The organism is Lentzea terrae (assembly GCF_003265345.1).
In the GTDB taxonomy this organism is placed as follows: domain Bacteria; phylum Actinomycetota; class Actinomycetes; order Mycobacteriales; family Pseudonocardiaceae; genus Lentzea; species Lentzea terrae.
In genome coordinates this window covers 245,541-348,087 of sequence record NZ_QFWW01000024.1, presented here as the reverse complement: position 1 = coordinate 348,087, position 102,547 = coordinate 245,541, and the positions used below count along the sequence as shown (strand labels likewise).

Genomic DNA, 102,547 nt, shown 5'->3' with positions numbered 1-102,547 from the left:
CGCCCGACGCAGCGCCTCGAAAGGGCCCCGAAGTCAAGCCCCAATCGCAATCGTCGCGAAGCGGCGATGACGCAACCAAAGCCCGTCAAGACACACGCAAACCACCAACGCAAGGCGACCCGACTCGCCCCAAAGCTCCAGAGATCAAATAACGTGGAGAACGTGACCGCGCGACGCACCCTGCTCAAGTCGATGGCCCTGCTCCCCCTAGCCGGCTGCGCACCCGCACCCGCACCACCAACCACGACGAACACAACCCAGACCACCCCACCGACGACCACCGCAGCCCCAGTCCGGCACGAAGCCCTGTTCGAGCTGGAGAAGAAGTACGACGCCAGGCTCGGCGTCTACGCAGCAGGCGTGAGCACGATCGAACACCGAGCAGACGAGCGGTTCGCGTTCTGCTCGACCTTCAAAGGCCTGGCAACAGCAGCCGTCCTCCACCGCAACCCGATGCAACACCTGGACACCCTGGTCAGGTACACCGAAGCCGACCTGATGAAGAGCTCCACGAAAACCAGGCCGAACGTCCAGACCGGCATGACGCTCAAAGACCTGTGCGACGCCGCAGTCAGGTTCAGCGACGGCACGGCAGGCAACCTCCTGCTCAAAGACCTGGGCGGCCCGACCCAACTCACCGGTTACCTGCGCGAGCTGGGCGACACCGAAACCAGGATGGACCGAACCGAGCCCGCGATCACCGAGGCGACCCCGGGCGACCCGAGGGACACGACCACGCCGCGGGCAATCGGTACGGCCTACCAGAAGATCGTGCTCGGCGACGCGCTCGAGCCGGCGAAGCGAGACTTCCTCACGGACCTGCTGACCCGCTCGGTCACGGGGGCCAAGCGCATCAGGGCCGGCGTGCCGCAGGACTGGCGCATCGCTGACAAGACGGGCACCGGCGACTACGGCACGCTCAACGACATCGCCATCGCCTGGCCGCCGAACCGCGAGCCGATCGTGATTTCGATCATGTCCAGCAAGTCACAAGGGGACGCCAAATACGACGAAGCCCTCATTGCCGAGGCCGCCGCCTATGTCGTCAAGACCATCATCTGATCGACGACACGTCCGCCCACACGGTTTTCGAGTCCGGGAACCGGTTGTGGCCCCACACCTGCGCCAAGCCGTTGACCAGCAACAACCCCCGCTGCCTCCGCCCGAGGAAACCCATGCGTCCCAACTGCGGGAAGCGGCCGGGTGTTCCGTCGTCGACCTCGACCCGCACGACTTCGCGCTCAGGCAGGCGAAGAATGCGGGCGCGGCGAGGTGGCGCCGCGTGGTGGTACGCGTTGCTCACCAGTTCCGTGGCCACCACCATCACGTCGACCACGACGTTCTCGTGCATCCCCCTCAGCAACCGCCGAACTTCCGCCCGCACGTCTGCGAGCGGGAGCATTCCGTCTGGTAGGACGAGGTCCAGGCGTTCGCCGGACCGTCCTGCAATACCCATCAGCATCTCCCCGTGCCCTGTTCGTTCAAGGCAGCAGGATCCGTACCCACGAGAGGGCAGATCGAAACCCACCGAACTGGAATCACACCTCCCTCGGCAAATCCGCCCAGACGACGGTGTCGCCGTGCGCCCGGTCCACACCCCACCGATCCGACAGCCGGGCGACCAGCACCAGGCCGTATCCCCGCTGTGGCCGGGAGACCTTCCGCAACGGCGGGTGTGCGCGAGAGTCGTGCGCGATCTCGACGCGGATCTTCACCCGTTCCACGGCCACCCGCAGGAACGACGGCTCCGACGTGTAGCGGTAGGCGTTGCTGACCAGCTCGTTCACCACCAGCAACACGTCTCCGACGCAGTCGGGAGCCTCTCCTACCAGCTGCAGCCGCACCCAGCGCCGAACGGTCGCGAGCGACGGCCGTTGCCTGCCCAGCGGCAGATCTGCCGGCTCACTCGTCCTCGCTGCCTGGTCGCGCGCCAAACCGCTCCTAGGTCGTCTTGATCACTTCGGGCGCGGGTTACCCAACTGCATCAATCGCCAAACCATCCGTTCAGCGGGCTGAACTACAACTACGCTCACGTCGCTGTCGCACCCGAGGGGGAACGAGTGCCGAGATTCCTGATGCCCGTGCTGATCGCATTGCTGGCGATGTCCACGGCGCAGCAGTTGCTCGTGCCCACTCTCGCTCCGCTGGTCGGCGAGCTCGGCCTCAACGTGAGCCAGCTGGGTCTCATGCTCACGATCTCCTCCGTGGCAGTCGTCCTGACGAGCCCGTTCTGGGGCTGGTTGCTCGACGTGATCGGCTTGCGGAGCGTGCTGCTCGCCGGTGCCGGTCTGTGCGTGCTCGGCCTGGCCGGGTTCGCCGCGGCGGTGACGTTCGGCCAGGACGAGACGCTGACGTCCGACCAGGCGTTCACCTTCGTGCTGGCGTTCCGCAGCGTGCTGCTGGGCGCCGGGCTCGCCGTGTTGCCGATCGCCGCGCTCGCCGTCGCGGGCGTCGTGCGGGAAGAGGAACGGACCAAAGCGTTCGGACTGGTCGGTGCGGCGCAGGGGCTGGCCGCGTTGGTCGGGCCGCCGGTCGGTGGCGTGCTCACGGCCGTCTCCCTGATGCTGCCGCTCTACCTCGCGCCCGCGCTCGCACTCCTCGTTCTCGTCTTTGTCATCGTCGCCGTCAAGCCCGTAGAACGTCCGCAAGAAAACATGCCGCCCCAGCCGCTGGAGCTGTTGCGCGCCTTTGCATTCGGGCTCCTGATGTGGCTGTCGTTCGGACTGTCGCAGGTCATCATCACGTTGCTCGCCAAGGACCAGCTGGAGGTCAGCACCTCCTCGTTGGCGGCCAGCGGCATGACGGCCGTCGCGGCGCTCGGGCTCGTCGTGACGCAAGGTGCGGTCGTCCCGCTGCTGAAGTGGCCCGCCGCCCGGTTGATGCGCACCGGCGCGCCGATCGCGTTGGCCGGCTACGCGGTGCTGGCGGTCGCGCCGTCGTTCTGGCTGATGGCAACCGCGTACCTGGTGGTGGCGTTCGGGCTCGGCCTGGCGGTCACCGGGTTCGCCGCGGCGGCCTCGCTCGGCGTCGGACCGCGGCACCAGGGCCTGGTCGCCGGTCTGGTCCACGCCACGTACGGACTGACGTTCCTCGCCGGGCCGATGCTGAGCTCCCTGTTGTACGACGTGGAACCGGTGGCGCCGGTGATCGCCGCCGGGGTGGCCGCCGCGCTCGCCTGCGTGCTTTCGCTGCCCCAACTCACGCCGCGTGTCCCACAATCGGCGGCGTGAGGCTGTCCGTCGCGATCTGGCCGCCGCCGGCGATCGTCGAGGTGCTCGGCGCGCTCCCGAGACCGCCGGGGATCCAGTGGTCGGTGCCCGCGCAGTGGCTGGTCAAGGTGCGGCCGCTGGGCACCGTGCCCGACCGCGTCGTGCCCGGCCTGATCGACGCACTCAACGAGGAGCTCGACGGCGCACCGGCGACGAGGTGCGTGCTGGGGCCGAGGACGCGGTCGATCGGGCAGTGGCTCGGCGTGCCGGTGTCCGGGTTGGACGACCTGGCCGCGGTGGTGTTCGCCGCGACCGCGCCGATCGTGCCGGTCACGCATCCGCAACCGTTCCAGGCGGACATCGTCATCGCGCGCGGCCGGGTGCCCGCGGCACACGCGGGTGCGGCGATCAGTGGTGAGTGGATCGCCGACCGGATCGCGTTGGTGGCGGACCGGAGCGCGCCGGGCAGGCCGCGGTTCGAGGACCTAGCCGGCTTCGAACTGTCGGCGTAGCTCGCACAACGCGTAGTGCGTCCGAGACTTCACCGTCCCTGTCGGCACGCCCAGACACACCGCGGTCTCGGTGTAGGTGCGGCCGTTGTAGTAGAGCTCGGTCAGCACGCGACGGTGTTCATAGGACAGTGACGCGAGCACGGCGTCCATCACCAACGCGTCCACGACCTGCTGGGCGTGATCGGGAGCCGGTTCCGGTTCGTGCTCGCCGGTCTCGTGCGGCCGCACCGTCTTCGCCCGAACCCGGTCGATGACCACGTTGCGCGCCACCGTGATCAGCCAGCCGCGGGCGGAGGTGCCGTCGGCGAACGACTCGGGATGCCGCCACGCCCGGAAGAACGTCTCCTGCACGACGTCCTCGGCGGCCGCGCGGTCTCCGGTCAGCCGGGTGGCGAAGTTCAGCAGACTGTGTTGGTGGTTCTCGTAGAGCACGCGTAAGAAGTCGTGCATGCCGGTCAGTGAAATCGGCGCCCCGCCGGGAGACAACGACCCTGTCTAATCCGACAGGGAACCACGTACCGCGCGTTGACCACTACGCTGCGCACGTGAGGCGTTACTTCAGCGCGCTCGTGCTGGCACTGCTCGCCGTGACGGCCGTCGCCGTCCCCGCACAGGCCCACGCCGAGCTCAAGAGCAGCAACCCGGCGTCCGGCGCGGCACTCGACGCCCCGCCCAAGCAGATCGAGCTGACGTTCAGCGACGTCGTCAGCCTGCCCGACGGCGACGCGATCACCGTGACGGGTCCGGACGGCACCAAGTGGCCGGTCACCCAGGCCCACGCCGTCGACAAGACGATCACGGCGACGGTCGACGCCGCCGGAGCCAAGGCCGGTGCGCACACGCTCGCGTGGAAGGCGCAGGCCGACGACGGTGACATCATCGCCGGCTCCTTCACCTTCACGATGAACGTCGCGGCCCAGCCGACGACAACACAGACGACGTCGTCCGTGACGATGAGCGCACCGGTGACGAACGCTCCCCCGACGACCACGCAGTCAGAGTCCGGTGGCGTGCCCGCCTGGGTGTGGATCGTCGTCGTCCTGCTGGTGGTCGTCGGCGCGATTCTGCTGGTCCGCCGCCGCAAGGCCTAGCCGTTTCCGCAGGAGGTCGCGTTCGGCCGGGTGTTCCGCCAGGGCGAGCGCGGCCTCCAGCGCTGTTCGCGGGTCTTCGCCGAGCCGGGTCAGCAGATCCGCCCGCACGGCGTGGAACAGGTGATAGCGGTCGAGGTCCAGCAAGTCGACCTGCCGCAGTGCCTCAGCAGGTCCGTCGACCTCAGCGACCGCAACGGCGCGATGCAGTGCCACGACCGGACTGGGCGTGATCGCCAGCAGCTGGTCGTACAGCGCCACGACCTGATGCCAGTCGGTCGGTGGATCGCTGTGCACGGCGTTGATGGCGGCCTGGATCTGGTACGGACCGGGCTGGTTCCAGCGCAGGCAGCGCCGCACGATGTCCTGCCCTTCGGCGATCAGGCCCGCGTCCCACCGCGCACGGTCCTGATCTTCGAGCAGCACCAGCTCGCCGTCGCGCAGCCGGGCATCTCGGCGTGACGTCACCAGCAGCATCAACGCCAGCAGTCCCCACACCTCGGGTTCGTCCGGCATGAGCTGCGCGAGCACGCGGCCGAGCCGGATCGCCTCGTCGGCCAGCTCCGCCTTGTCCAGACAACCCTCGTTGAAGATCAGGTAGACGACCGCCAGCACTGCCTTCACCCGCTCCGGCAGGTCCGCGTCGCGCGGCACCCGGTACGGGATGCGGGCCGCGCGGATCTTGCCCTTCGCGCGCACGATCCGTTGCGCCATCGTGGGTTCCGGCACCAGGAACGCCCTGGCGATCTCGCCGGTGCCGAGCCCACCGAGCAACTTCAACGTCAACGCGACCTGGGCCGGCAGCGCGAGCGACGGGTGGCAGCAGGTGAAGATGAGCCGCAGCCGGTCGTCGGGCACGTCACCTACCTCCTCCGGTTCGCCCTGCAGCAACAAAGCCTCTGCCTGCTTCTCGCGGCCCTTGGACTCGCGGCGCAGCTTGTCGATCGCGCGGTTGCGGGCGGTCGTGATGATCCAGCCCGCGGGCGCCGGTGGAATGCCGTCGACCGGCCAGCGCTGCACAGCCGTGGTGAAGGCGTCCTGCACCGCGTCCTCGGCGAGGTCGAGATCGCCGAGGACGCGGGTCAGGACGGACACCGCGCGGCCGTACTCCGCGCGGAAGATGTCTTCGATCATCCGAACGCGATCGGCCTGACCTCGATCGACATGACGATCGGGCCGCACCGGATCTCCGGCAACATCGGCGGCCGCTTCTACCTCAACATCAGTACCTTCACCGCGCTGGGCACGGCGATCGGCAAGGCCGACGAGATGCTGCGGTCGGGCGAGGAGACGTTCGGGCGCATCCCGGCCGGCGTGACCGTGCCGCCGCTGCCGATGTCCCGGCTCGCGATCATGGGCGCGGTGCTGACCAGCCTGGGCGGGCCGATCAAGCAACAGATCCTCTACCGGACCCGGCTCCCCCAGCTGATCAGGGACAACCCCGGCCGCTGCGCCGTTTCGCACAAGCGGATCGCCGACTGCGCCGCACCGGCGGAGCTGCTCGGGCTGTGGCGGCGCGAGCTCGACCACCTGCTGCGGTTCGTCTGCCCGATCCTCGACGCCGGGGCGCGGATGATCGCGGGCGGGCCGGCCGCGTTCCGGCGCCGGCTCGTCGCGCTGGTCGGCGAGGAGGACGCGGCCACGTTGCTGACCGGCTTCCACGACGGTGCCGGGCTGGCGAGCATGGGGCCGGTGGTCGGCCTGGCCCGGCTGAAGTCCGGGGAGATCGACCGGGACACGTTCGCGCAGGCCTGGGGACATCGGTCCGCCAACGAGTTCGAGATCTACGCACCTCGCCCGGCCGAGGACCCGTCGTGGATCTCCCAGCAGCTGGCGACGCTGGCCGACCCCGAGGTGTTGTTGTCGCGGCAGGCTTCCGCGCGCGCCGAAGCGTGGGAACGGCTGGTGGCACGGCATCCGGCAGCGGCCCCGAAGATCCGCAAGCAGCTGGACCGGATCGGGGCCGGTGCGCGGGCCCGGGAACAGGCCCGGTCCGAGATGGTGCGGGCGTTCTGGGTGCTGCGGGCGTTCGTGCTGCGGGCCGGGGAGCTGACGTCGGCCGGGGACGACCTGTTCTTCCTGCCGATCGACGACGTCCTGCGCGTGCTGGGCGGCGAGACGTCGTTGTTGGACCGGGTGCACGCGCAACGGAAGGCCTACGAGCGTTATCGCGCGCTGCCTCCGTATCCGGCGGTGATCCGCGGACGGTTCGACCCGGAGTCCTGGGCCGCCTCAGCGAACCGGCGAGCCGATCTCTACGACGCGACCAGCGACGTGCCGATGCCGTCGGACGTCACCGGTTTCCCCGGTTCGGCGGGTGTGGTCGAGGGCGTCGCACGGGTGCTGACGCGGGTCGAGGACGGGGAGTCGTTGCAGCAAGGCGAAATCCTCGTGACAACGGTGACGAACATCGGCTGGACGCCGTTGTTCACCCGTGCTGCGGCCGTCGTGACGGACGTTGGTGCACCGCTCTCGCACGCGGCGATCGTGGCGCGAGAGCTGGGAATCCCGGCCGTGGTGGGCTGTGGGAACGCGACGACCCGAATCGCTTCAGGTGACCGGGTCCAGGTCGATGGCGCGCGAGGCACCGTGAAAAGGGTGTCTTGAACCCACCACCCGTCCGCCGCCGAGTGGTGGGTTCGAGACACCGAGGTCAGTTGTGCATGGAGACGAGCTGCCGCCGCATGCGTTCGCGCAGCAGATCGATCACCTCGGTGACCGTGTTGGCCTCCGCGTACGCCTGCACCTCGACCCACTTGAGGTCGAAGCGGGCGTGTGCGTGGATGACAGCCTTGTCCGAAGTCAGGTTGACCCAGGCGAAGTCGACCCGGTCGGGCGCGTACCGGTCCAGCGAACCGATGCGCGCAGACGCGTAGTCCCTGGCCTGCTCGGGAATGGCCTCCGCGAGCGAGACCTGGATGTAGTCCATCGACACCTGCCTCCTCAAGGCCACGCGGCAGCGCCACGTGGCCAGTTCGACGATACGAATTCGATCGCAACGCCGAACCAGGCGTTGGTCCCGACAGCGCAGGGTCTTTCTACTGAGATGGTGCGGCTGCGAGACCTAGTGATGTCACTGGATCAACTCTTGGGCTGCAACGCGGATATCCGCTGGTCGAGCTGTTCCTTGGTGGGCGAACCGGTGAGAAGTTCCACCGAGCCGTCATCGCGGACGAACGCGAACGTCGGCTGTGCGGTCACCCCGAACCGCTTCCACACGGCTCCGTCGAGGTCGGCCAGGTGCGGGAACGCCGTCATCTTGTGGTCGGCCACGAACTTCTTCATGGCGTCCAGCTGGTCCTGGGCGGCGACCCCGACGAACTGGATCTTCTTGTACTGCTCGGCGACCTCCGCGACGGTCTTCGCCTCGGCGTTGCACGACGGGCACCACGGCGTCCAGAACCACAGGACGGCGGGCTGGCCGACGAGCTTGTCACCGCGGAACTCGGCGCCCTCCAGCGTCTTCGCGGTGAACTGGAACTTCTCCGGTGCGGGCGCCTTCTCGGCGCAGCCGGCGAGCAGCAGCACTCCGAGCAGTAGTCCGAGGATGCGCATCGGGCTCCTCACCTCCTGCCTGGTCGTACGGCCTCGCGCCTCGTCCGGTTCAGCCGCCACGCACCCCGGCCCAGGCGGCGATCTGCGCGCGCGACCGCACCCCCAGCACGGTCTTGAGGTCGCGCACGTCCGCCTCCACGGTCCGCAGCGACACGTGCAGCCCGTCCGCGATCTGCTTGTTGGTCAGCCCCTCCGCGACCAGCGCGGCCACCCTGAGCAGCCGTTCCTCCCGCCACGACAGCGGTCCGAGCGCGATCTCCTCGGTGTCGTCACCTTCGTCGTTCTCGGTGACGAGCCGATCGTCACCCGGCATGAGCGTGGCGGCGTACCGGATGTTGTCGGCTTCCTCCGGCATCGTCGCCAGCACGTCGAGCAGCCGGTCGCGCACCGCGGTGGAGTCGTGCTGCAGCAACGCGTCGAATGCGAACAACCGCACCGACTCCAGCATCGTGAGCCGCTCGCCGCTTTCCAGCAGTGACCGTGCGCTGAGGCTCTTCGCGAGCTCCCACCCGTGCGGCATCAGCGCGTCGGCGAGTTCTTCGCTGATTCCGCCGGGCAGCAACGAGAACGTGCGCAGCGCCGCGCGTTCCGCCTCGGTCAGCAGCAGGTAGCTGCGGTCGATGGCGGCGTGCAACGACCGGTGGTGCTCCTCGGCGTCGCGCGGCCCGGTGGTCAGCACCGCGAACCGGTTGTCGAGCCTCGCCGCGATCTCCTCCAGCGTCAGCACGCGCACGAGCCGTGCGGCCAACTCAAGCGCCAATGGCAATCGGTCCAGCCGGTCGCACAAGGCATCCAGCAGCGCGGCACGCTCGTCGAACTCGCTGTCGACCGCCAACGCCCTGTCGCAGAAGAGTCTCTTCGCCTCGTGGTGCTCAAGGGGGCTGAGCCGGTACGCCTGCTCGCCCGGCACGTTCAGCAGCTCACGACTCGTGGCCAGCACACGGACCGTTGGGTGGCGTTGAACGATGTCGGCGCATTCCTCCAGGCTGTCCTCGCACCCGTCGAGGACGAGCAAACCCGCGTGCTGACGGTGGGCGACGACCTCCTGCACGAGCCGCGACTTGCCGACGCCGGGCGGTCCGACGACGGTGACGACCCGGTGGCGCGCCAGGAGCTTGGTGAGGTCGGCGAGCTCGGCGTGCCTGCCGACGAACGTGTCGAGGCGCGGGGAGCCGTGGCCGCCCTCGCGCGCACGCCGGCGGTACGCGCGTTGACGGCAGGCGCCGGAGCAGTACTTCGCGGGGGCCGCCAGCGGTGCGCCGCAGTCTTCGCAGGTCATCGCACGCGCGCCGTCCGTGCCGCCAACTGGGTTCGCGAGGTGAGCCCCAGCCTGCTCAGCATCTGCGTGACGTGCGAGCGCACGGTCCCGGTGGAGATCCCGAGCCGCACCGCGATCTCCGGGTTGGTCAGCCCCTCCACCACGAGGTCGGCGATCTGCTGCTGCCGCACGGTCAGCGACTCGTCCCGCGGCGCCTGGCTCAGGTACTCCAGCAGCCCGGAGTGGTCGAGGCGTTCGCCCAGCCGGCGCGCACGGGCCGCCCGCCGCTCCCCCACTTCCGCCACGGCGAGGTCGCACGCGTCCGCCACGATCTGGTCCCACGGCGCTTCCTGCCTGGCTCCGCGGGACGCACGGGTCGCGGCCGCCGCAGCCATCAGCACGACCGTGCGGTCGACCTGGTGCCGCCGGGCGGCCACGATGCCAAGACCTTCCAGCACACCGGCCAGTGCCACCGACTCGGGCGCGCCCTCCCGCAACGCGACCGTGAAGTGCCGCTCGGCCAGGTCGACGTCGTCGAGCGCCAACGCGATCACACCGGCGGTGTGCCGGACGGACATCAGGCGGTAGGCGTCGGGCGCAGCGGAGGTGAGCGCCTCCTCCACCGCCGCCCGCGCACCGGGCAGATCGCCGAGCCGCATCAGCAGCCAGGCGTGGTTGTTGAGGAACGTCATCAGCATCGCCGCATTGCCCAGCGCCCGTGCAGCCACCAACGAACGCTCGTTGGCGACCCGCGCGCCGTCCAGGTCGTCGGTGATCGTGCGCGCGTAGCCCAGGGTGTTCCAGGCGCGCGCTGCCCAGGTCGGCTGGCGGGTTCCGGGGTGCGCCACGAGGGCCTCGGCCAGCCGGATCGACTCGGCGCCGTCGCCGGTGAAGCCAGCCAGCCAGGCGCTGCGGAAGAGCAACATCTCCGCGTGCGATGACAACGAACCGTGCGCCAGAGTCTCTGCGGCCAGGCGCATCGCCTCGATGTAGGAGCCACGCAGGTACCAAACGTGCACGACAGCCGCGACCAGCCAGGTGTACCGCGGGTCGGTGCGCGGGGTGCGGGCGATGACGTGCAGCACCTGGTGTTCCTGGCCGTGCAGCCAGCTGTTGATCTCCGCAGTGATCGCCGGTGCGGCCGCGACCATGCGGATCGTGCGGGTCAGCACGGTGACGAGCCGGTCGAACGTGCGGTCGGTGTCCCCGTGTTCCTCGAGCCGCGCCAGGCCGAACAGGCGGATCGACTCCAGCACGCGGAACCGCGCACTCGACGAGGACGGCTGCACGCGGACCACGAGGGACTTGGCGCGCAACGAAGCCATCAGCTGCACCATGTCGTCGGGTGAACCGCACACGGCGGCCGCCAGGTCGAGGTCGAACTCGCCGATCAGCACCGACAGCCGCCGCATCGCCGACTGCTCGGCCGGGCACAGCAGGTCGTAGCTCCACCGGATCACCGCGTCCAGGTTGCGGTGCCGCGCGGGCAGGTCCGTCCTGGCCGCGGCCAGTTCGATCGTCAACGGCAGGTAGTCGAGCAACGGATCGGCCAGTTCCGCGGAAGCGCCGCATGCCACGAACAGTGCGCGCGCGTCAGCGGCAGAAAGCGGACCGACGTCCACGCACATCTCGCCGGCCAGATCGAGGGGCTCGCGGGAGGTCACGAGCACGCGCAGGCGCGGGCACCGGGCGAGCAGTTCCGCGACGACCTCGCCGGCTTCGCGGATGAGGTGTTCGCAGTTGTCCAGCACCAGAAAGCGGTGCTCGGACAGGGCGCGGGCGACCGTCTCCGGCAGCGGCGAGCCGGGCTCCTCCCTCACGTTCAGGGAGAACGTGACCACGTGCCACAGCAGGTCGGGACGGCGCACGGACTCGAGCTCGACGACGGCGGTGCCGGGTTCGACCGGGAACAACTCGGCCGCGAGCCGCGACTTTCCCGCTCCGCCAGGGCCGATGAGCGTCACCAGCCGGTGCTTGCGCAGCAGGCGGCGCACGGTGGACAGCTCGCGTTCTCGTCCCACCAACCGAGTCCGCGCGTGCACCGACGACCACATGCGCGCGATTCTAGGAGTGAATGCGACACAAAGAAATATCGCTCAATCGCGATTGACAGGGTATCGCCATAAATGCACCAACGCTCATGTAACCGGTTGAACTGCCCAAATGCCTCCGAGTGGCGTCCGAACGCCGTAACGGCGGTCGCGAATTGAGACGATTCAGCCTCCTGCCGGAATTCCCCGAACGGCACCATCGCGCCGGCGCGCAACGAGGTCCCCCGGACGTTGCGCTGCCGTTGGCACCCGTACTCGGCCCGGTCGAGCTCGTCGTACCGGCTCACCGACACGTCCCGGGGCGCAGGCCATGAGGCACGCATTCCTTTTCCACCGTCGAGCGCGATTCCTATTCGCGGCAGATAAGGCAACTTCCGCATTCGCACGCCGGCGTCTGCTCGAACGCGGCGCCGCTCACGTCCTCGGCCTTGGCTTGGTGCGCAACCGATCCAGCCCGACAGCGCGCCACTGCAGCGACTCGCCGGTCCCCCACGACGCGGTCTCGCCACCGGCCGCTCACGACGGCCGAGGTCCGGTGAAGTACTCCTTCGCGTCCTTGTACGCCTCCTCGGCGTAGGCGCTCCCGTAGGTGCCGCCGAGGACGCCGCCGGCAAAGGCGCCGACCGGGGCCCACACGCCGCCGGCCGCGGCCCCGGCCAATCCGCCCACCCCACCACCGATCGCACCACCGACGATGCCGCCGGCGCCGCCCACGATCGCCTCGTCCAACGGCTTGCCTTCGTTGACGTCGTGAGCGACCCCGACCGCAGTCCCGATGCCGGCCGAACCCACGACCACCCGCCGCACGATCTTCTTCGCGGCAGCGTCCGCATCGAGCGCCTTGTCCACGGACCTGTCGAGGCCCTTGACGGTGTTGTACCGCTGCGCGACCCGCGCACGATCCTGCGCGGTAGCGGCGTCGCCCAGGCGCGCGACGCGCCGTTGTTCGTCAGCCCACTTGAGCCGCGCGTCCCAGGCGGCGTCCTTCGCGTGGGACAGCGTGTCCGAGCTCGCCTTCCGGTAACTGTCAGCCGCCACGCCGATCATCCCGTCGGTCACGGCCAGTCCGAGCTTCGCCGGATCGCGGAGGTCGTTCCACCCGGCCACCGCACCGCGTTCCAGCAGGCTCCTGTCCGGCGCGTTGACCCTCTCCTGACGACGCTCGGCGGCGTTGGCCGAGCCGGCGATCCGCAGCCCGTCGATCTTCTGCTGACGGCGCTCGGCAGCGTTCGCCGAGCCAGCAACCCTCAGCCCATCGATCTTCTGCTGACGGCGCTCCGCCGCGTTCGCCGAACTGCTGGTGTTGACGCGTCCGCTCTTCTCCTGGTCGATCTTCAGCTGACGACGCTCGGCAACGTTCGCGGAACCCGCAACCCTCAACGCATCAACCTTCTGCTGACGGCGCTCCGCGGCGTTCGCCGAGCTGGTGGTGTTGACGCGCCCGCTCTTCTGCTCGTCGATCTTCTGCTGACGACGCTCGGCAGCGTTCGCCGAGCCGCCGGTGTTGACGCGTCCGCTCTTCTTCTCCTCGGCCTTCTGCTGACGACGCTCCGCCGCGTTGGCGGAACTGCCGGAGTTCACCCGCCCGCTCTTCTTCTCCTCCGCCTTCTGCTGACGACGCTCCGCCGCATTCGCCGAGCTGCTGTGGCTTCCCCCAACCTTCTTCGAGGCCTTCTGCTTGTCCGCCTTCACCTGCCGCCGCTCCGCCGAGTTCGCAGAACTGCTGTGGCTCCCCCCGACCTTCTTCGCCGCCTTCTGCTTGTCCGCCTTGACCTGCCGCCGTTCCGCGGCATTCGCCGACCCCCCGTTCGCCGTCCCGGGCTTCTTGGCAGGCGCACTGCTGGGCGTGCCAGCGGTGTTCTTCGGCTCCGCGTGGGCTTGCGTCGCACCGAGCAAGCCGAACGCCGCAGCCAGCACACCGCCGGACACCGAATACAGGATGGCCTTCGACAGATCTGTTCCGTTACTCATCGCTGTCCCCAAACACGTAGAACCACCGCCGGCATTGCACGGCCAGGACCGTGACACCGCTCCGTGCAGCAGCCATACATTTCCGGTACAGCAAGCAAAGGAAGCACTTCGCGGTACCGGCACCCAGCGGTCGGCGAGGACGACCCCCGCCTGCGGACCCCGCCGGCGAGCCCGGACGAGCACGGCCGGACAGGACATACCTGTTCGATCTATCCGACACGTCTTGTGGCGCTGCGATTACGCGCGGTATGGTCTAGACCTTCAACCGCCGCCGCGATGTGAAGCACTCGAGCAACATCAAGGCAAAGGAAGTCACATGAAGAATCGACCCAGGCTTGCTGCCGCGATGGCAGGTGTTCTGGCTGCTCCGTTGGTCCTCGTGGCTCTCCCCACCGGCACGGCCTTCGCGCACGGTTACGTGTCGTCGCCTGCCAGCCGTCAGGCGCAGTGCGCCAGGGGCACCGTCAAGGACTGCGGCGCCATCCAGTGGGAACCGCAGTCGGTCGAGGGGCCGAAGGGCCTGAAGAGCTGCAACGCGAACCTGCAGCAGTTCGCCGTGCTCAACAACGACAGCAAGGGCTGGACGGTGCACCAGACCGGCCGGTCGGTGACGTTCAACTGGACGTTCACCGCCCGCCACCGCACGCGCGACTACGACTACTTCGTCGACGGGCGCAAGGTCGCGAACTTCAGCGGCAACAACCAGCAGCCGCCGGCCACGGTGTCGCACACGGTCAACGTGGGTTCCGCGGGCAGGCACAAGGTCCTGGCCGTCTGGAACATCGGCGACACCGCGATGGCGTTCTACTCCTGCATCGACATCAACGCGAGGTAAGACCTAGGCGCGTGAGGTCCCCTTCCGCTCACGCACCAGCTTCTCGACGTCGAACGGCATGAGGTTCAACGGCGGACCGGACAACGGTTTCCGCAACGCGTCGAGGATCTGCGCGTTCATCTCCTCGATGATCGCGCGCGCCTCGTCGTCGGTCCTGGCCGCCAGGGCACGCGCCTTGGCGGTCTCGGCCTGCCTGCGCAGGACCAGGGAAGGGGGCAACCCTGCCGTGCCCTCTTCCTCCCTGACCTTCTTCTTGAGCCACCAGTCCTCTTCGAGCGGCTCACCCGCGCCGGGCAACGGCTTGCCGGCGCTCGGCAGGTCGTCGAACTCGCCGCGTTCCTGGGCTTCGCGGATCTGCTTGTCGATCCACGACTCGAAGTCCATGCCGTGCGGTTTGCGTTGCGTCATGGGGAAAACCTCCTGACCGCGGCCTGAATCGCCTCGTTGAACGCGGGGCTGCCCTTGTGGCCACTGTCGTCCACGAGGGCCAGTTCGGCGTCCGGCCACGCCTGCGCCAGCTGCCACGCCGTGTCGGCGGGGCAGCTCATGTCGCGCCGGCCGTGGATCAACGCGGCCGGGATGCCCGCGAGCTTGCCGATGTCGCGCACAAGTGAGCCGTCCTCGAGGAAACCCAGACTCGCGTAGTAGTGCGAGCAGATCCGCACGAACGCGATGAGGTCGTCGTCCGGCCGGTCGCTGAACACCGCCGGGCTGCCGAAGCTTTCGAGCGACAGCACGGTGTCCTCCCACCAGCACCACTCGGCGGCGGCCTGGTCACGCCGTGAGGGGTCTTCCATCAGGTCTGCGTAGGCGCGCACCACGTCCGGCGCGTCGGCGACATGCGCGCTGAACCGGGCCCACGCTTCCGGGAAGAACCGGGAAACGCCCTTGTACAGCCAGTCCAGCTCGCGCTTCGACGCCGTGGTGACCGCGATCAGGATCATCTCGGTGACGCGCTCAGGGTGCCGTTGCGCGTAGGCGAGAGCGAGCGTGCTGCCCCACGAACCTCCGTACACCAACCACTTCTCGATGCCGAGGTGCTCGCGCAGCTTTTCGATGTCCGCGATCAGGTGGTCCGTGGTGTTCACGCTCATGTCCGCGGCCGGGTCACTCGCGTGCGGTGTGCTCTTGCCGCAGCCGCGCTGGTGGAACACGACCACCTTGAACTTCTGCAGGTCGAACGACTTGCCCGCGTACTTCGCCGGAGCCCCAGGCCCGCCGTGCAGGTGCACGGCGGGCTTGCCGTCCGGATTGCCGAGGACGTACCAGTGGATCTGGTTTCCGTCGCCGACGTCGAGCATCCCCAGGTCGTAAGGCTCCATGCAGCCAGAGTATCTAGATCTTCAGGAGCTTCCAGTTCGATCCGGCGTCATCGGTCCGGTACACCTCGGCGAACTCCTGACCAGGGCCACCGCGCACCAGTGTGGCGTGCCGCGAGGAGGAGAACGCCAGGTCCTCCAACGGCGGCCCGCCCAAAACCAGAGGCGTCTCCCACTTCTCGCCGACACCGCGGTGCACGAACGACCAATCGCGCCCGGTCGCGGCCACGAGCGCCGCCTCGGACGAGATCGCGAAGCCCGTCGTGATGCCCTCACGCGGCGGCACGCTCACCGTCTTGAACGGCCCGCCCTCGGACTTGCGCAGCTCCTTGGTCATGTTCCCGAACCCGGGATCGAAGCTGCACAACGCATACCTGTCGGTGCCGACCGCGCCGAGCTGGGTGGCCGCGAAGATGTCGCACGGCGGAGGCTCCTCCATCCACCCCGCCGGCGACCGCGTCCAGTACCGGTTCTCCTCACCGAACGTGGACAACGCGACCTGCCCGTCCGCGATCTCCCCGAACGCCTGGCCCTTGACCTCGATGCCCGGCACCGGCTGCCACGAACCGAACCACAGCTCGCGGTGGAACAACCGCGACGAAGTGCCGTCGTAGCTCACCGCGAGGAAACCGGAGTGGTCGAACCCAAGGGCGCCAACGGTTCCCTTGATCCCCGACGCTTCCCAGCGGTTGCCGCCGTTGCTGGTGACGAACAGCTGCTCACCGTTGGTCACCATGCCGGCGGCGTCGTTCGCGAACATCACCCGCAACCGGTCGGCTTCCGGGATCGACAACGGCGGCGTCGTCACCCGAGTCCACGACGCGCCGCCGTCGAGCGTGCGGACGAGCTGCGTGCACTTGAAAGTCGGGCACAACGTGTCGACGCCCAGCACCCAGCCGCGATCAGCGGACACCCACGACGTCGACGCCGGCGTCACCCCGGTGCCGGCGTGCGCGACCGACACCGCAAAACCGGTCAACAACAGTGAAAACACAAGGACAGCAATGCGTTTCCCCCACATCGCCTTCTCCCCTCAAGAGGCTGATTCCCACTCAACACCTCTTGCGCGGGCAGCGGCAACCACCCAAACCGCCACCAAAACGCCGGCAAGACCAGTGAGGACGAAGGTCAGCGCAGGACCGACGGCGTCCAGCAGCAGACCACCGCCGACGTAGCCGATCGCCGCCGCCACACCGATTCCGCCGTAGAAGTTGCCGAAGACCCTGCCCACCTTGTCCGCGGGCGCGAGCCGTTGGATGAGCGTGCTGTGCGCGACGTCCATCGCCGCGATGCCGAGCCCGCGCACCGTCTGCACCGTGAACGCCGCCGCCACGCCCCACGCGAAGCCGGTCAGCAGGTTGCCCGCGCTGCTGACGACGAACCCCGTCACGAGCAACGCGACCATGCCGATCCGCGTCGCTCCCCTGGCCAGCAGCGCGAACCCGGCCAGCAGACCGATGCCGACCGCCGCGAGCAGGACGCCGGCCGCGCTGTCGGACGCGTGGAACGTCTCCTTGGTGAGCTGGATGATCGCGACGTCGTCGATCGCGGTGCACGCGACGACACCGCAGAAGCCGAGGAAGACGATCCGCAACGCGCGCCCGCGCCAGATCGCGCCGAGTCCGTCCTTCACGTCGGCGAACACGGACCCGCCCGGTTCCCCCGGCACGATCAGCTTCGGCAGCCGCAGCAACAACAACGCCGACACCCCGAACGACACGGCGTCCACGAGCAGCACGCCTCGGGTGCTCATGAACTGCAGCAGCACGGCGGCAAGCAACGGCCCGACGACGTCCGCGCTGTTGGCCCCGAACCCCAGCACGGTGTTCGCCTGCGGGAGGTCCTTCTCCGCCACCAGGCTCGGCACCGCCGCTCGCGAGGCCGGGATGAAGATCTGCCCGAGCATCGCGCGGACACCGACCAGCACGAGCAGAACGGGCAACGGCGGCAGCGTGAAGGCGATGACCGCCAGCAACGCGCACTGGGCGACCTCGCAGACGATCATCACGGTGCGCCGGTCGAACCGGTCGCTGATGAGACCGGTGACCGGGCTGAGCAACGACGGCGCGAAGTCACCGACCAGCAGCAGCGCGGCCACCGCGATCGCTTTCCCCACCACGGACTGCACGTGCAGCATCAGCGTGACGAGGCTGAGCGCGTCCCCCACAACAGAAACGACCCGTGCGGTGCTGAGCACACGCAACGGGCCGTTCTCCTTCAACAGCGTCAGCACGCAGTCATCGTGCCAACACTTGTTCGAGCTGGTCAGCCAATTTGTTCATGATCTTGGCGTAGGAGGAGTAGCTCAGCGGCGCGACCGCGTTCCACTCCACGAACCGGTTGGCCTGCACGGCGGGCAACGCCTGGAAGACCGGGTGGCCCTCCTTCATCTTCTCCGGGTCGAGCACGTGCGCGCGGGTGTCCCACATGATCACGTGTTCCTTGTAGGTGCCGGCGTTCTCCCACGACAGCGACTGGAAGTAGCCGCCGCCCTCGCTGTCGGGCTTGTCCGGCGTCAGCAACGGCAGGCCGAGCTCCTTGGCGTACCAGTCGAGGTCGGGGTTGCGGGCGGGCACCGCGACGTAGAGGAGCTTGGGGTCCGCGCCGACGACCTGGATCTTCTGGCCGGCGGCCGTCATCTTCTTGCCCACGGCCTTGAGCCGTTCGGCGGCCTTGGTGAAGGCTTCCTCGTCGGCCTTGACCTTGGCCGAGTCGACGTCCGCGCCGAGGGCCTTGGCGAGCTCGCGGAAGCGCTTGATCCCGTCCGGCAGCTGGATCTTCGACTGTCCGATGCCGACGGTCGGGGCGACCTTGAGCACCTTCTCCTCGAACTCGGCCGTGAGGTGCCAGAGCCCGGTGACCTCGGGGTAGTAGCCGGCGACGACCAGGTCGACGTTCAGCGCGGCGAACTTCTCGAAGTCGATCTCGCCATAGCCGGGGCCGGTGATGTCGGTGACCTGGCTCGGGTCGATGCTGCCCGCCTCGGGGTCGGTGCTGCCGTCAGCGCGCTTGAGCGGGCCGAACGTGCCGACCACGTTGATCCCGTAGTCCTTGAGTGCACCCGCCGCGGACACCTGCGCGACCACGCGTTCCGGCCGCTTCGGCGCGGTGACCTCCTTGCCGCGGTCGTCCTTGAACGACCACTGGCCACCCGACTGCTCCGTTGGAGCGTTCCCACCGCACCCGGCCACTAGGCCGAGCAGCAGCACCGCGGCGACTGTCCTGCGCACCTGTCCACCTCCTGAGGTTAGCTTTACCTAACCTAACAGGCCGCTTTACAAGATCCGCCACACCGGTAGGTTGGTAACCGTGCGGAACCATCTGACGACAGGGCGTCGAAATGCCGTCGTCGTCGTGCTGATGCTTCTCGCGGTGTTCGTGCTCCACCCGGCGTGCCCACCTGAGCCGGCGCACCACGGCGCGTTCACACCGGGCATCGCGGTGGATTTCTCCGGGGACTTCTCCGGTGAGTTCTGTCACCACGGCGACACCCACCACCTGTCTGCCGCCACGCCCGCTCCGGCTGCCGTTCAGGCCGGCGCCGCTTCCGTTGCGCTGCCTGACTTCGACGACGGACCGGTCACGCAGACCGCCGCCACCCCGCATTCGTGTCAGTGGCGCCACGAGCAACCGCGCTCCGGGCGCACACTACTGCTCGACCTCGGCATCTCCCGGACGTAAGGCCGAACCCCTCTTTTGCGTGCCCTGACAGGACTTTCTGCGGTCCTGTCACGTTGACGCGCGCTCTCGAACCGGCCCATGACCAATCCTTCCGAGGGATTCCCATGTCTGTTCCTGTTCTCGACCGCAACACGCCTGCGGGCATCGTGGGCAACACGCCCGTGCTGTGGATCGACGAGCTCTCCCGCACTCCCCGTCCGGCTTCTGGGCGAAGCTGGAGTGCGCCAACCCCGGCGGTGGCATGAAAGATCGCGCCGCCCTGCACATGATCGGCCGCGCGCTGGAACGCGGTGACCTGTCGGCGGACGGCCACATCGTCGAGTCGACCAGCGGCACGCTCGGCCTCGGGCTGGCGCTCGCCGGGGTGGTGCACGACATCCCGGTCACGCTGGTGACCGATCCCGGCCTGGAGCCGATCATCCGGCGGATGCTCCGCGCCTACGGGGCCACCGTGGACCTGGTGGAGAGCCCGCACCCGACCGGCGGCTGGCAGGAGGCGCGGCGCGCCGCGAGTGGCGGCACTGCTCTCGTCGCTGCCCGGCGCGTACTGCCCTGACCAGTACAACAACCCGGACAACGTGGCCGGGTACGCGCCGCTGGCGGACGAACTGGCCGCTCAACTCGGACACGTCGACGTGCTCGTCTGCGCGGTGGGCACCGGTGGGCACTCCGCCGGGGTGGCTTCGGCGCTGCGGCGGCACTTCCCGGCGTTGCGGCTGGTCGGCGTCGATGCGATCGGCTCGACGATCTTCGGGCAGCCGGCCCGGACCCGGCTGATGCGCGGGCTCGGGTCGAGCATCTTCCCGCGCAACGTCGACTACCCGGCGTTCGACCAGGTGCACTGGGTGAACCCCGGCGAGGCGGTGTGGGCGTGCCGGACGCTGGCTTCGCGGCACTACGCGAGCGGTGGCTGGAGCGTGGGCGCCGTTGCTCTGGTGGCGTCCTGGTTGGCGCGGACTTCTCCGGCGGACACGCGGATCGCCGCCGTGTTCCCGGACGGGCCGCAGCGCTACTTCGACACCGTGTTCAGCGACGAGTACTGCGCCTCGCACGGCTTGCTGGACGTGGTTCCGGCCGCGGATCCGCTGGAGATCTCGTCTTTGGGAGAACGCGAAGTGCTGTCGTGGACGATGTGTCGGTCCGTTGTGGACCCTCTGGCGGTGACGGCGTGATCGCGCAGTTCCGCTCGTTCGACCGCAGCGTGCAGTTGTTGCTGCTCAACCAGTTCAGCATCAACGTCGGCTTCTACACGTTGATGCCGTACCTGGCCTCGCACCTGTCGGTCACGCTGGCGCTGGCCGGATGGGCCGTCGGGCTCGTCTTGGGAGTGCGGAACTTCGCGCAGCAGGGCATGTTCCTGATCGGCGGAACTCTCGCGGATCGCTTGGGGTACAAGCCGTTGATCGTGGCGGGCTGTGCGTTGCGGACCGGCGGATTCGCGTTGCTCGGGCTCGTGGACGGACTGCCGGCGCTGGTGATCGCGTCGGCTCTCACCGGGTTCGCCGGGGCGTTGTTCAACCCGGCCGTGCGCGCTTATGTGGCGGCCGATGCCGGTCCTCGGCGCGTTGAAGCGTTCGCGTTGTTCAACGTCTTCTACCAGACCGGAATTCTGGTCGGGCCGCTCATCGGGCTCGCGCTGACCGCTGTGGACTTCCGGGTGACGTGCCTGGTGGCGGCTTCGGTCTTCCTGGTGCTGACCGTGTTGCAGTGGCGGTCGCTGCCCGCGCGTTCCGGCCAGGCGTCCGGGGATTCCGTGCTGGCGGACTGGCGGCTGGTGTTCTCGAACCGGCGGTTCGTGCTCTTCGCGGTGGCGATGACCGGGTCGTACGTGCTGTCGTTCCAGGTCTACCTGGCACTGCCGCTGGCCTCCGGGTCGGCGGTGCTGACGGCCGTGCTGTTCGCCGTGTCGGGCGTGCTGGCGGTCGTGGGCCAGCTGCGGGTCACGGCGTGGGCGCGGATGCGGTTCGGGCCGGACCGGTCACTGGTCGTCGGCCTGCTGATCCTGGGTTTGGCCTTCCTGCCCGCGGTTTTCGGCGGCTGGGCCGGGCTGGTCCTGTGTGCGGCGCTGCTCGCGCTGGGCACGATGGTGGTGTTCCCGTTCGAGATGGACAAGATCGTCTCGCTGTCGGGTGACCGGCTCGTGGCCACGCACTACGGCCTCTACAACACGGTCGTGGGCGTCGGGATCCTGCTCGGCAATCTACTCACCGGAATTGCGTTCGACGCTGCAGCGCGCGCGGGTGTGCCATGGGTGCCTTGGCTCGCTCTCACGTCGGTGGGGCTCGGGTGTGCGTGGGCGCTCAAAAAATTGGCGTCCCGTGTCGATTCGGAGCTCGCTCCTTCGACGAGTTAGCAGAGGCAGGACTTCGGATCGGAGGACGTCATGATCGCCAATCTCATCGCGACGCTGGTCGAGGAAGACCTCGCGGAGGACGACGGCGTGCTGGCGCCCGACGACCGCCTGACCTGCCACGTGCACGGGAGGTGGATTCACCAGTGCGTGGCATCTCCCGTGCACGTCAACCCGGTCACGCGCCACCGCTGGTGCCGCGGCTGCGACGCCGAACTCGGCGTGGTGGTCGACGAGGTCTCCGGTGATGTCGCGATGCGCTGCCCCCGCTGTGGGCGCGGGGGCAGCGCGGCCACCAACCGCCTGATCGCCGCCTGCCGTGCCTCGATCGAGGCACGCCGGGCGGCGTGATCGGGCTGAACCTCGTGGACCGTCCGGCCGTACGCCTCCTCAGAAGTTGTTCCCGACTCTCTGAGGAGGCCGCGTGCCCGGCCGACGTGCTGCAAGGACGACCGCTATGGCCGCCGTGGTCGCCGCGACGGTGGTGTCGATGCCAACGGCGCACGCGCAACCAGCCGACGAGGCGCTCAAGGCGTACACCGACCTGACGCACCACGCCGAGAAGCTCACCCAGGACCACCTCAAGGCCACCGGTGACCTCTCGAAGGCGAACGCGATCGTGGGCATCGCGACGGAGGCCGAGAAGCAGGCGCTGGCCGAGTCCGAGCAGTACCGGGGCCAGGTCGACGTGCTCACCACGGCGTCGTTCGAGGGCGCTCGGCTCAACAACCTTTCGGCGTTCCTGACCTCGACGTCCCAGCAGGACTTCCTGGAGCGGATGCAGGCGATGAACATCATCGCCACCGACCAGAACGACGCCGTGACGCGGATGAACGCCAAGCTGGACGCGGCCAAGAAGGCGCGCTCCGACGCCACGGCCGCGGCCGCAGCGGCGGAAAAGCTGGTCGCGGACGTGACCGTCCGCAAAGCCGCCATGGACCAGCAGGTGGGGGCCGCGCGCGCCAGGTACCAGTCGTTGTCCGCGCCGCAGAAGCAGACCTTGGCTGCTACCGGCCCCAAGGTCACCGTGAACGCGCCCGCCGGCGCGGCCGGGAGGGCGCTGCAGTTCGCGCTGAGCCAGCAGGGCAAGCCGTACGTCTTCGGTTCGAACGGGCCCGGCTCGTGGGACTGCTCTTCGCTCACGCAGGCCTCGTACCGGGACGCCGGTGTGTCCATCCCGCGCGTCACCTACGACCAGGCGAAGGTCGGCCGGGCCGTGAGCCGCGGCGAGGTCGCGCCCGGTGACTTGATCATCTACTACTCGGGACAATCGCACGTGGCGATGGCCGTGGACAACGTTCGCGCGGTGCACGCGTCCACCGAGGGCGTGCCGGTCAAGGTCGCGAACATCGACTCCATCGGACCCATCTCGGTGATCCGCCGGGTCGTCGGGTGACGCTTCTCTCCCACCCCGCGATAAACCGACGTAGACGTCTGTGAGAGCGTGCGGTCCGGTGAACTGTTGAATGCCCGGAGGTAGACGAACACAAGGTCGTTCCGTAACCTGTCCGAGACCTTCGGCCCAGCAGTTAACCCACTCGGGGCACACGCCAAGGTTGTCGCCTTACGCGCAGTAGTTTTTGCGGGGCGACTGCCAGGAAAAAGGAGGACCCGCGACGTGGTGTCGCAACCCTCGCGCCGTACCGTGCGTGGAGCGCTCGTAGCGACGGCAGCTGTCGTCGCGGCCGCTCTCCCCACGACCCCGGCCACTGCACAGCCTTCTGCCGCGGACGCGCTCAAGAAGTACAACGAGCTGTCCGAGAAGGCATCTCAGCTCAACCAGGACCACCTGAAGGCCCAGGACGACCTCAAGGCCAAGCAGGGTGATCTGGACAAGGCCAAGGGTGACCTGGCCACTGCACAGAAGGCCGAGGAGTCCCTCCGCGGCCAGGTCGACGTCCTCACCGAGTCGAGCTTCCAGGGAGCGAGCTTCAACCAGCTCTCGGCGCTGCTCGTGAGCGACTCGCAGCAGGACTTCCTGAACCGCATGTCGGCCATCAACATCCTGGCGGCCGACAACGCCGAGGCCCTGAAGGCTCTCAGCGACGCGGTCAACGCGGCGGACAACGCCACGAAGACGGCCAACGAGGCCACTGAGGCCTCGAAGAAGCTGCTCGGCGAGATCGAGCAGAAGAAGGCCGACCTCGACAAGCAGCTCGCCGAGGCGAAGGCCCAGTACCAGTCGCTGAGCGTGTCCGTCAGGAACCAGCTCGCACAGCGCGGCGACATGTCGAACATCCCGGTGCCGGCGGGCACCGCGGGCAAGGCGCTGCAGTTCGCCCTCGACCAGCGCGGCGAACCCTACGTCTACGGCGCGAACGGCCCGGACGCCTGGGACTGCTCCTCGCTGATCCAGAAGGCGTACGCGTGGGCCGGCGTCTCGATCGGCCGCACCAGCTACGCCCAGGCGGCCGCCGGTCGCCCGGTCACGCGTGGTGAGGTCAAGGCGGGCGACATCCTCGTCTACTACTCCAGCCAGTCCCACGTGGCCATGGCCATCGACGGCATCCGCGCGGTGCACGCCTCCACCGAGGGCGTGCCGGTGAAGGTCGCCGACATCGACTCGATCGGCCCGGTCACGGCTATTCGCCGCATCGAGGGCTGACTCGGTTCTTCGGGTTCTTCGAGAGCGCCCCTTGCCTTCGGGCAGGGGGCGCTCTTGTCACTCCAGCGGGTGAGCAGAAACGGGCCGGACTTCTCCGCGGAGAAGTCCGGCCCGTCCTGTGGTCTGCTCACCCTGGACGCACAACGTCCTGGATGCACAACATCGCCTGCCCAACCGCGTGAGCAGACAACCCGTGGGTGAGGTGCGCGCCGGAACCGGCGCCGGCGGTCAGGCCTCGTGGTCCTGACGCGCGATCGCGAAGGCCGGGTTGCCCTCGGCGTCCTGGCGCACGTCCAGGACCTTGTCCTCCAGGTACTGGGCGGCGGCAGGCTCCATGATGACCTTGGCGCCCGCGTCAGCCGTCACCACCTGGTCGCCGTCCACGGCTTCGCTCAGCGACAACTCCAGCGCTGCCTGGCTGTTCTGCTCGGCGGCGAGGGCGAAGCGCAGGCCGACGCCGTCGTTGGTGGCGGCTGACTGCGACGTCAACTCGTTGATGACCTCGGCAGCCATCGGCGTCACTTCGAGCATGTCGGCCCCTTCAACAGGAAACAGGAAACTCGTCCCGTGTTCCCAGCATCGGCCGGGTTCAACCACCATTCGGCGAAGACGCAGGTAAACGACGTGGTCCGCGGTCAGGAACGCTGAGCGGCAACCTGCGCCGGACCACACCACCTACGCGACGCGGTGGGCCTGGCGGGTCACCTCGTTCCGGACGTGGCCGCACGCCGAGCAGACGCGGGGCACCGGGATCAGTTCGGCGACCAGGCGCCACGAGTCGGCGAACGACGGGGCCTCCTGGCCGGGCACCAGCAGGCTGTCGAGCGCCTCGACGCGGCGGCGCCCCTTCTCGCGGCTGCGTTCGACCGGGTCGCGGCGGTGGGCCAGGGCGCGCGACTCCGCCCGTGCGCGCTCGCCCTCGGACGTCAACGCCGAAGAGGAGCGCCGCGAGTTCAGCAGCGCGTTGCGGCGGTTCACGCGGAACCACTCGCCCAGCGACATGCCGGCTAACGGCGGGCGGGCGAGGCGGGCGCCGTCCGCGATCCACACCATCATCCGCGCGCGCAGGAACTCGTGGGCGACCTGCGAGCGTGAGCGCGGGCGGCCCTGGCGGGTGCCGTCCGGCTTGGTGTCGATGGCCACCAGCACCGCGTCGACGCTCCAGTCCGCCTTGAACCACGGCTCGAGCAGGCGGCGCACCCACCGGCGGTCGGCGTCCGGCCAGGAGGCGCGGGTGCACAGCGACTCCACGGCGATGTCCACGTCGGCGTCGGTGGAAGGCACCACGCGGCCCGGCCAGCGACGGGGATCGATCTGCATCTGGGACCTACCTCCTACAGCATCAGACGAACACCTGTTCGACATGGTGCCACGGAGGTCTGACAAAAACTGCACATCTTGCCTCTGATCAGGCAAAACATCACGCGACAAGCACCGCGGCGCCTGTCACGCGGCCTGCCCGGAGGTCTGACAGCGCCAGGTTCGCCTCACCCAACGCGTACGGCTGCACTGCCACCGACAACCGATGCGACGTGCAGAAAGACAGGAACTCAGCAGCATCCGCCCGCGTGTTCGCGGTGACCGACCGGATCTGCCGCTCCTGGAAGAGGTGCTGCGAGTACGACAAACCAGGAACATCGGACAGATGGATCCCGGCGATGGCCAACGTCCCACCCCGGTCCAACGCCGCTAAAGCAGGCGGCACCAACGTCCCCACCGGCGCGAACAGCACGGCCGAGTCCAGCAGCACCGGCGGCACCGTCTCAGAAGCCGAAGCCGCCCCCAACGACAACGCCAGCGAACGAGCCGCGGCAGACCGGGTCACCACGTGCACCTCGTACCCGCGAGCAACGGCGACCTGCGCGGCCAGATGAGCCGACCCGCCGAATCCGTAGATCCCCAACCGGCCGCCCGAGGGCACGTCAGCACGCTTCAACGCCCGATATCCGATGATCCCGGCACACAACAACGGCGCCAACGACTCGTTCGAATACCCAGTGGGCAGCCTCAACGCGTATGCAGCAGGAACGACCGCATAAGACGCATAACCGCCGTCAGCGTCCCACCCGGTGTAGAGCGACGACGGGCAGAGGTTCTCGGAACCACGCAAACAGAACCGACATTCACCGCACGTGTGCCGCAACCACGCGATGCCGACCCGCTCACCAACGGCGAATGAGCCAGCGGCAACAACAACCTCGCCAACGACCTGATGCCCAGGCACGACCGAAGGACGATGCACGGGCAGATCCCCGTCCACGACGTGCAGATCGGTCCGGCAGACCCCGCAGGCGAGCACCCGCACCAGCAACTCCCCCGGAGCGGGCGACGGCACCGGCACGTCGACGAGACGCAGCGGCGTGGTCAGCCACGAAAGCACGATCCCCAGGTTAGCCTGCGGAAATGACGCACCACGAGCCCCACGACGAGGTCAGCGGCGACCGGATGAACTGGCTGCGCGCGGGCGTTCTCGGTGCGAACGACGGCATCGTCTCCACGGCCAGCCTCGTCGTGGGCGTCGCCGGTGCCACCACCGACCGTGCCCAGATCCTCGTCGCGGGCCTGGCCGGCCTCTTCGCGGGCGCCATGTCCATGGCCAGCGGCGAGTACGTGTCGGTCAGCAGCCAGCGCGACGCCGAACGGGCGCTGCTCGCCCAGGAACGCCGCGAGCTCAGGGACACGCCACGAGAAGAACTCGAAGAGCTCAAGGAGATCTACGAGGGCAAGGGCCTGGACGAGGACACCGCCGAAGAGGTCGCCAAGCAGCTCACGAAGCACGACGCCCTGGCCGCGCACGCCGAGGCCGAGCTGCACATCGACCCGGACGAGCTGACCAACCCGTGGGGCGCCGCCATCGCGAGCTTCCTCAGCTTCACCATCGGCGCACTCCTCCCCCTCGCCGCGATCGCGCTGACCCCGACCGGCCTCCGCGTCCCCGTCACCGTCGCGGCCGCCATCCTCACCCTCGCCCTCACCGGCTTCATCAGCGCGCGGCTGAGCGGCGCGAACCGGAGGCGCGCGGTCGTCCGCAACATCGCGGGCGGACTGATCGCCATGGGCGTCACCTACGCGATCGGCTCGCTCGTGGGCCAAAGCATCGGATAGCACCGAACTGGGTACTGCCAGAGACATGAGCGAAGAACGCGGCGCATACATCTCCGAGGACACCGACGACTTCGAGGCCCTCGACGAGGACAACATCAAGCACGACCCGCTGGAGACCGAGCCGGAAGAAGGCTGGGCGGAGTCGAACAAGTACGGGATGACCGAGTACGAACAGGCCCACCCGCGTCCCCTCGACGAACGGCTCGCGGAAGAACGGCCGGAAGAGCGCGGCGAGGACGACGAGACGGGTGCATGATCGAAGCATGAGCCTCGGCATCCCGGAGAAGATCACGGCGTTGCTGTTCGACCTCGACGGCGTGCTCACGAGCACCGCGGTCCTGCACCGCAAGGCGTGGAAGCAGACGTTCGAGAGCATGGGCCAGCCGTTCGGCGAGCAGGACTACCTCGCCTATGTGGACGGCAAGCCGCGCTACGACGGCGTCCGCAGCTTCCTCGCGTCCCGCGGCCTCACGCCGCCGGAGGACGAGATCCGCCGCGTCGGCGACCAGAAGAACGACCTGGTCAACCAGATCATCGACGAGGAGGGCATCACGCCCTACCCCGCCTCCGTCCGCTACCTGCAGGCCGCGCGCCAGGCCGGCGTGCCGATCGGCGTGGTCACGTCGTCGGCCAACGCCATGCGCGTGCTGCGCGCGGGCGACCTGCTGGACTACGTCGACGCCCTGGTGGACGGCAACGTGATCGTCGCGTCGAACCTGCGGGGCAAACCGGCACCGGACTCGTTCGTCGAAGGCGCCAGAAGGCTCAAAACGGCACCGGAGCACGCCGCTGTCTACGAAGACGCGCTGGCGGGCGTCAAGGCAGGCCACGACGGCGGCTTCGGCTTCGTCGTGGGCGTCGACCGCGGCAACCAAGCCGATGCGCTCAAAGCCAACGGCGCCGACGTGGTCGTCAACGAGCTCGACGAGCTGATGGCATGAGCTACACGATCGAGCCGTGGACGCTGCGCTGGCAGGGCCTCGCCGTCGACCAGCTGCACCGCACCGAGTCGACGTTCGCCCTGTCCAACGGCCACATCGGCATGCGCGGCACCCTCGACGAAGGCGAACCGCGCGGCCTGCCGGGCACGTACCTCAACGGCTTCTACGAGGAACACCAGCTGCCGTACGGAGAAGCGGGCTACGGCTACCCGGAGGCCGGCCAGACCGTCGTCAACGTCACCGACGGCAAGATCATCCGGTTGCTGGTCGAGGACGAGCCGCTGGACATGCGCTACGGCAACGCGATCGAGCACGAACGCGTCCTCGACTTCCGCTCCGGCACGCTGCGCCGCCGCACGCTCTGGGAGTCGCCGACCGGCCGTCGCGTGATCGTGCGCAGCGAGCGGCTCGTGTCGTTCACGCAACGCGCGGTCGCTGCCATCCGGTACGAGGTCGAGCCGATGGACGACCTGCAGCTCGTCGTCCAGTCCGACCTGCTCGCCAACGAGCCGACCATCCACCGCACCAACGATCCCCGCGTCGCCGCCGCGCTGGAGTCCCCGCTGGTCAACAACTTCACGATGGCGGAGAAGACGCGGGCCGTGCTGTGCCACCAGACCAAGAAGTCCGGGCTGCGGATGGCCGCCGCCATGGATCACGAGGTCGAGGTCGCGGACGGGCTCGACGTCCGCACGGAGATCCGCGCCGAGTCCGACCTCGCCCGGTTCACCGTTGCGGTCGACGTCGCCGCCGACAGTTGCCTGAAGCTCACCAAATACCTCGGCTACGGCTGGTCCGGAAAGCGTTCCACACCGGCACTTCGCGCCCAGGTCGAGGCCGCGCTCGCAGGCGCCTGCCAGACCGGCTGGAACGGGCTGCTGCAGGAGCAGCGGGAGTTCCTGGACGACTTCTGGCAGGTCGCCGACATCGAGATCGAGGGCGACGACGAGCTGCAGCAGGCCATCAGGTTCGCGTTGTTCCACATCCTGCAGGCCGGTGCCCGCGGTGAAACCCGCGCCATCCCCGGAAAAGGCCTCACCGGACCCGGCTACGACGGCCACGCCTTCTGGGACACCGAGATGTTCGTGCTCCCTGTCCTCACCTACACGGTGCCGGACGCGGCCCGCGACGCGCTGCGGTGGCGGCACTCCACTTTGGACAAGGCCCGCGACCGCGCGAAGGTGCTGGGGCTCAAGGGCGCCGCGTTCCCGTGGCGGTCGATCAACGGCGCCGAGTGTTCGGCTTACTGGCCGGCGGGCACGGCCGCGTTCCACGTCTCCGGCGACGTCGCCTACGCCACCCAGCAGTACCTGAACGCCACCAACGACGAGTGCTTCGACCGCGACGAGGCCACCGAGATCCTGGTGGAGACCGCACGGCTGTGGTGCTCGCTCGGCCACCACGACCGCCACGACGGGTTCCGCATCGACGGCGTCACCGGCCCGGACGAGTACTCGGCGATCGTGGACAACAACGTCTACACCAACCTGATCGCCCAGCAGAACCTGTGGGCCGCCGCCAACGCCGCGGAACGCCACCCGGACAAGGCGAACGCGTCCGCGGAGGAGATCGCCGCGTGGCGCAGCGCCGCCGACGCGATGGCCGTCCCCTACGACGAGATGCTGCAGGTGCACCCGCAGGCGGACAACTTCACCAAGCACGCGGAGTGGGACTTCGAGAACACACCGGAGGACAAGTATCCGCTGCTGCTGCACTTCCCGTACTTCGACCTGTACCGGCGCCAGGTCGTGAAGCAGGCGGACCTCGTGCTCGCCATGCACGTCCGTGGCGACATGTTCACCGCCGAGGAGAAGGCCCGCAACTTCGCCTACTACGAGGCGCGAACGGTCCGCGACTCGTCGTTGTCGGCGGGCACGCAGGCGGTGCTCGCCGCGGAGGTCGGCCACCTGGACCTGGCGTTCGACTATCTCGTCGAAGCCGCGTACACCGACCTCCACGACCTGCACAACAACGTCAACAACGGCCTGCACATGGCGTCGCTGGCGGGCGCCTGGATGGCGTTGGTGGCCGGGTTCGGCGGCATGCGCGACCACGGCGGCGAACTGACCTTCGCGCCGCGGCTGCCTGCCGCGCTCACCAGGTTCTCGTTCCGGATGGCCTTCCAGGGCACGAGGATCGCCATCGACGTGTGCGCGACCGAGGCCACCTACCGGATCGTGGACGGCACCGAGCTCGTCACCGAGCACCACGGTGAGCCGATCACGATCACGGCGGACGCGCCCGTGACCATGCCGATCCCGAAGGCTCCCGAGCTCGAACGGCCGGAGTCGCCGTTCGGCCGGGAACCGCGCAGGCACTAACCGAGCTCCAGGACCACTTTCACGTCGTCCGGCCGTTGCTCGAACGCCTCCGCATAGGACTCCAGCGGAACGCGCCGAGTGATCAACGACGACACCCAGGAGTCGTCGGCCCGGTCCAGCACCGCGGCCGCCTCCTGGTAGTGCCGCACGTTCGAGTTGACCGTGCCGAGCACGATCCCGTTGCGCAGCACCAGATCCCGGTTCGCCTGGCCGAGGTCGACCGGAACGACCTCAGTGGACGGAACCCCGGTCAGGCACACCAGGTCGCGCCCGAGCAGCTGCGCCACCAGTGCAGGCGCGCCCGTCGCCTCGATCACGACCTGGTGATCGGGCAGCTTGCGGTGGTAGGTCGCGCCCAAGGACTCCACCAGCGCAGGCTTCGGGCCGTCCGACGCCAGATCGAAGACGTGCACGTCCAGCCCGCGCTGCACCCCGATCAACGCCGCCAGCAGCCCGATCGGTCCCGCGCCGGTCACCAGCACGCTCTCGAACGGGAACAACGCCAGCCGATCCAGCCGTTCCCACGCCTTCACCACCACCGACAACGGTTCCACGAGGACACCTGTCGACGAGCTGACACCAACGGCATATGCGGCCGGGACCGTCCACAACGTCGAGCCGTAGCCGTCCAGCCCGGTGATCCCGCGCTCGGTGTACTGCCCGTTCCGGCACATGTCGAACTCTCCGCGCGCACACGCCACGCACGGCACCGGGTCCGGTCTCCTCACCACGCCCACGACAAGATCCCCCGGCGCGAACCCCGGTCCGCTGATCACCCGCCCCAGCGACTCGTGTCCGATCACGAGAGTTTCGCCGACCCCGAACTCGCCGCGCGCGATCTCGCGGTCCGTCCCGCAGATCCCGATCGCGACGCCCTCCACCAGCAGGTCCTCTGGTCCGGGCACCGGATCGGGCAATTCGGTCAACGACAAGGAACCGGCTCGTGCAAGATCAACCGTCAGGGCGCGCATGAAGACCATTCTTGACATATGAACGCGATCGCGCTGGTATGAGAGCGCTCTCACGCAACCCTGTCTCAGTGAGGAGATAGTCGATGCGCAAGCTCCTGCTGCTCGCGACATCGGCCCTACTTGGGCTGACAACGTTGTCCCCAACCGTGCAAGCCGCTCCACCGAACCTGCTCCCGCTCACCGTCACGAACAACTCCGGCCGCGGTGACGCCGTCCACCTGTACGTGTTCGGCGAGATGGGCGGCCGGCTCGGGCACGTGAACGCGAACGGCCAGTTCACCCCGTGGTCCGGAGGTGCGATCCCGCCAACGCCCGCACCGGACGTGTCCATCCCCGGCCCCGGCAACGGCGGCAGCCGGACCCTGCAGATCCCGCTCAACCTGGCCGGCGGCCGGCTCTACATGTCCTTCCGGGACAAGCTGAAGTTCTTCCTGGTGCCCGGCGGGCTGGTGCAGCCGGCGCCGTGGGCCGCGGGCGACCCGAACCGCGACATCCTGTTCGACTGGAGCGAGTTCACCTACAACGGCGGCGGGTTGTGGTTGAACAGCTCCCAGGTCGACATGTTCTCCGTCCCGCACGCGGTCGAGGCGACGTCTCAGGCTGGCGCCACCAGGAAGACCGGCCAGCCGGTCTCCGGCGGGCGCAACCGCATCTTCGACCAGCACCAGCAGCTGGGCGGCGACTGGGCGCGGTTGATCTACACCCGGCCCGACGGCACCCGGCTGCGCGTCCTCAACCCCAGCAAGGGCCTCGACGCGGGCGTGTTCTCGAGCTCCTACTTCTCCAGCTACGTCAGCAGCACGTGGTCGACCTACGCGAACACGCCGCTGACCGTAGTGCCGTACCAGAACGAGCCGAACCGCAAGTTCACCGGCCGCACCAGCGGTGGAGTCCTCAACTTCACCAACACGGCCGGCCAGCAGGTCGCGTCGTTCCAGCAGCCGTCGACGCGGGACGTCTTCAACTGCGACGGCCGGCTCGCGGCACCGAACAACGACGTCGGCGCGATCTCGCGGTCGCTCTGCGCGGCGCTGAACCGCTCGACGCTCGGGCACGTCCACACCCAGCCGACGTACGACGCGAGCCAGTTCTACACCCGCTCGATCACCAACCACTACTCGAAGATCGTGCACGCCAACATGGTCGACGGGAAGGCTTACGGGTTCGCGTTCGATGACGTCGGCGCGTTCGAGTCACTTGTCCACGAACCCAACCCGCGATCAGCCAAAGTCACGCTAACCGCATTCTGAACCAAAGCGTTCTTGCTTTTGATCGACTTTCACTCCACTGTGTGAGACGCCGTCGCCGCGGCTCTCACACAGTGGAGTCGTTGTGTGCGTAGGGGTCCTGCTGGTCGAAGACGACGAGCGAATCCGGCAGGCGCTGAGCCTCGCCTTGTCCGACGAGGATTTCACCGTTGACGAGGCGGGTTCGGGCGAAGAGGCGTTACGGCGGTTGGAGACCGAGTCGTTCGACGTGGTGCTGGTCGACCTCACGCTGCCCGGCATGGACGGCCTGGAGGTCGTGCGCACCCTCCGCGCACGTGGTGACCTGCCCATCATCGTCGTGACGGCGCGCACCGACGCCCGTGACGTGATCGCCGGGCTGGAGGCGGGAGCGGACGACTACGTCACGAAACCGTTGATGGCGAGCGTTCTCGCGGCGCGAATACGAGCGTTGTTGCGCCGGCGCGGACCAGGACGGGAAGCCGTTCGGATCGGCGATCTGGAAATCCGTCCGCACGAAGGACTTGTGCACCGAGCGGGGGAACGCGTTCATCTCACTCGCACGGAATTCCGACTGCTGCTGGAACTCGCTGGTGCGGGCGGCCGAATCGTCACCAGGGAACAGTTGCTGCAAAAGGTTTGGGGATATGACTACTTTGGTGACACTCGACTGCTCGACGTGCACATAAGAAGGCTGCGCCGCAAGATCGAGGCCAACCCGGACGACCCGGCGCTGGTGCTCACCGTGCGCGGCACCGGCTATCGGATCCGCTCGTGAGACTCACGCTGCGCTGCCGCGTCACCCTCTCGTTCGGCTTCGGCCTGCTGGTCGTGACGAGCGTGCTGGCGCTCGCGACCTGGAACCTGGCCTCCGGCTACATGCTGCGGCAACGTGAGGCGAGCGCGACGCGGCAGGCCGAGGTCAACGTGCGGCTGGTCGAGAAGTCGCTGTCCTCCCCCGGCCTCGACGAGCTGCTGACCGGGCTCACCACCGGCCCGGACTCCTCCATCCTGGTGCTCAGCCCGGACGGTCTGGTGACGGCGGGCCGCAAGGTCGAGCCCTCCCAGCTGCCTGCCGAGCTCGTGGAGCGCCCACCCGGCCAAGCCCGGATCACCGTGGGCGGTCTGCCCGTCATCGCCGTGACGCGGCCGGTGGCGGGCAACGCGGTGTACGTGGAGCTGTTCCCGTTGCAGCAGCTCGATCGGACGTTCGGGTTCCTCAGCGCGGTGCTGATCGCCGGCACGATCTCCTCCGCGCTGCTCGGGGCCGCGCTGGGTTCGTGGGCGTCGAAACGCGCGCTGAAACCGTTGGCGGAACTGAGCTCCGCCGCGGGGAGGATCGCCGGTGGTGATCTCCGCGCCCGGTTGCCCGACCAGGACGACCCGGATCTGGCCGCGCTGGCGGCGAAGTTCAACTCGACGGCCCAAGCGCTGGAGCAGCGGGCGTTGCGGGACGCCAGGTTCGCCTCGGACGTCTCGCACGAGCTGCGGTCGCCGTTGACGACGATGGTCAACGCGGGCGCGGTGCTGCGGCGTCGTCGTGAGCACCTGCCGGGCACCGCGGGGACCGCGCTGGAACTGCTGACCTCGGAGGTCGACCGGTTCGCGCGGATGGTCGTGGACCTGCTGGAGATCTCGCGCCTCGACCAGACCGACGACTACGAGCCGGATGAGCTCGACCTGAGCGCGTTGGTGCGCCACGTGGTCGCCACGCGCTGGCGGGCGGTGCCGGTGTCGGCGCTGCCGGTGCGGGTGCAGGGTGACCGCCGACGGCTCGACCGCGTGCTGGCGAACCTGATGGAGAACGCCGAACGGCACGCGGGCGGCGCGATCTTCGTGGCGGTGCGCCAGGACGGCACGACTGCGCGCGTCGAGGTGGAGGACGACGGGCCGGGCGTGCCGGAAGCGTTGCGGGAGCAGATCTTCGAACGGTTCGCGCGCGGCAGGCCCGGCAGTCGCGGTGACGACACGGGCAGCGGGCTGGGGCTCGCGCTGGTTCGCGAGCACGTGCATCGCCATCGCGGCCGGGTGTGGGTCGAGGACCGGTTCCCGCGTGGTGCGCGGTTCGTGGTGGAGCTGCCGGCTATTACGAAGTCCTGACGTCATCGGCTCTGGGAGCGCGCGGTGGTGACTGCCGGTCCTACGGTCGGGGGATGCGAGTACTGATCACCGGCGGGGCCGGGTTCATCGGGTCGCACGTCGCGGACGAGCTGACCGCCCAGGGTCACGACTGCGTTCTGTTCGACGCGCTGCTGCCGGAAGCGCACGGAACGCTTCCGGACCTGGACCACGAACTTGTCATCGGCGACGTGACCTCAGCCGACGTGCTGCGACCCTTGTTGTCCACTGTGGACGCGGTGTGCCACCAGGCCGCGATGGTCGGCCACGGCGTCGACCCGTTCGACGCGCCGTCGTACGCGCGGCACAACGACCTCGGCACGGCGGTGCTGCTGGCCGAGATGCACCGGGCCGGGGTGTCGCGGCTGGTGCTGGCGTCGTCGATGGTCGTGTACGGCGAGGGGCGGTACCGGTGCCTGTCGCACGGCGTCGTGCGGGCTGAACGCACTGCCGAAGACCTGGCGCGGGGACTGTACGAGCCGCGTTGTTTCTGCGGCGACTTCCTCGTGCCCGAACTGGTGCCGGAGGACGCGCCGCTCGACCCGCGCAGCACCTACGCGGCCACGAAGCTGGCGCAGGAACACCTGGCTTCGGCGTGGGCGCGGCAGACGGGCGGGAGCGTGTGGGCGTTGCGGTACCACAACGTCTACGGCCCGCGGATGCCGCGCGACACCCCGTACGCGGGGGTGGCGTCGATCTTCCGTTCGGCGTTGCAGAACGGCGTCGCGCCGCGGGTCATGGAGGACGGCAAGCAGCGGCGGGACTTCGTGCACGTCACCGACGTGGCGCGGGCGAACGTGCTGGCGTTGTCGTCGCCGCGACCCGGTTTCGAAGCCGTGAACGTCTGCTCCGGCTCTCCGCACACGATCGGCGAGCTGGCGTTCGCGCTGGCCGACGCGTGCGACGGGCCCACGCCCGCGATCGTGGGCGGGGCGCGACCGGGCGACGTGCGGCACGTCGTCGCCTCGCCCGCGAAGGCGTTGGACGTGCTGGGCTTCGAGGCCCAGGTCGGTTTCGCGGAGGGTGTCCGGGAGTTCGCCTTCGCGGCGCAGCGGGAGCCGGTCACCACTCGGTGAGGATCAGGTGGTTCACCGCCAGGGCCGTGACGGCCTGGGCGATGAGCCACCTCCGGTCCAGCCGCGCGGTGCCGGCGAGCAGCCAGACCGCGAACGGCAGCCAGATCCGTTCGGTCTCGGCCTTGCTGAGGCCGGACAGATCGGCGGCCAGGATCGCGATGCCGGCCGCGATGATCCACTTGTCCTTGCGCAGGCCCTTGACCGCCGCCGGGCCGATGACGAGCACGAGCGCCGCCAGGTTGGCCCACACCCAGTACCAGTACGGCCTGGGCGTGCCGACGTCCTGGTAGTAGCGGACTTTCACCAGCTCGTAGCCCTCGTACCACCAGAAACCCGCTATGGCGAACGCTCCCACCACCGCAAGCACGCCGACGAGCGCCACCGCGATCCGGCGAGCGGTGGCGCCGAGTTCTCCTTGCCGCCACAGCGCGACGAGCGCGAGCGGGAGGAGCAGCACCAGCCCGTAGGACAGGAACAGGCACCAGCCGAGCACGACGCCACCCAGCAGCGGCCACCTGGTGAGCAGGTAGATCCCGACGGCGGCAACGCCCATGAACATGCCGTCCGCCGACGCCCCGACCCACACCGCGCCGGGGAACAGCACCAGGAACGGCAGCACCGCGTTGTCGCCGATGGCTTTGGGAATCGCGACGACGACCAGCGCGCCGACCAGGACGCAGAAGATGGACGCGACGGTCCCTCCCCCCAGCCCGATGCGGTCCAGCGCGACGAACGTGAGCGTCGCGCCCGGCGGATGGGCGGAGACGTGCGTGGTCCACGAGTCGGGCTGGTAGTTCAGGATGCGGGTGGTGAACTCCTTGAGCATCGTCGGGACGTCGGTGATCTCCGGAACCTCGTGCAGGTACTCGTGCTCCCCGGTGAGCCTGGTGACGAACCGGCCCCAGCCGTCGATCATCGCCAGCGAGAACGTCCACGCCACCGCCGTCACGTACGCGATCGGCACCGCGAACCGGTGCTGTGCCAGCTCGGGTCCCTTGGCGTAGACCAGGAACGCGATGAGGACGGCCGCCGGCGTGCCGGGCCCGACGTGCAGCTGCCACTCGCCGAAGATCGGCGCGGCGGACGCGAAGGTGAGGCCCGGGTACTTGGCGTTGAGCACGAACCCGGTGATGGTGGCGGCAGCGACGAGCAGACCGGCGATGAATACACGCACCACTCCCAACCTAGGGGGTCCGGCCGGTGCCCGCAGGCCACGCAAGACAATCGTAAGAACTCGTTCGTGCGTCACAATTCCGTAAGCACCACAACACTTTCCCGTGGTCCAGGGTGGACACATGGATGTCGTGTTGCCCTGCCTGGACGAGGCCGCCGCACTGCCTGCGGTGCTCGCCTCCCTGCCTCCCGGCCACCGCGCGATCGTCGTCGACAACGGCTCGGTCGACGGTTCCCCCGCGGTGGCTGCTTCGTGCGGCGCTCTGGTCGTGCACGAGGCTCGTCGCGGTTACGGCGCTGCCGTGCACACCGGTTTGCTCGCGGCCACTTCTGACTTCGTGGCGTTCGCCGACGCCGATGGCTCCCTGGATCTGGGCGAACTGCCCGCGATGGCTGAGCTTCTCGTCGAGGCCGATCTTGTAGTGGGTCGGCGGGTGCCGGTTGCTGCCGGCGTGTGGCCGTGGCACGCGCGGGCGGGCAACGCCGTGATCTCAGGGTTGTTGCGCCGCCGTGGTTTGGACGTGCACGACATCGCGCCTCTGCGCGTGTGCCGGCGCGAGGCGTTGCTGGCGCTGGACGTGCAGGACCGGGCGTTCGGCTATCCGTTGGAGCTGCTGGTCCGTGCAGCCGCTGCGGGGTGGCGGGTGCGCGAGGTCGACGTGACGTACGGCCCGCGGGCCGCCGGGACGCGTTCCAAGGTGTCGGGCTCGGTGCGCGGCACGTTGCGGGCGGCGCGCGACATGGCGGGGGTGCTGCGATGAGGTTCTGCCTGCTGATCATGGCCAAGTCACCGGTACCCGGTCAGGTGAAGACGCGCCTGTGCCCGCCGCTGACGGGTGAGGAGGCCGCGGATGTCGCGGCGGCGTCGTTGCTGGACACGCTGTCGGCCGCTTTGTCGACGCCAGGTGCGGTGCCCGTGGTGGCGCTGGCCGGGGTGGTGCGGCGGTCGGACGTGCGGGACGCGTTGGCCGAGTGCGTCGTGATCCCGCAGCGCGGCGAGACGTTCGCGGATCGGCTGGTGCACGCGCACGCCGACGTGGCGCGGTTCGGGATGCCGGTGCTGCAGATCGGGATGGACACGCCGCAGGTCACGCCTTCGCTGCTGGAGTCGTGCGCGGAGTTCGAGGAGGCGGCGCTCGGGTTCGCCCTGGACGGCGGGTGGTGGGCGCTCGGGTTGCGGGATCCACGGCGGGCCGAGGTGCTGCGGGACGTGCCGATGTCGCGCGCGGACACGGGCATGCGGACGCTGGAAGCGTTGCTGGGCATGAACGTGCGGACGCTGCCGGTGCTGTCCGATGTGGACACGATGGTGGACGCCCGCGCGGTGGCCGCTGACGTGCCGCAGAGCCGGTTCGCCACGACGCTGACCGAGATCGCGGCGGTGGCCCGATGACGCCCGTCCGACAGGCTCGCACAGGGGTCCCCTGGATCCATTCTCCCAGACGGCACCGACATTTTTCGGCCCTCAGCAGCCGGGCGGTGGCCGGATGATGTTCGACCAAGCCCTCCAAGGCCACCCCAGCTGGCTCGACCTCGCCGGCCCGAGCCCCCGCACCACCCCTCGCGAGCTGAGTGTCTCCCGCTGGCACGCCGACGCGGACGCCGGCGACGAGCTCCTCCTCGACGCCTGCACCGGTCCCACCCTCGACGTCGGCTGCGGCCCTGGCCGTCTCGTCGCCGCCCTCCTGGCCCGCGGTGTCCAGGCACTCGGCGTCGACGTCTCCCCGGAAGCGATCCGCCGCACCACCGCGCGCGGCGGCCTCGCGATCCGGCGCGACGTGTTCGACCTCCTGCCCAGCGAAGGGCGCTGGCACCACGTCCTGCTCGCCGACGGCAACATCGGCATCGGCGGCGACCCGGCGGCACTTCTGCGCCGCGTCCGGCAACTGCTCAAGCCCAGCGGAACCGTCGTCGTCGAGGTGGAGCAGCCCGGATCCGGGCTCACGGTCGGCCACGCCCGCGTGCGGACCGAGGGCACGCTCGGCCAGTGGTTCCCGTGGGCCTGGAGCGACGCCGAGTCGGTGCCGGCCGACGGGTTCTTCCTGCTGTGGCAGGCAGAACGCGCCGGACGCTGGTTCGCCTGCTGGGAGAAGCTGTGAGATTCCGGGCCCCCGCCCACCACACGGGCGTGACCAGCCGGGTCGGCACGTGGCTCGGCATCACGTTCGGGCTGTGCTTCGTCACCGGACTGCTCAGCCACGGCGTCCAGCACGACTGGCCGTGGCCGACCCGGCCCGTCGACCTCTACCGGGTCACCCAGGGCGTGCACGTGATCTCCGGCGTCGCGTCGATTCCCTTGCTGCTGGCCAAGTTGTGGACCGTCTACCCCAAGCTCTTCGAACGACCGCTCGTCCGCAACGTGCCGCACGCCCTCGAACGCGGCTCGATCTTCGTGCTGATCGGGGCGTCGTTCTTCGAGCTGGTCACCGGCCTGTTCAACGCCGCGCAGAACTACCCGTGGTCGTTCTACTTCCCCACTGCCCACTACGCCGTGGCGTACATCGCGATCGGTGCACTGCTGCTGCACATCGCCGTGAAGATCCCGGTGATCCGGCGCTCCCTGGAACCCAAGTCGACCGAGAAGACCATCCTGTCCCGCCGGGCTTTCCTGCGCACGACCGCGCTGACAACGGGCGTGGCGGTCGTCGCGACGGCGGGCGTCACGGTGCCGTGGCTGCGCAACATCTCGGTGCTGGCGTGGCGTTCGCCAGGTGCACTGCCCGTCAACCGCACGGCGAAGGCCGCGAACATCGTGGTGCCACCGGACTGGCGGTTGCAGGTCGGCACGAAGAGCTACTCGTTGGCGGACCTCAAAGCCATGCCGCAGACCACGGTCGAGCTGCCGATCGCCTGTGTCGAGGGGTGGAGCCAGAACGCGACGTGGACCGGCGTGCGGATCGCCGAGCTGGTGCCCCGGGGCGACGTCAGGGTCGAGTCGCTGGAGCAGGAGGGGCTGTACCGGGCGACGACGCTGCCGGAGGCGTTCGCGCAGGATCCGTTGACACTGCTGGCACTCCAGCTCGACGGCGAGGAGCTCAGCCCCGACCACGGCTACCCGTGCCGGCTCATCGCCCCGAACCGGCCAGGTGTGTTGCAGACAAAGTGGGTCACCTCGTTGGAGGTCCGGTGAGGTTCGCAGTCGGCGCACTGGGAGTCGGATTGGCCGCGTGGGGCGCCTGGCTCCTCCTCCCCCAGATCACCATCGAGTTGCTGGTCTGGCTGGCAGGCGGCGTGATCGTGCACGACGTCCTGATCGCCCCACTCGTCGGAGCGTCCGGCCTGATCGTCAAACGAGCATCGATCGGCATCGGACTCGTGACCACCGGAATCCTGGGCGTCCTGGCGATCCCGTTGCTGTGGCGCCGGCACAGCGGCGCGGTCAACCCGGGCCTGCACGACCGCGACTACCCCACCGGAGTCGCGGTCGTGCTCGCCATCACCTGGGCCGCGGTGGCCCTATACGAGGTCGCGGCGCACCTTCAAAAGCGTCGCCACACCGACAAAGACCACCACGTGGCCAACGAGGAACAGGGCCGCGGTAGTTCCGCTCAGGTCGGTCAGCACGCCGGGCGCACCGGATCCGCCGACGGCACCGGCCAGGTTGCCGGCGGAACCACCGGGCAGGACCTTGGTCAGGTCCTCGACCGGCCCGAGCAGGGAACCCACGCCGCGCAACAGGTTCTCGGTGACGATCGCCCACATCAGCCCGAGCCCGACGGCCAGCGCGGGCCCCTTGGTGACCACGCCGAGGAACACGCCGAACCCCGTCCACATGGCGGCGATCAGCAGTGACGCGCCCAGAGCCTCGAACACCCCGACACCGGGCCAGCTCCAGTCCCAGCCCTCGACCGACGCCACCGTGATCGCCGCGCCGAGGTTCACGAAAAGAGTCAGCGCCACCAGGATCACCACGATGATCGCCAACGCGCCGAGCGTGCCCGCCATCGCCGAGACCCGGCGCGGACCGGCGGTCAGCGTGGTCTTCCAGGTGCCCCAGCCGTAACCGCTGCCCACCGCCAAAGCGGCCAGCACCAGGATGATCGCGCCGCCGAACATCGGCAGGCCGCGCACGACGGCCGCGCCCACGTTCTCCGGCTGCATCGAGCTGATCAGCTGCTGCTGCGAGAGGTCACGCGTGTTCGTGCCGCCGTTCAACGCGAGGTAGTTGAACAGGTAGCCGAACGTCAGCGTCATCACCAGCCAGACACCGATCAGCACCCACGTCGCCGGCCACTTCCACAGCCGCAGCAGCTCCGCCTTCACGCTGCCCATCACGCCGCTCCCGTCATCTCGAAGAAGACCTCTTCCAACGTCCGGCGCAGCGGCCGGACCTCCTGCACGTCCACGTCGGCGTGCACCAAAGCCCGCACCAGCGCACCCGCGTCCGTCTCGCGCACGTGCAGCACATCGCCGTGCAACGAGCTGCCCTCGATCAGCACGTGCGCCTTCTCGATCGGGTCTGCGCGGATCAGCAGCACGGTGTCGCCGCGCAGCTGCTCGACCGTGCTCTCGGCGACCAACCGGCCCTGTGAGATCACACCGACCCGGTCGCAGATCTCCTCGACCTCGCCGAGCACGTGGCTCGACAGCAGCACCGTCTGCCCCTGGGCCGCCAACGCGCGCACCAGGTCGCGCATGTCGGCCATGCCCGCCGGGTCGAGGCCGTTGGTCGGCTCGTCCAGGATCAGCAGCTCCGGCTCGCCGAGCAGGGCCGCGGCGACGCCGAGCCGCTGCTTCATGCCGAGCGAGTACCGGCGGAACTTCTCGTTCGCCGCACCCACGAGGTCGACCTGTTCCAAGGCCGCTTCCACGTGTGTCTTGTGCACGCCGCGCCGCGCCGCGTGCACGCGCAGGTTGTCGCGGCCGGACAGGTACGGGTAGAAACCGGGCCCTTCGATCAGCGACCCGACCTTGAGCAACGCCTTGGGCGTGCCCGGTGTCTCACCGAGCACCCGAGCGGTTCCGCTGGTCGGCTTCACCAGCCCCAGCAGCATGCGGATCGTGGTCGTCTTGCCCGCGCCGTTGGGACCGAGGAACCCGTAGACCTCGCCCCGCCGCACGGACAGACTGACCTCGTCCACCACGGCGCGGTCGCCGTAGCGCTTCGTCAGCTTCTCCGTCGTCACGATCATGGGACCAATCGTGTGCTCGCCGGGCGTCCCGGTCGTCCGCTGCGGAGCGTCATGAAGATACGCACATCTGCGTACGCGCCCGGTCGTATGGTCAGCACCATGCGGATCAAATGGCAGGACATGGCGCTGACCGTGGCGCTGCTGTTCTTCGGCCTCGCCGGCACGCGGTTCGCCGCACGCCTGCAGAACGGGGTCTCCCTCGACGTGCTCGCCTACGTGCTCATCACGGTGGCGGCCACCGGCCTGCTGTTCCGCTCGGTCCGTCCGCTGTGGACGTTCGGCATGACCACCGTGGCCATCGCGGTGTACCTGGCGATGGGCTACCCGTTCGGCCCGATCCTGGTCAGCGGCGTCGCGGCGATGTACGCGGTGGCCGTGTACTCGACCGTCGAGCTCGCCGCCGGATGCGCCCTGCTCTACGCGCTGGCGATCCTGCCGTGGTGGAACGACACGGTGACGTCGTGGATCACCTGGTCGGCGGGCTGGATCCTGCTGCCCGCCGCCGCGGGTGTGCTGATGAAGCTGCGCAAGAAGTCCGTTGTGGACGTACGCGAGCGAGCCGTGATCTCCGAACGGCTTCGGCTCGCCCAGGAGGTCCACGACGTCGTCGGCCACGGTCTCTCGGTGATCGCGATGCAGGCGGGCGTGGCGTTGTACGTGCTGGACAAGGACCCGGCGAAGGCCCGCGCGTCACTCGAAGCGATCCGCGACACCAGCAAGGAAGCTCTGGACGGTCTGCGGTCCGAACTGGACACTCTGCGCGGCGAGGCACCACTGCGCCCGACGACGTCACTCGCCGACATCCCGGCGCTGGCCACCCGGATGCGCGAGGCCGGGTTGGAGGTCTCCGTCGAGGTGCAGGACCTGGAGCTGCCCGACAACCTGCAGCTGGCCGTCTACCGGATCGTGCAGGAGTCCCTCACCAACGTGCTGCGCCACTCCTCCCCCGGCGTCACGGCGTCGGTCCGCGTCTACGCCGTGCGCGGTGAGCTCGTCGTCGAGGTCGCCGACAGCGGCACGCCCAAACCGTTCACCGAAGGCCATGGCATCACCGGCATGCGCACCCGCGCCGAGAGCTACGGCGGCACCTTGGAGGCAGGTCCGCGAAACGACGGCTTCGCGGTGATCGCCCGGATACCGTTGCCGTCATGATTCGCGTGGTGGTGGCCGACGACCAGCCGCTGGTCCGGATGGGACTGCGGACGTTGATCGAGACCGAGGACGGCGTGCAGTTCGCCGGCGAGGCCGCGGACGGCCGCGAAGCCCTGTCGCTGATCCAGTCGGTCAAGCCGGACGTGGTGTTCCTGGACATCCGCATGCCGCTGCTGGACGGTCTCGAAGTGCTGCGCCGCGTCTCGGCCGATCCGTCGTGCGCGGACGTCCGGATCGTCATGCTCACCACGTTCGACCTCGACGAGTACGTCTTCGAGGCGCTGCGGACCGGCGCGTCCGGCTTCCTGGTGAAGGACTCCGACCCCACCGACCTGCTGCGCGCAGTGCACGTCGTCGCCGACGGCGGGTCGTTGTTGTCGCCGTCCGTCACGCGCCGGGTGATCGACCGGTTCGCGTCCGGCGCCTCCGCCCGGCCCGTGCCGCACCTGGACAAGCTGACCGAGCGCGAACGGGAGATCATGCGGCACGTCGCGTCCGGCGCGTCCAACGACGAGATCGCGGCGCGGCTGGTGATCTCGCCCGCGACGGTGCGCACGCACGTGTCGCGGGCGATGGTGAAACTGGGCGCACGCGATCGCGCCCAGCTCGTCGTGTTCGCGGTCCAGTCAGGCCTGACGTGACTCGAACGCGGCCTTGAGACCCTGCGCGACCTCCGGCGGGATCGAGTCGTAGGACCGCGGCGGCTGCGGGTCGTACTCGATGCCGACCTGCACGGCCTGCGCGACCATCTCGCCGAACTCGGCCTCGACCAGCCGCAACGCCATGTCGATGCCCGCCGACACACCAGCGCCCGACACGACCTTGCCGTCGAACACGACTCGGTCCTCGGACACCTCGACGCCGCGCGCGGTCAGGTCCTCCCGCGCGGCCCAGTGCGTGGTCGCCTTCGAGACCAGCCCGGCCTCGGCGAGCAACGTCGACCCCGTGCACACCGACGTCGTCCACTTCGTCGTCGGGTGGACCTCCTGCAGCCACTCGACGACGCCGCCGGAGTCCGCGAGCAGTTCCCTCCAGTGGCTGGAGCCCGGCACCACGACGATGTCGGTGGACTTCACCGAAGTGAACGTGTCCGTCGGCACGACTGACAGCCCGTTGTCGGACTTCACCGGATCGAGCGACGCGGCCACGAACCGCGTCGAGACGACCGGCACCGAGCCGAGCACCTCGAACGGGCCGACGAAGTCCAGTGCGGTCATGTTCGGGTAGAGCACGAACGTTGCTTCCATCAGGCAACCCCAGTTGTCCGGAAACGGGCGCGGTAGCTGCCCGGCGACACGCCGAGCACGCGCAGGAAGGCCCGCCGCAGGGTCTCGGCCGAGCCGAAACCGGAGGAGCGGGCGACGACGTCCAACGAGTCACCGCTCGAAGCCAGCCGGTCGGCGGCCGCCTCGACGCGGGCTCGTTCGACGTAGACGGCGGGCGAGACGCCCACGTTGCGCGAGAAGACGCGGGCGAAGTGCCGCACGCTCATCATCGCCTCGCGCGCCATCACCGGCACCGTCCACTCGCGGGTCGGGTCGGCGTGGATGTCGTCGAGCAACGCGCGCAGCGAGTCGTCCGACACCGGCCGCGACCGGGTGTGCACGCTGAACTGCGACTGGCCGCCGGACCGCTGCAGGAAGACGACCAGGTACTGCGCGATCCTGCGGGCGAGCCCTGGGCCGTGGTCCTGCTCGACCATGGCCAGCGCGAGATCGATGCCCGCCGTCACCCCTGCCGACGTGGCGACCTGCCCGTCGCACACGAAGATCGCGTCCGGCTCGACCTCGACCCCGCGGTTCGCCAGCTCGCCGGTGAACGCCCAGTGCGTCGTGGCCCGCCGTCCTTCGAGCAGCCCGGCGCCTGCCAGCACGACGGCGCCCGTGCAGACGCCCGCGACCCGCCGCGACTTCAGCGCGAGCCGCCGCAGGTTCGTCGTGAGCACCGCGTCCGCCGCGGCCTCGTCGTAGCCCCAGCCGCCGACGACCAGCAGGGTGTCGATCTCGCGGTCGAGCGTGCGCAGGTCCGCTCCTGCCTCGATCCGCACCCCCGCCGTCGCGGTGAACGGGCCGCCCCCGAGCGTGGCCACCGTGACCCGGTACCGGTCGGCCCCGTAGTTCGCTGCTTGGAACACCTCGACGGGTCCCGCCAGGTCCAGCAACGCGGTGCGGTCGTAACCGACCACAACTATTTCCCTCAGATTCCCCACACCTCCACTTTCCCCATCAGCGGTGATGGCGGCAACGACTTATCCCCCTCGCATTCGGCCACCCACCGAAACGGACATGCGGCGTTCGACGAACTGCCACACTCGATCGGTGAGACTCGTCGTCCAAATCGGACTTTCGTACGTGCTCGGCGTGCTCTTGACGCTCACCGCGGGATGGGTGCTCGCCATCGCGTTCGGGCTGCGTTGTGCTCGCGCAACCTGTGGGCGGCGCTCGCGGGCGCGGGCGGGGCGGTCGCGCTGTGGTTCGCGATTCCGTTCTCGGTGTTCGGACGGTGGGACGCCATGTGGTCTGGCCTGCACTTCTGAAGTTGGCGGCGCCGGTAAACTGGCTCGCGATGCGCAAAGCCCTACCCCTCGCGATGATCGGCCTGCTCACGATCCTGCTGGTCGTGAGCGACCACCCGTTCCCACCGCCCTCGGAACCGGACCGCGAGTCGAGGACCGCGGTCGTGGCGCTCGGCGACAGCACGATGTCCGGCGAGGGCGCCGGCAACTACGAGCCCGGCACCAACGGCGAGGACGGCGGCAACTGGTGCCACCGCTCGCGCGACGCCGAGATCGCGAAGGCCACGATCGAGGCCGACCAGAAGATCAACCTGGCCTGCTCCGGCGCCAACTCCGACAAGCTGCGCAACGAGCAGCTGCCGCAGCTGCGCAAGATCGCCGGGTCGAACCGCGTTGTCGCGATCGTGGTGGCCATCGGCGCGAACGACGACCCGCGCTTCGCCGAGGTGCTCAACAAGTGCTTCGAGGCGTGGGGCAAGCGCAGCGACTGCACGTCGTCGGTGGCGCAGGAGTGGTCCAAGCGTGTGCGCAGGATGATTCCCAAGGTCGAGAACACGCTCAACGCCATCCGCCAGACCATGCGCGACTCGAGCTACCTCGACTCCGACTACCAGCTGGTGGTCCAGTCGTACGCGGCGCCGGTCTCGCCGAAGATGCCGAAGTCGCTGCAGAACCTGTCCGGCTGCCCGCTGCGCAGCACCGACCTGGAGTGGGTCGTCGACGAGGCCGTGCCGGAGCTGTCGAACGGCCTGCGCACGGCCGCGGAGAAGGTCAACGCCCGGTTCCTGGACCTGGCGCGGGCCGGCGAGGGCCACGAGGCGTGCGCGAGCAGGCCGGACAACGAGTGGTTCACCCGGCTGACCGTCGACTGGGACGGCCTGAAGGACAACAGGCGCTCGTCGCACGCGTTGCAGGAGTCGTTCCACCCCAACGCCCTCGGTCATGAGCAGATCGGCCGGTGCCTCACCGAGTTCCTGGCGACCGACAAGCGCGACGGCGCGTGCGTGCCGCGGCTGGACGGCTCGCTCGGCCTCACGACGGAGAACTGACCCAGCGCTTCAGCTCGGCGCGCGGCCAGCCGGGATCGCCGTCGCGGGCGAACCGGGCCCACGCTCGGGCGATGTCGCCGCGGAACATGTCAGGGACGTCCGCGCCGTGATGGGCCGGGGTTCGCGCGTAGATCGACCGGAACGCGTGGCCGTGCTCGTCCGCGAGCCGCATGGTCGGTTGCTGGAACAGTTCGGCGTCTTCGTCTGCCGTGTGACACACCAGCAGATCCACGTCGTAGGGGCCTTCCAGCGGTGAACGCGGCAGCGTGTCGCCGTCCACGATCGGCTGGTACAGCACCACGTCCGGCTCGGCTTTCCGTTGCACCTCAACGGCTTCAGCGGGTGTGAAGAACCGTCCGGCCAGGCTGTGCGTGATCGCCCGGCGGAACAGGCCTTTGGCGGCCGGCATCACCATCAGCGACGCGACGGTCTGCGCTCCGGACGACTGCCCGGCGACCGTGACGTTGCCCGGATCTCCGCCGTACCGAGCGATGTTGCGCTGGATCCAGCGGAGCGCGGACACGACGTCGAGCAGGCCGCGGTTGTGCTGGACCCCTTCCAGGGCACCGTATCCGTCGACCGCGAGCCGGTAGTTGCAGCTGACGAACACCACGCCGAGGTCGGCCAGGACGTCACCCGCGTACTCGGGTTGTGCCGACGAGCCAACGGTGTTGGCGCCGCCGTGGACCCACAGCAGGACCGGACCGCCGGAGTCCACTGTGGACCAGACGTTCAACGTGTGGACATCGCCGAACTCACCGGTTGGCTCGCCATCGCAATCCACGGGTGGCTCGAAGCGCAGCGGACCCGACGGAGGTTCGGCGTACCGGATGCCCAGGTGAGGGCTGACCGGCACGCCGAACCGCGGTCCGACGTGCCGCATGCCCAGATACCCGGTCAGGCTTCCACCGTCACCTGAACCGTCGGCAGCACCCGCAGGTTCGCCGCCGCGCGTTCCAGCTGCGACAGCACGCTCGGCCGCAGCCCGGCGATCTCCTGGTCCGCCGCGGCACCGGCCATCTCCTGCAGCAGCACCTGCTGCGGGTGATCACCCTCGGCCTCGGCGACCGCCAGCACGCGGAACGCCGTGCCGGGCGGGAAGACCACGCGTTCCTCGGTGGCCACGGCGACGCGGTCGGCCACCTCGACCCGGCGGCCGGTGACCGACCACAGCAGGTACTCGGTGGCGCCCTCGACCCGCTGCGTCGGGTTGGCGATGGCGTCGAGCAGGCCGTGCTCCACCAGCACGTCGCCGCTGCGGTAGCGGCGCGGGCCGGTCGGGCCGCTCTGGCCCCACACCGCCGCCACACCGCTGTGCAGCGGCAGGCGGTTCAGGCCCGACACGATGCAAGCGACGTACGGGCGCAGGCGGCCGAGCCGGCCCATGCGGAGCGTGTCGACGACCATTTCCTCGTCTTGCGACACGCACGCCAGCAACGCCGTGAGGTCGGTCACCATGGCCTCGAACGCGGCCGGGTCCTCCTCCGCGTCCGGACGTTGCGCGAGCAGGCGGCAGACCGTCGCCGCGTGCACGCCGTAACGCTCGCCCAGAGCGCGGCGGACGGCGTCGCGTTCCAGGTCCGAGCTGCTGTGGTCCGGCAGGATCGTCTCGCGCTCACCGTTGCTCTGGGCCGGCAGCTCCCAGGACGCCAGCGGCTGCATCGGCAGCGGGCCGTCCACCCGGAACCGGACCGCGGCCGCGTCCGGGTCGGACGACGGGAACGCCGCCTCTTCAGCCTCGGCCACGAGGTCCGCCGACACCGTGACGGTGGCCGTCTCGGACGGCGGGATCGCGGTGTAGGCGGGCTCTGGCTCGGCCGGGGTGACCGCAGCGAAGAAGCCGGTGCCGTTGCCGGACGAGTCGCGGCTCGACAGCGCCTGCGCGGCCGCACCCAGCGCGGCGGCGACCGCGGCGGGGCTGCCGGTGGTCTGCGTGCCGAACGTCGGCTGAGAACCGGTGTCGGACGCGGCGTGCGCAGGCGCGGCGTGCTGCGGAACCGGAGGCGCCGGCGGTGGCGGAGGTGGCGGCGGAGACACGTTGGCGTCGCAGAACACGACACGCAGCAGCTTCCGCACCTCAGGCTCAAGGCGCTCCACGAGAGCAGCGCCGTGCACCGCGACCGCACCAGGCGTAGTCCGCCCCGGCGTGCCCACGGTCAGACGCGCCCACTCCGGGTCAACGGGCTGAGAACGCACCTCAGACGCGTTGTACGGCTCGTCGTGCTCACGCACCCACAGTCCAGAGGGCACGACCTCGAGCACAACGCCGTCGCCGAGAGCGAACACACCGGGCGAGGCCTCAGCGAGTCCCTGCACGGGCGCCCGGTAGCCGGAAACGACCGGCACGGACTCGTGCGGCGAGCACTGCACCTCGGTGACGAACGGCCGCCACGTCTGCTGCCCGCGCGGGTCGACCGCGATCACCGCGGGCCCACCGGTGCGCAGGTTGCCCACCGGCAGACCGGTGAACATCGCGATCGGCTCGCCCAGCTGGTCCGCGACCAGCTGCCCGAGCGCGGCGTCGATGCCGTACGGCACGAGCCGCACGCGCGACCGGGCCGCCTGGGGCAGCGCGGTCAGCAACCGGACGACCTCGTCGGTCGGGATCGCCGACTGGCCGGGCCCGCCGACCACGACGGTCAGCACGTTCTCGCGGCACGGCAGCGCCACGATCGGGCGCGAGTCCTGGGCGGCCGGGTCGAACGGCGGCTGCTGAGCGCGCAGCCACAGACCGGCCGGGATGGGCTCGGAGATGCCGATCTCGCCCGTCGGCCACGGCGAGTTCGGGTCCATCGCCTCCCACTGCGGCACCGGGAAGCGGCGGCCGAACGGCATCGGCGACGCGTTCGGCTGGAAGCGCACCCAGCTGCCGTAGCCCTGGGTGCCCACCACGAACGCCGCACCGGGCACGGTGGTCAGCACGCCGTCCGGCGCCACGACCTCGGCCTGGAGCTGCTCGGCGAGCCACTGCGCGGGCGCGGTGGGACGCATGGTGCCCGCGTGCGAGACCGCGAGCCGGATCGGACCACGACCGCTGAGGGCGGTCACCACGTGCGGCCAGAAAGTGCTCTGGTCGCCACCGGGGAAGTCCACCACGACCACGGTCCGGCCTCGGTCGACCGGAAGGGTGCGCGCGAGGCCGGACGCGGCCTGGCTCGGCCCTTCAGGTGCGGAAACAACGAGCGTCGCGCCGACGAAGTTCGCCGCGAACGGCGTTCGTTGCGGCAAGGGCTCCGGCGGCGTCACTGCTGCCGGTGGCTGCTCGACGGGGTACAGATCCGTGTTCGTCGCAGGGCTCGAACTCTGGGTCTGTGTTTGCTGGTCGCCATGGGCGGCGGCACGTCGGCCCATCAAGCGCCTGATCACCTCCGTGCCATCCCGTTCACTCGCCCTTTCGGCTTAATCGGGCAACGGTCGTGCACGCTATCAAGGCGCTGCGCACTCGCGTCACCCAGTCGGGTTATTTGGTTTCATCCGATCGAGACCCACACGGCACGCGCTCGTCCGCACACACCGTGCGGGCCGATGATCGCTGATGCCGAGTAGGCCTTGCGTCCGTCCCGGCCAAGTTCCCACGCGAGGAGCACGTGGTCCACGCCCAGTTCCACCGGCTGCTCCACCTGGGCGACAAAAGTGCCGAGCACGAACGCCGGACCGCCGTCCGGAGCCACGGGCTGTGCCGACGGGCAGTCCAGCGCCGCCCAGACGATCTCCGGCAGCACGTGCTCGCCGTCGTTCGGCAGCAGGTCGGTCGGCCGCCACACCCCGGCCCACTCCGGGCGGTCGTCCAGCGGGCCGAGCAGCGCGGCGATGCCGTCCTCGCGACCGGGACCGCACCCGAAGCACGTCGGGAACGGGTGCTTGTCCCGCCACGGCACCTTCGCGGCGGCCTTCCGCGCCTCGTCGATGCTCGGAGCAGCGGGAACGTCGAGGTCCAGCGTCGCGGGCTCGGCGGAGGCGATCACCGTGTCGCCGTCGAGCAGGTCACCGCCGCGGACCTCCAACTCGCGGTCGAGCGGCACGGGCTTGCGCAAACGGACACTCACCACCGGCGCGCCGACGTGGGCGGCGAGCAGGCCGGCCGAGTAGCCGCCGTTGCCCATCCCGGGCGGCCCGTTGAAGCGGCTCGCGATCTTCACCGTGCTCATCACAGGGCCTCCGCGTAGACCCACTGGCCGTTCTCCCGGACGAACCGGCTCCGCTCGTGCACGACGCCCCCGACGTAGTGCGCGCGGAACTCCACGACGCCCTCGTTCTGCAGCAACCCGCCGTTCTCAGTTGCCAGAACTTCGAGCTTCAACCAGCGGTCCGTCGCGTCGATCCCGGCGCTCGCGGGCCGGTGTGCGGCGGCCCACGTGCGCAGCAGGTAGTCCTCATCGGACACGGCGAAAGCGCTGTAACGCGAACGCATCAGCTGCTCGGCGGTGGCCGCGGTGCGGGCACCTGAGTGCAGCGCACCGCAACAGTCCACATAGGACTGACCGGTGCCACAGGGGCACAGTTTGTTGTTCACGCACACATTGTGCCTGGTGAACCCGTTAGAACCGATGCCGCACCGCGTACGTACACCCTGTCAAGACTGACTCGCGGGAGGCAGAGGAGACGGCAAGTGAGTGTCGAGAGCAGGACAGAGCTCGTACCGCTGCGCACGTGGTTCGGACTGCGGTGGCGCGGCTACGACCGCGACGAGGTGGACGACTACGTCTCCGAGCTGGAGGCCGAGCTGCGTCTGGTCACCGCGGACCGAGACGCGTCGGAAGCCAGGGCAGACGCGCTGGCCAGCAGGTTGATGTCCGTCCAGGAGGAGAACGCGGGGCTGCAGGACGGCCTGCACCGCATCTGCCTCACCCCGATCGACCCGAAGGGCCTGCCCGAACGGCTCGCCCGCATGGTCGCGCTGGCCGAGGAAGAACGCCGGGAAGTGATCAGGGACGCCCAGCTGAAGGCGTTGATGATCGTCGGTGAGGCGGAGCAACGCGCCCGCCGACTCGACGAGGAGGCCGCGGCCAAGCGCGAGGAAATTCGCGAGGACTTCCGGCTCGCCATGTCGGCCCGCCGCGCAGAAGCAATGCGCGCCCTGGCCGAACTGCGAAATGTGGCCATCGACGAGGCCGAGCGCATCATCGCCGAAGCCAAGGTGCACGGCGCACGAATCGACTGATCGACGCGGACGATCACAGAATTTACTTTTGTCCTGCCCATTGTCGCAGGCAGAGGGTGTTTGGCATTCGCCAGAAAGATCGTTTGAATTCAATTAACGAAGCCGGGCGGAGATACCCGAAGAATCTCCGCCCGGCTTCACCTATTCGTTATTCTTATTCGTCCACAATGGGTCTTGCACTCCATTGATTCGGAATGTTTCCATGTCTCATATGGACATGGGGAGTGTCACACCAATTGTCGCGTACCTCGTAGCGTGCCTCGGCTCAGCTCTCGGGCTGCTGTCCAGCGAACGCGCGCGAAACGCGGTCGGGGCACCGCGCAACGGCTGGCTGACGGTCGCCGCGGTGTCGATCGGCGGGCTGGGCATCTGGGGAATGCACTTCACCGCGATGCTCGGCACCTGGATGGGAGCCCAGGTCGGCTACGACATCCCGATCACGTTGCTGAGCATGCTGGTCGCCATCGTGGTCGTCGCCATCGGACTGATCCTGGCCCTGCGCCGCGACGGCGACGAACGCTTCTGGCCACTCGCGGCAGGCGGCCTGGTCACCGGCCTCGGCGTCGCCGCGATGCACTACACCGGCATGTCGGCGATCGTGATCAACGCCGAGGTCGGCTACGACACCACCACCGTGCTGGTCTCCATCGCGATCGCCGTCGTCGCCTCGATCGCCGCGCTGTGGTTCACCAGGGAGGTCAGCGGCCCGCTCGCCGTCCTCGGCGCCTCGCTGGTGATGGGACTCGCCGTCACCGGCATGCACTACACCGGCATGCACGCCATGAGCGTCACGCTGAACGAGAGCGCCTCGCTGATCGCCGACAACTCCGAGGAGCTGATCATGTCGTTGATCATCGGCGGCGCCGGGTTCAGCGTGCTCCTGGTCTTCCTGCTCGCCCTCACGTCGCCCGACGAGGAACGCCGCGAGGAAGCTGAGCTGCTCGAACGCGTGCTGCAGCGGGCCGAGTCACGACGACTCGGCCCGCGCTGACCTCCTGAACGGAGGGCTCAGTCCCGTTCGATCAGGTGCCCGACGACGTCCGGCCCGGGATGCGCGTGACCGGAGCCGTCCCGCCGGACGTCCACGTCGGGCAGCTCGACCGGCGACCCCTTCAGGTCCGCACCGGCCGGCCTGCTGCCGATCCACGCCAGCACCAGGTGCGACTCGCCCTTGAGGAACCGCTGCGACCGCACGCCACCCGTGGCCCGGCCCTTCGCCGGGTACTCGCTGAACGGCGTGACCTTGACGCTCTGCCCGGACGACGTGACGACCATCGGCTCGCCGTGCTCGTCGTCGTCCGTGCGGATCGCCCCGAAGAACACCACGTGCGCGTCGCCGCTCAGGTTGATGCCCGCCATGCCGCCACCCTTGAGGCCCTGCGGCCGCACCAGCTTCGCGTCGTAACGCAGCAACGACGAATCCGAACTGACGAACGCGAGCGTCTCGGTGCCGTCCGTGAGCCAGGTGGCGCCGACGACCTCGTCGCCGTCCTTGAGCGTGATGACCTCGAACTCGTCCGACCGCACCGGCCACTCCGGCTGGCAGATTTTCACCGTGCCGAGCTTCGTGCCGAGCGCGATGCCCGGCGACTCACCGGGATCGAGCGGCACGATGCCGATCACCTTCTCGCCCTTGTCGAGCGGCACCAGCTCACTCGCCGCCATGCCGCCGCTCAGCGACACCGTGCCGTTCTGCTCGGGCAACACCGGCAACGGCAGCACGTCGGTCTTGAACGCGCGGCCGAGGTTCGTGATCAGGATGACCTGCCCACGCGCCGTCGAGTGCACCAGAGCCGACACGGCGTCGTGCTTCACGCGACCGGCCCGGCGCTTGCCCTCGGACACCTCCTCCGACTCGGCCGCGGTGCGCGCGACGAGCCCGGTGGCGCTGAGGATGACCTGACACGGGTCGTCGGCGACCTCCAGCGGCCCGGCGGGCTTCGACGCCGCCAGCACCTCCTTGAGGTCACCGTCGATGAGGCTCGTCCGACGGTCGCCGCCGAGCTCCTTGGCAACGTTCGCGAGCTCCTGTGAGACGAGCTTCTTCAGCACGTTCTCGTCCTCGAGGATCGCGGTCAGCTCCGCGATCTCCTTGGTGAGCTTGTCCTGCTCGTTCTCGAGCTCGAGCTTGTCGTACTTGGTGAGGCGGCGCAGCGGCGTGTCGAGGATGTAGGAGGCCTGGATCTCCGACAGCTTGAACTGCTTCATCAGGCCGTCCTTGGCGGCAGCGGCGTTCTCGCTCCCCCGGATCAGCTTGATGACCTTGTCGATGTCGAGCAGGGCCACGAGGAGACCCTCGACGAGGTGCAGCCGCTCCTCGCGCTTGCGGCGACGGAACTTCGTGCGCCGCGTGACGACGTCGTAGCGGTGCTTGAGGAAGACCTCCAGCAACTCCTTGAGCCCGAGCGTCTGCGGCTGCCCGTCGACCAGCACCAGGTTGTTGATGCCGAACGACTGCTCCATCGGCGTCAACCGGTACAGGTCGGCCAGCAGCGCCTGCGGGTTCACCCCCACCTTGCACTCGATGACGAGCCGGATGCCGTTCTCGCGGTCGGTGAGGTCCTTGACGTCCGCGATACCGGTGAGCCGCTTGGACTTGTTCACCTCATCGGTGATCTTCTCGACGATCCGCTCCGCACCCACGCCGTACGGCAGCTGCGTGACCGTGATCGCCTGCCGGCCGCGGGAGCCTTCCAGGAGCCCGATCTCGACCTTCGCGCGCATCCGGACCACACCGCGCCCGGTCTCGTACGCCTTCCGCACCTCGTCGAGGCCCAGCAGGATGCCACCGGTCGGCAGGTCGGGCCCCGGCACGAACTCCATGAGCTTGTCGAGACTCGCGTCCGGGTGCGAGATCAGCCACCGCGCCGCCCCGACCACCTCGCGGAGGTTGTGCGGGATCATGTTCGTGGCCATGCCGACCGCGATGCCGGACGTGCCGTTGACCAGCAGGTTCGGGAATGCGGCTGGCAGCACGGACGGCTCTTCCAGCGAACCGTCGTAGTTCGGCCGGAAGTCGACCGTCTCCTCGTTGAGCTCGCCGACGAGCTGCATGGCGACCGGGGACATGCGGCACTCGGTGTACCGCGCCGCGGCCGGCCCGTCGTCCGGGGAACCGAAGTTGCCGTGGCCGTCGATCAGCGGCTCGTTGAGGCTGAAGTCCTGCGCGAGGCGGACCAACGCGTCGTAGATCGCCGTATCGCCGTGCGGGTGGTACTTGCCCATGCAGTCCCCCGTGACACGGGCGGACTTCACGTAGGCGTGCGTGGGCCGATAACCCTGCTCGTGCATCGAGAACAGGATGCGGCGGTGCACCGGCTTGAGGCCGTCCCGCGCGTCCGGCAGAGCCCGCGAGTGGATGACCGAGTACGCGTACTCCAGGTACGAGTCCTCGATCTCCGTCTTCAGCGAGTTGTCGAGCACCTGGGCGCCGGCCCGGTCGAACGCGGCGGGGTCGACCTTGGTCGTGGTTCCCTTGCGGCGTGCCATGACTTCGTTACTCCGTCTGTCTTGAAAAGGCTCAGAGGTCGATGGCCGACTGGTCGACCCGTGCGGACGACTCGATGAGCCAGTTGCGGCGCGGCTCGACCTTCTCGCCCATCAGCAGTTCCAGCGCGGTCTCGGCGGCGTCGACGTCGTCCATGGTGATGCGGCGCACCGAGCGCGTGGACGGGTTCATCGTGGTCTCCCACAACTCGTCCGCGTCCATCTCGCCCAGACCCTTGAACCGCGGCACCGGCGTGACGACCTGCTTGCCCGCCTTCTCCAGCTGCGCGACCTTCTGCTCCATCTGGCGCTGGGTGAAGGTGAAGTGCGTTTCGGCGTTGCGGCCGCGCGTCATCACCTTGTGCAACGGCGGCATCGCGGCGTACAGGCGGCCGTCCTCGATCACCGGCCGCATGTACTTGGCGAACAACGTGATCAGCAACGTCCGGATGTGGCTGCCGTCGACGTCCGCGTCGGCCATCAGGATCACGCGGCCGTACCGCATCTGGCTGATGTCGAACGTGCGGCCGGTGCCGGCGCCCAGGACCTGGACGATGGACGCGATCTCGGCGTTGCGCAGCGTGTCGGCCAAGGAGGCCTTCTGGACGTTCAAAATCTTGCCGCGCAAGGGAAGCAGCGCCTGGTACTCGGAGACGCGCGCCATGCGAGCCGAGCCCAATGCGCTGTCCCCTTCCACGAGAAACAGCTCAGAACGGGACACCCCGGTCGTCCGGCAGTCGACCAGCTTGGCCGGCATCGCCGCACCCTCAAGTGCCGTCTTCCGCCGCGCCGCGTCCTTCTGCTGCTTCTGCGTCAACCGCACGCGCGACGCGTCGACGACCTTCTGCAGCACGGTCTTGGCTTCGACCTTGGTCCTGCGGTCCTCGGTCCAAGCCCGCACCTGAGCGTCCACGATCCCCTGCAGCACCTTGGTGATGCCGGCGGTGGACAGCTCGTCCTTGGTCTGCGAGGTGAACTGCGGCTCGGGAATCCGGACGTGGATGACGGCCGTCATGCCCTCGAGCACGTCGTCCAGCGTCGGCGGGTCTTCCTTGGGCTTCAGCAGACCGCGGGTCTTGGAGATCGCGTCCTGCACGGCCTTCAGCACCGCGCGGTCGAAGCCGCGGCGGTGGGTGCCGCCGTGCATGTTGCGGATGGTGTTGGTGAAGCATTCGACGGTGCGCTCGTAGCCGGTGCCCCAGCGGAGTGCGACCTCGATCTCGGCCTGACGCTCCACTTTGGACCGCATCACGCCGTTCTGGTCGGCGGCGTTCTCGAAGTAGGTGCCGGAGCCGGTGATCACCAACGTCCCCGACACGGCCCGATCTCCGGACGGCGCCAGGAACTCGACCATGTCGGTGAGGCCGGACGGGTAGTGGAAGACCTCTTCGGAGATCGAGTCTTCCAGCGCCGTCCGCAGGACATAAGTCACGCCCGGCACGAGGAACGCAGTGTTGCGCAGCTTCTGGCGCACCACCTCGACGTCCAGAGCAGCGCCGTTCTCGAAGTAGCGGGCGTCGTGCCAGTAGCGGGTCGAGGTGCCAGTGGACTCGTTGCGCTTCATCTTGCCGGTGACTCGGAGGCCGGTCTGGCGGGTGAACTTCGCCTTCGGGCCTGGGCCGTCGAACACGCCGGGCACGCCGTGCGCGAACGACATCTCGTGCACCTTGCCGCCACGCCGCACCGTGACGTCGTAGCGGTGGGAGAGGGCGTTGACGGCGGAGGCGCCGACGCCGTGCAGGCCGCCGGAGGTCTTGTAGCCGGATCCGCCGAACTTGCCGCCGGCGTGCAGCTTCGTCAGCACCAGTTCCACACCGGACAGACCGGACTTCGCGTGCACGTCGGTCGGGATGCCCCGGCCGTCGTCGTCGACCTGGACGCTGCCGTCGGCGTGCAGCGTGACCACGATCTTGGAGGCGTGACCTGCCACGCCCTCGTCGGTCGAGTTGTCGACGATCTCGCTGAAGAGGTGGTTGATGCCCCGGCTGTCGGTCGACCCGATGTACATGCCTGGCCGCTTGCGGACGGCCTCCAGACCTTCCAGATGCGTGAGGTCGTCGGCCCCGTACAGGGTCTCTGCGGTCACGGGTATTTCTCCCTGGTTGTGTGCGGACTGCCAGCAGGGTATCCGCACGGACCGACAATATTTCGCAGGACGCCTCTCACGGACGCGGAAAACGCCCTGGGTGGTGCGTCACAAAGCCCGGCGCCACGGTCTCCGCACGGGGTGGAGTCGTGGTCCAGTCCTGGAGTACTCGCATCTCAGGGCCGTGCTGACCAGCCCAGGCGTTCAGGTCGGCGACCGGCCACCGCCCAAATGAGATCCGGTCTTCCAGGACACGCAGAGCCGTCAGTTCCTCCGCCGCCGTGTGCATGCAGTGTCCCGCGCGGTTGACGAAGAGTTGGCGAACGTCACGCCCGGAGTAAGCGCCCGAGTGCTCCACGGAGGTCGGATCGCCCAGCGCGTGCAGCGTCACGACCGGCGACTGGGCCCGGCCGGTCGGATCGCCGAACGAGTGCAGCCACCGCACCGCCGCCGCGTCGGCCGCGATCCGAGGAGCCGACCCGAGCGCGGCCAGATCGTCTTTCACCGACGCACCTGCTTCCCGGTAGGCCGCCATCACCAGTTCCTTCTGCGCGGACCGCTCCAGCAAGACCCGGTAGTCGACACCCGTGTTCCAGCTCGGGTTGCCACCGGCACGCGTCTCGACGTCCACCCGGCCGCTGCCCCACGCCAGCGAGCGCGCGAGCGTTCGGTCGTGCACGGCTGCCTGCGTCACGGCGTCCACGACCGACGTGGGACGGGGCTCGTGCACCCGCGACCAGGCCGGGATACCCGCAACCGCGTTGGCCAACGCCAGCCGGGCCCGGCCGAGACCAGACCCCAAGGCGGCATCGATCGCCCCGACCGCCCTCTGCTCGTTCGCCGCAACGTCGGAAATCCGGCTGAGCTCGAGCGATGGCTCCAGCAGCGTCCGGAACACAAATCCCAGGTCAAGCAGCTGGTTGGACCGCAGCACGGCCCCGCCCAACGCGCCGCAGAGAGACAGCACCCCGTCGAACCGCGACCTCTCCCCCAGCAGCACCGAGGTCAGCCCGCCCAGCGACGATCCCCACGCGATGACCCGACGCGGCCGAGCGACCTCACGAGAAAACCACGACACCAGCGCCGGTTGGTCGCGCAACGCGTCCGGGATCGCGTGCCCGTGCGGCACCCGGTACCGAGAGGCCGCGAGAGCGTAGCCACGGGCCAGCAGCTCGTCGCGCGCAGCCGGACGTGAGGCCATCTCCACCTGCGGGTTGTAGCCGGCCGGATAGGTCCCGTGGCTGTAGAGCAAAAGCGTGCCGTTCCAACGAGAAGGCACCTCGACGCGGTATTCCGCGCCGTCGATCTGTCCAGTGTGGACAGTCAAGTCAGCGGCCTCGACCGGCATCAGCAACGACATCGCGAGCATCAGTTTTCCGAACATGGGACCAGGCTCTCGATCATCGGATGAAGCCGCGTCCGACGAGACGATGCACCGGAGTACGCAGGGTTGCGTACGAGACCCTTCCGAGACCTTCCCGCAACGGACCCGTGAACCGGGATGAACATCGGCACGTATGCCCCGGTGTCGGAGACGGACCAAGGGACGGAGTGATCGCGTGCGGCATGGTGTGGACTCGGGTCTCTTCCAGCAGACCGCGCACAGCCCGTCTTATTTCGAGCTGTCACGCACGGGCGCAGGTGAGCTCGTCGACTTCTGCATCCCGTGCAATCCGTACTTTCCGACGCCGGAGATGTTCGAGGAGCTGTCGAAGAACCTGGAAGCGGTGCTCAAGTTCTACCCGAGCGACTCCAGCAAGATCGCTGACCAGCTGTCCAAGGTGCTGGGCCTGAACCCGGCCACGCTCGCCATGTCGAACGGCAGCACCGAGCTGATCACGTGGATGGACCACCTGTGGATCCACGACAGCATCGCGATCCCCATCCCCACCTTCGGCCGGTGGACCGACCAGCCGATGGAGAGCAACAAACGCGTCGACATGTTCCTGCTCCAGGAGAGCAACAACTTCGAGCTCGACATCGACGAGTACATCAAGTTCATCCGCACGCGCGGCAGCCGGGTCGCGGTCATCTGCAACCCGAACAACCCCGACGGCGGTTACCTGCCGCGCCGGGAGATCGTCCGGTTCATGGACGAGCTGGCCGACCTGGACCTGATCGTGATCGACGAGTCGTTCATCGACTTCGTCGAGGTCGAGCGCAACCCGTCGGTCGCGGCCGAGGCGTCCATCCGGCCCAACGTGGTCGTGCTGAAGAGCCTCGGCAAGAACTTCGGTCTGCACGGCATCCGGTTCGGCTACCTGGTCGCGAACCCGGGACTGGCCGGCAAGATGCGCCAGGCGCTGCCGAAGTGGAACCTCAACTCGTTGGCGGAAACCGTCGTGTTCATGCTGGCCGAGCACGAGGCTGAGTACGCAGAGAGCCTGCGGCTGCTGTCGCGGGACAGGTACCGGATGGGGATGGAGCTCTCCCGCATCCCCGACCTGACCGTCTACTCCTCGCAGGCCAACTTCCTGTTCGTGAAGCTCGGCGGCGGGATGGACGGCCGCGAGCTGCGCGACCACCTGCTGTCGAAACACCAGGTCTTCATCCGCGAGTGCGGCAACAAGCTCGGCATGACCAGCAAGTTCGCCCGGCTGGTCGTGCGGCCCGAGCAGGACGTCGACCGGCTCGTCGAAGGCATTCGCGACTTCACCCAAGCGAGGTGGACCAGCCACTCGTCAAGCCATTCCGCAAGCCATTCCAGCGAACCGTCGCTGTTGATGCACAGCGCCTGAATTCATGTCTCCGAAAGGTTGCCCAGAAATGTCATCACCGCACGTCCTCAGCGGTCGGCGCGGCCAGGTGGCTGCGGCCGCGCTGGTGGCCGCCACACTGCTCAACGCGGCCATGTTCGGCGGTACGAACGCCACCGCCTCGTCACACCGCGAGGCCCCGCTCATCGCGGGTGACCCGGCCGTGGACAACACGGACCTCTACGCGTTCGTGAGTCCTGACCACAAGGACACCGTGACGCTGGTCGGCAACTGGTCCGGGTTCCAGGAACCCAACGGTGGCCCCAACTTCTTCCCGTTCGCCCAGGACGCGCAGTACGACTTCAACATCGACAACGACGGTGACGCCAAGGCCGACATCGTGCTGCGCTGGCAGTTCCACAACGACGACCGCCGCAAGAACAACACGTTCCTGTACACCAACGGTGTCGTGGAGTCGCTGGACGACGAGAACCTGCTGTTCCGCCAGCGCTACGACATCGAGGCGATCTACGAGAACGGCCAGAAGGTCAAGCTCGTCAACAACGCCCCGGTTGCGCCGTCGCCCAACGGGCCCGCGTCCATGCCGGACTTCAAGAAGCTGCGCGACCAGGCGATCGTGCAGATCCCCGGTGGCGGCAAGGTCTACGTCGGCCCGTCGGACGACGCGTTCTTCGCCGACCTGCGGGTGTTCGACCTGCTCTACGGCGGCAACCTGAGCGAGGTCGGCCAGGACACGCTGCGCGGCTACAACGTCAACACGATCGCGATCCAGCTGCCCAAGCAGGCGCTGGCGCTCAAGAACGACGCGAACCGCAACCCGAACATCGGCATCTGGAGCACCACGCAGCGGCGCACGATGAAGCTGTCGCCGGGCAAGGCCGAGGCCGTCGGTGACTTCGTGCAGGTCTCGCGGCTGGGCAACCCGCTGGTGAACGAGGTCGTGGCCCCCGCGGGTCTCAAGGACGCGTTCAACGGCCTGCGCCCCGACCAGGACGCCGGCGTGAAGGAGCTCGTCGACCGGGTGGTCAACCCCGAGCTGCCGAAGCTGATCGAGGCGATCTACAAGATCCCGGCGCCGAAGGGTCAGCGCGACGACCTGGCCGAGATCTTCCTGACCGGCATCACGAAGAAGCTCGGCGGACAGATCAACGCCGACCTGAACTCGCAGGTCAACAACGCCGACGTCGACCAGAACCGGTTCCGCCCGAGCGAGATGCTGCGGCTGAACATGTCGATCAACCCGAACGCGAACCCGAACCGTCTCGGCCTGCTCGCCGGTGACACGCAGGGCTTCCCGAACGGCCGCCGCCTCACCGACGACGTGGTCGACATCGCCGTCCAGGCGGTGGAGGGTGCCGCGGCGTCCGGCAAGATCGTCGAGGCGCTCGCCACGGGTGACAAGGTCGACGCGAACGACCAGCCGTTCGAGGCGAACTTCCCGTACGTGGCCCAGCCCCGCAACGGCACCGCCGTCAGCGCCTCCGGCAACGCGGCGAACGTCGCGGTCAACCCGGTCGGCAAGATCGGCAGCCTCGACCCGATGGCGATGACCACGGCGGTCGGCTCCGCGTTCGTGTTCGGCGCGGGCTTCTGGTTGTGGCGCAAGCGCCAGGCGTCGATCCGCAAGTACGGGTCGCACTCGAAGTGAAGTACCAACAACGGCAGGTCGTCGCGGTGGTTCTCCTGGTCACCGCGGCGCTTGCCTACCTAGCCGCCTCCGGTCCTGCCGACAGCAGGGCCGGGGGCGCGCAACCTGAACCGGTTCCCGTTGTCGCACAGCAGAACCAGATGCACCGCGTGGTGCACCAGCTGCAGCAGCGACTGCACACCCTGCCCCAGGACAAGGACTCCTGGGCCAAGCTGGGTTCGTCCTATGTGGAACTGGCGCGCGTCACGGCCGACCCCGCGTACTACGCGAAGGCCGAGGGCGCGCTGAAGAACGCGGGCGACACGGGCCTCGCCGCCATCGGCATGGGCACGCTGGCCAACGCCCGGCACGACTTCCACGCGGCCCGCGACTGGGCCAGGAAGGCCATCGCCGCACTGCCGTCCTCAGCAGAGGCCCACGGCGTGCTGGCCGACGCGTTGACGCAGCTCGGCGACGACGCGGGCGCGCAGGACGCGGCGCAGAAGATGCTGGACCTCAAGCCCAACACGGCATCGTTCGCCCGCGCTTCCTTCCACCTCGAGCTCCACGGCGACGTCGACGGCGCTCGCGCCGCGATGCAGCGCGCACTGACCGCTGCCGCGACGCCCGAGGAGATCGCGTTCTGCCGCTACCGGCTGGGCGAACTCGCGTTCGACCACAACCGGATCGACGAAGCCGCTCAGCACTACGAGCAGGGACTGGCGGCGAGAGGAGACGACATGACTCTCACTCAAGGCAAGGCCAAGGTCGCGGCGGCACGGGGTGACGTCCCGGTGGCCCTCGACACCTACCGCAGGCTCGTGGCCCGCGCTCCCCTGCCGCAGTACCTGCAGGAGTACGCGGAGCTGCTCGAAGCCAACGGCAAGCCGGAAGAGGCCGCCAGGCAGTACGACGTCCTGACCGAGCAGCAGCGGCTGATGGAGTCGCAGGGCGCGTCCGACGACCTGGCCGCGGCCCTGGTCGCCGCCGACCGCGGTGACGGCATGCAGGCGCTGCGCCGGGCGGAGGCCGAGTGGAGCCGCCGGCAGAGCGTGTTCGTGGCCGACGCGATGGCCTGGGCGCTGCACATGAACGGCCGCGACGCCGAGGCGCTCGAGTACTCGGACCGCGCCAACGCGCTGGGCTGGCAGAACGCCACGTTCTCCTACCACCGCGGCATGATCCTGGCCGCGCTCGGCCGGGTCGCCGAGGCCCAGGAGGCGCTGGTGCAGGCGTTGCGCCTGAACTCGAACTTCTCCCCGCTGCAGTCGTTGAAGGCCGGCCGCAAGCTCGCCGAGCTGCGAGGCGGCCGGTGAGCCTGTCCAGCTGGGTCGTGCGGCCCGTTCTGGTCGTCGCCCTCCTGCTGGCGGGCATCTTCTTCATCAACGGCGAAGCGTCCGCACACCCGCTGGGCAACTTCAGCGTCAACCACTACCACGGCCTGCACCTGCACCCGGACCGCATCGACCTCAGATCCGTCGTCGACGTGGCGGAGATCCCGACGCTGCAGGAGAACCTGAAGGCCAGGGACGCGAAGCAGTGGTGCGACGAGGTCGGCAGCACCGACCAGTCCACAGTGGACGGGCGCAGGATCACCTGGACGCTCGCCAGTTCCACCAAAGAACACCCAACAGGCCAGGCGGATCTCCTCACGACCCGCCTGGTCTGCGAGTTCACCGCCAAGGTGGACCTCGACCGGCCGGCCCAGCTGCAGTTCCGCGACGAGTCCAACGTCGACCGCGTGGGCTGGCGGGAGATCACCGCGGCCGGCACCGGCATCAAGCTGACCGACTCCTCCGTACCGACCGAGAGCATCAGCAACGAGCTCCGGACCTACCCGGAGGACCTGCTCAGCAACCCTCTCGACGTCCGCGCGGTCACCTTCAACGCCGCACCCGGCACCGGCTCCGAGCCGAAGCAGGCCTCAGGCTCCCCCATCCAGTCGTTGAGCGTCACCGCGGCTGCCCTGAACGACATCCTGGGCAGCGACGACCTCACGCCGTGGCTGGGGTTTTTGGCGTTGCTGCTGTCGTTGCTGCTCGGCGCGTCGCACGCGGCGTTGCCCGGCCACGGCAAGACGCTCATCGCCGCCTACCTCGCGGGTCGCCAGGGCACGCCGAAGGACGCGTTCATCGTCGGCGCCTCGGTCACGGCCACGCACACCGGTGGCGTGCTGGTCCTCGGCCTGGTCATCAGCGCTTCGTCGGCGTTGGCCGGCGAGCAGGTGCTGCGCTGGCTCGGTCTCGTGAGCGGCGTGCTCATCACCGTCATCGGCGTGATGCTGCTGCGCTCGGCCCTGACCCGCGAACCGGCGCTCGCCGGCGTTGGACACGGGCACGGGCACGGGCACGGGCACGGTCATGGCCACGGACACGGTCATGGGCACGGTCATGGGCATGGAACCGGGCACGGTCACGGGTACAGCCGGGCAAGCCTGATCGGCATGGGCGCGGCCAACGGCCTCGTCCCGTCCCCCTCCGCGCTCGTCGTGCTCCTCGGGGCGATGGCCCTGGGCCGGACGTGGTTCGGCGTCCTGCTGGTCCTCGGCTACGGAGTCGGCATGGCCGGCACGCTCACCGCGGTCGGACTGCTGCTGGTGAAAGCCCGTGATCGCGTCGAGAAAATCCTGGACGGCCGTGCCAGCCGCGCGCTCTCGCATTACGCACCCGTCGGCACAGCCACCCTGGTGGTGCTGGTCGGAGCCTGGCTCACATTGCAGTCCGTCTGAATTACACCAATGTAAGAAGGGCCCGGATTCCGCGGAATCCGGGCCCTTCTTCCGTTCTGCCCCTACTTCTGCAGGTTCGTCGCCACGAACGTCTTGCCCTCTGCGTTCTCGACCACGACCGACTTCACCTTCTCCGGCGAGACACTCACGATGCCCGATCGCTTGGCACCCTCGACCCTGGCCTTCTCGGACGAGGTCCAGGAGTCCGCCTCGGTCTTCGAGCCATCGACCCCGACCACGATCAGCTTGCACTTCTGCGCGGCCGGCAGGCCACTGATCTCGGCCTTGAGCAGGTAGCGGTCCTGCGATGACTGCGTCATCTCCGCCACCATCTTGATCCCGCCGACCGTCGCCTCGCCCGTGTAGGGAGTGGCCGTCGTGCTCGATCCAGGTGCCTGACTCTGCATGAACACCGCAGCGCCCCCGAACGCGACCACCGCGGCGACTGCCGCGGCGGCGAGATAGCCCGGCCAGCGCCGGGGCTTGGCGTGCTGCGGTTCGGAGAACTCCTCCACCGGCTGCGGACTGGCTCTCGGCTTCGGGTCCGACACCCGCGGCTGCGGGATGGCGGACTCGTTCCGGATCTGCCGCAGCGTGCGCTGCAACAGCAGGTCCGACGGCTTGGGCAGGTCGTCCTCGAGCTCGTGCAGGAACGCCTCACGGGGCACCTCGTCGAGCACCATGCGGATCTTGTGGAAGTCGGCGACCTGCGCACGGCAGGACGGACAGCCCATCAGGTGCTGCTCCACGCCATGACTCTCATGCGCGTCCAGAACGCCGAGCGCGTAGCAGCCAAGGGTGACCGCGTCGTGCGCGCCAGCTGTCATACGACCTCCTCGTCGTCCCGATTCGACCCCCGCGGCGAAACGGTGTCACAAGTGAAAACGGGCAGATAGGAGTGGTCGGTTCAGCTCGCGAACGAGTTCATTCTGATTGCTCATAACAATGGCATTACGTAACCGTGCAACTACCGTTCAGGGGTGGCCTGAGCAGCGCTTTTCACTCGATCGGACGACTCAAGGTGTCTTGAATGGCTACAGGCACGTCTCTCGACGAACTGCCGGTCGTTCCTCGGCTTCGATGAACACGGCGAGGCCGTCCAGCACCCGTGCGAGACCGAACTCGAACTCGTCGAGCGGCCGCTCGTAGCCCCCCGAGTTCCACACGTGCACCATCATCGGCAGCCGGTCGGGGGTGAAGTGCGCCCAGAGCGCGTCCTGCCCGTCCCACCAGGCCTCCTCGGACACGCCCGTCTCGCGTTCCGCCTTCACCCGGTCCGCCATCGTCCGGCCGACGCCGTCGACGAAGTGGCCGACCGCCGTGACCACGGCGACCATCTCCTCCGCGCTCAGCCCCAGGTCGGAGACCACGGCGAGGGCGGAGTCGAAGCTCGCCATCGTCCGCGGGCCCGGCGTCCGGCGTGCGTGCGGGAGCTGCAGGATCCACGGGTGCGCGCGGTACATCTGCCACAGCTGGCGCGCGTAGAACTCCAGGCCCTCGCGCCACGGCCCCTTCGGCGCGCGCTCGGTCTCACCCCACGCCGCGTCGACCATGAGGTCCAGCAGCTCGGACTTGCCGGGCACGTGCCGGTAGAGCGCCATCGCGGTGCTGCCCAGCGTCTCGGCGACCCGGCGCATGGTGAGCGCCTCGACGCCCTCGGCGTCGGCCACCTTCATGGCCGCCTCGACCACCCGCGACTGGCTGAGCGCGGCTTTGGGCCCTCTGGACGACTCAGCCGGCGGGTCCCACAGCAGGCGGACAGCCCGGTCCCGGTCGCTCTGCTTCACCAAGCCCCCTCTTTCACCTCTCGCTTGCATGTGAATCCTAAAACCGTGTACAACGTACACCTAGCGTACAACGTAAGCAGTTAAGCCACGGGGGTGAAAGTCGTGGGACACGCGGTGCTCGCGGAAGGCCTGCGGAAGAGGTTCGACAAGAAACCGGCGCTGGACGGGGTGGACCTGGCCGTACCGGCGGGAACGGTGTGCGGGCTGCTCGGGCCCAACGGCGCGGGCAAGACGACGGCGGTGCGCATCCTGGCCACGTTGCTGCGGCTGGACGGCGGCCGGGCGGAGGTGGCGGGCTTCGACGTGGCACGGGAGGCGCCCCGGGTGCGCCGACAGGTGGCGTTGAACGGCCAGCAGTCGACGGTGGACGACGTGCTGACCGGCAAGGAGAACCTGGTGATGTGGGGGCGGCTCTACCACCTCTCGAAGCGCCAGGCGTCGGCCAGGGCCGACGAGCTGCTGGAGCAGTTCGGGCTGACCGACGCGGCGGACAAGCGGGCCAAGCACTACTCGGGTGGCATGCGGCGGCGCCTGGACCTCGCGTCGAGCTTCATCATGCGGCCGTCGGTGCTGTTCCTGGACGAGCCGACGACCGGCCTCGACCCGCGCAACCGCGGCGAGGTGTGGCGGGAGGTGAAGCGGGTCGTCGCTGAGGGGACGACGGTGCTGCTCACCACCCAGTACCTCGACGAGGCCGACCAGCTGGCCGACCAGATCGTCGTGCTGGACACCGGCAAGGTGGCCGCGCAGGGGACGCCGGACCAGCTCAAGTCCAAGCTCGGCGGCGACCGGATCGAGGTCGTGGTGCGGACCGCGGAGGAGCTGCCGGTCGTGCGGGACGTGCTCGGGCCGGACGCCGAGGTGGACTCCGACGGGTTCCGGGTGAGCGCGGCGGTGGTCGACCGGGTGGCCGCGCTGACGCGGGTGACGTCGGCGCTGGCCGCCAAGGGAGTGGAGGCGGAGGACATCGCGTTGCGGCGGCCGACGCTGGACGAGGTCTTCCTGGCGATCACGGGTCACAAGGCGGAGGTGCGGGCATGAGCAGCGCAACAACGGTCAAGTTCGCCCTGGTGGACTCGTGGGTCGTGGCCAAGCGCGACCTGATCCACTGGCTGCGCGAACCGGTCAGGGTGTTCGCGAACCTCGCCTACCCCATCATCTCGGTGCTGATCTTCGGGCTGGTGTTCGGCAGCGCGATGAACGTCTTCGGCGGCGGTGACTACATCGAGTTCCTGCTGCCGGGCATGTTCGGCCAGACCATCGCGTTCGGCGTCGGCACCACGCTGATGATGGTGTCGATGGACGCCGACCGCGGCGTGACCGACCGGTTCCGCGCCTCGCCGATGTCGCAGACCGGCGTGGTGGCCGGGCGCAGCATCGCCGACCTGGTCAACTCCTCACTGGAGCTGCTGGTGCTGGCGTTGTGCGGTCTCGTGATCGGCTGGTCGTTCCACGACGGGCTGTTCAACGCGATGGTCGCGTTCGCGCTGTTCCTCTGGCTGCGGTTCGCACTGGTGTGGGTGGGCATCTACCTGGGCCTGCTGGTGAAACCCGAGGCAGCGCAGGCGTCCTGGATGTTCCTGTTCCCGCTGACGATGTTCGCGAACACGTTCGTCTCGCCGGAGCTGATGCCGGGCTGGCTGCGGGCGGTGTCCGAGTGGAACCCGCTGTCGTCGACGGTGGCGGCGGCACGGGAGCTGTTCGGCAACCCCGGTGTCGGCGGCGACTCGTGGGCGGCGCAGAACTCGCTGCTACTGGCGGTGCTGTGGCCCGCGGTGTTCGTGGCGATCTTCTGGCCGCTGTCCGTGCTGAAGTACCGCAACCTCAGTCGCTAGGTACTCGGTCCGGAACTGGTCGGCGAGCCACTCCGCGAGGAGTCGCCGCCAGTTCCGGACCATCGTCTTCTTCCGTTCCGGCAGTGCGCCGTCGTCTTCCCACTCCCGCCAGTCCTCACTGGCGAGCCACCCGATGCAGCCCGCGATCCGGTGCACGCGCAACAGGTTCGGGTCGGGAGTGTGGCCGTAGCCGACCCAGAACGCCTGCGGCAGCAGGGTTCCGTGCAGGTACAGGTGCTCCTCGAACGCCGCCAGCTCGTCGAGCGGGTTGCCCTGCGACGGGCCGTCCCAGTCGATCAACGTGGCGCGGTGCTCGCTCACGATGATGTTGTGGAGGTTCACGTCGTTGTGCAGCAGACCGATCTGGTGGATCACGCGGAACGCCCGGCCGATGCGCGCCCAGACCTCGTCGGACACCGGTAGCGCGTCCGCGAGCGTCCTGCCCTCGACGTACTCGACCAGCACGTCGCCACGCGCGTTGTGGGCGAGGATCGCCGGTGCGCCCGGCACCACGAACTTCGGCAGGTCGCGCGCCACTTTCGGTTGCCGGAGCACGGCTTTGCGCCCGTCGGCCAGCGTCACGAGGTGCAGGACGTTGGTGAGGCCCTCCCCCTCCAGCGGTTCGACGCGGACGGCGGTCTCCAGCAACCGGAACAACACACACCTACGCTAGCTCGCCCAGAGGTCGCACCGGTGGTCCGCCGGTGCGACCGGCTCGGTCGCGAACGTCCGGACGTCGTGCCGTGCCCAGCCGGGACGTCCGGTCTGCGCGAACCTGGTCCAGGCCCCGACCATCTCGTCCGACAGCTGCTGCTGCGCGTCCGTCAGCGTGGTGTTGCCGTACCTGAGCAGGAACGGCAGCTCCGAGCCGTGGTAGGCGCCGTACGGGAACTCCGGCAGGTCCGGGAAGATCATCGGCGGCTTCGGCTCCGCGAACTCGTAGCCGTACGCGTTCGTTTGGGCTCGCAGCTCTTCGGTCGTGCAAGCCGATGTCATCGCGGTGAGCGCGGTCGAGAGCTGCACTCGTTCGTCGCCGCCCTTCGGCGGGTAGTGCTCCAGGACCCGCTTCGCCTTGGCCGCTCCGAAGCTCTCGACGAGGACCTGTTCGTAGCCGCCGGCGTCGAGCTGCGGGTAGTACATCGCCACGAACACCGTCAGTTCGTCTCGTGTTGTACCGGCGAGCACAGGGATCTTGTGGAACCGGCCGTGTTGCAGCGCCTTGATCGGGTTTTCCGGCAACGCTTCCGTGCCGTACGCGGGCCGGCTGAACAGCGGCGTGAGCTTCTTGACCTCTTGGACGGGGAGTCGGCGAAGGCACGTCAGGTCGGTGCAGCCGTGCGGTGCGTTCGCGCCGGCTTGCTCGACGTCCTCGCGTTTCGCCCACGGGTGGTAGACCTGGTTCTCCCCGGCCGGGATGCCGAGCTGGCACGGTCCACTCTGGATGATCGCCTGGTGGAACAGGGCGCGCGTGTCGGGTGACGTCAGCTGCGCGCACGTCGACAGCCCGCCCGCCGACGCGCCGAACAGCGTGACGTTGTGCGGGTTTCCGCCGAACTGCCGGATGTTGCGCTGCACCCACTCGAGTGCCTTTTGCTGGTCCTTCAGCCCGAACGCGCCCGAGCCGGCGAGTCCTGGGAACCCGAAGTATCCGAACGCGCCGAGCCGGTAGTTGCTCGTGACGACGACGGAACCCTTGCGCACCAACTGGTCCACGCCGTAGTCGGACCCGGCGCCACTGGTGAAGCTGCCGCCGTGGATCCAGACCAGGACCGGCCGGTTCCTGGCGCCCGGCGGCGTGGTGACGTTGAGGTAGAGGCAGTCCTCGGCGTCACTGGCCGGACTGCCGAGCCCGGCGTCCTGCGCGCACCTCGGGCCGGGCTCGGTGGCTTTGCGGACGCCGTGCCACGGCTGCACGGGTTGCGGATCGCGCCAGCGGTCGTCCCCGGTCGGCGGCGCGGCGAACGGGATGCCCTGGAAGGAGCGCTGGGCGTTGCTGATGCTTCCCGACACGAATCCCGCGTCGGTGCGGATGACGGTGGTCCCCGCGGCGTGGGCGGGAACGGCTGTTGCGGCAACGAGAACGGCCGCGATGAAGGTTGTGGTTGAACGCATGTCACCGATCAACCTAGCTGCGTGCGCAACCTCTTTTGATTCCGCGACAACAACCGCGCCGCCACCGCGGCCGGCAGGTACATCAGCACCCCGTACACCGCGGGCGGGACCGCCATCGTCTCGTCGTTCAACACGGTCAACGCCAACGTGATCGCGATCGTGGCGTTGTGGATCCCGATCTCCATGGCGCTGGCGATCGACTCCTTCTCCCCCACCTTGAACGCCTTCGGCACGTAGTAGCCGATCAGCAGGCTGAGGATGCTGAGCAGCAACGCCACCGGCCCGAGCGTGCCGATGTTGTCGACGAGCTGCTGGAACGCCGAGGCGATCGCCGCGAGGATCACCAGCACCAGCACGACCACCGAAGCGATCCGCACGGCCCGCTGCATCTTCAGCGCCCAGGTCTCGTACTTCCGGCGCACCCACATCCCGATCGCCACCGGTACCAGCACGATCGCGAACACCTGCACGAACTTGGCCGGCTGCAACCCGACCTCGGCGCTGTCGGCCATGAAGTGCGCCATGCTCAGCCCCACCACGACCGGCAACGTGAACACCGCGAGCACCGAGTTGATCGCCGTGAGCGTGATGTTGAGCGCGACGTCGCCGCCCGCCAGGTGGCTGAAGAGGTTCGCCGACGTCCCGCCCGGCGAGGCCACCAGCAACATCATCCCGACCGCCAGCACGCCCTTCAGCCCGAACGCGAGCACCAGGCCCAGGCAGATGGCCGGCAACACGATGATCTGACAGACCAGGGCGACGACCGCGGCCTTCGGGTACTTCGCGACCCTGGCGAAGTCGGCGATGGTGAGCGTGAGACCCAGGCCGAACATGACCAGGGCCAGTGCCAGTGGCAGGAAGATCTGGACTACTAGCACGGCGGCCTCCGCGATGTCCGGCTTGTGCAGTTTGATCTGATCGGAAGATCCTGGCGTTACGCCGGCGCTGATGGAATCGGCCAGGTGGCAGCACTTCCCCCGGATTCGTGATAGTTCTGCAGAAAACCTTCTGGGGGCAGAGTGAAGACAGCGGTGGTGACCGGAGCGACCGGCAAGCAGGGTGGCGCGGTGGCGCGGCACCTCGTCGCGGCGGGATGGGACGTCCGGGCGGTGACCCGCGACCCGGCGGCCGATGTTCCCGGGACCTCGGTGGTCGTGGCCGACCAGGCCTCACCCGACTCGCTGATCCGTGCGTTCTCCGGCGCTGACGCGGTGTTCAGCGTGCAGCCCGCGCCGCACGACCCGCGCTCGCCGCAGGGCTACTCCCCCGCCGTGGAAACCAGATGGGGCCGCAACGTCGCCGACGCGGCGCAGGCCGCAGGTGTCTCGCACCTCGTGTACGCCTCGTTGGTGGCCGCGACGTCGCAGACCGGCGTCGCGTCGTTCGACAGCAAGTGGGAGGTCGAGCGGCACATCGAGGACCTCGGCCTGCCCACGACCGTGCTGCGGCCGACGACGTTCATGGACGGCCTCTACACCCCTGGCCTGACGCGACTGACCCATCTGCTGAATCCCTCGGTGCCCTACCACCTGATCGCGGTGGACGACATCGGCGCCATCGCCGCCAGGGTCTTCGCCGATCCCGCCCGGTTCATCGGCTCGTCGCTGTCCCTGGCGGGCGATGTCCTGACACCGGTGGAGATGGCCGAGCTGATCGGCGTGCCGTACGAGCGGTTCCAAGTGGACTATCCGGAACTGCGCAAGGTGTTCGACCATCCTGCGGAGCCGGCCGCCGACATCGAGGCCCTGCGTGCGCTGCATCCCGGCCTGCGTTCCTTCGCGGCGTTCGTGTCTGAGGTGCGGAACGGCGTCGTCTAGCGCACCCTGTTGCGATGGCGCGTCTGCTGACTCCGCGCTTCGCCCTGCTCACCGCCGCTGACCTGGGCTACTTCACCGCGATGGGCATCGCGGTCTACGCCCTGCCCCTCTACGTGACCGGCCCGCTGCACAGCTCGAAGGCCGCGGCGGGTCTCGCGTTCGGCGCGTTCGCCATCTCGGCGCTCCTGCTGCGGCCGTTCGCCGGACGCCTCACCGACCGCGTCGGCAGAAGACCACTCCTGCTCGGCGGCACCGCACTGGCCGCCACCAGCCTCGCGCTGACCGCGCTCGCCACCGACCTGCCCACGATCATCGCCCTGCGACTGCTGCTGGGCGTCGGCGAAGCGGCGTTCTTCGTCGCCGCGTTCGCCGCCCTGGTCGACGTCGCCCCGCCGGACCGCCTCGGCGAAGCCCTCAGCCTCAACTCCCTCAGCCTCTACCTCGGTCTCGCCGCGGGCCCGCCGCTCGGCGAAGTGCTGGCACAGCAGTCGTTCCCCCTCGCCTGGCTCACCGCCGCCGCGCTCTGCCTGGCGAGCGCCGCGACCGTGCTGTTCCTCGGCGAAACCAGCACACCCGCTCCGGCCGCGCGCACGGCGTTGATCCACCGGCCCGCGATTCCACCGAGCATCGGGTTGTGCGCGGCGCTCGTGGCCGCCGGCGGGTTCATGGCCTTCTCCGCGTTGCGCGCACAGCAAAGCGGCTTCGAGAACACCAGCCTGCCGTTGTTCCTCTACGGCGCCACGGTCGTCACGTTCCGCGCGGTGTTCGCCAAGGTCCCGGACCGCGTGCCGCCCCTCAAGCTGGGGGCGATCGCACTCGCGATCATCGCGACCGGGATGGTCCTCACCGCCACGCCGAACACGCTCGTCCTGGGCAGCATCGTGATCGGCGCCGGCGTCACGTTCAGCACGCCGGCGTTCTTCGCGGCCATCTTCGCCACGGCCGAACCGCACCAGCGCGGCGCCGCGTCCGGCACCGCCAGCGCGTTCATCGACGTCGGGCTCGGCGGCGGACCGATCCTGCTCGGTCTCGTCGCGAACGCGGAGGACATCCCGATGGCCCTGGCCACCGGCGGTGCGCTGGCCGCGGCGGGCTGCCTGTGGACGTTGCGGCTCAGCCGAGCACACTGAAGTCGTGCAGATCGGCGTGTTCACCGCGGGCGACCTCGAACCGGCCGAGATCGTCGACCTGGCGATCCAGGCCGACGAAGCCGGCCTCGACGTCTTCGCGGTGGGTGAGCACCACAACCCGCCCTACAACTCGTCCTGCCCGGCCACCCTGCTCGCCCACATCGCCGCGAAGACCACCCTGAAGCTCTCCACCGCCACCACCCTGATCACCACGAACGACCCGCGCCGGCTGGCCGCCGAGTACGCGACCCTGGACCTCCTCGCGCCCGGCAGGACCGACCTGGTGCTCGGCAGGGGCAACACCGCGAAGGTGTTCGGCTGGTTCGGCAAGGAGATCGAGTACGGCGTGCCGCTGACGATCGAGCACTACGAGACGCTGAAAGCGTTGTGGCCCAACAGGCCCTACCTCTGGCACGCCTGCACCCGCTCCCCCGAGATCGCCGACCTCGCCGCGCGGAACAACGACGGGCTGTTCGTGTTCGCCGACCAGACCGAGCACGTCGCCCGGTACCGCGACCAGGCCGAGAACCCGCGGCTCGGCGTGCTGGCGAAGGAAGTGGAGACCGGGCTGCGGCTCGAACCCGACCGCCTGCTCGTGCCTCCGGCTCAGTTGCGCCAGATCGCCACCGCGATCACCAGCACCAGCACACCGACTCCCACCGCACCACCGAGCACCCAGGCACCGTAGATCCCGAACGCCACCAGCTCCGACAGGATCGCCGCGACCGACGTGACCGTGGCACGGGCCTCGGTGTCGGCGTCGATCCGGTGCTGCAACGCGGTTTCCACGTGCACCAGCACGAACCGGTAGAGCCCGTAATACAGTCCCACGAGGACGAGAGCCGGTGGAACGGCCAGCAGAGCAGCCGCGATCAGCACCAGACCCGCCGCGAACAGCACCCAGCCGCGGAACGGCAACCGGCCCGCCAGCGAGGCGCCAGCAGCACCGAGCAACGGCAGCCCTGTCGTCGCCAGCGGCACCCACAGCGTCGGCACGCCCCAGTCCTGCGCCATCAAGGTGAAGTACTCCTCGAAGGCGTCGATCGCGTACACCAGCGCCACCGCGATCACCGCGCTCTTGATCGGCACGGCTTCGCGCAGACCGGTCAGCAACGTCCGGAAGTAACCGGTGTGCTGCTCAGCGGAGTCACGTGCAGGTTCCGGGAAACGCAACGCGATCACCGACGACATCAGGCACATCGCGACGCTCACCCAGCCCGTGAGCTGGTAGCCGCCCAGCGAGAACAGCACCGTGGCCACCAGCGCCACCGGCACCTGCGCGATCAGCTCGATGGCGTCGACGCGCGCGTTCAACCGGACGTACTGGTCCTCGTCCCCGTTGGCCGCCAAGGCGTCGTAGACCAGCGCCTCGAACGCACCCGACTCCAGCGCGCCGCCAAGTCCCCACAGCACGAAACCCGCTGCGAAGCCGTAGAACGACGGGAAGAGCACCCAGGACGTGTACCCGGCGGCCTGCAGCACACCGGACGCCACGAGGCAGCCGCGCCGGGAGAACCGGTCCGCGAGGGCACCGGACGGCACCTCCGCGACCACGGCGGTGGTCGACCAGATGGCGAGCAGCACCGTGATCTGGCTGTCCGACAGCCCGCTGTCGGCGAAGAGCAACGCGTACAGCGCGTAGATCGGGATGAGGTGCGAACACCACGCCCACGCCGTCGCGGTTCGGGTCAGATCAGTTGAAGATCAATGTCGTCGACGCATGGGACAAGGTTAAGCCGCCAGCGCCACCGATTAAATGGCGCTGACGGCTCGTAGTCGCTCAGAAACCCGCGGTGACTTTGGTGAACGCGAGGTCGGCCTGCTGGATGCCGGAACAGTTCGCTGCCACCTGCCCGTCGCAGCCGCCGCGGTCGCGGTTCACCGACCAGAACGCGAGGCGCGCCAGCCCGTTCGCCTTGGACCAGTCGCGGATGGCCGTCCAGTCGTCGACGGTGGTCAGCTCGCGCTGGTCGGACAGCCCGTTCATGCCGGAGATGCCGACGTGCTTGAACGCCTCGGCGTCACTCCAGCCGAAGGTCGACTTGAGCTTGTTCTTCAGGCCGGTGGCCGCGCCGATGGTGTCGGTGCGGATGTTGGAGCTGCCGAAGTCGAACGGCATGATCGTGAAGACGTCGATGTTCGCGTTCAGCGCCTTGGCCTGGTCGATCAGCCGGGCACCGTAGAAGTTCGGGCCGGTCGTGCCGGTGCCGAACGTGACGATCGTCTGGATGCCGGGGTTGTTCTGCTTGACGATCTTCAGCGCGGTGATGATCCGGTCCTGGACCGTCGTGTTCTCGAACTCGTCGGAGTTCTCGATGTCGATGTCGATCGCCTTCAGCCCGTAAGCGTTGATCACCTGCTGGTACGCCCCGGCCAGCGCTTCGGGCGTCGAGCAGTTCGGCCCGAGCTTGTTGCCGCTCCAGCCACCGAACGACGGCACGATGTCCCCGCCGGCGCCGCGGATCGCGTTGATCGTCTGCTGGTCGACACCGCCGGTGAGCGGGCGGCTGCTGTCCCACGCCGGCGAGCAACCGCCGCCGGACAGGACGAACGCGAGGGTGAACCACTTGACGCCGGTCGAGCTCATGACCTGGGTGGCGCTCTGCGGCTCGCCCCAGCCGAGGTACAGGTAGGGCGCGCCCCGTCCGGTGCCGGGCAACGGCGGGTTCGACGTGGTGGTCGTGGTGGTCGTGGTCGTGGTCGGCTGGGTGCCGCCGTCACACGATCCGCCGTTGACCTTGCAGTTGGCCGGGTTTCCGCCAGAACCGCGCACGGTGAAGCCGAAGCTCGCCGAACCACCGACGGGCACGTTGCCGTTCCAGGTGTTCTTCACCGTGATGGTCTGGCCGCTCGCGGTGTAGCTGCCGTCCCAGAGCGAGGCGATCGACTGCCCGCTCGGGAGGGTGAACTCGACCGTCCACGACGAGAGCGCGCTCGCACCGCCGTTGGAGATCGTGTACTTGGCCTCGTAACCGCTGTCCCAGGCCGAAGTCTTGGTGAACGTCGCCGTCACGCCGGCCGCGCCGCTCGCGGGAGCGGCCAGCACGCCTCCTACCACGGTGGCCATCGCCAGCCCGATGGTCAGGACTTGCCAGCGGAACCTCTTCATGGTGCTCCTTCACGTGCAGGGGGAACGTGATGGGGAGCACGTTAACTGGTCTAAACCACTGGTTCAAGGGTGTGAACAGACCGGTGGTCAGAGCCTGAGCGTGGAATCGATCTCCCGTTCTGCGCTGCGCTCGTCCAGCAGTTGCAACAGCGCGTACGTGGTCTGCCGCTGCTCCTCCACGAGCTTGGTCAGCCACGATCCGAAGTAGAGGAACCCACCGACGGCGATCAGCCCGACCCCGAGGATTCCGCCCGAAACGACGTACGGGATCTGCTCCCACACGTACCCGGTGTGCGCGACGCCCCACCAGGCGAAGAGGATCGCCGCGATCCCCGCGGTCATCAGCATCGTGCCGACGAGCCCGAGCCCGCTGCGCATTCTGGCGCGGCGCCGGTCCTGCATGGTCATGGGTTCACCCGTTGCGGAGGTCGGGGACACCGGTCGGGTGTCCGGACGGACAGGGAGCGCCGCCGAGCAGGAACGTGCCGAACGACTTCATGCCGAACGCCGCGGCACCAGCCACCCCGAGCCCCGCGAGGACCAGCAGTGCGGGTACGCCGGGGAAGTCCAGCAACGAGCGCGGTTTCGCGCGGGCGGACGCCACGGGGGTCACCGTCTTGGGCGGCACCACCCCGGCGACCGGCGGCGTGCCGGGCGACGGAGCCGAGCCGCCGGCGTCAGGCGGCGGAGGGACGAGAGGGACCTGGGGCGCGGGCGCGTCCGGTGGGGTCAACGGCACGGAAGCGGAAGCGTTTGCGACCGCCTCGGTGTCGCCGACGATCACCACCATCTTGCGCAGCGGGTTCAGCAGCGGCACCAGTTCCTTGGGCAGCAGCGGTGCGACGACGCCGTCCAGGATTCCGCCGAGACCGAGCTTGTTCCGCAACGCCAGCACGTCCACCGTCAACGTCAGGCCCCGGCTGGAGGACGTGGCGCCAGTGCCTTCGACCTTCGTCGCGGATGTCGGCCACGCCAGCGTGATTCCCAGTGGTTCCAAGGCTTTCAGCAGACCGTCCGGCGGCGCGGCCGGTGACTTCACCGGGAACTTCTGGCCCAGCACGGTGAACTCGGCGACGGAGAACGTGCTCGTGCCGCTCCCCTTGCTGCCGTCGCTGACCGCGACGGACTCGAACTTCACCCCGGACATCACGACCAGCCCGGCGAGCAGGGAGATCGTCTGCGCGGACGTCACGGCGGAAGAACGCGCCTCGGAACCGGAAGCCGCGCTGACACTGGTGGACGACAGCCCGTCCGCGGTGAGCAGGAACGGCACCTCCTGCTTCGCGCCCGCGTACGACTCGGCTTTCGCGGCGCCGGCCGTGGCTCGCATGCCCGACTTCGACTCGTCCGCCGGGCCGCCGGGGTGCGCGGCGTTGGCCTGCACCGGATACGCGAACCCGAGCAGCTGCGGCAGACCGGTGCCCACGGCCGCGCCCGGCCACAGCGAGCTCGCCAGCGAGCGGCCGATCGGACCGGAACCCAGCTCGGTCTGCGTGTACGACAGGTGCACCTCGCCCTGCGGCTCCGCGGGCACCGGGAGCAGATCGGTGTGCAGCAGCACGGAAACCGGCGCGGCGCGGGAGGACAACGTGAAGCCACCGATGTCGGCAGCTCTGGCAGGCGCCGGGGACAGCAGAAGGAGCAGCAGGACGAGCGCGTACCTCATGACGTCCCTCCGAAGTAGACGGAAGCCAGATCGTTCTCGGCGGAGATCTCGCCGTGCGCCATCACGACGACCTGGTCGGCCACCGCCGACGCGGTCTCGGCGAACTGCTCGACGATCAGCATCGTGACGCCCTCCGCGGCCAGTTCCTTGACGACCTCGTACAGCTCGGCCACGATCACCGGCGCCAGGCCCATCGACAGCTCGTCGATCACGACCACGGCCGGGTCGGTGATCAACGCGCGGGAGAACGCGAGCATCTGCTGTTCGCCGCCGGACATCGAGCCCGCGAGCTGCTTGTGCCGCACGCGCAGCTTCGGGAACCGCTCGTAGACGACCGACGGGTCCCCGCGCATCAGTCGCAGGTTCTCGGCGACCGTGAGGTTCGGGAAGATCGCGCGGCCTTCCGGGATCGTGCACAGGCCGGCGCGCGCCAGCTCGTCGGGACCGGCGTCGTTCACGTGCACGCCGCCGAGGTGCACGTGACCGGACGAGGCACGCAACTGTCCACTGAGGACCTTCACCAGCGTCGACTTGCCCGCGCCGTTCGGGCCCAGCAGAGCGGTGACGGTGCCGCGCGGAACGTTCAACGAAACCCCGCGCAGCACCTCGATCCGGCCGTACCCGGCGTGGACGTCCGTCAGGTCGATCATCCGAGATACGCCTCCCGGACACCTGCGTGCTCGCGGATCTCGGCCGGTGTGCCCGAGGTCAGCAAACTGCCGAGGTTCAGCACGTGCACGCGGTCGCAGTAGTTCATCACGAGGTCCATGTCGTGCTCCACCAGAACGACAGCGCGCCCCTCCGCCACCAGTTCCTGCAGCAACGCGCCGAACGCGTCGGTCTCGGCGCGGTCGAGCCCCGACGACGGCTCGTCGAGCAGCAGCAGCGAAGGATCGGTGGCGAGCGCACGGGCCAGTTCCAGCAGCCGCGCGGCACCGGTCGGCACCGTGTCGGCCTGGTTGTCGGAGAACTCCGCGATCCCCACCCGTTCCAGCAACTCCGCGGCCAGCCGGGCGGACCGGCGCCGGCTCTCCAGCGCCACCACCACGTTCTCCCACACCGTCAGCGACCCGAACACCTCGAGCCGCTGGAACGTCCGCGCCACCCCGCGCCTGGATCGCTGGTGCGGTCCCCAGGACGTGATGTCCGCGTCGTCCAACAGCACCCGGCCGGCAGTGGGCTTGCGCAGCCCGCTGATCACGTCGAACAACGTCGTCTTGCCCGCACCGTTGGGCCCGATCAGCCCGGTGACGCCGACGTCCACCGACAACGTCACGTCGTCGACCGCCGTCACCTCGCCGAAGCGGACCGTCACGCCCTCCACTCGCAACGTGCTCATGCGCGCCGCCAGGACCAGGCCCGGAAGACCCAGCTCATCAGGCCGTTGGGATCACGCGCGAGCCCGGCCGCCGCGACGCCGAGCAGCACGACCGCCGCCCCCGCGAACGCCGGGAAACCGCTCTGCAGCACCGGAAGCAGCATCAGCAGCACGCCGCCGAGCAGGGCGCCCGACACCGACGTCACGCCCGCGATCACGGCGAACAGCAGCAACGGCAGGTTGTTGAACAGCTGGAAGTCGCTCGCCGCAACGGTTTCCCGCAGCTGCGCGAACAACCCGCCGGCCAGCCCCGCGATCGCCGCCGACAACGAGAACACCCAGACCCGGATCCACCGCACGTTCAGGCCGAGCGTCGCGCACGCCGCCGAGCTGTCCTTCACCGCGATCATCCGCCGCCCGAGCCGCCCGCGCCTGATGGCCAGCACAGCCGCTCCCACCAGTGCGAACACCACCGCCGCCAGAACCAGCTGAGCGGCGGCCGACTCGAACAGGCGCGGCACCTGCAGACTGCCCCGCACCCCGAACGCGATCGGCGACTGCAGCACGAGCTTGTCCATCAGCTGCGCGAACCCCAACGTTGCAAGTGCGAGGTACAGCCCGCTCACCCGCAAAGCAGTCAACGCGATCACCGCGCCGATCGCGGCGGACACCAACGCGCCCACCACCAACGTCCACGGCGAGCCGCCGAGCCGCGCCACCGTCACCGCACCCACGCCGACGAACGTGAACTGCCCGAGCGACACCACCCCGCCGTACCCGGTGAGCAGCACCATCGACAGCAGCACGATCCCGAACACGAGCCCCAGCGCGAGTTGCCCCGCCACCACGGAGTCCACCAGCAAGGCCAGCACGACGGCCACACCGAGGAACAGCGCCGCGCCCACCCCGGTCGTCAGCGCGTTCGGCACCGCCACCCCGCGCTGGCCGCGCACGCCACCGATCCGCAGTGGTGACTGCGGCATCGCGAGCAACACCACGAACAGCAACAACGCCGGAATCGCCGCCCGGAACGCGATCCAGAACGGCGACGACGGCAGGTAAGCCACCGCGTAGGACTGCACCAGACCGAGCCCCAGCGCACCCACGAACGTCCACGGCAGGCTCCGCAGCCGCCCGACCAGCGCCGCGGTGTAGGCCGTGATCACCAGCAGGGTCATCGTCACGTAGTCGAGCTGCACCACGGGCGTCAGCAGGATGCCGCCCAGCGCCGCCAACGCCGACCCGATCGCCCAGCTCAGCGCCGACAGCCGATGAGGCCGCGTGCCGTACAACGCGGCCAGCTCCGGTGCGTCCACACACGCCCGCATCGCCAGGCCGGTCCGCGTGCGGTTCAGCAACACGTACAGCCCGCCTGCGACCAGCACCGCGCACGCCAGCGTCACGAGGTCGTGGCCGCTGACGTACGACTGTCCGATGTGGACGCCGTACTGGTCGAGAAACGGCCGCACCGGCCGGGCCTGTGGCGGCCAGATCACCTGAGCCGCGCCGATCAGGCCGACCAGCACGCCGACCCCGGCCACGAGGGTGATGCCGACCGGGGCACCCGCCAGTCTGCGCATCACGAACCGCTCGATCACCAGCCCGAACAGCGGGGCGCACACCCCGACCACCAGGAGGAGCGCGAGCCACTGGGGCAGGCCGCGGTTCTCGGCCAGTTCCCAGTAGAGGAACGCCATCACCATGCCGATCGCGCCGTGGCCGACGTTGAACACCTTGGAGGTGCTGTAGGTCAGGACGAGACCACCGGCGACGACGGCATAAGCCCCGCCCGTTACCAGGCCGAACACGGTGTAGGCGAGGAGTGCGGTCATGCGCCCCTCCCGGTGGCCAGGCCGAAGATCGCGCAGGCGAGCAAGGCGGTAGCTGCGCCGCTGCCGGTTGCGCGGCCGGAAGCCGGGCGGGCGAGCGTCTCCGTCATCCACCCACCCCTGTGTCGATCAACGCCCCGCACGAGTACCCCGACGCGGGCGCCAACCGCGACCAAGTCCCACCCTTCAACCGCACCAACGACATGCACGCCGAAGTCCGCTTCCCCCCGACGTCCTGCGGCGCCACCATCCCCTCGGCGGTGAAGTCGTGCACCCCGCGGACCTGGTCCAACATCGCCTTGCGCGTCAGCTGCGGCCCGACCTTCGCCGCCATCTGCACGAACAACCGCGCGGCCGCCCACGCGAACATCCCGAAGTACGAGGGCGACGCACCCGGCGCCACCCGGCCCAGCCACTGCTTGTAGAGCACCACCTGCGGGTTGTTCTCCTCGAACAGCCCCCCGTTCGTGTAAACAACAGTGCCGTCGACCGCCGCCCCGCCCTGCCGCACGTACTGCGCGTCGTAGGCCGAGGGGTCCGTGATGAACGCTTCCGGCGTGTACCCCTGCTGCCGCATGGCCTGCTGCAACCGGACCGCGTACTGCGCCGACCCCATCCAGTAGACGATCTTCGCGCCCGTCTCCTTCAGCTTCGCCACGTACGGCGCGTAGTTGACGTCGGCGATGTCGATGGCCTGCGTGTAGACGAACTTCATCCCGCGCTGCTCGGCGGCTTTCTGCATGCTGCGGGCGTTCTGCGAGCTCGCGTCGACGTTCAAGTAGAGGAACGACGCGGCACTGGCGGCGTTCGGGAAGCTCGACTTGATCAGGTCCGGGTAGGCCGACGACACCAGGTTCACGACGTTCGACGCGACGCCGAAGCTCACCGGCGTGCGCTGCCGTTGCACGGTGACGGTGGAGGCGCGCAGGTCCGGGATGCCGCACGCCGCGGCGGCCGGGCCGCCGCCCTGGTCGAAGCCGGACATCGAGCCGACCATGGCGAAGGCCTGCTCGCACGCCTGTGAGGTGGCCTGCTGGTCACCGCCGCTGTCGGTGCGCGAGTCGAACGACACCAGCTTGAGCTTGCGGCCGCAGATCGCGCCCTGGGTGGCGTTGAAGTACTCGACGAACGCCTTGGTGCCCTGCTGCGCCGCCTGGAACAGGCCGGGCACCGGGCCGCTGATGTCCGAGATGTTCGCGATGGTGATCTCGCCCGCGGTGACGCCCTTGTCCGTGGCGCCACCGGTGCCCTGGCAGCCGCCCGCGATGCTGCCGGGCGGGTTCGCCTGTTTGTTCGGCTGCTGCGGGTTGTTCGCGCCCGGCTGGCCGGCGGTGCCGTCGGACCCGGCCACGGCGCCGTCCTCGGCCGGCGCCGTGCCCTGCTCGGTGCCCGTCCCGCCGCCCTGAGGCACGACAAGTGCGGCGCGTTGCTCGTCGGTGAGCCTGCTCCCGCAGCTCGCGAGCAACGCGCAGACCACAAACGCGATCAGCGCAGTCCTGCGATGCATGCGGACGAACGCTAGGCCACTGCATCAATCCAGTCCGGGCCCGCTACCTGCGATTTCACCCATGTGGCCGACAGGATTTCTAGAACGCGTTCTATCTGCAAACAAACCGCAGAAAAACCGTCACCAGACCGCACTTGCGTCGTTAGACCACCTCGGGCCAAAGAACACGTTCTAGTTACGAGGGCGGCAGCAGCTCCGGCCGGCGCGGCCGCACCACGTCCCCGGACGACTCGCCACGCAGCCGTCGCATCACCCACGGCACGACGTGCTCGCGGGCCCACTTCCAGTCCTCCGCGCGCCGGATCTTCCGGTCGACCAGCGGAGCCACGCCGAGCACCGTTCGTTCCAAAGAGTGCGAGACACCCAGACCGTCGAGAACAGAGATGGCGACCTCGGCGTGCCCCAGAGAGTTCAGGTGCAGCCGGTCCGGCGACCACATGCGGCGGTCACGCAACTGCCGCATCCCCCACATGTCGACGAGCACGCACGAGTACTCAGCGGCGATCGCGCGCACGTGCTCGTTGTAGATGGCCACGCGACCACGCATCTTGCGGAACACGGGGTCGTCCGCGCCGTCGACGCCCGTGAAGAGGATGCCCCGTGCGCCGGAGTTCACCACGCGTGCCACCGCTTGCCGGTAGCGGCGCATCAACGCGTCGATGTCCACCTTCGGGCGCATGAGATCGTTCCCACCCGCGTAGAGCGAGACGAGGTCCGGCTTCATCGCGAGAGCGCGCTCAAGCTGCTCGTCGAGGACCTGCGGCAGCAACCGGCCGCGCACGGCGAGGTTGGCGTAGGTGAACTCCGGATCAAGGGTCCCCAGCACGTCGGCCACCCGATCGGCCCAGCCACGCACACCATTGGGACGACCTGCGTCTTCGTCACCCACGCCCTCGGTGAACGAATCCCCCAACGCCACAAAACGCTTGCTCATGCTCAGGACTTTAGGTCGCGGGTTCGGCCCGAGGTTGCGCGGGGTTGGATAACGTTTCGATAACGCCAGGGTCTCGAACTGAGGCGGGTTCCCATTCCTGGCCGTAGTCCCGATCGTGCGACTCCCCATGACCTTGGCAACGCCGATGCGACTCGTCGTCGCGCTGGCGGGCTGTGTGCTGGCCGTGCTGCTCAACACCGGGAGCGCGATCGGCCAGCCAGCAAACCCGTCGACCCCCATCTCGACCCCGCCGCCCGGTAGCGGCGGGACGGGCGACGAGGTCGTGCAGACCCAGTGGGGTCCGCTCGGACCTGCCGACCGCGATTTCATGAACCGGGTCAAGCAGGCCGGGTTGTGGGAGAAGCCCGCCGGTGACAAGGCCAAGGCCAAACGGCCCGACCAGCCCAAGATGCAGGAGGCGGCCAAGCACCTCATCGAGGGCCACACGCTGCTGGACAACGTGGTGAACCGGGCGGGCTTGCTGCTCGGCCACACGTTGCCCACGGAGGCCTCCGACGAGCAGAAGGGCTTCCTCGCCGAGATGGACGCGGCGACCGGCGACGAGTTCGACGCCGTCTTCGCCAACCGGCTCCGCGCGGCGCACGGCAAGGTCTACGCCTACTCCGCGCAGATCCGGGCGGGCACCAAGAACGAGCTCATCCGCATTCTCTCCACCCAGGCGATGATCACCGTCTTCGACCACATGAAGGTGCTCGAGGAAACCGGTCGCGTCGACTTCGGCAGCCTGGAGTCCCCGCAGCCGCTCGCACCTCCGCCACCGGCCTCCGGGGCTCCGGAGCCGACCGGGGACAACGCCGACGACAACGCGGAGGCTTCCGCGAACCCGACCGACGGCGTGATCCCGACCGTGCCGGAGGGCACCAAGTTCACCCGCACCGCCGAGCAAGGCGTGTTCGGCAACAACAACGGCGTCTTCTTCGCCGCAATTGCGGTGCTCGCGCTCGCGCTGGTGGGAATGCGCATGATTTCTCGATCCAAGAAGCAATCTCGACGCAGCAGCAGATCGCGTTCTTTCTAACCACACACCGAAGTTCAACCCGAACGACACGGCTAACCGCCGTCAGCTTCACCATGCCGTTTTATCGGACTACACGAGGTGGCAAATGGCTTTTCACCGTAGGAAATCCACGATCTGGCTGACCGCCGCAGCAGCGGCGATGGCCCTGGTCGCTGGTGGTGCCACGGTGGTGGCCATCAGTTCTTCTGATGGCGCCGCGCTCGCCGACGGGCCTGACAAGAGCTTGTTCGTCGACATCACCAAGGTGAAAGCGAACGTCAAGAAACCAAAACCCGAGAACGACGCCACCACAGGTACGTTCACGGTGGACTGCGGCCGCAACGAGAACGGCCACTTCAACCCGGACAACTTCATCGCGCAGCCCGGTGTCCGCAACGGTGCCGAGCACCTGCACGACTACGTCGGCAACCTGTCCACGAACGCGGACTCCAACAACAAGTCGCTCCAGGCCGCCGGCACCACGTGCAAGAACGGTGACAAGTCCGCCTACTTCTGGCCCGTTGTGCGCATCACCGACGAGGCAGCGGAAGAGGCGGGAGGAGCCGGGGAGCAGGCGCCGCCGAAGAAGGACGACAAGGCCCAGCAGGACAAGGACAAGGCCGACAAGGCCGAGGCCCGTCTCGAGTGCCCCGACGTCGCGTCGCGACTCCCCGAGGACGTGCCGGACGCCGCCCAGGCGGAGATCGACCGGGAGCTCGCCAACATCGAGAAGGTCACCGACGAGGCCGAGAAGAAGCTCGAGCAGACCAAGGCCCAGGACGTCAACAACGTCATCGTCGGCCCGACCCGCGAGAAGCGCGCGGCGATCCTGAACCGGATGATGCTGGCGTTCAGCCGCCAGGGCAAGCAGGCTCCGGACCTCAACCCGGCCGCCGCCTGCACGGTCAAGGAAGCCGGCCAGGCCTCGAAGGCAGGCAACGGCGCCGAGAACAACGACGACGCGCAGGCCGAGGGCACCGAGAACAAGAAGAACCAGAACAACCCGGAAGAGAACGCGAACAACGAGCTCGAGGGCAACGAGGGCGAGATCCAGCGTCCCGCCGTCGTCGACCTGCAGTTCCGCGGCTCGCCCACCGGCAAGGTCGTCGCGATGCCGAAGTTCCTCCGCGTTCTCTACGGTGACGCCAAGGCCGGCCAGAACGGCCCGAAGAACGCCAAGGCCTCGTGGACCTGCACCGGGTTCGAGGAGAAGGTGCTGATGGACAAGTACCCGATCTGCCCGCAGAACTCGAAGGTCAAGCGCGTCCACGACTTCCCGAGCTGCTGGGACGGCAAGAACATCGACTCGGCCAACCACCGGGACCACATCGTCTTCCCCGACCAGAACGGCAAGTGCAAGAACGGCTTCAAGGCCGTGCCGCAGCTGCGGATCTCGCTGACCTACAACATCCCGCTGAACGTCCAGAAGGAAGGCCGCTACCTGGTCGACTCCTTCCCGGAGGAGGAGCACAACCCGCTCACCGACCACGACGACTTCGCGAACGTGATGTCGCAGCAGATCATGAACCGCCTGGTCAACTGCGTGAACACCGGCAAGAAGTGCCGCGAGTGACGCTGTCTGACTGATCTGCCGAAATCCCCCGGTGCACCTCCCGCGCACCGGGGGATTTCGTTGTTCCGTTCATCAGCTTGAACCTTGTTCCGGAATGATTGACCGCAAAGGTATAGACCACTGACACTGGCGGCATGGTCACCCGTTCCTGCGCGGTGCTGATCGCACTGCTGGCAACGCTGCTGGTACCGGTCACCGGTGCGGCCTCCCAGGCCGCACCGGTGACGTTCGTCCACCCCGGAGTCGGGGTCTCCCGTCCACAGCTGGACTTCATCCGCACCAAGGTCCAAGCGGGCGCCCAGCCGTGGAAGCTCGCGTACGACCGCATGATGGCGAGCCCGTACGCCTCCCTGTCCCGCGTCCCGAAGCCGCGAGCGGTCGTGGAGTGCGGCCCTTACACCAATCCGAACTACGGCTGCACCGACGAGCGCCAGGACGCGCTCGCCGCGTACACGCTCTCGTTGATCTGGTACATCACCCGCGACAACCGGTACGCGGCCAAGGCCATCGAGATCATGGACGCCTGGTCGGCCACGATCCGCGACCACACCAACTCGAACGCGCCGCTGCAGACCGCGTGGTCCGCGAGCAGCTGGCCCAAGGCCGCCGAGATCATCAAGCACGTCCACGGGAACTGGCCGAACAGCGCGAGGTTCGGCACCATGCTGCGCGACGTCTACCTGCCGGAGATCGCGAACGGCCGCGCGAACACCAACGGCAACTGGGAACTCAGCATGATGGAGGCCTCGCTCGGCATCGCGGTCTTCCTGGAGGACCGGGCGGCCTACGACAAGGCGGTCGGCATCTTCCGCACCCGCATCCAGGCCTACATCTACCTGACGACGGACGGCGCGCTGCCGAAGACGCCGCCGGGCAGCGGGATCGACACCCGCGACGAGATCATCTCCTACTGGCACAACCAGTCCACGTTCGTCGACGGGCTCACCCAGGAGACCTGCCGGGACTTCGCGCACACCGGCTACGGGCTCGCCGCGGCCGCGCACTTCGCGGAGACCGCGCGGCACCAGGGCCAGGACATCTGGGGTGAGATCCGGGAGCGCATGCGGCACGCCTGGGGCCTGCACACCAAATACCAGAACGGCACGCCGGTGCCGTCGTGGCTGTGCGGCGGCTCGTACTCGCGTGAGCTCGGGCCGACGCCGGAGGTGAGCTTCAACGCGCTGCACACCCGGCTGGGCATCGCGATGGCGAACACCCAGCTCTACACCGAGTCGAATCGTCCACACGGGACCGACAACCTGTTCATCGCCTGGGAGACGCTGACTCACGCAGCGAACCCGGCCTGAAACGAGCTAGCGTGCCTCCATGACAGACGTGAAGCCACGCAGCCGGGACGTGACCGACGGCCTGGAGCGCACCGCCGCGCGCGGGATGCTCCGGGCCGTCGGCATGGGCGACGAGGACTGGGAGAAGCCGCAGATCGGTGTTGCCTCGTCGTGGAACGAGATCACGCCGTGCAACCTGTCGCTGGACCGCCTCGCGAAGGCGTCGAAGGACGGGGTGCACGCGGCCGGCGGGTACCCGCTCGAGTTCGGCACGATCTCGGTGTCGGACGGCATCTCGATGGGCCACGAGGGCATGCACTTCTCACTGGTCTCGCGCGAGGTGATCGCCGACAGCGTCGAGACGGTGATGCAGGCGGAGCGGCTCGACGGCTCGGTGCTGCTGGCCGGCTGCGACAAGTCGTTGCCCGGCATGCTGATGGCGGCCGCGCGGCTCGACCTGGCCAGCGTGTTCCTCTACGCGGGCTCGATCCTGCCCGGCCGGGTCACGCTGACCGACGGCACCGAACGCGAGGTCACGATCATCGACGCGTTCGAGGCCGTCGGAGCGTGTTCGCGCGGTTTGATGAGCCGCGAGGACGTCGACCTGATCGAACGCGCGATCTGCCCCGGCGAGGGCGCGTGCGGCGGCATGTACACGGCGAACACGATGGCCAGTGCGGCCGAGGCGCTGGGCATGTCGTTGCCCGGCAGTGCCGCTCCCCCGGCCACCGACCGGCGCCGGGACGGGTTCGCGCGGAAGTCCGGCCAGGCCGTGGTCGAGATGCTCCGCAAGGGCATCACCGCCCGGCAGATCATGACGCGCGAGGCGTTCGAGAACGCGATCGCCGTCGTCATGGCGTTCGGCGGCTCCACCAACGCGGTGCTGCACCTCCTCGCGATCGCGCACGAGGCCGGCGTCGAGCTCACGCTGGACGACTTCAGCCGCATCGGCGCGCGCGTGCCGCACCTGGCCGACGTGAAGCCGTTCGGGCGGCACGTGATGACCGACGTCGACCGCATCGGCGGCGTGCCCGTGGTGATGAAGGCGTTGCTGGACGCCGGTCTGCTGCACGGCGACTGCCTCACCGTCACCGGCCGCACGGTCGCCGAGAACCTCGCCGACATCGCGCCGCCCGACCCCGACGGCAACGTCCTGCGCGCGCTCGACAAGCCCATCCACCACACCGGCGGCATCACGATCCTCAAGGGCTCGCTCGCCCCGGAGGGCGCCGTGGTGAAGTCGGCCGGCTTCGACTCGGACGTCTTCACCGGTACCGCGCGCGTGTTCGACCGCGAGCGCGCCGCGATGGACGCGTTGGAAGACGGCACGATCACCGCGGGCGACGTCGTGGTGATCCGCTACGAGGGCCCCAAGGGCGGGCCGGGCATGCGCGAGATGCTCGCCATCACCGCGGCGATCAAGGGCGCGGGCCTCGGCAAGGACGTCCTGCTGCTCACCGACGGCCGGTTCTCCGGCGGCACCACGGGGTTGTGCGTCGGCCACGTGGCACCGGAGGCGGTCGACGGCGGCCCCATCGCGTTCGTCCGCGACGGCGACCGGATCACGCTGAACGTCGCCGAGGGCACGCTCGACGTCGACGCCGACCTGGACTCACGCCGTGAAGGCTGGGCACCGCTGCCCCCGCGCTACGAACGCGGCGTGCTCGCCAAGTACGCCAAGCTGGTCGGCTCGGCTTCACGCGGAGCCGTCTGCGACTGACGACGCCGAACGCACGAGTGCCGCGATCGCCTGGGAGTGACTGCTCCGCGGCCAAGCGATCACCGTCGTGACGTCAGGTGCGTCGACGACGGGCACCGCGACGTGTTCCGGCCACTGCCAGGCACGGCTCGAAGCGGGGATGACGAGCAGGCACTTGCCGAGTGCCACGAGCTGGGCGAGCTGCGACTGGGTGCGGACCTCCGGCCCCGGCCCGTCGGGATACGTCCCGTCGAGCCGGGGCCAGCGGGCGATCGGCAGGCCGGGCACGTCGCTCACGTCCGCCAGCGTGAGCTGCTCGCGTGCCGCCAGCGGATGTGCCGCCGGAAGGATCGCGACCTGGCCCTCGACGCAGAGGTCCGCGGTGTCGAACCCGGCGAGGTCGTCGTAGGGGCGATGCATGATCGCCACGTCGGCCTGCCCGTCGCGCAGCCGGTGCGCCTGCTCGCCGACCTCGCACAGCAGCACCTCCACCGGTGGTGCACCGGGTTCGCTCGCCAGCGCGTCCAGGAGTCGTCGCAGCAGCTCGTGGGACGCCCCGGCCTTCGTGACGAGCACCAGCGAGCGCTCCCCGGCACGGCGCGTCCGGCGCTCGGCGGCCGCGACGGCGTCCAGTGCGACTCTCGCCTCGCCGAGCAGTACCCGGCCTGCCTCGGTGAGCGCCGCTCCTCGGCGGTCCCGGTCCAGCAGCTGGACACCTAGCCGGCGTTCGAGCTGGCGGATCGCGCGGGAGAGCGGTGGCTGAGCGATCCCGAGCCGGGCGGCCGCGCGGCCGAAGTGCAGTTCCTCGGCGACGGCGACGAAGTACCTGAGCTCGCGGGTCTCGAGATCGGCCACCTCGCCGAGCCTACTGATACCCGGCGAGTATCAGAGCGGACTGAATCGATCTTGGACAGCGCGGGTGCCGCGCGCCGAGCATGGACCAGGTGAAGGACACGAAGATCGCGCTGGTCACCGGCGCGAACAAGGGAATCGGTCACGCCATCGCGCAGGGCCTCGGAGCGCTCGGTTTCACGGTCGCCGTGGGCGCACGCGACGACGTCAGGTGCAAGGAAGCCGTCGAACGACTGCGCGCCACCGGCGTTGACGCCTTCGGAGTCGAACTCGACGTCACGTCCGACGACAGCGTCACCGCGGCCGCGGCAACGATCGAGCAGACGGCCGGCCGGCTCGACGTGCTCGTCAACAACGCGGGAATCGGAGGCAGGACCGACGGCGGCGCACAGGACCCGGCGACGCTCGACCTCGACGTCGTCCGCACGGTTCTCGACACCAACGTCCTCGGGGTCGTGCGGGTGACGAACGCACTGCTCCCGCTGCTGCGCCGCGCGGCATCGCCCCGCATCGTCAACGTGTCGAGCAACATGGGCTCGCTGACGCTGCGGACCGGTCCGATCATGGCCGCGTACGCACCGTCGAAGTCGATGCTCAACAGCCTCACCGTCCAGTACGCGCGCGGACTCGCGGACACCAACGTCATCGTGAACGCCTGCTGCCCCGGTTACGTCGCGACCGACTTCACCGGATTCGCCGGTCTCCGGACGCCGGAGCAGGGTGCCGCGATCGCAATCCGGCTCGCCACCCTCCCGGACGACGGTCCGCGCGGCGGCTTCTTCGACGACGAGGGCGTCGTGCCCTGGTGAGTCACTCACTCGACTGAATTGCCGGGCGGGCGCGGTCACCCGGTCAGTGGGTGGCCGGGACCGCGCCCGCACGGCGGGTACCTCGCGTGGGCAAACCGACAGCCAACGCAGAGGGAGAGCACCATGATCGATCAGACGCACGTTGAGGCTCTGTACGACTGCGACGTGATCGACAACAGGGGCGAGAAGATCGGTTCGGTCAAGCGGGTGTGGCTCGAGGACGGCACCGGCAGGCCGATGTGGGCCGAGGTCCACACCGGACTGTTCGGCATGAAGGAGAGCTTCGTGCCGATCCAGCAGGGACAGGTGGCGGCCGGCGCGATCACCGTCCCCGTCGCCAAGGAGCAGGTGAAGGACGCGCCGGCCGTGCACACCGCCGGCGACCACATGTCGGACGAGGAGCAGGACGCGCTCTACCGGCACTACGGGATCCAGATTCCGCAGGCCAAGACCGGTGACCACGACCGGCTGCGCTCCGGCCGCGGTGCCGAGGTCACGCTCTCCGAGGAGAAGCTCGACGTCGGCACCCGCAACATCGAGACGGGCCGGGTGCGGCTGGTCAAGCACACGGTCACCGAGCAGCGCAACGTCACCGTGCCGGTGACGCACGAGGAGGTCCGCGTGGTCCGCGAGCCCGCGCAGGGCACCGCGGGCAAGGCGTTCTCCGACGAACAGGCGGAGGTCACCCTGCACCGCGAGGAACCGATGGTGCAGAAGCGCACGGAGGCCGTGGAGCGGGTCCGGCTGGAGAAGGACGCCGTCACCGAACAGAAGAACGTCAAAGGCCAGGTGCGCAAGGAGCGCGTCGAGGTCGAACGCGACGACGAGCCCCGCGGCCGCCGCTGATCGCGCTACGCGACCAGCATCCTGACCGGCGAGATCTCCGGGACGAAGACGACGGCGTCGTAGGCACCGCGCAGCGAGCGCACCTCGTGGTAGTGCTCGCTGTCGCGGGCCGGGTCGTAGAGCCCGGAGATCAGCCGGGTCCGCCACGGCGCGTGCAGGGCGGCCGGGGCTCCGTCGCCCAGCGGCAGTGTCCGCGCGCCGCCCGCCGCGAGCAGGACGTCCTCGAGGGAGCCGGGCACCGGAGGCGGCACGTCGACGCCGTGGACCTGGCCGTGGCCGAACGTCACGTGCACCGCCGCGTACGCCTCCCCCAGCTCCGCACGCAAATGTCCGCCCATCATGGCGTCCGCGGCGACGTGTGCGCTGCCCTCCCACAGCACGACGCGTGCGGGTCGCAGCGCCAGCACCCGCTCGGCGGCCGCGCGTTCCTCGCGGGCGACGTCGTACCCCACGCCGATCGCGTTCGCGTGGTGCTCGACGATCGCGTCGAGGAGGCCGTCGGCCTCGGCACTTGCCCCGCCGGCGATCGCGCGTGCTTCGCGAGCCAGTTCCACGAACGGGATTCCGGGGTGAGTGCCCTGCGCCCGCTGCACGTGCTCACCGTTGTCGTGCGCGGTGCGGATGACCTCGAACAGCTCGCGGATCTTGGCCGCCTCCGGCGCGGCGACCAGGTCCAGCACGCGGTCGTAGTCGGCGGGGCGCACGGCCGATCCGCCCACGCCGACCACGCGCACGGGGTCGCCGGGGTGGTCGGCGTTGCGGCGTCGCAACGAGTCCAGCGCCTCCCGCATCTCCTCGGTGCGCCACGGCCCCCACGCCTGGTGCAGCGCGGCCTCGACGTCGACGTCCTCGCCGCGCACGTACCGGTCGTACAGCTCGACGACCCGCGGGTTGTCCAGGATCGCGATCACCCGGAAGCCGCGCGCGACGAGCTCCTGCGTCGCCCGCGTCACGACCGCGAAGGTCTCGCGCCCACCCCGAGTCCCGGTACCCAGCCCGACGACCGAGGCGTGCCCCACCAGATCGGTGAGCGCCTCCGCGTCCGTGTCCGCCCGCTGCGCGCCCAGCCAGTCGAGAAGCTCGTACGGGTGGTCGTGGCGCGCTCGGCGCAGGGCACGCGCCCACCACGTCAACTCGCGCAGGGCCTCGCCGAGCGCCACGTCCTCCCCGGAGGACGGCGTGTAGCGGCCTTCCGACAGGTGTGCCCAGGGCGCGTGGAGCGCGACCATGCGCCGGGTGGTGACCATCGACAGCTCGGCGAGCACGGGGCGCAGGTGCTCCCCCGCCAGCAGCCCGCCGCGCACGCCGTAGGGCACGACGGTCGCGGCCTTGAACATCCACTCGCCGTAGTGCCAGTCGAGCAGGCGCTTGAGGGTCGCCGGGTAGGCGTGGTTGTACTCGGGCGTCACGATGACGAAGCCGTCCGCGGCGGCGAGCACGTCCGACACCGGCGTCCGCACACCACCGCCGGGGCGCAGGTCCGCGTCCGGTGGCAGCTCGACCTCGGCGAGGTCCACCAGCCGGACGCGAACGCCGCCGGGCATCTGCGCGACGACCCAGTCCGCGATCGTCCGCCCGATCCGCGGCTCCCGCACACTCGCGACCACGACGACGAATTCCAGTTGTTGACTCATGTCGGCCAGGTTGCAAGTTCAACCTTTGTTGAAGTCAAGCCAGCTACGGTCGTGGCATGACGCAGGCCATCGCACTGACTGTCGGCGACGTGGCTCGTGCCGCGGGCGTCGCCCCCTCGGCTGTCCGGTTCTACGAGCAGCACGGGGTCATCACCGCCATCAGGGACAGCGGCGGCCGGCGGCTGTTCGACGACTCGGCCTCGTGCCGGATCAAGGTCGCGAAGCTGGCCCAGCGGGTGGGCCTGACCGTCCGGGAGATCGCGGAGCTGTTCGCCGACCTGCCACCGTCGGCGGGCACGGAGGAGTGGGGGCGCATGGCCGCCGCGTTGGTCGCCGAGTCCGAACGCCGGCTGGCCGAGCTCCGCACCTCGCTGGCGGAGATGCAGGCGGGCGGCCCGCTGTGCGGCGTCGTGGACCGACTGGATCAGTACAACGAGTCCAGGACGTCGGCGTAGCGCCTCTCGATCTCGCGACGGCGCGGCTTCAGCGACGCGGTCAGCAACCCGTCCTCGACGCTGAAGTCATGTTCCAGCACGGCGAACCGCTTGATCGTCTCGTGCCGCGCGAGCTGCGCGTTGACGGTCTTGATCGCGTGCTCGACCTCGGACTCCGCGTCGGTCAGGTTCGCCGCGGTGTCCGGGTCGAGCGTCACCAGCGCCACGCAGTACTTGCGGCGGTCGCCGTGCACGATCACGTTGCTGATGTACGGCGAGGCCGCGTTGATCATGCTCTCGATCCGGGTGGGCGCGACGTACTTGCCGCCGGAGGTCTTGATCAGCTCCTTCTTCCGGTCGGTGATCTTCAGCCGGCCCGCGTCGTCGAGCTCGCCGATGTCACCGGTGTGCAGCCAGCCGTCGACGATCGTCTCGGCGGTGGCGTCGGGGCGGTTGTGGTAGCCGCGCATGACGCCGGGGCCCTTCAGCAGCACCTCGCCGTCGGCCGCGATCTTCACCTCCATGCCGGGGATCGGCGGCCCGACCGTGCCGATCTGGATCATGCCCGGCCGGTTGAAGAACGTCGCCGCGGACGACTCGGTGAGCCCGTAGCCCTCCAGGATCGTGATGCCGGCGCGCTCGAAGAACTCCGCGATCTCGGCCGCGAGCGGCGCCGAACCCGACACGAAGTACCGGATGCGCCCGCCCACGCGATCGCGCAACTTGCGGTACACCAAGCGATCCGCGAGCCAGCGCGTCGCGGGCCCGTGCTCGCGGTCGGCCCACTGGAAGATCTTGAACGTGAGCCCGCCCTTCTCCCGCGCGCCCGCGACGATCCGGCCGTGGATCTTCTCGAAGATGCGCGGCGCGGCCGCCACGATCGTCGGCCGCAGCTCGCCGAGGTTGTCCACGATCCGCTCGACGCTGCCGTCGACGGCAGTCGGCACACCCGCGGCGATCATCGCCATTGTCAGCACCTTGCCGAACGCGTGAGACAGCGGCAGCCACAGGAAGTGCAGGTCGGTGGGTTGCAGAATGCCCAGCGACGCAATGGCTTCCGACGTCGTCAGCCAGTTGTCGTGGGTGAGCTCGACGCCTTTGGGCGTGCCGGTCGTGCCGGAGGTGTAGATCAACGTCGCCAGGTCGTCCTGCCCGATCCCGTCGATCAACGCGTCGTAGTCGCCACCGGCCTGCGGAACCGCGCCGAACCGCAGCACGTCGACGTCGTCCGGCATGAGGGCGGCGTGCTCGTCGGTCTCCACGACGACCATGCGGCTGCCGGAGTCGCTGACGATGTGCGCGACCTCTGCCTCGGTGCTGTTCGGGTAGATCGTCGTGGTGGCGCCGCCGGCCGCGAGCACGGCGAGGTCGGTGATGATCCAGTCGATGCTGGTGCCGCCCATGAGCGCGACCCGGTCACCCTTGCCGAGCCCGCGCGCACGCAGCCCGAACGCTTCCTCGGCGACACGTTCCTGCAGCTCGGCCCAGGTGAGCGTCGCCCAGCCACCGTTGTCGCGATACCGCATCGCCTCGGCGTCGGGCGTGCGGGCGACCCGTTCGCGCAGCAGGCCGGGAATCGACAGCGCCATTGCTCTCCCCTTCTCTGGAGCGTCGCTCCAGAGCGGTACTCTAACCCTCATGGCTGACCGAAGACAGTCCCTCCTCGACGCCGCATTGCAGCTCGTCGAAGAAGGCGGCCTCGACGCCGTGACGATCGCAGCACTGACCGAGCGATCCGGCATGTCGAACGGCAGCATCTACCACCACTTCGGCAGTCGCGCGGGCGTGTTCGCGCAGCTCTACGCCGACAGCTACGGCCGCTGCGTCGCCGCGATGCTGCCCGCACTGGACGATCGGGCGGCCTGCGACGTGGTCCCCGACCTCACGTTGCGCTACCTGGACTGGGTGGTGGCGAACCCCAGCCGCGCCCGCTTCCTGTACGCCGCGCCGGACCACGCCGACCCCTCGGTCAAGCAGGCGGAGTTCGCGCCGGTGCTGGCGTGGTTCCTGGCGCGCATGGACTCGGGCGAACTGCGCCCGGTGCCTCCGTGGGCCCTGGAGCCCGTGGCGATGGGACCGGCGCACGAGTCGGTGCGCCGATTCCTGCTCGGGGTGTTCGACCTGCCGGCGGCCCGCGAGCTCATCGCGGACGCCGTGTGGGCCGTGCTGAAGCCTTAGTCCTCGTCCACACCGGCATTATCCGCACTGTTGGCCATAGAACACGTGTTCGATTAGGCTGCGGACCATGCGCCAGGGATCACTGTTCGACCTGGAGGCGGAGCCGGCACTGGCCCCGCTTGCCCCGCGCCGCACCGAACTCGGCCACGGCGCGTGGATCGACGTGCAGCCGGGCTGGCTCGCCGGCGCCGACGCCCTCTTCGACCAGCTCGTCGCCGAGGTGCCGTGGCGCGCCGAACGCCGCCAGATGTACGACAACGTGGTCGACGTGCCGCGCCTGCTCTGCTTCTACAGCGGCGCGCTGCCGTTCGACGTGCTCACGACCGCCCGCGACACGTTGAGCCGCCACTACCTGCCGGAACTCAACGAACCGTTCACCACCGCGGGCCTCTGCTACTACCGCGACGGCCGCGACAGCGTGGCCTGGCACGGCGACACGATCGGCCGCGGCCAGACCGAGGACACGATGGTCGCGATCCTGTCGGTCGGCACGCCGCGTGCGCTCCTGCTGCGTCCGCGTGGCGGCGGCGAGACGCACAAGTACGCGTTGGGGCACGGCGATCTGCTCGTGATGGGCGGGTCGTGCCAGCGGACGTGGGAGCACGCCGTCCCCAAGACCACGAAGGCCGTGGGCCCGAGGATCAGCGTGCAGTTCCGCCCGCACGGCGTCAGATGACGTCCACGAACACCGGGTTGGCGTAGAACCAGAGATCCGCCCACGGGTCCGAGTTCGCGATCTCGTCGATCATCGGGTCACCGGTGGACGTCAGCCGCTTGCCGTCGCTCCCCCGCAACCGCAGGTAGAACGAACGCTCGACGCCGACGAACTTGTGCGTGAACCGGATCCTGCCCCGGCGCGGCACCTCGAACGTCTTCGTCATCACCGTTTCCGGCGCCACGAAGCGATCCCGGTCGGCCGAAGGACCGGTCACCGGACCCGAGATCAGGTCGACCTTCGCCAACGCAGGAACCGCACCCGACCAGTTCGGGCCGGACGCGCGGTCGATCTCGATGGTGACCTCGACGTCGCCGCCGCGGCGCACGAACGTCCGCCCGCCCAGCGTCACGCCGCGCAGGTCGTCCCGCGACTGCACGCGCACCGAAAGGCCGTCGATCAGGCGGCCGTGCACCGTGATCACCTTGCCGGACTGCAGACCGCGCATGACGTCCACATAGGACCGGGAACGGGCGCCCACGACGTTCGCGCCGTACTGGCCGGGAAAGAAGTCGCCGTAACCGGTCTGTTTGACGCCCGAGTCGATCGGCGCGCCCTTCGAGCCGGTGGTGGCGTAGTCCTGCTTGCCGGGCGTCAGCGTGTCACCGAAGACCTGGTGCACGTCCGAGTTGGCGGTGATCCACCACGGCCGGCCCTCGGCCAGCAGTGCATCCCACAAGCCTCCTACGCGTGCGGTCATCCAGTCGAAGCCGCCGTGCGTGCGGTAGGCCTCCATCGGGTAGCCGGGGAACGAGTCCGCCAGCGGGGCCGCGAGGTCGTAGTAGCCGCGGGCCCGGCCGGGGCCGCCGAGCGACTTCGGGATGCCCGCCGCCTGGTGGCCTGGCGCGCCCTCCATGCCGACCGCGACGCCGGGTGCCGCGTCCCGCCAGCCGCGCAGCTCGTGCGGGCTGTCCAGGCCGCGGCGGGCCGGGTGGTTCGCGAACATCAGCGCGATCTCGGTCCGTCCAGAAAGGACCTGCGCCTCCAGGTACCGCAACGCCGCCAGTGCGAGCGGCTCGGTGTTGCCGGCGATGCGGCCGTCGTAGGACAGCTCGAACGCCTTGAGGATGTCGACGGTGTGCTTGCCGGGCGGCAGGAAGACGGTCGCGTGCTCGGCGCCCGGGATGTTCCACTCGAGGCCCTGGTAGACCAGCACGTCGCGCTGGGCACGACGCGCGCGTTCGATGTCCGGCGTGACCTGGTCGATCGAGAACTTCTGGTGCGCGGGACCACCGTGGTCGGTGATCACCACCCAGTCGAGGCCGAACTCGTGGGCTTTGCGCACCTGCTGCTCGATCGTGTGCTGGCCGTCGTCCGAGTACTGCGTGTGGATGTGGTGGTCGCCCGCGTACCAGCGCTCGCCGCCGCCCCACGGGTTGACCGGGACGCGGGCCGCCGCCGTGCCCGTACCGACGGCGACCGCACCGGCCGCGATGCCCAGGCCGGCGAGGAACTTGCGGCGTTCGACCGACGCCGGACGGTCGTCCTCGGGGTCGAGCCAGCTGCCTTCGACCGGCTCGACCCCGTGCGAGTGATCACCGTGCGAGTGATCGTGTGAGTGGGACATGCGCAAGATCTCAACCGGTCAAGCTGTCGTGGCAAACGAACAGACCATGAACGCTTGTGCCGGGAAATTCATTCACACGGCCTACTGCCACTTGATCGCAACGAAAGGCGAGCCGCTCCGGCCGACCACGACACCGTTGTTGTTGATCGCCCACGCCTCGCTGTCGGCACCGTTCAGCCTGGGCAGCAGGCTCGCCGTGCCATCGCTGCTCCAGCGCACCCCTCGGCTGCCGGCCACGTACGTGCTACCGACCACGTCACCGGCGTCGTTGATGCCGTGGGTGTAGGCGGAGGAGCCTCCGGAAGGCACACCGAGGTCGACGATCGTGCCGTCGGGGTTCCACTTCACCGCGTGGTCGCGCGCGTCCGCGGCACGGGACACTCCGACGACGACACCGTGCCGGTTCATCCCGAGCGCCCTGCTCTGGTAGCCGTCCGGCAGAAGTCCGAGATCGGTGATGGTCCCGTCGGGGTTCCACTTCGTCGCCCGCAGCCCCAGCCCGCCGCCCTGCGAGTTGCCGACGACGGTGCCGTCCGCACCGATGCCCTCGGCCATGCTGACGACGTAGCCGCCGGGCAACGGCGGCAGTTCGGTGACCGTGCCGTCCGCCTGCCACCGCAGTGCTCGGGTCGGGGACGCGCCCGCGCCGTATCCGGCCGCCTGTCCCGCGTCGTTGAGCGCGATCGGGTATGCGACCTCGTAGCCCGCCGGCGAGTCCATGCGGCTGATCACGCCGTCCGCGCTCCACCGCACGGGGGCCCTGAAGTCGTCACCCCAGGACTCACCCACCACGACACCGCCGGCGTTGATCGCCCGCGCGGAGCTGGACGCGCCTTCCTGGAGGCCGCCCAGATCGGTCGGGGTGCCGTCGGCGGACCACCGGACGGCGCGGCTCCAGTACGGCGAGCTGTCGGTGCCTGAGTAGCCGACCGCCACGCCCGCGTCGTTGATCCCGTACGCCTGGCTGACCGACGCACCGGGCAGGTGCGGGAGCTGGGTCGCCACCGGATCGGCGGCGGCGGGCACCCCGGCCGACAACGCGAGTGCCGTGATCCAGGCAGCATGAAGAAGCCGAGTTCTCATTGTCCCCCCACGAGATCGAAGTGCTGGGGAGCGTAGCCGTCAGACGGCCTGCACGGCCAGCAAAGCGAGGTCGTCGTGGTCGTCGCGGTCCAGCCACGTCAGCACGGCGTCCTCGCAGTGCCGCGCGATCTCCTCCGCCGACAGTCCCTTGCAGTCCTTCAGCACGGCCCGCAACCGCTGCTCGCCGAACAACTCGGTGCGGTCGTTGTGCGCACGAGCCTCGGTGAAGCCGTCGGAGTACAGCACCAGTGTGTCGCCGGGCGCCAACGTCACCTGCTCGCCGTGGAACCGGACATCGGTGAGGATGCCGACGATCGCGCCGGGCGCGCTCACCTCCTGCACGCTGCCGTCCGCACGCAGGATCAGCGGCGCCGGATGCCCGCCCGAGGCGAGCGACAACCGCGCTCCCCCGGCCGCCAGCGGCACCAGCTCGCCGACGACGATCGTGGTGAAGAGCTTGGAACCGGTGGCGCGCAACGAGGTGTTCAGCAGGTGCAGCAACCGCACCGGGTTCGTCTCCACGAGCGACAGCGCCTGCAACGACTGCCGGACGCGTCCACTGTGGACCGCCGCCTCCAGGCCGTGGCCGCAGACGTCGCCCAGCGCGAACGTCGCCGAACCGTCCGTGCGCGGGTGCACGTCGTAGAAGTCGCCGCCGACCAACGCGCGCTGGTGCGCCGGGATGAACACCGACGCCATCGACACGCCACGCACCTCGGGCAGCGGCAACGGCAACAACGCCGAGCGCAGCACGTCGATCGTCCGCTGCTGCTCGGTCAGCCGCGACGCCGACTCCAGCGCGACCGCCGCGTGCTTGCCGAACAACTTCACCCGTTCGACGTCGTTCGGCGCGAACTCGCCGCGCCGCAGCACGACGAGCGCGCCCCCGACGCCCAGCGGCACGGCCAGGGCACAGCCGAAGTCCTCCGGCACACCCCACGAACCTTCACCCAAAGAGGTGATCCTCGTCATCGTCGAAGTGCCCGTGAGCACCTCCGTCAGGACTGACGCGCGGCGCGGCGTGCGGGACACCGACGGTTCCCCGCCGTCACAGCGCCACCACTCCAGGCGATCCCTGGTCGCGGGCACGACGGCGACGCAGTGCTCCCCCAGCAGCTCGGCGGCGAGCTGCACGATGGTCTTCAACGTGGTCTGGCGCGAGGTGCCGCCGGCGAGCCGCAGATGGGCGTGGTCGAGCGCGGAGTCCGTGAAGTACCAGGCACTCCAGCCCTCGCCGAGGTCGTGCTGGCGCCCCGCGACGTGCACGTCGAAACGCTCGCCGAGGCACAGCCGGGGGAACCGGTCGGCGGCCGCGGCGTTGCGCACGCGCACCACCCCGGCCGGGTCCACGACGAGAACGGCTTCGCGCAGCCCGTCCACCAGGCGTTGCCAGCCGTCCAGGTCGATACCCACGGCGCTGCTCATCCGCCGGAGTCCTGTGGCCGAATCATCACGGCCTCCTGCGGGTAGTTGGCGTGCATCGCGGCATCAAGTTACCTCGCTCCCAACCTAACGTGGCAGGCTTGGCTGCGACCACCGAGGCACGGAGGCTTGGAGTGACCACGGCCAACGAAGAGACGGACGCGACCCTGGAAAGGGTTCTCTCGGCGATGAGAGACCTGCGTGACGGCAACTTCCGCCGCAGGTTGGTGGTGCCGGGGAACGGGCCCGTGTCGGCGCTCGCGGACGTGTTCAACGAGATCGCCGAGCGCAACCAGTGGCTCGCCGGTGAGCTGGGCCGGGTCCGGCAGGCCGTCGGCCAGGAGGGCAGGCTCACCGAACGGGTGGCGCCCGCGGGCACCGCCGGCGGCTGGTCGCTGATCGCGGACTCGGTGAACGGCCTGGTGGAAGACCTGATGAGGCCGACGAGCGAGCTGAGCCGCGTGCTCGCCGCCGTCGCCGAGGGTGACCTGACCAAGCGCATGTCGGACCAGACGCTGCGTGGTGAGTTCGCCACGCTCGGTTCGACGGTGAACGGCCTGGTGGACCAGCTGTCGTCGTTCGCGGACGAGGTCACCCGCGTCGCCCGCGAGGTCGGTACGGACGGCCGTCTGGGCGGTCAGGCGAAGGTCCCCGGCGTCGCCGGCACCTGGCGCGACCTGACGGACAACGTCAACTCGATGGCGAACAACCTGACCAACCAGGTCCGCAACATCGCCCAGGTCGCGACCGCGGTGGCGAACGGCGACCTGACCCAGAAGATCACGGTCGACGTCTCCGGCGAGATGCTGGAGCTGAAGAACACGCTGAACACGATGGTCGACCAGCTGTCGTCCTTTGCGGACGAAGTGACCCGTGTCGCGCGTGAGGTCGGCACGGACGGCAAGCTCGGCGGCCAGGCGAAGGTGCCGGGCGTCGCGGGCACGTGGCGCGACCTCACCGACAACGTGAACTACATGGCGGAGAACCTGACCACGCAGGTCCGCAACATCGCCCAGGTCACGACGGCGGTGGCCCTCGGCGACCTGACCCAGAAGGTCACCGTCGACGCTCGCGGCGAGATCCTCGAGCTCAAGTCGACGATCAACACGATGGTCGACCAGCTCTCCTCGTTCGCCGACGAGGTCACCCGCGTCGCCCGCGAGGTCGGCTCGGACGGCCGCCTCGGCGGTCAGGCCCAGGTGCCGGGCGTCGCCGGCACGTGGCGCGACCTGACCGAGTCGGTGAACGTCATGGCGAACAGCCTGACCACCCAGGTCCGCAACATCGCCCAGGTCACCACCGCCATCGCACGTGGCGACCTGACCCAGAAGATCGGCATCGACGCCCGCGGCGAGATCCTCGAACTGAA

98 protein-coding genes and 1 pseudogene are annotated in these 102,547 nt (G+C 69.1%); 49 read left to right on the top strand and 50 right to left on the bottom strand.

Going from position 1 to position 102,547, the window contains the following annotated elements:
• The first annotated feature begins 192 nt into the window (after positions 1 to 192).
• Positions 193 to 1,062 carry a class A beta-lactamase gene (gene bla / locus DI276_RS31285; protein WP_408610596.1) on the top strand — a complete coding sequence of 290 codons (870 nt, stop codon included), beginning with the start codon at positions 193 to 195 and terminating at the stop codon, positions 1,060 to 1,062.
• Here the strand turns inward: bla and DI276_RS31280 are convergent.
• Positions 1,055 to 1,456, bottom strand: a complete 402-nt coding sequence (locus DI276_RS31280) for an ATP-binding protein (RefSeq protein WP_157985058.1) — start codon at positions 1,454 to 1,456, stop codon at positions 1,055 to 1,057. The two genes, bla and DI276_RS31280, sit on opposite strands and share 8 nt — an antisense overlap.
• Before the next feature lie 82 nt (positions 1,457 to 1,538).
• Positions 1,539 to 1,934, bottom strand: a complete 396-nt coding sequence (locus DI276_RS31275) for an ATP-binding protein (RefSeq protein WP_112269916.1) — start codon at positions 1,932 to 1,934, stop codon at positions 1,539 to 1,541.
• 126 nt (positions 1,935 to 2,060) lie between these two features.
• Between DI276_RS31275 and DI276_RS31270 the strand changes: the two genes are divergently transcribed.
• Both DI276_RS31270 and DI276_RS31265 read left to right on the top strand, forming a co-directional pair.
• On the top strand, positions 2,061 to 3,230 hold the full coding sequence (locus tag DI276_RS31270) for an MFS transporter (protein WP_157985057.1): 1,170 nt from the start codon (positions 2,061 to 2,063) through the stop codon (positions 3,228 to 3,230).
• Complete coding sequence (locus DI276_RS31265) at positions 3,227 to 3,721, top strand: 2'-5' RNA ligase family protein (protein WP_112269912.1); 495 nt, start codon at positions 3,227 to 3,229, stop codon at positions 3,719 to 3,721. The genes DI276_RS31270 and DI276_RS31265 overlap by 4 nt, the downstream gene beginning before the upstream one ends.
• On the opposite strand, the gene DI276_RS31260 is transcribed toward DI276_RS31265, so the two are convergent.
• Complete coding sequence (locus tag DI276_RS31260) at positions 3,695 to 4,171, bottom strand: sigma-70 family RNA polymerase sigma factor (protein WP_112269910.1); 477 nt, start codon at positions 4,169 to 4,171, stop codon at positions 3,695 to 3,697. The genes DI276_RS31265 and DI276_RS31260 overlap by 27 nt on opposite strands.
• 95 nt (positions 4,172 to 4,266) lie before the next feature.
• Between DI276_RS31260 and DI276_RS31255 the strand changes: the two genes are divergently transcribed.
• Positions 4,267 to 4,812 (top strand): copper resistance CopC family protein, encoded by a 546-nt coding sequence (locus tag DI276_RS31255; RefSeq protein ID WP_157985056.1) that lies wholly within the window; start codon positions 4,267 to 4,269, stop codon positions 4,810 to 4,812.
• Here the strand turns inward: DI276_RS31255 and DI276_RS31250 are convergent.
• Entirely contained in the window at positions 4,717 to 5,943 is a 1,227-nt protein-coding gene (locus DI276_RS31250; protein WP_112269906.1) for an RNA polymerase sigma factor, read from the bottom strand. The genes DI276_RS31255 and DI276_RS31250 overlap by 96 nt on opposite strands.
• 30 nt (positions 5,944 to 5,973) lie before the next feature.
• On the opposite strand from DI276_RS31250, the gene DI276_RS31245 reads away from it, so the two are divergent.
• Positions 5,974 to 7,416, top strand: a complete 1,443-nt coding sequence (locus DI276_RS31245; RefSeq protein WP_112269904.1) for a PEP-utilizing enzyme — start codon at positions 5,974 to 5,976, stop codon at positions 7,414 to 7,416.
• Between the two features lie 46 nt (positions 7,417 to 7,462).
• Here DI276_RS31245 and DI276_RS31240 read toward each other — a convergent pair whose 3' ends face one another.
• From DI276_RS31240 to DI276_RS31220, 5 genes are all read right to left on the bottom strand, one after another.
• Entirely contained in the window at positions 7,463 to 7,738 is a 276-nt protein-coding gene (locus DI276_RS31240) for an HPF/RaiA family ribosome-associated protein (RefSeq protein ID WP_157985055.1), read from the bottom strand.
• A 152-nt stretch (positions 7,739 to 7,890) separates the two neighbouring features.
• Entirely contained in the window at positions 7,891 to 8,364 is a 474-nt protein-coding gene (locus tag DI276_RS31235) for a redoxin domain-containing protein (RefSeq protein ID WP_112269900.1), read from the bottom strand.
• Between the two features lie 49 nt (positions 8,365 to 8,413).
• Positions 8,414 to 9,643 (bottom strand): LuxR C-terminal-related transcriptional regulator, encoded by a 1,230-nt coding sequence (locus DI276_RS31230; RefSeq protein WP_112269898.1) that lies wholly within the window; start codon positions 9,641 to 9,643, stop codon positions 8,414 to 8,416.
• Entirely contained in the window at positions 9,640 to 11,676 is a 2,037-nt protein-coding gene (locus tag DI276_RS31225; RefSeq protein WP_112269896.1) for an ATP-binding protein, read from the bottom strand. Before DI276_RS31225 ends, DI276_RS31230 begins: the two co-directional genes overlap by 4 nt.
• A 513-nt stretch (positions 11,677 to 12,189) precedes the next feature.
• Positions 12,190 to 13,644, bottom strand: coding sequence for a hypothetical protein (locus DI276_RS31220; RefSeq protein ID WP_157985054.1), 1,455 nt, complete (start codon positions 13,642 to 13,644; stop codon positions 12,190 to 12,192).
• Between the two features lie 316 nt (positions 13,645 to 13,960).
• Here DI276_RS31220 and DI276_RS31215 point away from each other — a divergent pair, with 316 nt between their 5' ends.
• On the top strand, positions 13,961 to 14,479 hold the full coding sequence (locus tag DI276_RS31215; RefSeq protein WP_112269892.1) for a lytic polysaccharide monooxygenase auxiliary activity family 9 protein: 519 nt from the start codon (positions 13,961 to 13,963) through the stop codon (positions 14,477 to 14,479).
• Positions 14,480 to 14,482: 3 nt separating this feature from the next.
• Here DI276_RS31215 and DI276_RS31210 read toward each other — a convergent pair whose 3' ends face one another.
• Genes DI276_RS31210 through DI276_RS31190 form a run of 5 tightly spaced genes read right to left on the bottom strand, consistent with a single transcriptional unit; the run spans position 14,483 to position 19,028 of the window.
• A complete protein-coding gene (locus tag DI276_RS31210; protein ID WP_112269890.1) occupies positions 14,483 to 14,887 on the bottom strand; it encodes a DnaJ family domain-containing protein in 405 nt (134 codons plus the stop codon).
• Positions 14,884 to 15,801, bottom strand: a complete 918-nt coding sequence (gene pip / locus DI276_RS31205; RefSeq protein ID WP_112269888.1) for a prolyl aminopeptidase — start codon at positions 15,799 to 15,801, stop codon at positions 14,884 to 14,886. The genes DI276_RS31210 and pip overlap by 4 nt, the downstream gene beginning before the upstream one ends.
• Positions 15,802 to 15,814: 13 nt before the next feature.
• Entirely contained in the window at positions 15,815 to 16,780 is a 966-nt protein-coding gene (locus DI276_RS31200; RefSeq protein WP_157985053.1) for a YCF48-related protein, read from the bottom strand.
• 51 nt (positions 16,781 to 16,831) lie between these two features.
• Entirely contained in the window at positions 16,832 to 18,031 is a 1,200-nt protein-coding gene (locus DI276_RS31195) for an MFS transporter (RefSeq protein WP_198681013.1), read from the bottom strand.
• A gap of 4 nt (positions 18,032 to 18,035) precedes the next feature.
• On the bottom strand, positions 18,036 to 19,028 hold the full coding sequence (locus tag DI276_RS31190) for an ABC transporter substrate-binding protein (RefSeq protein WP_112269881.1): 993 nt from the start codon (positions 19,026 to 19,028) through the stop codon (positions 18,036 to 18,038).
• Between the two features lie 79 nt (positions 19,029 to 19,107).
• On the opposite strand from DI276_RS31190, the gene DI276_RS31185 reads away from it, so the two are divergent.
• The 6 genes and pseudogenes from DI276_RS31185 (at position 19,108) to DI276_RS31160 (ending at position 24,434) form a co-directional block, all read left to right on the top strand.
• Positions 19,108 to 19,479 (top strand): hypothetical protein, encoded by a 372-nt coding sequence (locus tag DI276_RS31185; protein WP_157985052.1) that lies wholly within the window; start codon positions 19,108 to 19,110, stop codon positions 19,477 to 19,479.
• Between the two features lie 104 nt (positions 19,480 to 19,583).
• Positions 19,584 to 20,651, top strand: a pseudogene (locus tag DI276_RS31180) (PLP-dependent cysteine synthase family protein).
• Positions 20,648 to 21,832 carry an MFS transporter gene (locus DI276_RS31175; RefSeq protein WP_232837045.1) on the top strand — a complete coding sequence of 395 codons (1,185 nt, stop codon included), beginning with the start codon at positions 20,648 to 20,650 and terminating at the stop codon, positions 21,830 to 21,832. Before DI276_RS31180 ends, DI276_RS31175 begins: the two are co-directional and overlap by 4 nt.
• A 30-nt stretch (positions 21,833 to 21,862) precedes the next feature.
• Positions 21,863 to 22,180: a hypothetical protein gene (locus DI276_RS31170; protein ID WP_112269875.1), complete on the top strand. Its 318-nt coding sequence runs from the start codon at positions 21,863 to 21,865 to the stop codon at positions 22,178 to 22,180.
• 106 nt (positions 22,181 to 22,286) lie between these two features.
• On the top strand, positions 22,287 to 23,225 hold the full coding sequence (locus tag DI276_RS31165; RefSeq protein WP_112269873.1) for a C40 family peptidase: 939 nt from the start codon (positions 22,287 to 22,289) through the stop codon (positions 23,223 to 23,225).
• Positions 23,226 to 23,447: 222 nt separating this feature from the next.
• Positions 23,448 to 24,434 (top strand): C40 family peptidase, encoded by a 987-nt coding sequence (locus DI276_RS31160; protein ID WP_112269871.1) that lies wholly within the window; start codon positions 23,448 to 23,450, stop codon positions 24,432 to 24,434.
• Between the two features lie 228 nt (positions 24,435 to 24,662).
• Here the strand turns inward: DI276_RS31160 and DI276_RS31155 are convergent, their stop codons facing one another.
• The 3 genes from DI276_RS31155 to DI276_RS31145 all read right to left on the bottom strand — a co-directional run bounded on the left by DI276_RS31155 (position 24,663) and on the right by DI276_RS31145 (position 26,814).
• Positions 24,663 to 24,965, bottom strand: a complete 303-nt coding sequence (locus tag DI276_RS31155; RefSeq protein WP_112269869.1) for an iron-sulfur cluster biosynthesis protein — start codon at positions 24,963 to 24,965, stop codon at positions 24,663 to 24,665.
• Between the two features lie 144 nt (positions 24,966 to 25,109).
• Positions 25,110 to 25,754, bottom strand: coding sequence for a hypothetical protein (locus tag DI276_RS31150; RefSeq protein ID WP_198681012.1), 645 nt, complete (start codon positions 25,752 to 25,754; stop codon positions 25,110 to 25,112).
• Between the two features lie 100 nt (positions 25,755 to 25,854).
• Positions 25,855 to 26,814 (bottom strand): zinc-binding alcohol dehydrogenase family protein, encoded by a 960-nt coding sequence (locus DI276_RS31145; RefSeq protein WP_232837044.1) that lies wholly within the window; start codon positions 26,812 to 26,814, stop codon positions 25,855 to 25,857.
• 23 nt (positions 26,815 to 26,837) lie between these two features.
• Between DI276_RS31145 and DI276_RS31140 the strand changes: the two genes are divergently transcribed.
• Genes DI276_RS31140 through DI276_RS31125 form a run of 4 tightly spaced genes read left to right on the top strand, consistent with a single transcriptional unit; the run spans position 26,838 to position 30,801 of the window.
• Positions 26,838 to 27,539: a VIT1/CCC1 transporter family protein gene (locus DI276_RS31140; protein WP_112269855.1), complete on the top strand. Its 702-nt coding sequence runs from the start codon at positions 26,838 to 26,840 to the stop codon at positions 27,537 to 27,539.
• Between the two features lie 25 nt (positions 27,540 to 27,564).
• Positions 27,565 to 27,795 carry a hypothetical protein gene (locus DI276_RS31135; RefSeq protein WP_112269853.1) on the top strand — a complete coding sequence of 77 codons (231 nt, stop codon included), beginning with the start codon at positions 27,565 to 27,567 and terminating at the stop codon, positions 27,793 to 27,795.
• Positions 27,796 to 27,802: 7 nt separating this feature from the next.
• Positions 27,803 to 28,480: an HAD family hydrolase gene (locus DI276_RS31130; protein ID WP_112269851.1), complete on the top strand. Its 678-nt coding sequence runs from the start codon at positions 27,803 to 27,805 to the stop codon at positions 28,478 to 28,480.
• Positions 28,477 to 30,801 carry a glycoside hydrolase family 65 protein gene (locus DI276_RS31125; protein ID WP_112269849.1) on the top strand — a complete coding sequence of 775 codons (2,325 nt, stop codon included), beginning with the start codon at positions 28,477 to 28,479 and terminating at the stop codon, positions 30,799 to 30,801. The genes DI276_RS31130 and DI276_RS31125 overlap by 4 nt, the downstream gene beginning before the upstream one ends.
• On the opposite strand, the gene DI276_RS31120 is transcribed toward DI276_RS31125, so the two are convergent.
• Positions 30,798 to 31,772, bottom strand: a complete 975-nt coding sequence (locus DI276_RS31120) for an alcohol dehydrogenase catalytic domain-containing protein (protein ID WP_112270036.1) — start codon at positions 31,770 to 31,772, stop codon at positions 30,798 to 30,800. The two genes, DI276_RS31125 and DI276_RS31120, sit on opposite strands and share 4 nt — an antisense overlap.
• Before the next feature lie 83 nt (positions 31,773 to 31,855).
• On the opposite strand from DI276_RS31120, the gene DI276_RS31115 reads away from it, so the two are divergent.
• The 4 genes from DI276_RS31115 to DI276_RS31100 all read left to right on the top strand — a co-directional run bounded on the left by DI276_RS31115 (position 31,856) and on the right by DI276_RS31100 (position 36,192).
• The gene (locus tag DI276_RS31115; RefSeq protein ID WP_112269847.1) at positions 31,856 to 33,022 is read left to right on the top strand and encodes a beta-1,3-glucanase family protein; all 1,167 of its coding nucleotides are present in this window, start codon (positions 31,856 to 31,858) and stop codon (positions 33,020 to 33,022) included.
• An 82-nt stretch (positions 33,023 to 33,104) separates the two neighbouring features.
• Positions 33,105 to 33,776 carry a response regulator transcription factor gene (locus DI276_RS31110; RefSeq protein WP_112269845.1) on the top strand — a complete coding sequence of 224 codons (672 nt, stop codon included), beginning with the start codon at positions 33,105 to 33,107 and terminating at the stop codon, positions 33,774 to 33,776.
• The gene (locus DI276_RS31105) at positions 33,773 to 35,098 is read left to right on the top strand and encodes a HAMP domain-containing sensor histidine kinase (protein WP_112269843.1); all 1,326 of its coding nucleotides are present in this window, start codon (positions 33,773 to 33,775) and stop codon (positions 35,096 to 35,098) included. Before DI276_RS31110 ends, DI276_RS31105 begins: the two co-directional genes overlap by 4 nt.
• 53 nt (positions 35,099 to 35,151) lie before the next feature.
• Positions 35,152 to 36,192 (top strand): NAD-dependent epimerase/dehydratase family protein, encoded by a 1,041-nt coding sequence (locus tag DI276_RS31100; RefSeq protein ID WP_112269841.1) that lies wholly within the window; start codon positions 35,152 to 35,154, stop codon positions 36,190 to 36,192.
• Here the strand turns inward: DI276_RS31100 and DI276_RS31095 are convergent.
• Complete coding sequence (locus tag DI276_RS31095) at positions 36,179 to 37,366, bottom strand: hypothetical protein (protein WP_232837043.1); 1,188 nt, start codon at positions 37,364 to 37,366, stop codon at positions 36,179 to 36,181. The genes DI276_RS31100 and DI276_RS31095 overlap by 14 nt on opposite strands.
• 121 nt (positions 37,367 to 37,487) lie before the next feature.
• Here DI276_RS31095 and DI276_RS31090 point away from each other — a divergent pair, with 121 nt between their 5' ends.
• From DI276_RS31090 to DI276_RS31075, 4 genes are all read left to right on the top strand, one after another.
• Entirely contained in the window at positions 37,488 to 38,126 is a 639-nt protein-coding gene (locus DI276_RS31090) for a glycosyltransferase family 2 protein (RefSeq protein ID WP_112269839.1), read from the top strand.
• On the top strand, positions 38,123 to 38,758 hold the full coding sequence (locus DI276_RS31085) for a TIGR04282 family arsenosugar biosynthesis glycosyltransferase (protein ID WP_112269837.1): 636 nt from the start codon (positions 38,123 to 38,125) through the stop codon (positions 38,756 to 38,758). The genes DI276_RS31090 and DI276_RS31085 overlap by 4 nt, the downstream gene beginning before the upstream one ends.
• A 94-nt stretch (positions 38,759 to 38,852) precedes the next feature.
• Positions 38,853 to 39,464, top strand: coding sequence for a class I SAM-dependent methyltransferase (locus tag DI276_RS31080; protein WP_112269835.1), 612 nt, complete (start codon positions 38,853 to 38,855; stop codon positions 39,462 to 39,464).
• The gene (locus DI276_RS31075; RefSeq protein ID WP_232837042.1) at positions 39,461 to 40,495 is read left to right on the top strand and encodes a molybdopterin-dependent oxidoreductase; all 1,035 of its coding nucleotides are present in this window, start codon (positions 39,461 to 39,463) and stop codon (positions 40,493 to 40,495) included. Before DI276_RS31080 ends, DI276_RS31075 begins: the two co-directional genes overlap by 4 nt.
• Positions 40,496 to 40,821: 326 nt before the next feature.
• On the opposite strand, the gene DI276_RS31070 is transcribed toward DI276_RS31075, so the two are convergent.
• Together DI276_RS31070 and DI276_RS31065 are read right to left on the bottom strand one after the other, a co-directional pair.
• The gene (locus DI276_RS31070) at positions 40,822 to 41,637 is read right to left on the bottom strand and encodes an ABC transporter permease subunit (protein WP_112269833.1); all 816 of its coding nucleotides are present in this window, start codon (positions 41,635 to 41,637) and stop codon (positions 40,822 to 40,824) included.
• Positions 41,637 to 42,497, bottom strand: a complete 861-nt coding sequence (locus DI276_RS31065) for an ABC transporter ATP-binding protein (RefSeq protein ID WP_198681011.1) — start codon at positions 42,495 to 42,497, stop codon at positions 41,637 to 41,639. Before DI276_RS31065 ends, DI276_RS31070 begins: the two co-directional genes overlap by 1 nt.
• A 99-nt stretch (positions 42,498 to 42,596) precedes the next feature.
• Here DI276_RS31065 and DI276_RS51335 point away from each other — a divergent pair, with 99 nt between their 5' ends.
• Positions 42,597 to 43,649 (top strand): sensor histidine kinase, encoded by a 1,053-nt coding sequence (locus DI276_RS51335; protein ID WP_198681010.1) that lies wholly within the window; start codon positions 42,597 to 42,599, stop codon positions 43,647 to 43,649.
• Complete coding sequence (locus tag DI276_RS31055; protein ID WP_112269829.1) at positions 43,646 to 44,290, top strand: response regulator; 645 nt, start codon at positions 43,646 to 43,648, stop codon at positions 44,288 to 44,290. Before DI276_RS51335 ends, DI276_RS31055 begins: the two co-directional genes overlap by 4 nt.
• Here DI276_RS31055 and DI276_RS31050 read toward each other — a convergent pair.
• Complete coding sequence (locus DI276_RS31050) at positions 44,276 to 44,896, bottom strand: DJ-1/PfpI family protein (RefSeq protein ID WP_112269827.1); 621 nt, start codon at positions 44,894 to 44,896, stop codon at positions 44,276 to 44,278. The genes DI276_RS31055 and DI276_RS31050 overlap by 15 nt on opposite strands.
• Positions 44,896 to 45,858 (bottom strand): GlxA family transcriptional regulator, encoded by a 963-nt coding sequence (locus DI276_RS31045; protein ID WP_232837041.1) that lies wholly within the window; start codon positions 45,856 to 45,858, stop codon positions 44,896 to 44,898. Before DI276_RS31045 ends, DI276_RS31050 begins: the two co-directional genes overlap by 1 nt.
• 174 nt (positions 45,859 to 46,032) lie before the next feature.
• Here DI276_RS31045 and DI276_RS50310 point away from each other — a divergent pair, with 174 nt between their 5' ends.
• Both DI276_RS50310 and DI276_RS31040 read left to right on the top strand, forming a co-directional pair.
• Positions 46,033 to 46,185, top strand: coding sequence for a hypothetical protein (locus tag DI276_RS50310; RefSeq protein WP_157985050.1), 153 nt, complete (start codon positions 46,033 to 46,035; stop codon positions 46,183 to 46,185).
• 29 nt (positions 46,186 to 46,214) lie between these two features.
• Entirely contained in the window at positions 46,215 to 47,213 is a 999-nt protein-coding gene (locus DI276_RS31040; protein WP_112270028.1) for a GDSL-type esterase/lipase family protein, read from the top strand.
• On the opposite strand, the gene DI276_RS31035 is transcribed toward DI276_RS31040, so the two are convergent.
• From DI276_RS31035 to DI276_RS31020, 4 genes are all read right to left on the bottom strand, one after another.
• Positions 47,197 to 48,096, bottom strand: a complete 900-nt coding sequence (locus DI276_RS31035; protein ID WP_112270026.1) for a carboxylesterase family protein — start codon at positions 48,094 to 48,096, stop codon at positions 47,197 to 47,199. The genes DI276_RS31040 and DI276_RS31035 overlap by 17 nt on opposite strands.
• Before the next feature lie 14 nt (positions 48,097 to 48,110).
• On the bottom strand, positions 48,111 to 50,459 hold the full coding sequence (locus tag DI276_RS51330; RefSeq protein WP_198681009.1) for a hypothetical protein: 2,349 nt from the start codon (positions 50,457 to 50,459) through the stop codon (positions 48,111 to 48,113).
• 224 nt (positions 50,460 to 50,683) lie between these two features.
• Positions 50,684 to 51,361, bottom strand: a complete 678-nt coding sequence (locus DI276_RS31025) for a hypothetical protein (RefSeq protein WP_112269823.1) — start codon at positions 51,359 to 51,361, stop codon at positions 50,684 to 50,686.
• Positions 51,361 to 51,732: a YchJ family protein gene (locus DI276_RS31020; protein WP_408610594.1), complete on the bottom strand. Its 372-nt coding sequence runs from the start codon at positions 51,730 to 51,732 to the stop codon at positions 51,361 to 51,363. The genes DI276_RS31025 and DI276_RS31020 overlap by 1 nt, the downstream gene beginning before the upstream one ends.
• A gap of 90 nt (positions 51,733 to 51,822) precedes the next feature.
• Between DI276_RS31020 and DI276_RS31015 the strand changes: the two genes are divergently transcribed.
• Together DI276_RS31015 and DI276_RS31010 are read left to right on the top strand one after the other, a co-directional pair.
• Positions 51,823 to 52,374: a DivIVA domain-containing protein gene (locus tag DI276_RS31015; protein ID WP_157985049.1), complete on the top strand. Its 552-nt coding sequence runs from the start codon at positions 51,823 to 51,825 to the stop codon at positions 52,372 to 52,374.
• 217 nt (positions 52,375 to 52,591) lie between these two features.
• Positions 52,592 to 53,365 carry an MHYT domain-containing protein gene (locus tag DI276_RS31010; RefSeq protein WP_198681008.1) on the top strand — a complete coding sequence of 258 codons (774 nt, stop codon included), beginning with the start codon at positions 52,592 to 52,594 and terminating at the stop codon, positions 53,363 to 53,365.
• A 17-nt stretch (positions 53,366 to 53,382) separates the two neighbouring features.
• Here the strand turns inward: DI276_RS31010 and DI276_RS31005 are convergent, their stop codons facing one another.
• The 3 genes from DI276_RS31005 to DI276_RS30995 form a co-directional block, all read right to left on the bottom strand.
• Entirely contained in the window at positions 53,383 to 55,863 is a 2,481-nt protein-coding gene (locus DI276_RS31005; protein WP_112269817.1) for a DNA gyrase/topoisomerase IV subunit A, read from the bottom strand.
• Between the two features lie 31 nt (positions 55,864 to 55,894).
• Positions 55,895 to 57,946, bottom strand: coding sequence for a DNA gyrase/topoisomerase IV subunit B (locus DI276_RS31000; RefSeq protein WP_112269815.1), 2,052 nt, complete (start codon positions 57,944 to 57,946; stop codon positions 55,895 to 55,897).
• Positions 57,947 to 58,022: 76 nt separating this feature from the next.
• Positions 58,023 to 59,330 carry a hypothetical protein gene (locus DI276_RS30995; RefSeq protein ID WP_112269813.1) on the bottom strand — a complete coding sequence of 436 codons (1,308 nt, stop codon included), beginning with the start codon at positions 59,328 to 59,330 and terminating at the stop codon, positions 58,023 to 58,025.
• A gap of 175 nt (positions 59,331 to 59,505) precedes the next feature.
• Between DI276_RS30995 and DI276_RS30990 the strand changes: the two genes are divergently transcribed.
• The 4 genes from DI276_RS30990 to DI276_RS30975 are packed head-to-tail and all read left to right on the top strand — an operon-like array spanning position 59,506 to position 65,018.
• On the top strand, positions 59,506 to 60,684 hold the full coding sequence (locus tag DI276_RS30990) for a pyridoxal phosphate-dependent aminotransferase (RefSeq protein ID WP_198681007.1): 1,179 nt from the start codon (positions 59,506 to 59,508) through the stop codon (positions 60,682 to 60,684).
• Positions 60,685 to 60,712: 28 nt separating this feature from the next.
• Positions 60,713 to 62,311, top strand: a complete 1,599-nt coding sequence (locus DI276_RS30985) for a DUF4331 domain-containing protein (RefSeq protein WP_112269809.1) — start codon at positions 60,713 to 60,715, stop codon at positions 62,309 to 62,311.
• Positions 62,308 to 63,606: a tetratricopeptide repeat protein gene (locus DI276_RS30980; protein WP_232837040.1), complete on the top strand. Its 1,299-nt coding sequence runs from the start codon at positions 62,308 to 62,310 to the stop codon at positions 63,604 to 63,606. Before DI276_RS30985 ends, DI276_RS30980 begins: the two co-directional genes overlap by 4 nt.
• Complete coding sequence (locus DI276_RS30975) at positions 63,603 to 65,018, top strand: nickel/cobalt transporter (RefSeq protein WP_232837039.1); 1,416 nt, start codon at positions 63,603 to 63,605, stop codon at positions 65,016 to 65,018. Before DI276_RS30980 ends, DI276_RS30975 begins: the two co-directional genes overlap by 4 nt.
• Before the next feature lie 62 nt (positions 65,019 to 65,080).
• Here the strand turns inward: DI276_RS30975 and DI276_RS30970 are convergent, their stop codons facing one another.
• Positions 65,081 to 65,845, bottom strand: coding sequence for an anti-sigma factor family protein (locus DI276_RS30970; protein WP_112269807.1), 765 nt, complete (start codon positions 65,843 to 65,845; stop codon positions 65,081 to 65,083).
• Positions 65,846 to 66,052: 207 nt separating this feature from the next.
• Positions 66,053 to 66,805 (bottom strand): TetR/AcrR family transcriptional regulator, encoded by a 753-nt coding sequence (locus tag DI276_RS30965; RefSeq protein WP_198681006.1) that lies wholly within the window; start codon positions 66,803 to 66,805, stop codon positions 66,053 to 66,055.
• A 102-nt stretch (positions 66,806 to 66,907) separates the two neighbouring features.
• Here DI276_RS30965 and DI276_RS30960 point away from each other — a divergent pair, with 102 nt between their 5' ends.
• Positions 66,908 to 67,846, top strand: coding sequence for an ATP-binding cassette domain-containing protein (locus tag DI276_RS30960; protein WP_198681005.1), 939 nt, complete (start codon positions 66,908 to 66,910; stop codon positions 67,844 to 67,846).
• Positions 67,843 to 68,640, top strand: a complete 798-nt coding sequence (locus DI276_RS30955; protein ID WP_112269801.1) for an ABC transporter permease — start codon at positions 67,843 to 67,845, stop codon at positions 68,638 to 68,640. The genes DI276_RS30960 and DI276_RS30955 overlap by 4 nt, the downstream gene beginning before the upstream one ends.
• Here DI276_RS30955 and DI276_RS30950 read toward each other — a convergent pair.
• Genes DI276_RS30950 through DI276_RS30940 form a run of 3 tightly spaced genes read right to left on the bottom strand, consistent with a single transcriptional unit; the run spans position 68,557 to position 71,630 of the window.
• Positions 68,557 to 69,300, bottom strand: a complete 744-nt coding sequence (locus DI276_RS30950; protein WP_112269791.1) for a lipopolysaccharide core heptose(II) kinase RfaY — start codon at positions 69,298 to 69,300, stop codon at positions 68,557 to 68,559. The two genes, DI276_RS30955 and DI276_RS30950, sit on opposite strands and share 84 nt — an antisense overlap.
• Positions 69,301 to 69,309: 9 nt before the next feature.
• Complete coding sequence (locus tag DI276_RS30945; RefSeq protein WP_112269789.1) at positions 69,310 to 70,752, bottom strand: carboxylesterase/lipase family protein; 1,443 nt, start codon at positions 70,750 to 70,752, stop codon at positions 69,310 to 69,312.
• Between the two features lie 8 nt (positions 70,753 to 70,760).
• Positions 70,761 to 71,630 carry a bile acid:sodium symporter family protein gene (locus DI276_RS30940; protein WP_232837038.1) on the bottom strand — a complete coding sequence of 290 codons (870 nt, stop codon included), beginning with the start codon at positions 71,628 to 71,630 and terminating at the stop codon, positions 70,761 to 70,763.
• A 141-nt stretch (positions 71,631 to 71,771) separates the two neighbouring features.
• Here DI276_RS30940 and DI276_RS30935 point away from each other — a divergent pair, with 141 nt between their 5' ends.
• From DI276_RS30935 to DI276_RS30925, 3 genes are read left to right on the top strand one after another with little or no spacing between them, the layout of a single operon-like run.
• A complete protein-coding gene (locus DI276_RS30935) occupies positions 71,772 to 72,569 on the top strand; it encodes an NmrA/HSCARG family protein (protein ID WP_112269787.1) in 798 nt (265 codons plus the stop codon).
• 14 nt (positions 72,570 to 72,583) lie between these two features.
• Entirely contained in the window at positions 72,584 to 73,699 is a 1,116-nt protein-coding gene (locus tag DI276_RS30930; protein ID WP_112269785.1) for an MFS transporter, read from the top strand.
• A 4-nt stretch (positions 73,700 to 73,703) separates the two neighbouring features.
• On the top strand, positions 73,704 to 74,387 hold the full coding sequence (locus DI276_RS30925; protein WP_112269783.1) for an LLM class flavin-dependent oxidoreductase: 684 nt from the start codon (positions 73,704 to 73,706) through the stop codon (positions 74,385 to 74,387).
• Here the strand turns inward: DI276_RS30925 and DI276_RS30920 are convergent.
• From DI276_RS30920 to DI276_RS30880, 9 genes are all read right to left on the bottom strand, one after another.
• Positions 74,306 to 75,325, bottom strand: a complete 1,020-nt coding sequence (locus tag DI276_RS30920) for an MFS transporter (protein WP_232837037.1) — start codon at positions 75,323 to 75,325, stop codon at positions 74,306 to 74,308. The genes DI276_RS30925 and DI276_RS30920 overlap by 82 nt on opposite strands.
• A 154-nt stretch (positions 75,326 to 75,479) precedes the next feature.
• Positions 75,480 to 76,808, bottom strand: a complete 1,329-nt coding sequence (locus DI276_RS30915; RefSeq protein ID WP_112269779.1) for a cellulose binding domain-containing protein — start codon at positions 76,806 to 76,808, stop codon at positions 75,480 to 75,482.
• An 87-nt stretch (positions 76,809 to 76,895) separates the two neighbouring features.
• Entirely contained in the window at positions 76,896 to 77,216 is a 321-nt protein-coding gene (locus DI276_RS30910) for a hypothetical protein (protein WP_112269777.1), read from the bottom strand.
• Positions 77,217 to 77,220: 4 nt separating this feature from the next.
• The gene (locus DI276_RS30905) at positions 77,221 to 78,474 is read right to left on the bottom strand and encodes a choice-of-anchor P family protein (RefSeq protein WP_112269775.1); all 1,254 of its coding nucleotides are present in this window, start codon (positions 78,472 to 78,474) and stop codon (positions 77,221 to 77,223) included.
• On the bottom strand, positions 78,471 to 79,124 hold the full coding sequence (locus DI276_RS30900) for an ABC transporter ATP-binding protein (protein ID WP_112269773.1): 654 nt from the start codon (positions 79,122 to 79,124) through the stop codon (positions 78,471 to 78,473). Before DI276_RS30900 ends, DI276_RS30905 begins: the two co-directional genes overlap by 4 nt.
• Complete coding sequence (locus DI276_RS30895; protein ID WP_112269771.1) at positions 79,121 to 79,813, bottom strand: ABC transporter ATP-binding protein; 693 nt, start codon at positions 79,811 to 79,813, stop codon at positions 79,121 to 79,123. The genes DI276_RS30900 and DI276_RS30895 overlap by 4 nt, the downstream gene beginning before the upstream one ends.
• Positions 79,810 to 81,624 (bottom strand): ABC transporter permease, encoded by a 1,815-nt coding sequence (locus DI276_RS30890; RefSeq protein WP_112269769.1) that lies wholly within the window; start codon positions 81,622 to 81,624, stop codon positions 79,810 to 79,812. Before DI276_RS30890 ends, DI276_RS30895 begins: the two co-directional genes overlap by 4 nt.
• A gap of 103 nt (positions 81,625 to 81,727) precedes the next feature.
• The gene (locus tag DI276_RS30885; protein ID WP_112269767.1) at positions 81,728 to 83,128 is read right to left on the bottom strand and encodes an ABC transporter substrate-binding protein; all 1,401 of its coding nucleotides are present in this window, start codon (positions 83,126 to 83,128) and stop codon (positions 81,728 to 81,730) included.
• Between the two features lie 175 nt (positions 83,129 to 83,303).
• Entirely contained in the window at positions 83,304 to 84,062 is a 759-nt protein-coding gene (locus tag DI276_RS30880) for an SGNH/GDSL hydrolase family protein (protein WP_112269765.1), read from the bottom strand.
• A gap of 127 nt (positions 84,063 to 84,189) precedes the next feature.
• Between DI276_RS30880 and DI276_RS30875 the strand changes: the two genes are divergently transcribed.
• The 4 genes from DI276_RS30875 to ilvD all read left to right on the top strand — a co-directional run bounded on the left by DI276_RS30875 (position 84,190) and on the right by ilvD (position 89,659).
• Positions 84,190 to 85,101 carry a DUF4142 domain-containing protein gene (locus DI276_RS30875; protein WP_112269763.1) on the top strand — a complete coding sequence of 304 codons (912 nt, stop codon included), beginning with the start codon at positions 84,190 to 84,192 and terminating at the stop codon, positions 85,099 to 85,101.
• A gap of 85 nt (positions 85,102 to 85,186) precedes the next feature.
• On the top strand, positions 85,187 to 86,653 hold the full coding sequence (locus DI276_RS30870; RefSeq protein WP_112269761.1) for a DUF1996 domain-containing protein: 1,467 nt from the start codon (positions 85,187 to 85,189) through the stop codon (positions 86,651 to 86,653).
• A gap of 134 nt (positions 86,654 to 86,787) precedes the next feature.
• Entirely contained in the window at positions 86,788 to 87,960 is a 1,173-nt protein-coding gene (locus DI276_RS30865) for an alginate lyase family protein (protein WP_112269759.1), read from the top strand.
• 19 nt (positions 87,961 to 87,979) lie between these two features.
• The gene (gene ilvD / locus DI276_RS30860; RefSeq protein ID WP_112269757.1) at positions 87,980 to 89,659 is read left to right on the top strand and encodes a dihydroxy-acid dehydratase; all 1,680 of its coding nucleotides are present in this window, start codon (positions 87,980 to 87,982) and stop codon (positions 89,657 to 89,659) included.
• Here ilvD and DI276_RS30855 read toward each other — a convergent pair.
• Positions 89,636 to 90,493 carry a LysR family transcriptional regulator gene (locus DI276_RS30855; protein WP_112269755.1) on the bottom strand — a complete coding sequence of 286 codons (858 nt, stop codon included), beginning with the start codon at positions 90,491 to 90,493 and terminating at the stop codon, positions 89,636 to 89,638. The genes ilvD and DI276_RS30855 overlap by 24 nt on opposite strands.
• An 80-nt stretch (positions 90,494 to 90,573) precedes the next feature.
• Here DI276_RS30855 and DI276_RS30850 point away from each other — a divergent pair, with 80 nt between their 5' ends.
• On the top strand, positions 90,574 to 91,299 hold the full coding sequence (locus tag DI276_RS30850) for an SDR family oxidoreductase (protein ID WP_198681004.1): 726 nt from the start codon (positions 90,574 to 90,576) through the stop codon (positions 91,297 to 91,299).
• A gap of 123 nt (positions 91,300 to 91,422) precedes the next feature.
• The gene (locus DI276_RS30845; RefSeq protein ID WP_112269753.1) at positions 91,423 to 92,145 is read left to right on the top strand and encodes a DUF2382 domain-containing protein; all 723 of its coding nucleotides are present in this window, start codon (positions 91,423 to 91,425) and stop codon (positions 92,143 to 92,145) included.
• 5 nt (positions 92,146 to 92,150) lie between these two features.
• On the opposite strand, the gene DI276_RS50305 is transcribed toward DI276_RS30845, so the two are convergent.
• A complete protein-coding gene (locus DI276_RS50305; protein ID WP_157985048.1) occupies positions 92,151 to 93,779 on the bottom strand; it encodes an NAD(P)H-dependent oxidoreductase in 1,629 nt (542 codons plus the stop codon).
• A 56-nt stretch (positions 93,780 to 93,835) separates the two neighbouring features.
• On the opposite strand from DI276_RS50305, the gene DI276_RS30835 reads away from it, so the two are divergent.
• A complete protein-coding gene (locus DI276_RS30835; RefSeq protein WP_112269751.1) occupies positions 93,836 to 94,234 on the top strand; it encodes a MerR family transcriptional regulator in 399 nt (132 codons plus the stop codon).
• Here DI276_RS30835 and DI276_RS30830 read toward each other — a convergent pair.
• Entirely contained in the window at positions 94,204 to 95,802 is a 1,599-nt protein-coding gene (locus DI276_RS30830; protein WP_112269749.1) for an AMP-dependent synthetase/ligase, read from the bottom strand. The two genes, DI276_RS30835 and DI276_RS30830, sit on opposite strands and share 31 nt — an antisense overlap.
• Before the next feature lie 49 nt (positions 95,803 to 95,851).
• Here DI276_RS30830 and DI276_RS30825 point away from each other — a divergent pair, with 49 nt between their 5' ends.
• Entirely contained in the window at positions 95,852 to 96,391 is a 540-nt protein-coding gene (locus tag DI276_RS30825) for a TetR/AcrR family transcriptional regulator (RefSeq protein WP_112269747.1), read from the top strand.
• A 67-nt stretch (positions 96,392 to 96,458) separates the two neighbouring features.
• A complete protein-coding gene (locus DI276_RS30820) occupies positions 96,459 to 97,067 on the top strand; it encodes an alpha-ketoglutarate-dependent dioxygenase AlkB (protein WP_112269745.1) in 609 nt (202 codons plus the stop codon).
• Here DI276_RS30820 and DI276_RS53100 read toward each other — a convergent pair.
• The 3 genes from DI276_RS53100 to DI276_RS30805 form a co-directional block, all read right to left on the bottom strand.
• Entirely contained in the window at positions 97,060 to 98,673 is a 1,614-nt protein-coding gene (locus DI276_RS53100) for a PHP domain-containing protein (protein WP_112269743.1), read from the bottom strand. The two genes, DI276_RS30820 and DI276_RS53100, sit on opposite strands and share 8 nt — an antisense overlap.
• Positions 98,674 to 98,754: 81 nt before the next feature.
• On the bottom strand, positions 98,755 to 99,756 hold the full coding sequence (locus tag DI276_RS30810) for a hypothetical protein (protein ID WP_112269741.1): 1,002 nt from the start codon (positions 99,754 to 99,756) through the stop codon (positions 98,755 to 98,757).
• Between the two features lie 39 nt (positions 99,757 to 99,795).
• Positions 99,796 to 101,181, bottom strand: coding sequence for a PP2C family protein-serine/threonine phosphatase (locus DI276_RS30805; RefSeq protein ID WP_112269739.1), 1,386 nt, complete (start codon positions 101,179 to 101,181; stop codon positions 99,796 to 99,798).
• A gap of 185 nt (positions 101,182 to 101,366) precedes the next feature.
• Between DI276_RS30805 and DI276_RS52500 the strand changes: the two genes are divergently transcribed.
• Positions 101,367 to 102,547 (top strand): HAMP domain-containing protein (locus DI276_RS52500; RefSeq protein WP_232837036.1); only part of this gene is annotated, 1,181 nt, incomplete at its 3' end.

Excerpts from the sequence above, each read along its gene's own strand:
- DI276_RS51335 (WP_198681010.1), top strand. The coding sequence starts at position 42,597 with ATGCGGATCAAATGGCAGGACATGGCGCTGACCGTGGCGCTGCTGTTC.
- DI276_RS31005 (WP_112269817.1), bottom strand. The coding sequence starts at position 55,863 with ATGGCACGCCGCAAGGGAACCACGACCAAGGTCGACCCCGCCGCGTTC.
- DI276_RS53100 (WP_112269743.1), bottom strand. The coding sequence starts at position 98,673 with ATGTCCCACTCACACGATCACTCGCACGGTGATCACTCGCACGGGGTC.
- DI276_RS31070 (WP_112269833.1), bottom strand. The coding sequence starts at position 41,637 with ATGGGCAGCGTGAAGGCGGAGCTGCTGCGGCTGTGGAAGTGGCCGGCG.
- DI276_RS50305 (WP_157985048.1), bottom strand. The coding sequence starts at position 93,779 with ATGAGTCAACAACTGGAATTCGTCGTCGTGGTCGCGAGTGTGCGGGAG.
- DI276_RS30825 (WP_112269747.1), top strand. The coding sequence starts at position 95,852 with ATGGCTGACCGAAGACAGTCCCTCCTCGACGCCGCATTGCAGCTCGTC.
- DI276_RS30880 (WP_112269765.1), bottom strand. The coding sequence starts at position 84,062 with ATGAGCAAGCGTTTTGTGGCGTTGGGGGATTCGTTCACCGAGGGCGTG.
- DI276_RS31280 (WP_157985058.1), bottom strand. The coding sequence starts at position 1,456 with ATGGGTATTGCAGGACGGTCCGGCGAACGCCTGGACCTCGTCCTACCA.
- DI276_RS31025 (WP_112269823.1), bottom strand. The coding sequence starts at position 51,361 with ATGAGCACGGTGAAGATCGCGAGCCGCTTCAACGGGCCGCCCGGGATG.
- DI276_RS50310 (WP_157985050.1), top strand. The coding sequence starts at position 46,033 with ATGGGTGCTCGCCATCGCGTTCGGGCTGCGTTGTGCTCGCGCAACCTG.
- DI276_RS31230 (WP_112269898.1), bottom strand. The coding sequence starts at position 9,643 with ATGACCTGCGAAGACTGCGGCGCACCGCTGGCGGCCCCCGCGAAGTAC.
- DI276_RS31080 (WP_112269835.1), top strand. The coding sequence starts at position 38,853 with ATGATGTTCGACCAAGCCCTCCAAGGCCACCCCAGCTGGCTCGACCTC.
- DI276_RS31170 (WP_112269875.1), top strand. The coding sequence starts at position 21,863 with ATGATCGCCAATCTCATCGCGACGCTGGTCGAGGAAGACCTCGCGGAG.
- DI276_RS30995 (WP_112269813.1), bottom strand. The coding sequence starts at position 59,330 with ATGTTCGGAAAACTGATGCTCGCGATGTCGTTGCTGATGCCGGTCGAG.
- ilvD (WP_112269757.1), top strand. The coding sequence starts at position 87,980 with ATGACAGACGTGAAGCCACGCAGCCGGGACGTGACCGACGGCCTGGAG.
- pip (WP_112269888.1), bottom strand. The coding sequence starts at position 15,801 with ATGGAGCCTTACGACCTGGGGATGCTCGACGTCGGCGACGGAAACCAG.
- DI276_RS31010 (WP_198681008.1), top strand. The coding sequence starts at position 52,592 with ATGGGGAGTGTCACACCAATTGTCGCGTACCTCGTAGCGTGCCTCGGC.
- DI276_RS31130 (WP_112269851.1), top strand. The coding sequence starts at position 27,803 with ATGAGCCTCGGCATCCCGGAGAAGATCACGGCGTTGCTGTTCGACCTC.
- DI276_RS30835 (WP_112269751.1), top strand. The coding sequence starts at position 93,836 with ATGACGCAGGCCATCGCACTGACTGTCGGCGACGTGGCTCGTGCCGCG.
- DI276_RS30945 (WP_112269789.1), bottom strand. The coding sequence starts at position 70,752 with ATGCGTTCAACCACAACCTTCATCGCGGCCGTTCTCGTTGCCGCAACA.
- DI276_RS30870 (WP_112269761.1), top strand. The coding sequence starts at position 85,187 with ATGGCTTTTCACCGTAGGAAATCCACGATCTGGCTGACCGCCGCAGCA.
- DI276_RS30890 (WP_112269769.1), bottom strand. The coding sequence starts at position 81,624 with ATGACCGCACTCCTCGCCTACACCGTGTTCGGCCTGGTAACGGGCGGG.
- DI276_RS31260 (WP_112269910.1), bottom strand. The coding sequence starts at position 4,171 with ATGCACGACTTCTTACGCGTGCTCTACGAGAACCACCAACACAGTCTG.
- DI276_RS31065 (WP_198681011.1), bottom strand. The coding sequence starts at position 42,497 with ATGATCGTGACGACGGAGAAGCTGACGAAGCGCTACGGCGACCGCGCC.
- DI276_RS31050 (WP_112269827.1), bottom strand. The coding sequence starts at position 44,896 with ATGGAAGCAACGTTCGTGCTCTACCCGAACATGACCGCACTGGACTTC.
- DI276_RS31125 (WP_112269849.1), top strand. The coding sequence starts at position 28,477 with ATGAGCTACACGATCGAGCCGTGGACGCTGCGCTGGCAGGGCCTCGCC.
- DI276_RS31115 (WP_112269847.1), top strand. The coding sequence starts at position 31,856 with ATGCGCAAGCTCCTGCTGCTCGCGACATCGGCCCTACTTGGGCTGACA.
- DI276_RS30845 (WP_112269753.1), top strand. The coding sequence starts at position 91,423 with ATGATCGATCAGACGCACGTTGAGGCTCTGTACGACTGCGACGTGATC.
- DI276_RS30955 (WP_112269801.1), top strand. The coding sequence starts at position 67,843 with ATGAGCAGCGCAACAACGGTCAAGTTCGCCCTGGTGGACTCGTGGGTC.
- DI276_RS31120 (WP_112270036.1), bottom strand. The coding sequence starts at position 31,772 with ATGCGCGCCCTGACGGTTGATCTTGCACGAGCCGGTTCCTTGTCGTTG.
- DI276_RS31040 (WP_112270028.1), top strand. The coding sequence starts at position 46,215 with ATGCGCAAAGCCCTACCCCTCGCGATGATCGGCCTGCTCACGATCCTG.
- DI276_RS30895 (WP_112269771.1), bottom strand. The coding sequence starts at position 79,813 with ATGAGCACGTTGCGAGTGGAGGGCGTGACGGTCCGCTTCGGCGAGGTG.
- DI276_RS30885 (WP_112269767.1), bottom strand. The coding sequence starts at position 83,128 with ATGCATCGCAGGACTGCGCTGATCGCGTTTGTGGTCTGCGCGTTGCTC.
- DI276_RS30810 (WP_112269741.1), bottom strand. The coding sequence starts at position 99,756 with ATGAGAACTCGGCTTCTTCATGCTGCCTGGATCACGGCACTCGCGTTG.
- DI276_RS30985 (WP_112269809.1), top strand. The coding sequence starts at position 60,713 with ATGTCATCACCGCACGTCCTCAGCGGTCGGCGCGGCCAGGTGGCTGCG.
- DI276_RS31135 (WP_112269853.1), top strand. The coding sequence starts at position 27,565 with ATGAGCGAAGAACGCGGCGCATACATCTCCGAGGACACCGACGACTTC.
- DI276_RS31165 (WP_112269873.1), top strand. The coding sequence starts at position 22,287 with ATGGCCGCCGTGGTCGCCGCGACGGTGGTGTCGATGCCAACGGCGCAC.
- DI276_RS31150 (WP_198681012.1), bottom strand. The coding sequence starts at position 25,754 with ATGCAGATCGATCCCCGTCGCTGGCCGGGCCGCGTGGTGCCTTCCACC.
- DI276_RS31155 (WP_112269869.1), bottom strand. The coding sequence starts at position 24,965 with ATGCTCGAAGTGACGCCGATGGCTGCCGAGGTCATCAACGAGTTGACG.
- DI276_RS31035 (WP_112270026.1), bottom strand. The coding sequence starts at position 48,096 with ATGCGGCACGTCGGACCGCGGTTCGGCGTGCCGGTCAGCCCTCACCTG.
- DI276_RS30970 (WP_112269807.1), bottom strand. The coding sequence starts at position 65,845 with ATGACAGCTGGCGCGCACGACGCGGTCACCCTTGGCTGCTACGCGCTC.
- DI276_RS31245 (WP_112269904.1), top strand. The coding sequence starts at position 5,974 with ATGACGATCGGGCCGCACCGGATCTCCGGCAACATCGGCGGCCGCTTC.
- DI276_RS31100 (WP_112269841.1), top strand. The coding sequence starts at position 35,152 with ATGCGAGTACTGATCACCGGCGGGGCCGGGTTCATCGGGTCGCACGTC.
- DI276_RS30805 (WP_112269739.1), bottom strand. The coding sequence starts at position 101,181 with ATGAGCAGCGCCGTGGGTATCGACCTGGACGGCTGGCAACGCCTGGTG.
- DI276_RS30915 (WP_112269779.1), bottom strand. The coding sequence starts at position 76,808 with ATGAAGAGGTTCCGCTGGCAAGTCCTGACCATCGGGCTGGCGATGGCC.
- DI276_RS31090 (WP_112269839.1), top strand. The coding sequence starts at position 37,488 with ATGGATGTCGTGTTGCCCTGCCTGGACGAGGCCGCCGCACTGCCTGCG.
- DI276_RS31250 (WP_112269906.1), bottom strand. The coding sequence starts at position 5,943 with ATGATCGAAGACATCTTCCGCGCGGAGTACGGCCGCGCGGTGTCCGTC.
- DI276_RS31235 (WP_112269900.1), bottom strand. The coding sequence starts at position 8,364 with ATGCGCATCCTCGGACTACTGCTCGGAGTGCTGCTGCTCGCCGGCTGC.
- DI276_RS31210 (WP_112269890.1), bottom strand. The coding sequence starts at position 14,887 with ATGACGCAACGCAAACCGCACGGCATGGACTTCGAGTCGTGGATCGAC.
- DI276_RS30910 (WP_112269777.1), bottom strand. The coding sequence starts at position 77,216 with ATGACCATGCAGGACCGGCGCCGCGCCAGAATGCGCAGCGGGCTCGGG.
- DI276_RS30830 (WP_112269749.1), bottom strand. The coding sequence starts at position 95,802 with ATGGCGCTGTCGATTCCCGGCCTGCTGCGCGAACGGGTCGCCCGCACG.
- DI276_RS31140 (WP_112269855.1), top strand. The coding sequence starts at position 26,838 with ATGACGCACCACGAGCCCCACGACGAGGTCAGCGGCGACCGGATGAAC.
- DI276_RS31240 (WP_157985055.1), bottom strand. The coding sequence starts at position 7,738 with ATGGACTACATCCAGGTCTCGCTCGCGGAGGCCATTCCCGAGCAGGCC.
- DI276_RS31085 (WP_112269837.1), top strand. The coding sequence starts at position 38,123 with ATGAGGTTCTGCCTGCTGATCATGGCCAAGTCACCGGTACCCGGTCAG.
- DI276_RS30905 (WP_112269775.1), bottom strand. The coding sequence starts at position 78,474 with ATGAGGTACGCGCTCGTCCTGCTGCTCCTTCTGCTGTCCCCGGCGCCT.
- DI276_RS30850 (WP_198681004.1), top strand. The coding sequence starts at position 90,574 with ATGGACCAGGTGAAGGACACGAAGATCGCGCTGGTCACCGGCGCGAAC.
- DI276_RS31215 (WP_112269892.1), top strand. The coding sequence starts at position 13,961 with ATGAAGAATCGACCCAGGCTTGCTGCCGCGATGGCAGGTGTTCTGGCT.
- bla (WP_408610596.1), top strand. The coding sequence starts at position 193 with ATGGCCCTGCTCCCCCTAGCCGGCTGCGCACCCGCACCCGCACCACCA.
- DI276_RS30875 (WP_112269763.1), top strand. The coding sequence starts at position 84,190 with ATGACCTTGGCAACGCCGATGCGACTCGTCGTCGCGCTGGCGGGCTGT.
- DI276_RS30865 (WP_112269759.1), top strand. The coding sequence starts at position 86,788 with ATGGTCACCCGTTCCTGCGCGGTGCTGATCGCACTGCTGGCAACGCTG.
- DI276_RS31225 (WP_112269896.1), bottom strand. The coding sequence starts at position 11,676 with ATGTGGTCGTCGGTGCACGCGCGGACTCGGTTGGTGGGACGAGAACGC.
- DI276_RS30820 (WP_112269745.1), top strand. The coding sequence starts at position 96,459 with ATGCGCCAGGGATCACTGTTCGACCTGGAGGCGGAGCCGGCACTGGCC.
- DI276_RS31055 (WP_112269829.1), top strand. The coding sequence starts at position 43,646 with ATGATTCGCGTGGTGGTGGCCGACGACCAGCCGCTGGTCCGGATGGGA.
- DI276_RS30930 (WP_112269785.1), top strand. The coding sequence starts at position 72,584 with ATGGCGCGTCTGCTGACTCCGCGCTTCGCCCTGCTCACCGCCGCTGAC.
- DI276_RS31220 (WP_157985054.1), bottom strand. The coding sequence starts at position 13,644 with ATGAGTAACGGAACAGATCTGTCGAAGGCCATCCTGTATTCGGTGTCC.
- DI276_RS30900 (WP_112269773.1), bottom strand. The coding sequence starts at position 79,124 with ATGATCGACCTGACGGACGTCCACGCCGGGTACGGCCGGATCGAGGTG.